At 67.4% G+C, this 111275-nt stretch carries 102 protein-coding genes and 10 tRNA genes (1 of these 112 running past the window's edge); 39 read left to right on the forward strand and 73 right to left on the reverse strand.

Annotated elements, in window-relative coordinates:
- Nucleotides 1–93: 93 nt before the first annotated feature.
- From OP497_RS01505 to OP497_RS01520, 4 genes are all read right to left on the reverse strand, one after another.
- Nucleotides 94–1314, reverse strand: coding sequence for an ABC transporter substrate-binding protein (locus tag OP497_RS01505; protein WP_280546033.1), 1221 nt, complete (start codon nucleotides 1312–1314; stop codon nucleotides 94–96).
- A 91-nt stretch (nucleotides 1315–1405) separates the two neighbouring features.
- Complete coding sequence (locus tag OP497_RS01510) at nucleotides 1406–2152, reverse strand: ABC transporter ATP-binding protein (protein ID WP_280546034.1); 747 nt, start codon at nucleotides 2150–2152, stop codon at nucleotides 1406–1408.
- The gene (locus OP497_RS01515; RefSeq protein ID WP_280546035.1) at nucleotides 2149–2925 is read right to left on the reverse strand and encodes an ABC transporter ATP-binding protein; all 777 of its coding nucleotides are present in this window, start codon (nucleotides 2923–2925) and stop codon (nucleotides 2149–2151) included. Before OP497_RS01515 ends, OP497_RS01510 begins: the two co-directional genes overlap by 4 nt.
- Before the next feature lie 293 nt (nucleotides 2926–3218).
- On the reverse strand, nucleotides 3219–4598 hold the full coding sequence (locus OP497_RS01520; protein ID WP_280546036.1) for an L-serine ammonia-lyase: 1380 nt from the start codon (nucleotides 4596–4598) through the stop codon (nucleotides 3219–3221).
- 168 nt (nucleotides 4599–4766) lie between these two features.
- Between OP497_RS01520 and OP497_RS01525 the strand changes: the two genes are divergently transcribed.
- Entirely contained in the window at nucleotides 4767–5699 is a 933-nt protein-coding gene (locus tag OP497_RS01525; RefSeq protein WP_280546037.1) for a LysR substrate-binding domain-containing protein, read from the forward strand.
- A gap of 116 nt (nucleotides 5700–5815) precedes the next feature.
- Here OP497_RS01525 and rpoD read toward each other — a convergent pair whose 3' ends face one another.
- The 3 genes from rpoD to rpsU form a co-directional block, all read right to left on the reverse strand.
- On the reverse strand, nucleotides 5816–7654 hold the full coding sequence (rpoD, locus tag OP497_RS01530; RefSeq protein WP_280546038.1) for an RNA polymerase sigma factor RpoD: 1839 nt from the start codon (nucleotides 7652–7654) through the stop codon (nucleotides 5816–5818).
- A 252-nt stretch (nucleotides 7655–7906) separates the two neighbouring features.
- On the reverse strand, nucleotides 7907–9727 hold the full coding sequence (gene dnaG / locus OP497_RS01535; protein WP_280546039.1) for a DNA primase: 1821 nt from the start codon (nucleotides 9725–9727) through the stop codon (nucleotides 7907–7909).
- A gap of 127 nt (nucleotides 9728–9854) precedes the next feature.
- Nucleotides 9855–10070 carry a 30S ribosomal protein S21 gene (rpsU, locus tag OP497_RS01540; RefSeq protein ID WP_013333229.1) on the reverse strand — a complete coding sequence of 72 codons (216 nt, stop codon included), beginning with the start codon at nucleotides 10068–10070 and terminating at the stop codon, nucleotides 9855–9857.
- Between the two features lie 274 nt (nucleotides 10071–10344).
- Between rpsU and tsaD the strand changes: the two genes are divergently transcribed.
- Nucleotides 10345–11373, forward strand: a complete 1029-nt coding sequence (gene tsaD, locus OP497_RS01545; RefSeq protein WP_280546040.1) for a tRNA (adenosine(37)-N6)-threonylcarbamoyltransferase complex transferase subunit TsaD — start codon at nucleotides 10345–10347, stop codon at nucleotides 11371–11373.
- Nucleotides 11374–11517: 144 nt separating this feature from the next.
- Here the strand turns inward: tsaD and plsY are convergent, their stop codons facing one another.
- Nucleotides 11518–12081, reverse strand: a complete 564-nt coding sequence (plsY, locus tag OP497_RS01550) for a glycerol-3-phosphate 1-O-acyltransferase PlsY (protein WP_280546388.1) — start codon at nucleotides 12079–12081, stop codon at nucleotides 11518–11520.
- A 191-nt stretch (nucleotides 12082–12272) separates the two neighbouring features.
- Here plsY and folB point away from each other — a divergent pair, with 191 nt between their 5' ends.
- Complete coding sequence (gene folB / locus OP497_RS01555) at nucleotides 12273–12638, forward strand: dihydroneopterin aldolase (RefSeq protein ID WP_280546042.1); 366 nt, start codon at nucleotides 12273–12275, stop codon at nucleotides 12636–12638.
- Nucleotides 12638–13156 carry a 2-amino-4-hydroxy-6-hydroxymethyldihydropteridine diphosphokinase gene (gene folK / locus OP497_RS01560; protein WP_280546044.1) on the forward strand — a complete coding sequence of 173 codons (519 nt, stop codon included), beginning with the start codon at nucleotides 12638–12640 and terminating at the stop codon, nucleotides 13154–13156. The genes folB and folK overlap by 1 nt, the downstream gene beginning before the upstream one ends.
- A 3-nt stretch (nucleotides 13157–13159) precedes the next feature.
- Here the strand turns inward: folK and OP497_RS01565 are convergent, their stop codons facing one another.
- The 8 genes from OP497_RS01565 to OP497_RS01600 form a co-directional block, all read right to left on the reverse strand.
- On the reverse strand, nucleotides 13160–14314 hold the full coding sequence (locus OP497_RS01565; protein ID WP_280546045.1) for a polynucleotide adenylyltransferase: 1155 nt from the start codon (nucleotides 14312–14314) through the stop codon (nucleotides 13160–13162).
- A gap of 3 nt (nucleotides 14315–14317) precedes the next feature.
- A complete protein-coding gene (gene glpE, locus OP497_RS01570; protein ID WP_280546047.1) occupies nucleotides 14318–14641 on the reverse strand; it encodes a thiosulfate sulfurtransferase GlpE in 324 nt (107 codons plus the stop codon).
- A gap of 30 nt (nucleotides 14642–14671) precedes the next feature.
- A complete protein-coding gene (locus tag OP497_RS01575) occupies nucleotides 14672–15496 on the reverse strand; it encodes a symmetrical bis(5'-nucleosyl)-tetraphosphatase (protein ID WP_280546048.1) in 825 nt (274 codons plus the stop codon).
- A 56-nt stretch (nucleotides 15497–15552) separates the two neighbouring features.
- Nucleotides 15553–15951: a Co2+/Mg2+ efflux protein ApaG gene (gene apaG, locus OP497_RS01580; protein ID WP_280546049.1), complete on the reverse strand. Its 399-nt coding sequence runs from the start codon at nucleotides 15949–15951 to the stop codon at nucleotides 15553–15555.
- The gene (gene rsmA / locus OP497_RS01585; RefSeq protein ID WP_280546050.1) at nucleotides 15948–16766 is read right to left on the reverse strand and encodes a 16S rRNA (adenine(1518)-N(6)/adenine(1519)-N(6))-dimethyltransferase RsmA; all 819 of its coding nucleotides are present in this window, start codon (nucleotides 16764–16766) and stop codon (nucleotides 15948–15950) included. The genes apaG and rsmA overlap by 4 nt, the downstream gene beginning before the upstream one ends.
- Before the next feature lie 157 nt (nucleotides 16767–16923).
- Nucleotides 16924–17982, reverse strand: coding sequence for a 4-hydroxythreonine-4-phosphate dehydrogenase PdxA (gene pdxA / locus OP497_RS01590; RefSeq protein WP_280546051.1), 1059 nt, complete (start codon nucleotides 17980–17982; stop codon nucleotides 16924–16926).
- Entirely contained in the window at nucleotides 17982–18632 is a 651-nt protein-coding gene (locus OP497_RS01595) for a SurA N-terminal domain-containing protein (RefSeq protein ID WP_280546052.1), read from the reverse strand. The genes pdxA and OP497_RS01595 overlap by 1 nt, the downstream gene beginning before the upstream one ends.
- 57 nt (nucleotides 18633–18689) lie before the next feature.
- Nucleotides 18690–21131 carry an LPS-assembly protein LptD gene (locus OP497_RS01600; RefSeq protein WP_280546053.1) on the reverse strand — a complete coding sequence of 814 codons (2442 nt, stop codon included), beginning with the start codon at nucleotides 21129–21131 and terminating at the stop codon, nucleotides 18690–18692.
- Nucleotides 21132–21297: 166 nt separating this feature from the next.
- On the opposite strand from OP497_RS01600, the gene OP497_RS01605 reads away from it, so the two are divergent.
- The 3 genes from OP497_RS01605 to OP497_RS01615 all read left to right on the forward strand — a co-directional run bounded on the left by OP497_RS01605 (nucleotide 21298) and on the right by OP497_RS01615 (nucleotide 23632).
- A complete protein-coding gene (locus OP497_RS01605; RefSeq protein ID WP_280546054.1) occupies nucleotides 21298–22323 on the forward strand; it encodes a phosphotransferase in 1026 nt (341 codons plus the stop codon).
- A complete protein-coding gene (gene murU, locus OP497_RS01610; protein WP_280546056.1) occupies nucleotides 22320–22982 on the forward strand; it encodes an N-acetylmuramate alpha-1-phosphate uridylyltransferase MurU in 663 nt (220 codons plus the stop codon). The genes OP497_RS01605 and murU overlap by 4 nt, the downstream gene beginning before the upstream one ends.
- A 230-nt stretch (nucleotides 22983–23212) precedes the next feature.
- The gene (locus tag OP497_RS01615) at nucleotides 23213–23632 is read left to right on the forward strand and encodes an OsmC family protein (protein ID WP_280546057.1); all 420 of its coding nucleotides are present in this window, start codon (nucleotides 23213–23215) and stop codon (nucleotides 23630–23632) included.
- 165 nt (nucleotides 23633–23797) lie between these two features.
- Here the strand turns inward: OP497_RS01615 and coq7 are convergent, their stop codons facing one another.
- The 6 genes from coq7 to phaR form a co-directional block, all read right to left on the reverse strand.
- Entirely contained in the window at nucleotides 23798–24442 is a 645-nt protein-coding gene (coq7, locus tag OP497_RS01620; RefSeq protein WP_280546058.1) for a 2-polyprenyl-3-methyl-6-methoxy-1,4-benzoquinone monooxygenase, read from the reverse strand.
- A 71-nt stretch (nucleotides 24443–24513) separates the two neighbouring features.
- Nucleotides 24514–24855 (reverse strand): histidine triad nucleotide-binding protein, encoded by a 342-nt coding sequence (locus OP497_RS01625; RefSeq protein ID WP_280546059.1) that lies wholly within the window; start codon nucleotides 24853–24855, stop codon nucleotides 24514–24516.
- 30 nt (nucleotides 24856–24885) lie between these two features.
- The gene (locus OP497_RS01630) at nucleotides 24886–25758 is read right to left on the reverse strand and encodes a phosphoribulokinase (protein WP_280546060.1); all 873 of its coding nucleotides are present in this window, start codon (nucleotides 25756–25758) and stop codon (nucleotides 24886–24888) included.
- Nucleotides 25758–26192 (reverse strand): thioesterase family protein, encoded by a 435-nt coding sequence (locus tag OP497_RS01635; RefSeq protein WP_280546061.1) that lies wholly within the window; start codon nucleotides 26190–26192, stop codon nucleotides 25758–25760. The genes OP497_RS01630 and OP497_RS01635 overlap by 1 nt, the downstream gene beginning before the upstream one ends.
- A 38-nt stretch (nucleotides 26193–26230) precedes the next feature.
- Nucleotides 26231–27526 (reverse strand): phosphoribosylamine--glycine ligase, encoded by a 1296-nt coding sequence (gene purD / locus OP497_RS01640; RefSeq protein ID WP_280546062.1) that lies wholly within the window; start codon nucleotides 27524–27526, stop codon nucleotides 26231–26233.
- A gap of 69 nt (nucleotides 27527–27595) precedes the next feature.
- A complete protein-coding gene (phaR, locus tag OP497_RS01645) occupies nucleotides 27596–28060 on the reverse strand; it encodes a polyhydroxyalkanoate synthesis repressor PhaR (RefSeq protein ID WP_280546063.1) in 465 nt (154 codons plus the stop codon).
- 113 nt (nucleotides 28061–28173) lie between these two features.
- On the opposite strand from phaR, the gene OP497_RS01650 reads away from it, so the two are divergent.
- Nucleotides 28174–28887: a 16S rRNA (uracil(1498)-N(3))-methyltransferase gene (locus OP497_RS01650; protein ID WP_280546064.1), complete on the forward strand. Its 714-nt coding sequence runs from the start codon at nucleotides 28174–28176 to the stop codon at nucleotides 28885–28887.
- 6 nt (nucleotides 28888–28893) lie between these two features.
- On the opposite strand, the gene OP497_RS01655 is transcribed toward OP497_RS01650, so the two are convergent.
- Nucleotides 28894–29442: an ATP-dependent zinc protease gene (locus OP497_RS01655; protein WP_280546065.1), complete on the reverse strand. Its 549-nt coding sequence runs from the start codon at nucleotides 29440–29442 to the stop codon at nucleotides 28894–28896.
- Between the two features lie 21 nt (nucleotides 29443–29463).
- Nucleotides 29464–30735 carry a lytic murein transglycosylase gene (locus tag OP497_RS01660; protein ID WP_280546066.1) on the reverse strand — a complete coding sequence of 424 codons (1272 nt, stop codon included), beginning with the start codon at nucleotides 30733–30735 and terminating at the stop codon, nucleotides 29464–29466.
- Between the two features lie 385 nt (nucleotides 30736–31120).
- Here OP497_RS01660 and OP497_RS01665 point away from each other — a divergent pair, with 385 nt between their 5' ends.
- From OP497_RS01665 to OP497_RS01690, 6 genes are read left to right on the forward strand one after another with little or no spacing between them, the layout of a single operon-like run.
- The gene (locus tag OP497_RS01665; RefSeq protein ID WP_280546067.1) at nucleotides 31121–33952 is read left to right on the forward strand and encodes a monovalent cation/H+ antiporter subunit A; all 2832 of its coding nucleotides are present in this window, start codon (nucleotides 31121–31123) and stop codon (nucleotides 33950–33952) included.
- On the forward strand, nucleotides 33952–34290 hold the full coding sequence (locus OP497_RS01670; RefSeq protein WP_280546069.1) for a Na+/H+ antiporter subunit C: 339 nt from the start codon (nucleotides 33952–33954) through the stop codon (nucleotides 34288–34290). The genes OP497_RS01665 and OP497_RS01670 overlap by 1 nt, the downstream gene beginning before the upstream one ends.
- Nucleotides 34287–35798: a monovalent cation/H+ antiporter subunit D gene (locus OP497_RS01675; protein WP_280546070.1), complete on the forward strand. Its 1512-nt coding sequence runs from the start codon at nucleotides 34287–34289 to the stop codon at nucleotides 35796–35798. The genes OP497_RS01670 and OP497_RS01675 overlap by 4 nt, the downstream gene beginning before the upstream one ends.
- Entirely contained in the window at nucleotides 35795–36292 is a 498-nt protein-coding gene (locus OP497_RS01680; protein ID WP_280546071.1) for a Na+/H+ antiporter subunit E, read from the forward strand. Before OP497_RS01675 ends, OP497_RS01680 begins: the two co-directional genes overlap by 4 nt.
- The gene (locus OP497_RS01685; protein WP_280546072.1) at nucleotides 36286–36555 is read left to right on the forward strand and encodes a K+/H+ antiporter subunit F; all 270 of its coding nucleotides are present in this window, start codon (nucleotides 36286–36288) and stop codon (nucleotides 36553–36555) included. Before OP497_RS01680 ends, OP497_RS01685 begins: the two co-directional genes overlap by 7 nt.
- Before the next feature lie 21 nt (nucleotides 36556–36576).
- Nucleotides 36577–36966, forward strand: coding sequence for a Na+/H+ antiporter subunit G (locus OP497_RS01690; protein ID WP_280546073.1), 390 nt, complete (start codon nucleotides 36577–36579; stop codon nucleotides 36964–36966).
- A 6-nt stretch (nucleotides 36967–36972) separates the two neighbouring features.
- Here OP497_RS01690 and hemH read toward each other — a convergent pair whose 3' ends face one another.
- The 10 genes from hemH to rnr all read right to left on the reverse strand — a co-directional run bounded on the left by hemH (nucleotide 36973) and on the right by rnr (nucleotide 46106).
- The gene (gene hemH / locus OP497_RS01695) at nucleotides 36973–38061 is read right to left on the reverse strand and encodes a ferrochelatase (protein WP_280546074.1); all 1089 of its coding nucleotides are present in this window, start codon (nucleotides 38059–38061) and stop codon (nucleotides 36973–36975) included.
- A gap of 180 nt (nucleotides 38062–38241) precedes the next feature.
- Nucleotides 38242–38544 (reverse strand): DUF6482 family protein, encoded by a 303-nt coding sequence (locus OP497_RS01700; protein ID WP_133482903.1) that lies wholly within the window; start codon nucleotides 38542–38544, stop codon nucleotides 38242–38244.
- 134 nt (nucleotides 38545–38678) lie between these two features.
- Nucleotides 38679–38972, reverse strand: a complete 294-nt coding sequence (locus OP497_RS01705; RefSeq protein WP_280546075.1) for a hypothetical protein — start codon at nucleotides 38970–38972, stop codon at nucleotides 38679–38681.
- 70 nt (nucleotides 38973–39042) lie between these two features.
- Nucleotides 39043–40431 carry a replicative DNA helicase gene (dnaB, locus tag OP497_RS01710; RefSeq protein WP_280546076.1) on the reverse strand — a complete coding sequence of 463 codons (1389 nt, stop codon included), beginning with the start codon at nucleotides 40429–40431 and terminating at the stop codon, nucleotides 39043–39045.
- A 185-nt stretch (nucleotides 40432–40616) separates the two neighbouring features.
- Complete coding sequence (gene rplI, locus OP497_RS01715; protein ID WP_280546077.1) at nucleotides 40617–41063, reverse strand: 50S ribosomal protein L9; 447 nt, start codon at nucleotides 41061–41063, stop codon at nucleotides 40617–40619.
- Between the two features lie 16 nt (nucleotides 41064–41079).
- Complete coding sequence (locus OP497_RS01720) at nucleotides 41080–41931, reverse strand: hypothetical protein (RefSeq protein ID WP_280546078.1); 852 nt, start codon at nucleotides 41929–41931, stop codon at nucleotides 41080–41082.
- Nucleotides 41932–41944: 13 nt separating this feature from the next.
- On the reverse strand, nucleotides 41945–42172 hold the full coding sequence (gene rpsR, locus OP497_RS01725) for a 30S ribosomal protein S18 (RefSeq protein ID WP_280546079.1): 228 nt from the start codon (nucleotides 42170–42172) through the stop codon (nucleotides 41945–41947).
- Between the two features lie 33 nt (nucleotides 42173–42205).
- A complete protein-coding gene (rpsF, locus tag OP497_RS01730) occupies nucleotides 42206–42577 on the reverse strand; it encodes a 30S ribosomal protein S6 (RefSeq protein WP_280546080.1) in 372 nt (123 codons plus the stop codon).
- A gap of 290 nt (nucleotides 42578–42867) precedes the next feature.
- Nucleotides 42868–43728, reverse strand: a complete 861-nt coding sequence (gene rlmB / locus OP497_RS01735; RefSeq protein WP_280546081.1) for a 23S rRNA (guanosine(2251)-2'-O)-methyltransferase RlmB — start codon at nucleotides 43726–43728, stop codon at nucleotides 42868–42870.
- On the reverse strand, nucleotides 43728–46106 hold the full coding sequence (rnr, locus tag OP497_RS01740) for a ribonuclease R (protein WP_280546082.1): 2379 nt from the start codon (nucleotides 46104–46106) through the stop codon (nucleotides 43728–43730). The genes rlmB and rnr overlap by 1 nt, the downstream gene beginning before the upstream one ends.
- A gap of 236 nt (nucleotides 46107–46342) precedes the next feature.
- Here rnr and OP497_RS01745 point away from each other — a divergent pair.
- The 3 genes from OP497_RS01745 to OP497_RS01755 all read left to right on the forward strand — a co-directional run bounded on the left by OP497_RS01745 (nucleotide 46343) and on the right by OP497_RS01755 (nucleotide 46722).
- Nucleotides 46343–46429: transfer RNA gene (locus OP497_RS01745), tRNA-Leu, on the forward strand.
- Nucleotides 46430–46507: 78 nt separating this feature from the next.
- A tRNA-Leu gene (locus OP497_RS01750) sits at nucleotides 46508–46594 on the forward strand.
- Nucleotides 46595–46635: 41 nt separating this feature from the next.
- Nucleotides 46636–46722 (forward strand) — tRNA-Leu (locus OP497_RS01755).
- 87 nt (nucleotides 46723–46809) lie between these two features.
- On the opposite strand, the gene OP497_RS01760 is transcribed toward OP497_RS01755, so the two are convergent.
- Both OP497_RS01760 and OP497_RS01765 read right to left on the reverse strand, forming a co-directional pair.
- A complete protein-coding gene (locus OP497_RS01760) occupies nucleotides 46810–47676 on the reverse strand; it encodes a DNA/RNA non-specific endonuclease (RefSeq protein ID WP_280546083.1) in 867 nt (288 codons plus the stop codon).
- A 52-nt stretch (nucleotides 47677–47728) separates the two neighbouring features.
- Nucleotides 47729–48004 carry an Lrp/AsnC ligand binding domain-containing protein gene (locus tag OP497_RS01765; protein WP_280546084.1) on the reverse strand — a complete coding sequence of 92 codons (276 nt, stop codon included), beginning with the start codon at nucleotides 48002–48004 and terminating at the stop codon, nucleotides 47729–47731.
- A 341-nt stretch (nucleotides 48005–48345) separates the two neighbouring features.
- Here OP497_RS01765 and OP497_RS01770 point away from each other — a divergent pair, with 341 nt between their 5' ends.
- Nucleotides 48346–48660, forward strand: a complete 315-nt coding sequence (locus OP497_RS01770; RefSeq protein ID WP_280546085.1) for a high-potential iron-sulfur protein — start codon at nucleotides 48346–48348, stop codon at nucleotides 48658–48660.
- Between the two features lie 63 nt (nucleotides 48661–48723).
- On the opposite strand, the gene OP497_RS01775 is transcribed toward OP497_RS01770, so the two are convergent.
- From OP497_RS01775 to OP497_RS01820, 10 genes are all read right to left on the reverse strand, one after another.
- Nucleotides 48724–50274: a SpoVR family protein gene (locus OP497_RS01775; RefSeq protein WP_280546087.1), complete on the reverse strand. Its 1551-nt coding sequence runs from the start codon at nucleotides 50272–50274 to the stop codon at nucleotides 48724–48726.
- A 30-nt stretch (nucleotides 50275–50304) separates the two neighbouring features.
- Nucleotides 50305–51591, reverse strand: a complete 1287-nt coding sequence (locus OP497_RS01780; RefSeq protein WP_280546088.1) for a YeaH/YhbH family protein — start codon at nucleotides 51589–51591, stop codon at nucleotides 50305–50307.
- Between the two features lie 15 nt (nucleotides 51592–51606).
- Complete coding sequence (locus OP497_RS01785) at nucleotides 51607–53529, reverse strand: PrkA family serine protein kinase (protein WP_280546089.1); 1923 nt, start codon at nucleotides 53527–53529, stop codon at nucleotides 51607–51609.
- 262 nt (nucleotides 53530–53791) lie between these two features.
- Nucleotides 53792–55810 (reverse strand): NADPH-dependent 2,4-dienoyl-CoA reductase, encoded by a 2019-nt coding sequence (locus OP497_RS01790; protein WP_280546090.1) that lies wholly within the window; start codon nucleotides 55808–55810, stop codon nucleotides 53792–53794.
- A gap of 172 nt (nucleotides 55811–55982) precedes the next feature.
- Nucleotides 55983–56059: transfer RNA gene (locus tag OP497_RS01795), tRNA-Asp, on the reverse strand.
- Between the two features lie 3 nt (nucleotides 56060–56062).
- Nucleotides 56063–56139: transfer RNA gene (locus OP497_RS01800), tRNA-Val, on the reverse strand.
- Between the two features lie 39 nt (nucleotides 56140–56178).
- Nucleotides 56179–56255 (reverse strand) — tRNA-Asp (locus tag OP497_RS01805).
- A gap of 28 nt (nucleotides 56256–56283) precedes the next feature.
- A tRNA-Asp gene (locus tag OP497_RS01810) sits at nucleotides 56284–56360 on the reverse strand.
- Between the two features lie 42 nt (nucleotides 56361–56402).
- A tRNA-Val gene (locus OP497_RS01815) sits at nucleotides 56403–56478 on the reverse strand.
- 135 nt (nucleotides 56479–56613) lie between these two features.
- Nucleotides 56614–57336 carry an alpha/beta family hydrolase gene (locus OP497_RS01820; RefSeq protein ID WP_280546091.1) on the reverse strand — a complete coding sequence of 241 codons (723 nt, stop codon included), beginning with the start codon at nucleotides 57334–57336 and terminating at the stop codon, nucleotides 56614–56616.
- Nucleotides 57337–57499: 163 nt separating this feature from the next.
- Between OP497_RS01820 and ccoN the strand changes: the two genes are divergently transcribed.
- From ccoN to fnr, 11 genes are all read left to right on the forward strand, one after another.
- Complete coding sequence (gene ccoN / locus OP497_RS01825; RefSeq protein WP_280546093.1) at nucleotides 57500–58924, forward strand: cytochrome-c oxidase, cbb3-type subunit I; 1425 nt, start codon at nucleotides 57500–57502, stop codon at nucleotides 58922–58924.
- Nucleotides 58925–58947: 23 nt separating this feature from the next.
- On the forward strand, nucleotides 58948–59556 hold the full coding sequence (gene ccoO, locus OP497_RS01830) for a cytochrome-c oxidase, cbb3-type subunit II (protein WP_280546094.1): 609 nt from the start codon (nucleotides 58948–58950) through the stop codon (nucleotides 59554–59556).
- Nucleotides 59557–59558: 2 nt separating this feature from the next.
- The gene (locus OP497_RS01835) at nucleotides 59559–59771 is read left to right on the forward strand and encodes a cbb3-type cytochrome c oxidase subunit 3 (RefSeq protein ID WP_280546095.1); all 213 of its coding nucleotides are present in this window, start codon (nucleotides 59559–59561) and stop codon (nucleotides 59769–59771) included.
- Complete coding sequence (gene ccoP / locus OP497_RS01840; RefSeq protein ID WP_280546096.1) at nucleotides 59768–60697, forward strand: cytochrome-c oxidase, cbb3-type subunit III; 930 nt, start codon at nucleotides 59768–59770, stop codon at nucleotides 60695–60697. Before OP497_RS01835 ends, ccoP begins: the two co-directional genes overlap by 4 nt.
- A gap of 135 nt (nucleotides 60698–60832) precedes the next feature.
- A complete protein-coding gene (ccoG, locus tag OP497_RS01845; RefSeq protein ID WP_280546097.1) occupies nucleotides 60833–62266 on the forward strand; it encodes a cytochrome c oxidase accessory protein CcoG in 1434 nt (477 codons plus the stop codon).
- The gene (locus OP497_RS01850) at nucleotides 62266–62778 is read left to right on the forward strand and encodes a FixH family protein (RefSeq protein WP_280546098.1); all 513 of its coding nucleotides are present in this window, start codon (nucleotides 62266–62268) and stop codon (nucleotides 62776–62778) included. Before ccoG ends, OP497_RS01850 begins: the two co-directional genes overlap by 1 nt.
- Nucleotides 62779–62797: 19 nt before the next feature.
- A complete protein-coding gene (locus tag OP497_RS01855) occupies nucleotides 62798–65281 on the forward strand; it encodes a heavy metal translocating P-type ATPase (RefSeq protein ID WP_280546100.1) in 2484 nt (827 codons plus the stop codon).
- Nucleotides 65278–65493, forward strand: a complete 216-nt coding sequence (ccoS, locus tag OP497_RS01860; RefSeq protein ID WP_280546102.1) for a cbb3-type cytochrome oxidase assembly protein CcoS — start codon at nucleotides 65278–65280, stop codon at nucleotides 65491–65493. The genes OP497_RS01855 and ccoS overlap by 4 nt, the downstream gene beginning before the upstream one ends.
- A complete protein-coding gene (locus OP497_RS01865; RefSeq protein ID WP_280546103.1) occupies nucleotides 65493–66191 on the forward strand; it encodes a sulfite exporter TauE/SafE family protein in 699 nt (232 codons plus the stop codon). The genes ccoS and OP497_RS01865 overlap by 1 nt, the downstream gene beginning before the upstream one ends.
- A 97-nt stretch (nucleotides 66192–66288) precedes the next feature.
- Entirely contained in the window at nucleotides 66289–67671 is a 1383-nt protein-coding gene (gene hemN / locus OP497_RS01870) for an oxygen-independent coproporphyrinogen III oxidase (RefSeq protein ID WP_280546104.1), read from the forward strand.
- Between the two features lie 116 nt (nucleotides 67672–67787).
- Nucleotides 67788–68531, forward strand: coding sequence for a fumarate/nitrate reduction transcriptional regulator Fnr (gene fnr, locus OP497_RS01875; RefSeq protein WP_280546105.1), 744 nt, complete (start codon nucleotides 67788–67790; stop codon nucleotides 68529–68531).
- A gap of 168 nt (nucleotides 68532–68699) precedes the next feature.
- On the opposite strand, the gene ttcA is transcribed toward fnr, so the two are convergent.
- The 3 genes from ttcA to OP497_RS01890 all read right to left on the reverse strand — a co-directional run bounded on the left by ttcA (nucleotide 68700) and on the right by OP497_RS01890 (nucleotide 72211).
- Complete coding sequence (gene ttcA / locus OP497_RS01880; RefSeq protein ID WP_280546106.1) at nucleotides 68700–69620, reverse strand: tRNA 2-thiocytidine(32) synthetase TtcA; 921 nt, start codon at nucleotides 69618–69620, stop codon at nucleotides 68700–68702.
- A 91-nt stretch (nucleotides 69621–69711) separates the two neighbouring features.
- Nucleotides 69712–70338: a 3'-5' exonuclease gene (locus tag OP497_RS01885; RefSeq protein WP_280546108.1), complete on the reverse strand. Its 627-nt coding sequence runs from the start codon at nucleotides 70336–70338 to the stop codon at nucleotides 69712–69714.
- Nucleotides 70339–70387: 49 nt separating this feature from the next.
- Nucleotides 70388–72211: a DUF294 nucleotidyltransferase-like domain-containing protein gene (locus OP497_RS01890; protein ID WP_280546109.1), complete on the reverse strand. Its 1824-nt coding sequence runs from the start codon at nucleotides 72209–72211 to the stop codon at nucleotides 70388–70390.
- Nucleotides 72212–72743: 532 nt separating this feature from the next.
- On the opposite strand from OP497_RS01890, the gene OP497_RS01895 reads away from it, so the two are divergent.
- The 4 genes from OP497_RS01895 to OP497_RS01910 all read left to right on the forward strand — a co-directional run bounded on the left by OP497_RS01895 (nucleotide 72744) and on the right by OP497_RS01910 (nucleotide 79411).
- Complete coding sequence (locus tag OP497_RS01895) at nucleotides 72744–73004, forward strand: DUF4212 domain-containing protein (protein ID WP_106230608.1); 261 nt, start codon at nucleotides 72744–72746, stop codon at nucleotides 73002–73004.
- 6 nt (nucleotides 73005–73010) lie between these two features.
- Nucleotides 73011–74807, forward strand: a complete 1797-nt coding sequence (locus OP497_RS01900; RefSeq protein WP_280546111.1) for a sodium:solute symporter family protein — start codon at nucleotides 73011–73013, stop codon at nucleotides 74805–74807.
- Nucleotides 74808–74904: 97 nt separating this feature from the next.
- Nucleotides 74905–75420, forward strand: coding sequence for a hypothetical protein (locus tag OP497_RS01905; protein WP_280546112.1), 516 nt, complete (start codon nucleotides 74905–74907; stop codon nucleotides 75418–75420).
- Between the two features lie 52 nt (nucleotides 75421–75472).
- The gene (locus OP497_RS01910; RefSeq protein ID WP_280546113.1) at nucleotides 75473–79411 is read left to right on the forward strand and encodes a NahK/ErcS family hybrid sensor histidine kinase/response regulator; all 3939 of its coding nucleotides are present in this window, start codon (nucleotides 75473–75475) and stop codon (nucleotides 79409–79411) included.
- A 176-nt stretch (nucleotides 79412–79587) separates the two neighbouring features.
- Here the strand turns inward: OP497_RS01910 and OP497_RS01915 are convergent, their stop codons facing one another.
- The 3 genes from OP497_RS01915 to OP497_RS01925 all read right to left on the reverse strand — a co-directional run bounded on the left by OP497_RS01915 (nucleotide 79588) and on the right by OP497_RS01925 (nucleotide 83144).
- Nucleotides 79588–80250, reverse strand: coding sequence for a response regulator transcription factor (locus OP497_RS01915; protein WP_280546115.1), 663 nt, complete (start codon nucleotides 80248–80250; stop codon nucleotides 79588–79590).
- 220 nt (nucleotides 80251–80470) lie between these two features.
- Complete coding sequence (acs, locus tag OP497_RS01920; protein ID WP_280546116.1) at nucleotides 80471–82420, reverse strand: acetate--CoA ligase; 1950 nt, start codon at nucleotides 82418–82420, stop codon at nucleotides 80471–80473.
- A gap of 175 nt (nucleotides 82421–82595) precedes the next feature.
- Complete coding sequence (locus OP497_RS01925) at nucleotides 82596–83144, reverse strand: SprT-like domain-containing protein (RefSeq protein WP_280546118.1); 549 nt, start codon at nucleotides 83142–83144, stop codon at nucleotides 82596–82598.
- A gap of 76 nt (nucleotides 83145–83220) precedes the next feature.
- On the opposite strand from OP497_RS01925, the gene OP497_RS01930 reads away from it, so the two are divergent.
- The gene (locus OP497_RS01930; protein ID WP_280546120.1) at nucleotides 83221–83871 is read left to right on the forward strand and encodes a YecA family protein; all 651 of its coding nucleotides are present in this window, start codon (nucleotides 83221–83223) and stop codon (nucleotides 83869–83871) included.
- A gap of 79 nt (nucleotides 83872–83950) precedes the next feature.
- Here the strand turns inward: OP497_RS01930 and OP497_RS01935 are convergent, their stop codons facing one another.
- Nucleotides 83951–85072, reverse strand: coding sequence for a phosphatidylserine/phosphatidylglycerophosphate/cardiolipin synthase family protein (locus tag OP497_RS01935; RefSeq protein ID WP_280546122.1), 1122 nt, complete (start codon nucleotides 85070–85072; stop codon nucleotides 83951–83953).
- Between the two features lie 127 nt (nucleotides 85073–85199).
- Here OP497_RS01935 and plsB point away from each other — a divergent pair, with 127 nt between their 5' ends.
- On the forward strand, nucleotides 85200–87653 hold the full coding sequence (gene plsB / locus OP497_RS01940) for a glycerol-3-phosphate 1-O-acyltransferase PlsB (RefSeq protein WP_280546124.1): 2454 nt from the start codon (nucleotides 85200–85202) through the stop codon (nucleotides 87651–87653).
- Nucleotides 87654–87655: 2 nt separating this feature from the next.
- Here the strand turns inward: plsB and OP497_RS01945 are convergent, their stop codons facing one another.
- From OP497_RS01945 to ampD, 6 genes are all read right to left on the reverse strand, one after another.
- Nucleotides 87656–88414: a class I SAM-dependent methyltransferase gene (locus OP497_RS01945; protein ID WP_280546125.1), complete on the reverse strand. Its 759-nt coding sequence runs from the start codon at nucleotides 88412–88414 to the stop codon at nucleotides 87656–87658.
- Nucleotides 88411–89115 carry a tRNA (adenosine(37)-N6)-threonylcarbamoyltransferase complex dimerization subunit type 1 TsaB gene (tsaB, locus tag OP497_RS01950; RefSeq protein ID WP_280546127.1) on the reverse strand — a complete coding sequence of 235 codons (705 nt, stop codon included), beginning with the start codon at nucleotides 89113–89115 and terminating at the stop codon, nucleotides 88411–88413. Before tsaB ends, OP497_RS01945 begins: the two co-directional genes overlap by 4 nt.
- A 107-nt stretch (nucleotides 89116–89222) precedes the next feature.
- On the reverse strand, nucleotides 89223–89879 hold the full coding sequence (gene adk / locus OP497_RS01955) for an adenylate kinase (protein WP_280546128.1): 657 nt from the start codon (nucleotides 89877–89879) through the stop codon (nucleotides 89223–89225).
- Nucleotides 89880–90155: 276 nt separating this feature from the next.
- Entirely contained in the window at nucleotides 90156–92168 is a 2013-nt protein-coding gene (gene aceF, locus OP497_RS01960; RefSeq protein WP_280546130.1) for a pyruvate dehydrogenase complex dihydrolipoyllysine-residue acetyltransferase, read from the reverse strand.
- Between the two features lie 75 nt (nucleotides 92169–92243).
- A complete protein-coding gene (aceE, locus tag OP497_RS01965) occupies nucleotides 92244–94922 on the reverse strand; it encodes a pyruvate dehydrogenase (acetyl-transferring), homodimeric type (RefSeq protein WP_280546131.1) in 2679 nt (892 codons plus the stop codon).
- A gap of 361 nt (nucleotides 94923–95283) precedes the next feature.
- Nucleotides 95284–95868, reverse strand: coding sequence for a 1,6-anhydro-N-acetylmuramyl-L-alanine amidase AmpD (gene ampD / locus OP497_RS01970; protein ID WP_280546132.1), 585 nt, complete (start codon nucleotides 95866–95868; stop codon nucleotides 95284–95286).
- Nucleotides 95869–95945: 77 nt separating this feature from the next.
- Between ampD and nadC the strand changes: the two genes are divergently transcribed.
- Nucleotides 95946–96797: a carboxylating nicotinate-nucleotide diphosphorylase gene (gene nadC, locus OP497_RS01975; RefSeq protein WP_280546133.1), complete on the forward strand. Its 852-nt coding sequence runs from the start codon at nucleotides 95946–95948 to the stop codon at nucleotides 96795–96797.
- 8 nt (nucleotides 96798–96805) lie between these two features.
- On the opposite strand, the gene OP497_RS01980 is transcribed toward nadC, so the two are convergent.
- Nucleotides 96806–97363, reverse strand: a complete 558-nt coding sequence (locus tag OP497_RS01980) for a GNAT family N-acetyltransferase (RefSeq protein ID WP_280546134.1) — start codon at nucleotides 97361–97363, stop codon at nucleotides 96806–96808.
- 93 nt (nucleotides 97364–97456) lie between these two features.
- On the opposite strand from OP497_RS01980, the gene tsaA reads away from it, so the two are divergent.
- Nucleotides 97457–98200 carry a tRNA (N6-threonylcarbamoyladenosine(37)-N6)-methyltransferase TrmO gene (gene tsaA, locus OP497_RS01985; protein ID WP_280546135.1) on the forward strand — a complete coding sequence of 248 codons (744 nt, stop codon included), beginning with the start codon at nucleotides 97457–97459 and terminating at the stop codon, nucleotides 98198–98200.
- A gap of 176 nt (nucleotides 98201–98376) precedes the next feature.
- Here tsaA and purC read toward each other — a convergent pair whose 3' ends face one another.
- The 4 genes from purC to dapA are packed head-to-tail and all read right to left on the reverse strand — an operon-like array spanning nucleotide 98377 to nucleotide 101825.
- Complete coding sequence (gene purC, locus OP497_RS01990; RefSeq protein WP_280546136.1) at nucleotides 98377–99090, reverse strand: phosphoribosylaminoimidazolesuccinocarboxamide synthase; 714 nt, start codon at nucleotides 99088–99090, stop codon at nucleotides 98377–98379.
- Nucleotides 99091–99130: 40 nt separating this feature from the next.
- On the reverse strand, nucleotides 99131–99925 hold the full coding sequence (locus tag OP497_RS01995) for an MBL fold metallo-hydrolase (RefSeq protein ID WP_280546138.1): 795 nt from the start codon (nucleotides 99923–99925) through the stop codon (nucleotides 99131–99133).
- Nucleotides 99925–100893: an outer membrane protein assembly factor BamC gene (locus OP497_RS02000; protein WP_280546140.1), complete on the reverse strand. Its 969-nt coding sequence runs from the start codon at nucleotides 100891–100893 to the stop codon at nucleotides 99925–99927. The genes OP497_RS01995 and OP497_RS02000 overlap by 1 nt, the downstream gene beginning before the upstream one ends.
- 47 nt (nucleotides 100894–100940) lie before the next feature.
- Nucleotides 100941–101825, reverse strand: coding sequence for a 4-hydroxy-tetrahydrodipicolinate synthase (gene dapA / locus OP497_RS02005; protein WP_280546141.1), 885 nt, complete (start codon nucleotides 101823–101825; stop codon nucleotides 100941–100943).
- A 178-nt stretch (nucleotides 101826–102003) separates the two neighbouring features.
- On the opposite strand from dapA, the gene OP497_RS02010 reads away from it, so the two are divergent.
- Nucleotides 102004–102477 (forward strand): peroxiredoxin, encoded by a 474-nt coding sequence (locus OP497_RS02010; protein ID WP_280546143.1) that lies wholly within the window; start codon nucleotides 102004–102006, stop codon nucleotides 102475–102477.
- Nucleotides 102478–102528: 51 nt separating this feature from the next.
- Here the strand turns inward: OP497_RS02010 and OP497_RS02015 are convergent, their stop codons facing one another.
- Nucleotides 102529–103629: an AI-2E family transporter gene (locus tag OP497_RS02015; protein WP_280546144.1), complete on the reverse strand. Its 1101-nt coding sequence runs from the start codon at nucleotides 103627–103629 to the stop codon at nucleotides 102529–102531.
- Complete coding sequence (locus OP497_RS02020; protein WP_280546145.1) at nucleotides 103626–103874, reverse strand: sulfurtransferase TusA family protein; 249 nt, start codon at nucleotides 103872–103874, stop codon at nucleotides 103626–103628. The genes OP497_RS02015 and OP497_RS02020 overlap by 4 nt, the downstream gene beginning before the upstream one ends.
- 143 nt (nucleotides 103875–104017) lie before the next feature.
- Here OP497_RS02020 and OP497_RS02025 point away from each other — a divergent pair, with 143 nt between their 5' ends.
- The gene (locus OP497_RS02025) at nucleotides 104018–105520 is read left to right on the forward strand and encodes a M48 family metalloprotease (protein WP_280546147.1); all 1503 of its coding nucleotides are present in this window, start codon (nucleotides 104018–104020) and stop codon (nucleotides 105518–105520) included.
- Nucleotides 105521–105636: 116 nt separating this feature from the next.
- Here OP497_RS02025 and nadA read toward each other — a convergent pair whose 3' ends face one another.
- The 7 genes from nadA to OP497_RS02060 all read right to left on the reverse strand — a co-directional run.
- Nucleotides 105637–106665 carry a quinolinate synthase NadA gene (gene nadA / locus OP497_RS02030; protein WP_280546148.1) on the reverse strand — a complete coding sequence of 343 codons (1029 nt, stop codon included), beginning with the start codon at nucleotides 106663–106665 and terminating at the stop codon, nucleotides 105637–105639.
- A gap of 251 nt (nucleotides 106666–106916) precedes the next feature.
- Nucleotides 106917–106992, reverse strand: a tRNA-Lys gene (locus tag OP497_RS02035).
- 30 nt (nucleotides 106993–107022) lie between these two features.
- A tRNA-Lys gene (locus OP497_RS02040) sits at nucleotides 107023–107098 on the reverse strand.
- Nucleotides 107099–107168: 70 nt separating this feature from the next.
- Nucleotides 107169–108026, reverse strand: coding sequence for a 23S rRNA pseudouridine(2605) synthase RluB (gene rluB, locus OP497_RS02045; RefSeq protein WP_280546149.1), 858 nt, complete (start codon nucleotides 108024–108026; stop codon nucleotides 107169–107171).
- Nucleotides 108023–108880 carry an SMC-Scp complex subunit ScpB gene (gene scpB, locus OP497_RS02050; RefSeq protein WP_280546150.1) on the reverse strand — a complete coding sequence of 286 codons (858 nt, stop codon included), beginning with the start codon at nucleotides 108878–108880 and terminating at the stop codon, nucleotides 108023–108025. Before scpB ends, rluB begins: the two co-directional genes overlap by 4 nt.
- Nucleotides 108877–109761, reverse strand: coding sequence for a ScpA family protein (locus tag OP497_RS02055; protein WP_280546390.1), 885 nt, complete (start codon nucleotides 109759–109761; stop codon nucleotides 108877–108879). The genes scpB and OP497_RS02055 overlap by 4 nt, the downstream gene beginning before the upstream one ends.
- Before the next feature lie 200 nt (nucleotides 109762–109961).
- Nucleotides 109962–111275 carry the 3' portion of a DEAD/DEAH box helicase gene (locus OP497_RS02060; protein WP_280546151.1) on the reverse strand. Its footprint extends 486 nt past the window's final position, so only the last 1314 of its 1800 coding nucleotides appear in the window; its start codon lies beyond the right edge, outside the window; its stop codon occupies nucleotides 109962–109964.

Consider the following 111275-nt stretch of genomic DNA (forward strand, 5'->3'; position numbering starts at 1 on the left):
ACCACCACCCGCGCACCCCATAATTACTCCCTATTGTGTTGCAGCTCCGTTTTGCGGGGGGGCGCCCGCGGCCGCCGCCGATTCCGCTTCCAATCAGTTGTTGACCAGCTTGCACTGGCTCTCGGAGAGCGGCCGGTAGGCCTCCTCGGCGGGAATGGTGGCGAGAATCTCGTAGACGTCCCACTCACCGGTGGACGCCTCCGGGGACTTCACCTGGGCCAGGTACATGTCGTGGACCATGCGGCCATCCTCGCGGATGCGGCCGTTGCGAGAGAAGAAGTCGTTGACCGGCGTCTCGGCCATCTTCGCCTTGACGGTCATGGGGTCGTCTGTGCCGACCTCGGCCATGGCATTCAGGTAGTGCATGGTGCTGGAGTAGATGCCGGCCTGGACCATGGTCGGCATCCTGCCCACCCGCTCGAAGTAGCGCTCGGACCACTCGCGGGCCTGCTCATCCATGTCCCAGTACCAACCGGTGGTGAGCAGCAGCCCCTGGGTCGCCTCGAGGCCCATGGCGTGGACGTCGTTGAGGAAGATCAGCAGGCCGGCGAGCTGCTGGCCGGACTGGGTCAGGCCGAACTGGCTGGCGGTGGTGATGGCGTTGACGGTGTCGGCACCGGCGTTGGCCAGGCCGACGATCTTGGCGCCGGAGCCCTGAGCCTGGAGGATATAGGACGAGAAGTCGTTGGTCGGGAACGGATGGCGGATGGTGTCGACGATGGTGCCGCCGTTGTCTTCCACCACCTTGGTCACGTCGCCCTCAAGGGCATGACCGAAGGCATAGTCGGCGGTGAGCATGAACCAGGTGTCGCCACCCTGCTCCACCACCGCCTTGGCGGTGCCGTTGGCCAGCGGGTAGGTATCGTAGACCCAGTGGATGTGATTGGGGGTGCAGTGCTCGTTGGTGATGCTGGAGGCCGCAGAGCCGGAGACGATGCCCAGGCCGTTGTTCTCCTCGAGCACCTTGGTCACGGCGATGGTCACCGAGGAAGCGACCAGGCCGGCGACCAGGTCGACGTTGCGTTGGTCGATCCAGCCGCGCACGGTATTGGCGCCCACGTCGGCGCTATTGCGGTCATCGGCGCTGAAGACCTCGATCGGGGCACCGTTCACCTCGCCACCGACGTCCTCCACGGCCATTTCCAGCGCGGCCAGGCCGCCCGGCCCCGCCAGGTCGCGGTAGGTGCCGGACATGTCAGCCAGGTAGCCGATGCGTACCTCGTTGTCGCTCATCTGTGCCTGAGCGCCACTGGCCATCAGGGTGGCGGCGGCGAGGGCGATGCTGCTGGCAAGCGTCTTTCGGTTGAAGGTCATGGTGTCATCTCCGTGGCCCCGGGAGGGGCTGCTTGTTGTTGTCGATGCGAGTTGCATTGCGGTGGATGAACTGCGGGAGGACGGCAAGCCGTCATACCCCCAGCAGGGAGTTGAGGTGTTCGCGCCGCGAGGGCAGCTCGGCGGCACTGATCTGTTCGATGATGCGGCCGTGCTCCATCACGAAGTGGCGGTCGGCCAGCGGCGCGGCGAAGCGGAAGTTCTGCTCCACCAGCACGATGGTCATGCCGCGCTCCTTGAGCTTGACCAGCACCTCGCCCAGCGCCTGGACGATGACCGGCGCCAGCCCCTCGGTGATCTCGTCGAGCAGCAACATGCGGGCGCCGGTGCGCAGGATGCGCGCCATGGCCAGCATCTGCTGCTCACCGCCGGAGAGCCGGGTGCCCTGGCTGCGCCGCCGCTCGTAGAGGTTGGGGAACATCGCGTATATCTCGTCGATCCCCATCCCACCGCTGCGCACCGTGGGCGGCAGCAGCAGGTTCTCCTCGACGTCGAGGCTCGAGAAGATGCCGCGCTCCTCGGGGCAGTAGCCGATGCCCAGCCGCGGGATGCGGTGCGGCTTCATGGCCAGGGTCTCGGTGCCGTTGATGACGATCGACCCGGTGCGGTGGCCGACCATGTTCATGATCGCCTTGAGGGTGGTGCTGCGCCCGGCGCCGTTGCGCCCCAGCAGCGTCACCAGCTCGCCGCGCCTCACGTCGAAGTCGACGCCGTGGAGGATGTGCGACTCGCCGTAGAAGGCGTGCAGGTCGCTGACCCGCAGCATCTCGGCGCCGTCCAGGTCGTGGTATTCGGTGACGTTCTCGGCTGCCTGGCTCATGCGCTGGCCTCCTCTTCCGCCGCGGCATCGCTGCCCATGTAGGCCTCGCGCACCTGGGGATCGCGGGAGACGGTCGGGTAGTCGCCCTCGGCCAGCACGCTGCCGCGGGCCAGCACGGTGATGCGGTCGCACAGCCGGCTGACCACGCTGAGGTTGTGCTCCACCATCAGCACGGTGCGGCCCGTCGAGACCCGGCGGATCAGCTCGACGATGCGGTCAACGTCCTCGGCGCCCATGCCCTGGGTGGGCTCGTCGAGCAGCATCACCGTGGGATCCAGCGCCAGGGTGGTCGCCACCTCCAGCGCCCGCTTGCGCCCGTAGGGCATCTCCACGGTGAGCACGTCGGCGTACTCCTTGAGGCCGACCTCGTCGAGCAGCTCGATGGCCCGCTCATTCAGGTGCTCGAGGCTCTTCTCGGACTTCCAGAAGTGAAAGGAGGTGCCGAGGCGGCGCTGCAGCGCCACGCGCACGTTCTCCATGGCGGTCATGTGGGCGAACACCGCCGAGATCTGGAAGGAGCGCACCAGGCCGAGCCGGGCGATCTCGTTGGCCCGCATGTTGGTGATCGGCTTGCCGCGATAGAGGATCTCGCCGCGGGTGGGCGGCAGGAACTTGGTGAGCAGGTTGAAGACGGTGGTCTTGCCGGCCCCGTTGGGGCCGATCAGGGCATGGATGTGCCCTTCCCGGACCTGCAGGTTGACGTCGTCCACGGCGGTGAAGCCGCGGAATTCCTTGGTCAACCCGCGAGTTTCCAGTATGAATTCCTGGGTCATGGTGGGTCCTCTCTGGATCGCTCGGGCGATCCGCCATGAATGCTATTGTCGTTATTGTCGGCCGTTATCATTGTCGTGACGGTTCCGGTATCGAGAGCCCGGATGACACTTTACGTTAACGTAAGCTAGAGGACTGGCCGCGGCACGGCAACAGGAGAAGCGTCGAACTCGACCAATGGTGTAGACGCCCGCGTGATCAATAGTTTGCAAACAATGTCAGGTAAAAAAAGCGCGATGCCCCTGGCGGGGCATCGCGCCTGCTCTGGCTCGAGGCCGATGCTGCCGGGCGGCCGTCAGCACTCGATGGCATTGACGGCCAGGCCGCCGCGGGAGGTCTCCTTGTACTTCTCCTGCATGTCGGCGCCGGTGTCGCGCATGGTGCGGATCACGTGGTCCAGGGAGACGAAGTGCTCGCCGTCACCGCGCAGGGCCATGCGTGCGGCATTGATGGCCTTGACCGAGGCGATGGCGTTGCGCTCGATGCAAGGCACCTGCACCAGGCCGCCTATCGGGTCGCAGGTCAGCCCCAGGTTGTGCTCCAGGCCGATCTCCGCGGCATTCTCGACTTGGCCCACGCTGCCGCCCATCACCTCGGCGAGGCCGGCGGCTGCCATGGCGCAGGCCGAGCCGACCTCGCCCTGGCAGCCAACCTCGGCGCCGGAGATGGAGGCATTCTTCTTGCACAGGATACCCACGGCCCCGGCGGTGAGGAGGAAGTCCACCACCTCCCGCTCGCAGGCCTCGGGCTGGAACTTCATGTAGTAGTGCAGCACCGCCGGGATGATCCCCGCCGCCCCGTTGGTGGGGGCGGTGACCATGCGCCCACCGGCGGCATTCTCCTCGTTCACCGCCAGGGCGAAGACGTTGACCCAGTCCATGGCCGAGAAGGTCGAAGCGATCAGGCTGTCATCGCCGTCCATGGCGAGCAGTCGCCGGTGCAGCGAGGCCGCCCGGCGCCGGACCTCGAGCCCGCCGGGCAGAACGCCCTCGGCGGCGAGCCCGGTCTGCACGCAGGCCTGCATGGCCTGCCAGATCTTCCACAGGCCGGTGCGCACCTCGGCCTCGCTGCGCCAGGCCTTCTCGTTCTCCAGCATCAGCTCGCTGATGCGTAGCTCGTGCATACGGCACAGCGCCATCAGCTCGGCGGCGGAATGGAAATCATAGGGCAGCGCCGTGGTGTCGCTGTCCAACTCACCGGAGCGCGCCTGGGCCTCGTCGACCACGAAGCCGCCCCCCACGGAGTAGTAGACGTTGCGATAGAGCGTGTCACCGTGCCCGTGGGCGACCAGGGTCAGGGCGTTGGGATGGTACGCCAGGCTCTCGTCATGCCACTGCAGGTCCTGGGTCCAGTGGAAGGGGATCGCCTGGTGGCCGTCGAGCTGCAGGGTCCGAGACGCGAGCAGTGCCTCGACGCGCGGGGCGACGATGGACGGGTCGATATGCGACGGATGCTCGCCCATCAGTCCCATCACCACCGCCCGATCGGTGCCATGGCCCTTGCCGGTGGCGGAGAGCGAGCCATGCAGGTGAATCTCGAGGCGCGTCACGCGCTCCAGCAGGTCGCGACGCTTCAGCACCTGGACGAACTCGTGAGACGCCGCCATCGGCCCCACGGTGTGGGAGCTCGAGGGCCCGATGCCGATCTTGAACAGGTCGAAGACGCTGATTGCCATGGAAGAACCTCACGTGACTGACGGGGTGGCCGGGGCGGAGCGTCGCAGCCTCCTGGTTCAGCACTACTGAACGTTGCTGGCCTTGGATTGACGTAGGCTCTATGCTGATGCGGCATTGCCCCGGCGGCAAACCAGAATATCTCGCCCACAGTATAGCCCAGCTAAACCATGAGCCGACTCCTGCACGCCCAGACCCACGCCTGGCTGAAGGTCTTCGCCATCAGCGCCCGCCACCTCTCCTTCACCCGGGCGGCGGAGGAGCTGCATGTCACCACCGGCGCGGTAAGCCAACAGATCAAGCAGCTGGAGGAACGGCTGGGTTTCAAGCTGTTCCGTCGCCTGCCCCGGCGACTGGAATTGACCGAGGAGGGGCGACGACTGGCCGCGGTGGTGGACGAGGCCTACCAGGCCGTGGGCCTGGAGGTGCGGCGGCTGCGCAGCGGGGTGATGAGCGGGGTGATCCGGCTGCGCTCGGTGCCCTCCTTCCTGCACAAGTGGCTGATGCCGCGCCTGCCGCGGCTGCAGGCGCGCTTTCCCGACATCGAACTGCATGTCAGGGCCGAGGACAGCAGCCTCTCGCTGCGCGATGGTGACTTCGACCTGGCCCTCGACCTCAATGACGGCCACGCCCCGGGACTCGCCATCACGCCACTGATGGAGGAGCACATCTTCCCGGTCTGCGCCCCTGCCCTGCTGCGGGGCCGCCCTTCCCTTCGCCACCCCACGGATCTGGCTTGGTATCCGCTGCTGCACGACGTCACCGCCTGGCGCGGCAGCCACGAGCATGCCGAGTGGGAGCACTACCTGGAGGCCATCGAGGCCCCGCCCCTCAACCTGCGCCGCGGCTACACCTTCAACCGCAACCACCTGACCATGGAGGCGGCCATCGCCGGCATGGGGGTCGCCATCGCCCGCCAGACCCTCATCCGCGGTGAACTGGAGAGCGGCGCCCTGATCGCCCCCTTCGCGCAGCGGGTGCCCACTGGCATGCACTACGGCATCGTGCATGCCCCGGGCGCGCTGGATGATCGCCGGGTGGCCGCCGTGCATGACTGGATCGTCGAGGAGGCGCGCCGTGCGGCAGGAACACACCCGGCGTGATGTCACGAGCGCCGTCGAGAAGGTAGCGCAACGCAACAAGCCCCGCAGGCGATACCTGCGGGGCTTGTCGTTCGGGAGGGGCACAATGCCCACCCCATCCTTATCTTTTCTTGCGGTTACTCGTCGAGGAAGGAACGCAACGGTTCGGAGCGACTGGGGTGGCGCAGCTTACGCAGCGCCTTGGCCTCGATCTGGCGGATCCGCTCGCGGGTGACATCGAATTGCTTGCCGACCTCCTCGAGGGTGTGGTCGGTGTTCATGTCGATGCCGAAACGCATGCGCAGCACCTTGGCCTCGCGGGCGGTAAGCCCACCGAGCACGTTGCGGGTGGCCTCGATCAGCCCCTCGCCGGTCGCCGAGTCGATGGGCAGCAGGATGGTGCCGTCCTCGATGAAGTCGCCCAGGTGCGAATCGTCATCGTCACCGATGGGCGTCTCCATGGAGATCGGTTCCTTGGCGATCTTGAGCACCTTGCGCACCTTGTCCTCGGGCATCTCGAGGCGCTCGCCAAGCTCTTCCGGGGTCGGCTCGCGACCCATCTCCTGCAGCATCTGGCGGGAGACGCGATTGAGCTTGTTGATGGTCTCGATCATGTGCACCGGGATGCGGATAGTGCGCGCCTGGTCGGCGATCGAGCGAGTGATCGCCTGGCGAATCCACCAAGTGGCGTAAGTCGAGAACTTGTAGCCGCGACGGTATTCGAACTTGTCCACCGCCTTCATCAGGCCGATATTACCTTCCTGGATCAGATCCAGGAACTGCAGGCCGCGGTTGGTGTACTTCTTGGCGATGGAGATCACCAGGCGCAGGTTGGCCTCGACCATCTCTTTCTTGGCCCGGCGCGCCTTGGCCTCACCGATGGAGAGCCGGCGGTTGACCTCCTTGATCTCGGACACCGGAAGCTGGATCATCTCCTCCTCGAAGGCAATCTTGCGCTGGGCACGCTGGATATCGCCGCGCAGCGGCGCCAAGCGTGCCGCGTACTTCGGGTTGGCGGCGCTGAACTCGTCGAGCCACTCGGGGCTCGACTCGCTGCCCGGGAAGGCCTTGATGAAGGTCTTGCGTGGCACCTTCGCCTTCTTCACGCACAGCTGCATGACCACCTTTTCCTGGGCGCGCACCTGCTCGACGCCGATGCGTACCTGCCCCACCAGGCGCTCGAAGTGCTTGGGCACCAGCTTGATCGGCGAGAACAACTGGGCGAGACGCGCCAGCTCCTCTTGGGCCTCCTTCGCTCTGCGTCCGTGGGCCTCGATGGCGGCCTGTGCCGCGGCGTTCTGCCCGCGGATCTGCTCGAAGCGCGCCCGGGCCTCCTCGGGGTCGGGGCCGCCAGTCGTCTCCTCCTCCTCGGCCTCGGCATCCTCGTCGTCGCCATCGGCCTCGTCACGGGGCTCTTCCTCTGGCACCTCCGCCTCGGCCACGCCGGGAATCCCCTCGTCGGGATCGATGAAGCCTGAGAAGAGATCCGAGAGGCGCCCGGGGACCTCCTCGTCCTGGGTGGCATCATAGGCATTGAGGATGGAATCCACGGCACCGGGCAGGTAGGCCAGCGCCGACATCACCTCGCGGGTGCCCTCCTCGATCCGCTTGGCGATCTCGATCTCGCCCTCGCGGGTCAGCAGCTCCACCGTCCCCATCTCGCGCATGTACATGCGCACGGGGTCGGTGGTGCGGCCAACGTCGCTCTCCACGGCCGCGAGAGCGGCGACGGCCTCTTCGGCGGCCGACTCGTCCGTGGAATGATCCGACATCATCAGGGTGTCTTCATCGGGGGCTTCCTCGACGACACTAATGCCCATGTCGTTGATCATGCCGATGATGTCTTCCACCTGATCCGGGTCGGCGATATCCTCGGGAAGGTGGTCGTTGACCTCGGCATAGGTCAGGAAGCCCTGTTCCTTGCCGCGCGCGATCAACTCCTTCAGACGTGACTGCTGCTGCGCATTTCCAGCCATAGAAACCCTATCTCGACGAAGAAGAATGAAGCACCTGAAGCACTTGAGGCGGTGAAAACTCGATAAGCCGAACAGTATAGCGGGTGAAACCACCTTTCTGCCAGTTCGGTGTATTTGCGCAGTCATTCAGGTGTGTTAGGTTGTCAGGTTGCGCCGTTCTCAGGCACTGCCTTCTATGTGGTGATCGTAGGAGAAAATTCAACCCCGCCGCCAACTTCCTGCCGCGGGGCGGGGCCTTACATCACCCCTGCATCACCCCTTGAGCTCGGAGAGCAGTCCCATCAGGCGCTGGCGCTCCTCCTGCGAAAGCCGCTCTCCCCGCTGCTGCTTTGACAGCAGGGCGTCGACTTCCTCCTGGTGCGACGGCCTGAGACGGTGTCGACGGAAGTGCTCGACCAGTCCGTCCAGCTCGGCGGCCCGCGCCCCCGGCGGGATGAGCAGCTCGCGGCGCGCCAGCTCGGCCAGCCGCTCGCCCTCCGCGGTGCCGTGGAAGTGGGCCAGCAGCACCTGGGCGCTGCGGTAGCGTCCCGCCCGCAGCAGCCGCTCCACCTCGTGGCACAGCCGGGCCTCCGGGTCCTCCCCGGGATACCAGTCGCTCTCCTCGGGCAGGCGTTCCACCAGCCGCGGCTCGTGGACCAGCAGCTGCAGCACCCGCCCCATCAGGCTCAGCGCCCCCCCTGCCGGGCCGCCCCCGCGCTGCGGACGGGGCCGAGGCGCCTCGTCGCGCCCCGGATCCGCCGCGCGGGACGGCTCGGCCTCCGGCACTTCCCGGGGCGTGACCAGCGCCTCGAAGCGTGACTGGTCGACGCCGGTGCGCCGCGAGAGCTCCGTCAGCAGCAGCGACTTGAGCACCCCCTCTGGCAGCTTGCCGATTGCCGACAGCACCTGGCTGGCGAAGCGCTCGCGCGCCTCGATCGTCGCCAGGTCGCGCCCCTCGGCAGCGTGATCGAAGAGGAACTCCGACAGCGGGCTGGCACAGGTGATGCGATCCTTGAAGGCCTCCGGGCCCTCCCGACGCACCAGGGTATCCGGGTCCTCCCCCTCGGGCAGGAACATGAAGCGCGCCTGGCGACCGTCGATCATCTGCGGCAATACCGTCTCCAGCGCTCGGGCCGCGGCCTGGCGACCGGCCCGGTCGCCGTCGAAGCAGAACACCACCTCGCCGACCATCCGGAACAGCCGGCTCAGGTGCTCTTCGCTGGTCGAGGTGCCAAGCGTCGCCACGGCATTGCGGATCCCGAACTGGGCCAACGCCACCACGTCCATGTAGCCCTCGACGATCACCACCCGCTCGAGCCGCGAATTGGCCTGGCGCGCCTCATAGAGGCCGTAGAGCTCACGCCCCTTGTGGAACACCGGCGTCTCGGGCGAGTTGAGGTACTTGGGCTTGGCGTCGCCCAGCACGCGCCCGCCGAAGGCAATAGTCCGGCCGCGGATATCGCGGATCGGGAACATCACCCGGTCGCGGAAGCGGTCATAGGTCCGCCCGCTGTCCTCGCGATGCACCAGCAGGCCATACTCGATCTGCACCGCCTCACTGATGCCGCGCTCCGAGAGGTGGCGCTTGAGCGCCTCCCAGCCGGCCGGGGCATAGCCGATGGCGAAGGCCTGCTGCACCTCCGGCGACAGCCCACGCTCGGCCAGGTACCGGCGGGCGGCCTCCCCTTCCGGCATCTTCAGCCGCTCGCGATAGTAGCTGGCCGAGAGCTCCAGCAGGTTGACCCCTTCCTTTCGCTTGCGCTCCCGGGCCTGGGCGCGCGGGTCGTCGGCCCCTTCACGCGGCACCTCCATGCCCAGTCGCGCGGCGAGCTGTTCTACCGCCTCGGGAAAGCGCAGGTTTTCGTACTCCATCAGGAAGCGCAGGGCATTGCCGTGGGCGCCGCAGCCGAAGCAGTGATAGAACTGCTTGTCGGCGCTGACGGTGAACGACGGCGACTTCTCCTGATGGAAGGGACAGAGGCCCGAATGGTTACGCCCGGCCTTCTTCAGCTTCACGCGCTCGCCAACCACCTCGACCACGTCGACACGGGCCAGGAGGTCATCGATGAAGCGCTGGGGAATCTGACCGGACATTCGGACATCCTGCGAGACCTGCGAGAGAGAGGAGTGGAGACGAAAACAAGCGGCCACCGTTAGGCGGCCGCTTGGCGTCCCTCTTGAGACGACAGGGGCTGGATGCCCCTACCGACTCCAGTACGGATCAATAGAGCCGTTCGAAACGCTTGCGCTCACGCTGAAGCTTCTTGGCATGGCGCTTGACGGCCGCGGCCGCCTTGCGCTTGCGCTCTGCGGTCGGCTTCTCGTACTGCTCGCGACGACGCACTTCCGAGAGAACACCGGCTTTTTCACAGGAACGCTTGAAGCGACGCAGCGCGACGTCAAACGGCTCGTTATCACGTACTTTGACAGAAGGCATTAAGCACTCACCTACCTTGGGTAACTTGAGTTCGGTTTGTACGCACACCTTGCGAGGACCACTCGCCATCACGCAACGGTCACCGGAATCGCCAGGCGAACCGGAACGATGCATGAAAGCGGAAAGCCACTCCTGGGTGCACGACCCAGTCTTGCAGCGGTCAATATTCTAGTCGCCACATCGATGGTGTGCAAATCGTTTCCGCCCTGCGCACTGCGCCTGCGGGGCAAAAGGCGTAGAATGCCGCCTTTCCACGCACCACCGAGCCATCATCATGCGCGTACTGGGCATCGAGACCTCCTGCGACGAGACCGGCGTCGCCCTCTTCGACACCGGGCGCGGCCTCGTGGCCGACGCCCTCTACAGCCAGATCGCCATGCACGCCGAGTACGGGGGCGTGGTCCCGGAGCTCGCCTCTCGGGACCACACGCGCCGATTGCTGCCGCTGATCCAGCAGGTGCTCGACGAGGCCGGCCTGGCACGCAACGAGCTCGACGCCATCGCCTACACCGCCGGCCCCGGGCTGGTCGGCGCGCTGATGGTGGGGGCCAGCACCGCCCATGGCATGGCCCGGGCGCTGGAGATCCCGGTGCTCGGCGTCCACCACATGGAGGGCCACCTGCTGGCCCCCATGCTGGAGGACGCCCCCCCCGGCTTTCCCTTCGTCGCCCTGCTGATCTCCGGCGGCCATACCCAGCTGGTCGAGGTGCACGGCCTGGGCCAGTATCGCCTGCTCGGCGAATCGGTGGACGATGCCGCGGGCGAGGCCTTCGACAAGGCGGCCAAGATGCTGGGGCTCGACTATCCCGGCGGCCCCCAGGTGGCGAAGCTGGCCGAGGCCGGCGACCCTGGCCGCTTCCGCTTCCCGCGGCCGATGACCGACCGCCCGGGGCTGGACTTCAGCTTCTCGGGACTCAAGACCCACACCCTGACCGCCATACGCCGGCTCGAGCAGGACGGCGAGCTCGACGACCAGGCACGGGCCGACGTGGCCCGCGCCTTCGAGGAGGCGGTGGTCGATACCCTGGTGATCAAATGCCGCCGCGCGCTGGATACGACCGGCCTCAAGCGCCTGGTGGTGGCCGGCGGCGTGAGTGCCAACGTACGGCTGCGCGAGCGGCTGGAGCGGGAGTGCGCCAAGCGCAACGCCCGGGCCTACTACCCCCGCGGGCGCTTCTGCACCGACAACGGCGCGATGATTGCCTACGTCGGCGCCCAGCGCCTGATGGCCGGCGAACACGACGAAACCGGCATCATGAAGGCGGTACCACGCTGGCCGATGGATACCCTTCGGGAGCCGTAAGCTGGAAGCTGGAAGCTGGAAGCTGGAAGCTGGAAGCTGGAAGCTGGAAGCTGGAAGCTGGAAGGCAGCATGATCCCGCTAAATTGGGGTCAAGGGTTTTCTTCCAGCTTCCAGGAGCGAAGCGACGCACTTCAAGCTTTCAGCTTAAAGAGGTGGCTCGTCCCCCCTGCCAAGACGCCGGATATTGAGCACGTGGCGCGCCAGCACCAGCAGGGTGAAGACGATCACCACGCCGGCGAACTCCGGCGCCAACCACAGGCTGGCCAGTGGCGCCATGGTGGCGCTGGCCAACGACGCCACCGCGGCGGTGCGCACCCGCCAGGCCAACAGCATCCACAGCGCGGCGCAGCAGAGCGCTACCCATGGCGTGAGCACCAGCATCACGCCGAAGGCACTGGCCACGCCCTTGCCGCCCCGGAAGCGATGCCAGGCCGGGTAGCTGTGGCCCAGCAGTACGCCGAACCCCACCAGTCCCAGCCCCCAGTGCGGCAGGCCCAGCCGCATGGCCAGCCACAGCACCGGCATGCCCTTGACTACGTCCACCACCAGGGTGGCCAGGGCGAGCCGATAGCCGTGAAGGCGCAGCACGTTGGAGAATCCCGGATTGCAGGAGCCGGCCAGCCGCGGGTCCCCCACGCCGGCCAGGCGGCACACCATCAGTGCGCCGAGCCAGGTGCCGCTCAGGTAGCCGATCGCCATCAGCGGCAGGATGAGGTCGAGTGGCGCCTCCACGGGCGGCCTCCTGTGGGGTGAAACCGTGATTCTGCCAGTCATGGGTGACGCGGGACAGGCCCGCCCCGCCGGTGTCGCCCGCGGCCTGGCTGGCGTACAATCGGGCGCCTGCAGGCGGACCCGGCGCATCGCCCGGTCCACGACTACCCATGGCCCGGGGAGCCCCGATGGATCTTGTGCTGATCGAAGCGCTCGAGGTGGACACCGTGATCGGCGTCTATGACTGGGAGCGCACCATCACCCAGACGCTGCGGCTCGACCTGACGCTGGGCACCGATATCCGCCCCGCGGCGGCGGGTGACGATATCGCCCTGACCCTGAACTATGCCGCCATCAGCGAGCGCATCGCCGCCTTCGCCGGCGAGCATGACGTCGTCCTGGTGGAGACCTTCGCCGAGCGCCTGGCCGAAACCCTACGCGACGAATTCGGCATTCCCTGGCTGCGCCTCACCGTGCGCAAGCCCGGCGCCGTGCCCGCCGCCGCCGCGGTGGGCGTCGCCATCGAGCGCGGCCAACGGACAGGGAGCGCCTGATGGCCCGGATCACCGTCAGTCTCGGCAGCAACATCGAGCGCGACCGCCATGTGCGGACCTGCCTGGATGCCCTGGCCGCGACCTTCGGCTCGCTTGCCATCTCGCGGGTCTTCGAGAGCGAACCGGTGGGCTTCGAGGATGGTCGCAACTTCTACAACCTGGTGGTGGCCTTCGACAGCGACCGTCCGGTGGGCGAGCTGCAGGCCTGGTGCAAGCGGCTGGAGTTCGCCAACGGCCGCCGCACGGGCGTTCCCAAGTTCAGCCCCCGGACCCTGGATATCGACCTGCTCACCGTGGGTGACCTGACCGGCCGCCACGATGACGTCGAGCTGCCCCGCGACGAGATCCTCCACCACGCCTTCGTGCTGAAGCCACTGGCGGAGCTGCTGCCCGAGACCCGCCACCCGCTCACCGGCAGGCCCTACCGCGCCCACTGGGGCGACTTCGAGGCCGGTGGTCAACGCCTCTGGCCGGTGGCGTTCGTCTGGCAGGGCCGGTGCATTTCCTCGCCGGACTGAGCCTCAGGACCGTATATCAGGGCTCGCGAGCGCGCCGTCAATGGCCTCCCAGCGCCGCCGGGCGAGCTCCTCGCCCAGCTCACGCCCCTTATAGCCCTCCGCCACCAGCGCCTTCGGCAGGATCTGGCAGGCCAGCCTCCAGGCCAGGGCCAGGTCCTCGGCCAGTCCCGGGTCGTCCAGGCTCACCAGGCTGATCAGCGGCGCCACCCGGTCGCCACGGCGCCAGGCGTCGATGCCGTCGAGCCAGGCCATCACCCGCGCGCCGTCCAGGCCGTGCCGCGCCACCCGAGCCAGCAGGGCGCGGGTTCGGGCCGCCTGGCTGGCCAGCTCGCGATGGGCGCGGGGCAGGCGCAGCCGCTCGGCCAGGACGTCGCGGTCCTCGTCATCCAGATGCTCCACCAGCCGCGCCCAGCGCCAGCGGGCCTGTGACTCGGCCTCGATGTCCTCCGGCAAGCGGTGCAGGCGCCCCAGCGCCTCGTCGAGGGCCTTTGGATCGGCCGCCAGCTCCGGCACCAGCACCGCCAGGGCGCCGCAGTCGTCCAGCACCTGAAAGTAGACCTCCGGCCAGGGCTCGCCCAGCGCCTTCTCGGTCTCGGTCCAGACGCGCTCGGCCACCAGGTGGGCCAGCTCGCCGCTCTCCACCAGCTCGCGCATCAGCCGGCGGGTCTCCTCGGCGATGACGAACCCCAGGCCGGCGTAGCGGGCCAGGAAACGCGCCGTGCGCAGCACCCTGAGCGGGTCCTCGACGAAGGCCGACGAGACGTGGCGCAGCTGCCGCGCGTCCAGGTCGGCTAGGCCGCCGTGGGGGTCGACTAGGGTGCCCTCGGGGGTCTCGGCCATGGCATTGATGGTCAGGTCCCGGCGTGCCAGGTCCTCTTCCAGCGTCACCTCGGGACTGGCATGAACCACGAAACCGGTGTAGCCGTGGCCGGACTTGCGCTCGGTGCGCGCCAGGGCGAACTCCTCATGGCTCTCGGGATGCAGGAAGACCGGGAAGTCGCGCCCCACCGGCTTGAAGCCCCGTCGGCGCATTTCCTCCGGTGTAGCCCCTACCACCACCCAGTCGGTGTCCTTGACCGGCCAGCCGAGCCGGGCGTCGCGCACTGCTCCACCGACCCGGTAGACCTCGAGCCCCTGCAGGTGCGGATCCTCGTTCATGGCTCAGGGCTCCACGCGGGCGGGGTGGCGAAGCTGCCAGTCAATGAAGCCGCCATCGAGGCTGTAGACCTCGGCGAAGCCCTGACCGGCCAGCCAGTCCGCCGCCTGCTGGCTGGAGTGACCGTGGTAGCAGACCACCACCAAGGCCGACTCACGCGAGGCCTCCTCGATGAAGGCGCCCACCGTGTCGTTGTCTAGTCGGCGGCTGCCGGGGATATGGCCCTGGGCGAAACTCTGCGGGTCGCGGATGTCGACCAGCGCCAGCTCGCGTCGCTCGTCAAGCCAGCCGGCTAGGGTCGGGATATCGAGATGCTGGAAGGTCGTCATGGCAGCCTCGTGGTCGGGAAGGGGTGGGACTCAGCGCCGGCGACTCGGCACGCTGATGTGCCTGCCGCTCTCCAGATCCAGGGCGGTCAAGCGATTGCCCCAGACGCAGCCGGTGTCCAGCGCCTCGGCACGCACCCGGCTCGCCGGCGTCTCGCCCTGCAGCGCGGCCCAGTGGCCGAAAAGCAGCCAGGGGTCGTCGTCGCGGGGAAACTGGAACCAGGGGGCGAAGCCCGCCGGCGCGCTGTCGAGCCCCTCCTTGGCGGCGAAGTCGAGACACCCGGCGGCATCGATGAAGCGCATGCGAGTGAAGACATTGATGATCATCCGCAGGCGGTCGAGGCCGTCGAGATCGCCTCGCCAGCAGGCCGGGGCGTTGCCGTACATCGCCTCGAGGAAAGCCCCGGCTCTTTCGCCGGCGAGGCGCGACTCGGCCTCGCCGGCCAGCCCCGCGGCCTGCTCGACCGACCACTGCGGCAGCAGGCCGGCGTGGGTCATGACGGTATCGCCCCGCTCCTCCGAGCACCGGCGCACCAGCAGCGGGCGCGACTGCAACCAGTCGAGCAGGCGTTCGCGATCCGGAGCGCCGAGGACCGGCGCCAGGGTGTCCTTGCGGTTCTCCCGGGCACCGCCCCTGGCCACCGCCAGCAGGTGAAGGTCGTGATTGCCGAGCACGGTGGTGGCGGCCTCGCCCAGCGCCATCACCTCGCGCAGGCAGGCCAGCGAGCCGGGGCCGCGATTGACCAGGTCGCCGGCCAGCCACAGGCGGTCGCGGTGCGGGTCGAAGTCGAGCTTTTCGAGCAGGGCGACGAACTCGTCGTGACAGCCCTGCAGATCGCCGATGGCATAGGTGGTCATCGCGGCTCCCTGGGTCAAGTAGATAGGGTCGATTCGATAGGGTCGGCTCGCTGGGATCAGTGCACCTGGTTGGGCCCGGCCAGCCGGAAGGGGGCGACGGACACCTCGAAGGGACGCTGGCTGGCGGTATCGACGCAGGTATAGGCGCCCTCCATCACCCCCACCGGGCCGTCGAGGATCGCCCGGCTGGTGTAGCGGAAGGTCTGGCCGGGGCCGATCATCGGCTGCTGGCCCACCACTCCCTTGCCGCGCACCTCCTGTACCTTGCCGCTGCCCTGGGTGATCCTCCAGTAGCGGGCGAGCAACTGCACGCTGTGCCGGGAGGTGTTGTGCACCGTGACGGTATAGCTGAAGACGAAGCGCTGCTCGTCGGGCGAGGACTCCTCGGTGCGGAAGTCCGGCGCCACATCGACACGGATGGCATGGTCGAGCCCTTCCGGGGTGGTCAGGGTCATGAGGCCTCTCCTTGCCCGGCCGCGGCCAGGTGGTTGGCGATACGCACGAACTCCTCGACGCTGAGCGTCTGAGGGCGTCGCCCCGGATCGATGTCCAGTGACTCGAGGGTCACCGCGTCGATACGGCCCTTGAGGTTGTTGCGCAGGGTCTTGCGCCGCTGGCCGAAGGCCTCGCGCACCAGGGTGAAGAGTAGCCCCTCGTCTTGCGCAGGGTGCGGCAGGGCCGGGTGGGGGGTAAAGCGGACGATGGCCGATTCCACCTTGGGCCGCGGCACGAAGGCCTCGGGCGGCACCGTGAACAGCGCGTCGACCCGGCAGTGGTACTGGGCCATCACCGAGAGCCGCCCCCAGTCGGGGCCGCCCGGGACGGCGGCCAGGCGCTCGACCACCTCCTTCTGCAACATGAAGTGCATGTCGGCCACGGCATCGCCAGCCGCGAGGAGGTGGACGATCAGCGGCGTGGAGATATTGTAGGGCAGGTTGCCCACCACCCGCAGCGCCGCTCCGTCGCCTCTCAGGGCCCGGAAGTCCACCTTCAGGGCATCGCCCTCGTGGATGACGAAGCCGGGCTTGTCGAAGAACTGCACGCGCAAGCCGGGAATCAGGTCCCGGTCAAGCTCGATCACCTCGAGATGGCCACCAGCGGCGTCGAGCAGCGGTTCGGTCAGGGCGCCCTGACCGGGGCCGATCTCCACCAGCCGGTCGCCGGGACGAGGCCCGATGGCACGGACAATGCGCGAAATGACGCCGGGGTCGCGCAGGAAGTTCTGGCCGAAGCGCTTGCGGGCCCGGTGAACCGGGGAGCGGGATGCCATTCAGGGGTGTCCTTCTGTCACTAGGGTCTTGAGCTATTTCCGTGCACGGAGCTTTTCCGGCGACAGGCTTACGAGCAGGCGCTGTGAATACATCCCTGTACGCTACCGACGCCATCCATGGCGTAGGACCTCCTCTTCGGCTTGCCCCCAGCGTCCCTCACGCAGGTGTCGTAGTGGAACGTCCAGCCATCTCGGCGGCCAGGGCCACGGCGACCCGCAGGCTGCCGAGGTCGGCGTGGCCCGTGCCGGCCAGGTCGAGGGCCGTGCCATGGTCTACCGAGGTGCGCACCAATGGCAGCCCCAGGGTGATGTTGGCGGCGCGGCCGAAGCCGGCATACTTCAGCACCGGCAGGCCCTGATCATGGTACATGGCCAGCACCGCATCGACGCCCTCGAGGTGGCGCGGGGTGAACAGGGTATCGGCGGGCAGGGGGCCGTCGAGGGCCAGCCCCTCGGCGCGCAGGCCCTCCAGGGCCGGAATGATCACGTCCAGCTCCTCGCGGCCCAGGTGGCCGCCCTCCCCCGCATGGGGGTTGAGCCCGCAGACGGCGATACGCGGCGCCGTGATGCCGAACCAGCGCTGCAGATCGGCATGAAGGATGCGCAGCAGGCGTTCGAGCCGGGGCGCGGTGATGGCGTCGGCCACCTCGCGCAGCGGCAGGTGCGTGGTGGCCAGTGCCACCCTCAGGACCGCCTCGCCCCGCCAGTCCGCCTCGCGGGCATGCAGGGCGCTGTCGGTGGCGAGCATCATCACCACCTCCTCTACCCCGCAGGCATCGCGCAGGTACTCGGTGTGGCCGGTGAAGCCGGCATGGCCGGCATCGAGGATCACGCCCTTGTGCAGCGGGGCCGTGACCATGCCGTCGGCCCGGCCAGCGCGGCAGGCGCCGATCGCCACGTCCAGGGTCTCGAGGACATGGCCGGCATTGGCGGTGTCGAGCACGCCGGGACGCGAGGGGACCCGCAGCGCCACGGGCCACACCGGTAGCACCCCGCGGCGTGGCGCCGGCGGGGGCTCGCCGGGGGTGAGCACCTGGATCACCACCTGGCAGCCGAGCAGGGCGGCGCGCTCGGCCAGCAGGTCCGGGTCGCTCACCGCCACCACTCGGGCGGCGGGCGCCTCGTCGGCGGCCAGCATCACCGCAAGTTCCGGCCCGATGCCCGCTGGCTCGCCGCAGGTGAGGGCCAGCACCGGCGCGCCGCCCGAGACCCTCATCAGGGCTGCGCGAGGCGGTTGTCGACGAAGGCGCGGCTGCGGATCTCCTGGATCCACTCCTCCATCTCGGCATTGACCTTGCGCTGGAACAGGGCCTGGCGGGCCTGCTCGCGGCTCGCGCTCTGCTGCTCCACGAAGCGGTCCACCTCTCGCTCGGAGATGTTGACGCGGCTGGCGACCCGGCGCTGCTGCAGCTGGCGCATCATCAGTTCGCGACGAACCTGGTCGCGAACCACACCGAGTGAGAGGCCATCGGCCTCGAGGGCGTCGGCGAACTGGTCCAGCGTCATGCCATTGTTCTCGGCGATGGCCCGCACCTGGCCGTTGAGCTCGGTGTCGTCGACGCTCAGGTTGGCGTCACGGGCCATCTGCAGCTGGATCTCCTCGACGATCATGCGGTCCAGGACCTGCCGGCGCAGGACTTCGTCGGGCGGCACCCCCTGCTCCTGGCGGGCGATCTGGCTGCGCGTCTGGGCGACACGCTCCTCGAGCTCGCTGTGCATGATGGCGCCATCGTTGACCACCGCCACGATGCGATCCAGCGCCTGGCGACCCAGCGGCGGGGCGTCCATGGGGTCGGCATCCTGTGCCTGCCCCGCCAGGGGCAGGCACAGGGCCAGCGCCAGGGTGGCGATACGTCGACTGCGCATGTCTCTCTTTCCTCTCGTCATTGTCGAATGTCAGGGGTCGAATGCCAGGGGCGAATGTCAGCGCCGGCCGAGGGCGGTGGCCCGATACCCCGGGATCGCCGTCTCAAAGTAGCTGTCGGCCTCGCCGCCGACGCCGCCCAGCCCCTTGAACACGAAGCGCAGGAAGACCCCCCGGTCGGTGAGGTCGTCCTCGGTGGTGTTCGCGGTGTCACTGTCGTCGATCCACTCGCGCCAGACCAGCTGCAGACCATAGCAGCAGTCGTTCCACTGGACACCCGCCAGCTGCTCCAGGGCACGCTCGTTGGTGTTGTCGTAGAGCAGCCGCCCGATCAGGTCCAGGCGGCGGCTGGCCTTCCAGGCGAACGAGACGTCGTATTCCTCGCGGTTGTAGTTGACCACGTCCTCGTCCTCCTGGGACGGGTCGAAGCCTTCGAGTTGCCAGCGATAGCCGAAGTTCACCACGTGGCCGGCATCGGCGCGATACTGCAGCGCCAGCGAGGTGCTCTCGGTCTGATCGAGGTGGTCGTCGTAGAGCCACTGCCAGCGCGAGCGCCACTGGTCGGTGATCTGCCAGTCCGCCCGGGTGACCAGCGGCGAGCGCTCGCGCGTCGCCCGATAGTAGCTCTGGAAGTTCGACTCCGGCGGCAGCGTATCCGGGTCACCCGCCATGTCGATGGCGCGATCCTCCAGGTAGTAGGCCTGCCCGACCCCCACCGAGAGCCTCTCGCGCCCGCTGGCATCGGCCAGCAGCCGCGACTCGAGGCCCAGTGAGACGCGATTGAGGTCGCCCACCCGGTCGCTCCCGGAGAAGCGGTAGGGCGACCAGAGCTGGTTCCAGGAGAAGGCCTGTTCGGCGGTGTCGAACTCCGGGAACTCGGTCTGGTCGCGGGCCGGCACATAGGCATAGTTGACGCGCGGCTCCAGGGTCTGGCGGTAGCCGCGGCCGCCGAGGTCCAGCTCCCGCTCGAACACCAGGCCAGCGTCGAGGGTGGCGACCGGCACGCTACGGGTGAGGCCTTCGTCGCGTGCGGTCTCGCGCTCGCCGTAGTCGAGCTGGTAGGCGGTGGCGAGCCACTCGAGGCGCGGCTCGAGATGGCCCCAGCTCTCGTCGAGGCGCCAGCCGATGGCCGGCGAGAGGTGCAGCCGGGTCCCGTTGGCCGCCTCGCGAATGGGGACCTTCGTCTCGTCCACGTCACGCCAGAAGTGGGTGGCATTGGAGCGCCACTGCTGGTAGAAGCCGCCGCCCTGGGACCAGCGGGCGTTGGCGGTCAGGCTAGGCAGCCGGTAGAAGGGCTTGTCGCGCTCGAGCAGCGGGTCGTCGAGCTTCTGGTAGCCCTGGGCCCTGGCCTGCAGCTGCCAGACATCGCCACGGTGGTCGAGCTGGGCGAGCCGCGGCATGCTGCCGATATCGCCCTCGCCGAAGCCGCGCCCGAAGTCGTCGAAGTAGCGTCCGTCGCTGGCCGCGCCGTAGCGCAGCCGGTAGCGGGTGCGGGCATCGAAGCGGCCCGCATGGCGATAGTCGAGGTACCAGCGGTCATCGCCATTCTCCAGCGCGGAGGCGTCGGAGGATTCGTCTCCCGCCGCGCGGTCATCGGCGATATAGGCGCCCTCGATCTGCCCCGCATCCTGCTCGAACAGGTAGCGGTACTCGCCGCCCAGCAGCAGGCCGCGGTCACTGATCCAGCGCGGCGTGAGTGTGGCGTCATGGTGGGGGGCGATGTTCCAGTAATAGGGCTGAGCATAGTCCAGCGAATCGGTGGAGAGCCCAATCGTCGGCCACAGGAAACCGCTCTGGCGGCGCTCGTCGAGGGGGAAGCGCAGCCAGGGCCAGTAGAAAACCGGCACCTTGCCCATCTCCAGCCGGGCATGGGTCGCGGTGCCGACGCCACGCTCACGGTCGAGCAGGATGTCATTGCCCACCAGGCGCCAGAGCTCGCTGCCCGGCTCGCAGGTGGTGAAGCTCGCCTCGGTGAGGCGATAGCGGCCATCTTCGAGGCGCGCCAGGCGCACCGCATCGCCGCGCAGGCGCTGCTCATGGGCCACGTAGTGGGCACTGTCGATGCTGGCGGCATCGCTGTTCAGCGACAGTTCCGCGGCCTTGCCGCGCACCAGCAGGCCGCTGTCGCGCAGTGCCAGGGGCCCCTCGGCATAGGCGGTCTCGCGACTGCCGGGCACGCGCACCCGTGGCGCCTCGAGCTGGGCACTGCCGCGACGCAGCAGCACCTCGCCACCGAGGATCGTCTCGCCCCCCTCCCCGTAGTCGGCGCGGTCGGACTCGCTGGCGACCTTCTCGCCGGCCGGCGGCGGCAGCCGGTAATCCGGCATCACGTAGCGGCCGCGACACAGCGCGCCAGCAGGGCGCGCGTCGCCCCAGGGCTGCCAGTCCAGCTGGTCGGCCGGCAACGGCTCGGGCGGCGCCGCCACCAGGGGCCCGCTCGCCAGGCCGGTACAGGCCAGGCCTGCCAGGGCCGTCCATGTCCACGAGAGTCGCTTGCCCATGCTCCACGATGTCCTTGGCGGGTTGAATCGGTATTATACAGGCCGCACCCGGCCTGTCCTGCCGGCATGGGCCCTGCCATCGCCGACGCTGTCGGGAACTCAGCATGCGGGGCCCCCGGGGGGCCGTCAACCGCCCCCGCCTTCTCACACAAGGAGCCAGACGACGATGCCAGAGGCCACCGACCCCACGAGACCGGAACGCCTGCGCCAGTGGGCTGCCCGCCGCCATGAGCTCCCGGCGTCCGCCATCGTGGTGCGACTCGCGGCCGGAGACGCCAGCTTCCGGCGCTATTTCCGCCTGCAGCTGCCCGACGGCACCACCCGCATGCTGATGGATGCCCCACCCGACCGGGAGGACAGCCGCCCCTTCGTGGCCATCGCCGAGCAGTGGCGCTCGGCCGGCCTGCCAGTGCCGGCCCTGCATGGCGTGGACCTGGCACAGGGCTTCATCGAGCTCGACGACCTGGGCGACACCCCGCTGCAGGACTGCTTCCAGGACGACGACGCCCCCGCCACCCTGGCCTGGCACGAGCGCGCCCTCGAGCTGATCCACGCACTGCAGAATTGCGCCCCCGTCGCGGGGCTGCCCACCTATGACGCCGCCCTGCTCGGCCGCGAGCTCGACCTCTTCCCCGACTGGTGCCTCGGGGAGTGGCTGGGCATGACCGCCCCACCGGGCTGGGTGGCCCTGCGCGAGGCCCTGATCGCCGAGGCCCTGGCCCAGCCGGTGGTCGCGGTGCATCGCGACTTCGATGCCATGAACCTGATGGTGCAGGACGAGGCCCTGCAGCTGATCGACTTCCAGGACGCCGTGGCCGGCCCGCTCAGCTACGACCTGATCTCGCTGCTGCGCGGCCGCTACTGCCGTTTTCCCCCGGCCCGCTTCGCCGCCTGGGTGGAGGCCTTCCGGGTGCGTGCCGTCGCCGACGGGCGGCTTCCCGGCGATGTCGATGCCGCCACCTTCCATCGCCAGGCACAGGCCATGGCCGCCCAGCGCGCGCTCAAGGTGCTGGGCATCTTCTGCCGGCTGACCCTGCGCGACGCCCGCGAAGGCTACCTCGAGCGGCTGCCGCACTTCCTTGGCCACCTGGAGGACAGCCTCGCCGACCTGCCCGGCCATGCGAGCCTGACGACCTGGCTCGTCGACACCTTCCGCCCGGCGCTGGCGGCGCGCCTGGAGGCCGGCGCATGAGGGCGATGATCCTGGCCGCGGGACTCGGCACCCGCATGCGTCCGCTCACCGACTACTGCCCCAAGCCGCTGCTCGAGGTGGGCGGCAAGCCGCTGATCGTCCACCACTTGGAGCGCCTGCGGGCAGGCGGCATCACCGAGGTGGTCATCAATGTCAGCTACCGCGCAGAGCAGATCGTCGCGGCGCTGGGTGACGGCGGTGCCTTCGGGGTGCACATCGCCTGGAGCCGGGAAACGAGACCACTGGAGACCGGTGGCGGCATCCGCCAGGCGCTGCCGCTGCTCGGCGAGGCGCCCTTCCTGCTGGTCAACGGCGACGTCTGGTGCGACCTCGACCCGGCCAGCCTGCCCGCCCTGAACGACGACCTGGCCCGGCTGGTGCTGGTGGACAACCCCGACCACCACCCACAGGGCGACTTCCGCCTGGACGCCGATGGCCGGGTGCACCCCGAAGGCGAGCCACGGCTCACCTTCGCCGGCATCAGCCTGCTCGACCCGGCGCTGGTGGCCCACGAGCCCCCCGGCGCCTTCGCCCTGGCGCCGCTGCTGAGGCGCGCCATGGACGAGGGGCGCGTCGGCGGCCACCACCACCGTGGCGCCTGGGTCGATGTGGGCACGCCCGAGCGTCTGGCCGACCTGGACCGGCACCTGCGGGGATGAACTGTAGGCTGTTCGCAGGTGGCAGGATCGCTCGAGGCTATTCCGGCGACAGGTCCCGGAGCGCCGGACCGCCGAGGGGGCGCTGTGAATACGTCCGTGTACGCTACCTCGGCCATCCCTGGTCCTCGGACCCCCTCTACGTCCTGTCCCCGGCGCCTCTCGCTATGGACAGCCACGATACCCCTGTATGCTGGCGCCCTTTGGCCGACAATTGAAAAGGAACCCTTATCATGAAAGCCAGCGTGAAATGGACCGATGGTCGTCAATTCGTTGCCGAGAGCGGCAGCGGCCACAGCGTGGTGATCGACGGCCCGCCCGACCACGGCGGCCGCAACACCGGCCCGCGGCCCATGGAGATGTTGCTGATGGGCATGGGCGCCTGCACCTCCTTCGATGTCCTCAATATCCTCGACAAGGCCCGCGCCAACGTCACCGACTGCGTCGCCAGCCTCGAAGCCGAGCGCACCGACGAGGTCCCCAGCGTCTTCACGAAGATCCACGTGCACTTCACCGTCAGTGGCAAGGGACTGAAGGAGAAGCAGGTGGCGCGAGCCGTGGAGCTCTCGGCCGAGAAGTACTGCAGCGCCTCCATCATGCTGGTCAAGGGCGGCGTCGAGATCACCCACTCCTTCACCATCGTCGAGGAGTAGGCACTTTACTGGGGTATCCTGCACCAGCGGCTATTCTGGCGACAGGTCTCCGAGGGGGCGCTGTGAACCCCTCCCTGGGCGCTACCGACGCCATCCATGGCGTAGGACCCCCTCTACGACCTGTCCCCAGCGCCGCTTCCTTCAGGAGCAAATGACCAAGCTGGTTCAGATGCGATAGACGCTCTTGGTCATCACCTTCGACATCAGCTTCATGCCCAGCTTGACCGGTGCAGGGAAGCGGGCGCCACCGGCTTCCAGCGCCAGCTGGGCGTGGTGGGCCTCGTCGATGGCCATCTGGCGCAACACCGCGCGCGAGCGCCGGTCACCCGGCGGCAGCTTGACCAGGTGCTCCTCCAGGTGGTGGCCAACCTGTTCCTCGGTGGCGGCCACGAAGCCCAGGCTGATCCGGTCGCCCACCGCGCCGGCCGTGGCGCCGAGACCAAAGGAGATCGCGTAGAACAGCGGGTTGATCAGGCTGGGTCGGTCATGAAGTTCCTGCAGCCGGGCGTCGCACCAGGCCAGGTGGTCGATCTCCTCCTGGGCGGCCTGCTCCATCTGGCCGCGCACCTCCGGCAGCTTGGCGGTGAACCCCTGGCCCTGGTAGAGGGCCTGGGCACACACCTCGCCGGTGTGGTTGATGCGCATCAGCCCGGCGGCGTGCCGCCGCTCCTCGTCGCTCAGCGGCTCGTCGCGGAGCTCCACGGTCGCAGGCGATGGGCGCGAAGGCGCGGCCGCGTGGGGCACCAGGGTCCTCAACACGGTATCGAACTGGTGGATCAGGTTGTCGGTGCGGGAAAGGGATGGGGTCATGGCGGGTCTCTCGAGAATGCACCTGATGCATCGTACGCCTGTCGCGCGCGGCGCGAGCCGCAGAGCGCCAGCTAGCCAGCCGGCCAAGTGAAGCGACGACCGCCCATCAGGTGCATGTGGATATGATAGACGGTCTGGCCACCCTGGTCATTGCAGTTCATCACCACCCGGTAGCCCGCCTCGGCGAAGCCCTTCTCCGCCGCCAGCCTGGCGGCGGTGTACTGCAGCCGGCCGACCAGCGCCAGGTCGCCCTCCTCGATGTCGTTGAGGGTGGCGATATGCAGCTTGGGCACGATCAGCAGGTGGCTGGGGGCCTGGGGATTGATGTCGTTGAAGGCCAGCACCGCATCGTCCTCGTAGACGATGTCGGCGGGAATCTCGCGATCGATGATCTTGCAGAACAGGCAATCCATGGGGGTCGTTCCTCTCGGTCGGGTCTCGGGTCAGCGGAAGCGCCGCTGGGCGAGCAGGTGACGGACCAGCGGCCCCAGGATCAGCTCCATGGCCAGCGACAGCCGCGACCCCGGCACCACCAGGGTGTGCGGCCGGCTCATGAAGGCATCCTGGATCATCGCCAGTAGGTAGGGGAAGTCCACCGTGGCCGGGTCGCGGAAGCGGATCACCACGAAGGACTCGGCGTCGGTGGGGATGTCCTGCACCTCGAAGGGGTTGGAGGTATCCACCGTGGGCACCCGCTGGAAGTTGATATGGGTGCGCGAGAACTGTGGCTGGATGTAGCGCACGTAGTCGTCCATGCGCCCCAGAATGGTATCGATCACCGCCTCCTGGGCGTAACCGCGGTGACGCATGTCGCGATCGATCTTCTGGATCCACTCGAGGTTCATGGTCGGCGCCACCCCCACCAGCAGGTCCACGTGACGGGCGATGTCGAGCTCGGCGGTGACCAGTCCCCCGTGCAGCCCCTCGTAGAACAGCAGGTCCGTGCCGCAGGGCAGCGGCTGCCATTCGGTGAAGGTGCCCACTTGGTAGCCAGCCTCGATCATCTGCTTGTCTTCGGCATGGATATAGTGGCGGTAGGTGCCATTGCCGTGTTCGCCATACTCCTGAAACAGCGCCTCGAGTCGGTCGAGCAGGTTGGCCTCCACAGCAAAATGGGAGAGCTCGTCCTTGCGCTCGGGCTCGTCGAGGATGAGCTGCGCCAGCTCCTGACGGGTGTAGCGGTGGAAGGCATCGCCGTCGACGAAGGCGGCATGCACGGCCTCCCGGGCGAACATCCGCTCGAAGGTGCGCTTCACCGTGGTGGTGCCGGCACCGGAGGAGCCGGTCAGGGCGATGATCGGATACTCCCGGGACATCAGTTCGCTCCTGCCAGGGCTTCCCGCACGTCGGCCGGGATGGCCACCGGTCGGCCGCTTTGCGGATCGACCAGCATCAGGTTGATGCGCGCTGTGGCCACCGTCACGCCGTCGGCCTCGCGCAGGATGCGATGGTAGACACCGATCGCCTTGCGTCCCGGCGCGGGGATGGCCGTCTCCACCACCAGGGCATCGGGCCAGCGCGTCTCGGCCTGGTACTGCACGGCGAGATCCGCCGCCACGCAGGGATAGCCGCCCAGGTCCCACTCGCGAAGGTCCCGCGACGCGAGGGCCGCCACACGGGCCTCGTGCAGCAGCGACACCAGCGCATCGTGGCCCAGGTGACGACCGTAGTTCATGTCGGTGATGCGCACCGTCAGCGGGTGACGGTGCACCACGTCCTCCGCGGGAAAGCTCAGTCTGACACGCTCCATCCTCGCTCCTGATCTCGTTGTTGCGGGGCCGCACGCCGTCAGGCGTCACCGCGCTCCCGGGCGATGGCTCGGTAGGCGATGTCGCGACGGTAGAGCACGTCGGGCCAGGCGATCTCGGCCACGCCCCGGTAGGCCAGGTCGCGGGCCGCCCCGACGCCGTCGCCCAGGGCGGTGACGCAGAGCACCCGCCCCCCGGCGGTGATCACTTGACCCTGCGCATCCTCGGCGGTGCCGGCATGAAAGACCTTGCAACCAGCGGCCTCGGCGGCCTCCAGCCCCTCGATGGCATCCCCCTTGCGGTAGTGGCCCGGGTAGCCCCCGGCGGCCAGCACCACGCCCACCGCGGCACGCGGGTCCCAGTCACAGGCAAGGCCGGCCAGCTCGCCACGGGCCCCGGCCAGGCACAGCTCGGCGAGGTCTGACGCCAAGCGCAGCAGGATCGGCTGGGTCTCGGGGTCGCCGAAGCGGCAGTTGTACTCGATGACCTTGGGATTGCCGTCGGCGTCGATCATCAGGCCGGCGTAGAGAAAGCCGGTGTAGGGGTGCCCTTCCTCGGCCATGCCGCGCACCGTGGGCCGGATGACCCGCGCCATGATGCGCTCGAAGACCTCGTCGGTGACCACCGGCGCCGGGGAGTAGGCGCCCATGCCGCCGGTGTTGGGGCCGCTGTCGCCGTCGCCGACCCGCTTGTGATCCTGGCTGGTGGCCATGGGCAGGATCGTCTCACCGTCGACCATGACGATGAAGCTCGCCTCCTCGCCCTCGAGGAATTCCTCGATCACCACCCGGGCCCCGGCATCGCCGAAGGCATTGGCCTCGAGCATGTCGCGGATCGCCGTCTCGGCCTCATCATGGGTCATGGCCACGATGACACCCTTGCCGGCGGCCAGGCCATCGGCCTTGATGACGATGGGCGCGCCCTTTTCGGCCAGGTACTCGAGGGCCGGCGCGACCGCGGTGAAGGTGCGGTAGTCGGCGGTGGGGATGGCATGGCGGGCCAGGAAATCCTTGGAGAAGGCCTTGGACCCCTCGAGCCGGGCCGCACCGGCCGTCGGCCCGAAGATCGCCAGGCCGGCCTCGCGGAAGCGGTCGACCACGCCCTCGACAAGCGGCGCCTCGGGCCCGACGATGGTCAGCGCCACGTCCTGCGCCTGGGCGAAGGCCACCAGGCCCGCCAGGTCGGAGACGCCGATGGCGACATTCTCGAGGCCCGGCTCGCGGGCCGTGCCGGCATTGCCGGGGGCCACGTAGACGGTCGCCACCCGCGGGGACTGGGCGACCTTCCAGGCCAGGGCGTGTTCGCGGCCACCGCCGCCGATGATCAGGACCTTCATCCGCTGTGCTACCTCACAACCTGCAAGAAACATCGCAGCATTATGTCAGAAACTCGCCCAGGACGCCGCTCAGGGCTTGCCGCTGCCCTTGTCTTCCTCGTCCGGGGGGCCGGCCTGGTTGATGGTCTTCTGCCAGAACTTCATGTTCTCTTCCGCCAGCTCGCGCATCAGCTCGATGGGCGAGTGCCGCATGGCGTTCTGCCACTGGTCCTGCATGCGCTGCTGCTGCTCGAGCATCAGCTTGGTGCCCTGCTCCAGGTAACGGGACAGGGGCAAGGGCTGGGCCATGTCATAGACGCGGATGAACTGGGCGAGCAGGTCGTTGGAGAACACCTGCGCATCGCCGTCGGCCTGCTCCTGCTCGATAATGATCGACAGCAGGATGGTGCGGGTCAGGTCCTCGCCGCTCTTGGCGTCCTCCACGCGGAAGGGCACCTCGTCGAGGATCAGGCCGCGCAGGTCCTCGAGGGTCACATAGCGGCTCTGTTCGGTATCATAGAGCCTGCGGTTGGCATACTTGCGAATCACGCGCACGGCGCTGCTCCTTGTTATACGAAGGGGCGGCTGCCCCTGTACGGCTATTGTGCACCGCGACACCCACCATGCAAGGCATAGCCACCATTCAGTCTCCAACGCGGCAAGGCCCCATGAACCTGATCCTGCTCTCTCCCGACGACATCGAGAACGACCGCCTGGCCCGGGTCCGCGACCCGCGGCGCCTGGCCCACCTGCGCGAGGTGCACCGGGCGAGCCCCGGCGACGTCCTGACGCTAGGCATCGAGGGGGGACGCCTGGGGCGTGGGGAACTGCTGGCCCTGGACGACGACGAGGCACTTTTCGACGTCGCCGCCCTGGACCAGGCACCGCCGCCGGCGCTGCCGGTACATCTGGTGCTCGCCCTGCCCCGCCCGCGGATGCTGGCCCGCACCCTGGAGCACGTCACCACGCTGGGCGTGAAGCGGATCACCCTGCTAAACACGCGCCGCGTGGAGAAGAGCTACTGGCAGTCGCCGGAACTCGGCAAGGAGAAGATCCACCGCCATCTGGTGCTCGGCCTTGAGCAGGCCCGCGACACCCGGCTGCCGGAGGTGGCCCTGGCCAAGGGCTTTCGCCCCTTCGTCGAGGAGCGGCTGGCGGGCCTGCTGGCGGACCGCCGGGGCCTGGTGGCCCACCCCGGCATGCCGGGCGACTGCCCCCGCGGCCTCGACGAGCCCGTGCTGCTGCTGGTGGGGCCGGAAGGGGGCTTCATCCCCTGGGAAGTGGACCAGCTGCTCGCGGCGGGCTGCGAGGGCATCCACCTGGGCCCGCGCATCCTGCGGGTGGAGACCGCGGTGACCGCCCTGCTCGCCCGGCTCTTCTGACCCGCGCTAGTCGTCCTCGTCGGGGTCGTGGGCGACGAAGGGCGCATCGTCGTCGCAGTCGGGTTCGTTGAGGAAGGTCGCGCGCACGTCGAGCAGCCCCAGGTGGCCGATGGAGCGGCGCCCGAGCAGCAGCGGATAGTTCATTTCCTCGCGATCGCGCAGGCTGAACTGCTCCTCATAGACGGTGTCGTCCAGGCACACCTTCATCAGCACCACAGGACGTCGGTCGGTGCCACCAGCGCCGCGCAGGCGAATGCTGCGATAGATCGGCAGTTCCATGCGTTCGGTGAAGGTCTCGCCGCTGGCCTCGTTCTCGAGCCTGAGGCGAAAGCGGACCCACGCCTCGCCCTCCTTGTCGAAGCGCTCGATGTCGCGGGCGTCCAGTGACGAGGTCAAGGCACCGCTGTCGAGCTTGGCCTTCACCTCGACCCCCCAGGGCTCCAGGGTCGCCTTCTCCACCCAGCCGAAGACCTTGTCCTCATCGGCGATGGCGGGAGACGAGGCGCTCAACAGCAGGGCGGCCAGCAGGGCCAGGCGGTAACGTGTCAGGGTCATGGTCTCCTCCGGGTCGAGGGTTCAGCGCTTCAGGCGCTCGAGCAGGTTGAGGGTGGCGAAACCATCCGGGGTGGTGCCGATGGCGGCCTGAAACTCACGCAGGCCCCGGCGGGTGTTGGGGCCCATGATCCCGTCCGGCGTGCTCACCTCGAAGCCACGCTGGTTGAGCAGGCGCTGCATCTCGCGCACCTGGCTTCGGCTCAGCGGCTGCTCTTCCCGGGGCCAGCCCTGCACTATACCCTCGCGACCGGCAATCTCATCGGCCAGGGTGCCCACCGCCAGGGCGTAGCTGGTGGCGTTGTTGTAGCGCAGGATGGCACGGAAGTTGGGGCCCACCAGGAAGGCCGGGCCCTTGGCGCCGCCGGGCACGACCACCGAGGCCGCCTCGAACTCGGGCAGCGGCTCCCCGTCCAGCGTGCGCACACCGCGTTCGGCCCAGTCGCGGCTGGGGCGACGGGTGGCAAGCTCGGTCTCGGCGTAGTCGAAGTCGTCGGGGAGACGGACCTCCACGCCCCAGGGTTGCCCCGCCTGCCAGCCGGCCCGGTCGAGGTAGTGGGCGGTAGAGGCCATCACGTCCGGGATGCTGCCCCAGATGTCACGCCGCCCGTCGCCGTTGCCATCCACGGCATAGGCCTCGAAGCTCGAGGGAATGAACTGGGTGTGCCCCATGGCCCCGGCCCAGGAGCCGAGCATGCGCTCGGGCGAGATGTCCCCGGCCTCCAGGATGCGCAGCGCCGCGAGCAGCTCGCCGCGGGCGAAGTCGCGGCGGCGGCCGTCGTAGGCCAGGGTGGCCAGGGCCTCCAGGGTCGAGAAGTCGCCGAAATTGCCGCCGTAGTTGCTCTCGATGCCCCAGATGGCGACGATCACCTCGGCCGGCACCCCGTAGCGCCGCTCCATCTCCCGGGCCGTGGCGCGATGCGCGTCCAGGCGCTCCCGCCCGGTGGTCACCCGGGTCGCCGAGACGGCGCTGTCCAGGTACTGCCAGATCGGCCGCACGAACTCGGGCTGGGAGCGGTCGAGCTCGATCACCCGCGGGCGATAGCGCAGGCCGTCCAGGGCCCGTGCCAGGGTCGCCTCGCCGATGCCCTCGGCCCGCGCCTCGCGCCGGAAGTCGGTCAGCCAGCTCACGAAGCCCGCCGGGGCCGCCGGCTCGCCGGCCTCGACCTCGGCCACGGCGTCGGTCGCCGCGTCGCGATCCGCCTCGCGGGCCACGCTGGCTTCGCTGGGGGGCGCGGCCTGACAGCCGGCCAGCACGGCCAGCAGCAGGGGGGTGGTCAGCATCCGTCTCATCATCGCTCCTGCAGGACGTTTCCATGATCCGCCCGATCATCGCCCAGAACCGCCCGCCAGGCCAGTCCGTTCAGGCGTTGGCGAGCGGATCGAAACAGTGCCGATACGACACCGATCTACTGTCGACTTGCGCACCGGCGCCCTTGAGAGCCGTTGCGGAAACGGCTCGGCCAAGGCACGAATAAGATGTACAAGATATATTATCATGTATAACTACTGTACATTTAAAGGCGCCTGGTCGCCCATCACCGATGACAACACATTGAATGCGCAAGGTGCGCGAGGGTTGCCCCTTTGCGTTAGAGTGTGGAGAAAACGCGATGGCGTCCGCGCGTGAGGCGCACGCGAAGGAGCCCCATTCCCCGAGATCCCGCAGGACGACTGCCCGATGATACTACTGTGGATAGCCCTGCTTCCCTTGCTAGGGATGCTGGTACCGGTATTCACCCAGAGACGAGGCCGACGCTACTGCACGCAGTCGACCGCGCTGCTACCTGCCTTGGCACTGCTGCTGACCCTGAGTCAAGTGCCCGCCCTGCAGGCCGGCGAGGCGCTGCGCTTTACCGCCGAGTGGGTGCCGATGCTGGGGCTGGACCTGGCCTTTCGCCTCGATGGGCTGTCGCTGCTCTTCAATGTCCTGATCCTTGGCATCGGCCTGTTGATCCTGCTCTATGCGCATTACTACCTCTCTCCCGAGGAGCCCTTCGGGCGCTTCTATGCCTACCTGATCCTGTTCATGGCCTCGATGGTCGGCATCGTCATGTCCGACAACCTGCTGCTGCTGTGGCTGTTCTGGGAGCTGACCAGCATTTCCTCCTTCCTGCTGATCGGCTTCTGGTCACATCGCAGCGATGCCCGCAAGGGGGCGCGCATGGCGCTGGCGGTGACCGGCGCCGGGGGGCTGGCGCTGCTGGCGGGTCTGCTGTTGCTGGGCGACATGGTCGGCAGCCACGACATGGACACGGTGCTCGACAGCGGCGAGATCATCCTCGCCGACCCGCGCTATCCCATGATGCTGATACTGGTGCTGCTGGGCGCCTTCGCCAAGTCTGCCCAGTTCCCCTTCCAGTTCTGGTTGCCCCATGCCATGGCCGCCCCGACACCGGTCTCGGCCTACCTGCATTCGGCGACCATGGTCAAGGCGGGCATCTTCCTGATGGCCCGCCTGCATCCGGCTATCGCCGGCAGCGAGATGTGGACAGTGATCGTCTCCCTGATCGGCATGACGACGATGCTCTATGGCGCCTGGTTCGCGCTGATGAAAACCGACCTCAAAGGGATCCTGGCCTTCTCCACGGTCAGCCACCTGGGGCTGATCACGGTGCTGCTGGGCATTGGCAGCCCCATGGCGGTGCTGGCTGCGCTCTTCCATATCCTCAACCACGCCACCTTCAAGGCGGCATTGTTCATGAGCTCGGGCATCATCGACCACGAGGCCGGCACCCGCGAGCTCAAGCGCCTGGGAGGGCTCAGACACGCCATGCCGATCACTGCCCTGCTGACCACCCTGGCGGGTGCCGCCATGGCCGGGGTGCCACTGCTCAACGGCTTCCTCTCCAAGGAGATGTTCTTCACCGAGACACTGGCCACCCCGGTGCTCGGTGGGCTGAGCGGGTTGTTGCCGGTATTCGCCACGCTCGGCGGCATCCTCTCGGTGGCTTACTCGCTGCGCCTGGTGTATGCGGTCTTCTTCGCACCTGCGCGGGAAAAGCCCCCGAAAACGCCCCACGAACCGCCACGCATGATGCGAGCCCCGATGGAACTGCTGGTAACACTGTGCGTGCTGGTCGGTCTGTTTCCCTCGCTGATGGCCGGTGGACTGATGGACCTCGCGACACGGGCGGTGGTGGGCAAGCCGCTCGAGTTCCACCTGGCGATCTGGCATGGCTTCAACCTGCCACTGGCCATGAGCGGGGTGGCCATCGTTGCCGGCATCGCCACCTACTGGCGACACCCCGACCTGCGTCGCTTCCTGAAGGGCTTTCGCCCGGTGGACGCGCGGATCATCTTCGAGTGCGCCATGCAGGGTCTGGCGCAATGGGCCGAGGTCATGCTGAAGAGGATCGACAATGGCTCACTGCAGCGCTATGTGGGGCTGCTGCTGCTGGCCTCCCTGCTGCTCGGCGGCCTGGGCCTGTCGATGATGCCGAGCCTGACCGGCGACGAGGCACAGCGTCCGGTAGATGGTGTCCTGCTGGTGGGCGCGGCCCTGCTGATCTTCGGTGGACTGGGCACGGTATTGACCCACCGCCACCGTCTGATTTCACTGCTGATGCTGTCCGTGGTGGGTTTGATGGTGTCGCTGACCTTCGCCCGCTTCTCCGCTCCGGACCTGGCGCTGACTCAACTGTCGGTGGAGGTGGTGACCATGATCCTGCTCATGCTCGCGCTGTTCTTCCTGCCGCAGAAGACCTACCGGGAATCTTCGCCGCCTCGCAGCCTGTACGACGCGATAGTGGCGGGTGCCCTGGGCATGGTGGTCGCCAGTCTCAACTACGCGGTACTGACCCGTGACAACGCCAGCATCTCGAGCTTCTTCCTCGACAACAGCGTACCTGGCGGCGGGGGCCACAACGTCGTCAACGTCATCCTCGTCGACTTCCGGGGTTTCGATACTCTGGGCGAGATCACCGTGTTGGCGCTGGCCGGGCTGGCCATCTTCAAGCTGCTGCGGCGCCTGCGCCTGTTCATGCCCCACAGCGACGCCGAGGGCCGCCTGTGGTCCCCGGACCGCTACCCGATGATCCTGACCTCCATTTCCATGGCGCTGCTGCCGCTGGCTCTGCTGGTCTCGGTGTTCATCTTCCTGCGCGGACACAACTTTCCCGGTGGCGGCTTCATCGCCGGGCTGATCACCGCCGTGGCGCTGATCCTCCTCTACATGGCCCGCGGCGTGGACTGGGCCCAGGAACGGCTGCAGTTCGAATATCAGCCGGTCGCCATCGCGGGGGTCGGGATCGCCGCCCTGACGGGGGTTGGCAGCTGGCTGTTCGGCAAACCCTTCCTGACGTCGGCCTTCGGGCACTTCCACCTGCCACTGATCGGCGACTTCGAGCTGGCCACCGCCATCCTCTTCGACCTCGGCGTCTACCTGGCGGTGGTCGGCGCCACCCTGATGATCCTGGCCAACCTCGGCAAGGTCACCACGGCCTACAGCCCGGCCAAGGGCGCACCGGCCAATGACGAGAACCTCTCGCAGTCCAGCAAGGAGAAACACTGATGGAAAGCCTCTATGCCATCACCACCGGCGTATTGACCGCCTGCGGGCTCTTCTTGACCCTGCGCGGGCGGACCTTCCCGGTCGTGGTCGGGCTGACCCTGCTCTCCTATGCGGTCAACCTCTTCCTGTTCTCCATGGGCGGACTGACCACCGGGGCGGCCGCCATCATCGATGGCCAGGCGCATTTTGCCGACCCATTGCCCCAGGCACTGGTACTCACTGCCATCGTGATCGGCTTCGCGATGACCGCCTTCGTGGTGATCCTGGCGATGCGCGCGCGCAGCGAGATGGGCAATGACCATGTCGACGGTCGCAAGCAAGAGGAGCCCCACCGGTGATGCAGCACTTGATCGTTCTTCCCGTCGTGCTGCCGCTGCTGGTAGGACTCTTTCTGCTGCGCAGCCGGCATGGCACCATGCGCACGCACCGCATGGTGGGGGTCACGGCCACTGCCCTGCTGGTGGTCATCGCGATGGTCATGCTGGCGCGAGCCGCCGGTGGCGAGGTCACGTACTACGCACTGGGTGGCTGGCAACCGCCTTTCGGCATCGTGCTGGTGCTCGACCGCCTCTCGGCCCTGATGGTACTGCTCACCGCGGTGCTCGCCCTGGGCGCGGTGGTATTCGCCTGTGCCGGCGACGACGAGCGCGGCAGCAACTTCCACGGCCTCTTCCAGCTGCAGCTGATGGGCATCAACGGGGCCTTCCTCACCGGCGACCTCTTCAACCTCTTCGTGTTCTTCGAGGTGCTGCTGCTGGCCTCCTATGCGTTGTTGATCCATGGCGGCGGCAAGTCGCGAATCCAGTCGGCGGTACACTATGTGGTCCTCAACCTGGTAGGTTCGTCCCTGTTCTTGATCAGCGTCGGCGTGCTCTATGGTGCCACCGGCACCCTCAACATGGCCGACATGGCGGTTCGCCTGTCGGACCTGCCAGCCGACAGAGTGGGACTGGTCACCGCCGGCGGCCTGATGCTGCTGGTGGTGTTCGGCCTCAAGGCAGCAATCCTGCCACTCTACTTCTGGCTGCCACGGGCCTATGCTGCCGCCCCGGCGCCGGTGGCGGCACTGTTCGCGATCATGACCAAGGTCGGCATCTACGCCATCCTGCGGGTCTATAGCCTGGTGTTCGGCGAGCATGCCGGGGTCCTCGAGGCCCTCGAGCGCCAGTGGGTGTGGTGGCTGTCACTGGCGACCATGGTGGTGGCCGGCATCGGCGTGCTTGCCGCCCGCGACCTGCGCCTGCTGGTGGCCTATCTGGTCGTGGTCTCGGTGGGCACCCTGCTGGCCGGCATCGGCATGGGCTCACCTGCGGCCACCGCCGCCCTGCTCTACTACCTGGTCCACAGCACCCTGGTGACCGGCGGGCTCTTCCTGCTGGCCGAGATGATCGGCCTTCAGCGGGGCAAGGCCGGGACGCGGCTGGTCAAGGGGCGCCCGATGCATCACGGGAGCTGGCTGGCCGGGCTATTCTTTGTCGGTGCAGTGGCGGTGGCGGGCATGCCTCCGCTGTCCGGGGCCATCGGCAAGGCCCTGCTGCTGAACGCCGCCGAGCCCTGGCAGCAGCCGTGGCTGTGGCCGATCCTGCTGGCCACCGGCCTGTCCGCCCTCATCGCCCTCTCAAGGGCAGGCTCGACGCTGTTCTGGCGCAGCCACGAGGGCGAGGCCGTCGGCGTGCCACTCTCGCGATCGCGCTGGCTGGGCGTGGGCTGGCTGCTCGGTGCCTCACCGCTGCTGGTCGTCCTCGCGGGACCGGTCAGCGACTATACCCGCGCCACCGCCGAACAGCTGGCCGACCCCGATATTCTGGTGCGTGCGGTCCTGTCAAATGCCGGAGAGTCGCCATGATCAAGCCCCGTCCCTGGCTACCCCTGCCCCTGCTATCGATCCTGCTGCTGGCGGTATGGTTGTTGATGGCCCGCAGCATGGCGCCGGGCCATATCCTGCTGGGAAGCGTCCTCGCCCTGGTCATCCCGCTGTTGACCCATCGCTTCTGGGACGCACAGCCCCATGTCAAGAAGCCGGGCAAGCTGCTGCGCTATGTACTGCGCGTGCTGGGCGACATCATCGTCGCCAACCTGCATGTGGCCTGGCTGATCATCAATCCCCGGCAGCACATGCAGCCAGCCTTCGTGGAATATCCGCTGATGCTCGAGGAGCGCTTCACCATCACGCTACTGGCCAGCACCATCAGCCTGACGCCGGGGACGGTATCCGCCAATGTGCGCCTGGATGGCAAGACGCTGTTGATCCATACCTTGGACATGGAGGATGAGGAGGCGCTGATCACGACGATACGTGAACGCTACGAGCAGCCGCTGAAGGAGATCTACGAATGCTAGACATCGCCCTGAAGATCAGCCTGGCGCTGGTGCTGATGGCCGTTCTCTTGAATGCCTTTCGCCTGACCGTCGGCCCGAGCCTGCCGGATCGTGTCCTGGCACTGGACACCATGTACGTGAACTCCATCGCGCTGATCGTGCTGATGGGTCTGTGGCTGAACACCAAGCTGTATTTCGAGGCGGCCCTGCTGATCGCCATGCTCGGCTTCATCAGCACGGTGGCAATCTGCAAGTACATCCTGCGTGGCGACATCATCGAATAGGTCAGCACCGACGGAGCGACCATGAACTTCTATGTGCTTCTCGAAGGCGTCATTTCCTTCTTCCTGATCGCCGGGGGCATCTTCGCCTTCATCGGTTCGCTGGGCATGACGCTCCTGCGGGACTTCTACATGCGCCTGCATGGCCCCACCAAGGCCACCACCCTGGGCATCGGCTGCATCCTGATCGGCTCGATGTTCTACTTCTCGACGACCCAGGGGCAGCCGATCATCCAGGAACTGCTGATCACGCTGTTCCTGTTCATCACTGCACCGGTGAGCGCCCACCTGCTGGCCAAGACGGGTCTGCACCTCAAGCTCAAGCACGTGCCGAAGACCGGCGGAAAACCCCTGGAACTGCGCCACGATGAGGTGGGTGAGAAGCCCGTGCTGCACCCGGACCGTGGCCACTGATTGCGGCTAGACCCAGCCACCCAGCTCGTTGTCGATGATCGAGCACAACGCGGCGATGTGGTCATCGCGGTCATTCAGGCAGGGGATGTAGGTGAAGGTCTCGCCGCCGGCGGCGAGGAAGCTCTCACGGATCTCCTCCTCGATCTCCTCGAGGGTCTCCACGCAATCCGAGGAGAAGGCCGGCGACACCACCGCGATGTGCTTGTTGCCCTGGCGGGCCAGCGCGGCGACGTGCTCCACGGTCGCCGGCCCCACCCACTCCTCGGGGCCAAACTTGGACTGGAAGGCGGTCTGGACCGCCTCCTCCTCCCAGCCCAGCCGCTCGCGCAGCAGGCGCGTGGTCTTCTGGCACTGGCAGTGGTAGGGGTCGCCCTCCAGCAGGTAGCGCTTGGGCACCCCATGGTAGGAGGCCACCAGCACCTCGGGCGGCGTCTCGGCGGCGTCAAAGGCCTCACGCACCGAACTCTCCAGGGCATCCAGATAGGCGGGGTGCTCGAAGTAGGCGGGCACGGTGCGAATCGCTGGCTGCCACTTGAGCCTCATCAGGGTGCGGAAGGCCTGGTCGTTGGCCGTGGCGGTGGTCGGCGAGGCGTATTGCGGATAGAGCGGGAAGAACAGGATTCGCTCGCAGCCCGCGGCCTGCATGCGCTTCAGCACACTGTCGGTGGAGGGATTGCCGTAGCGCATGCAGAAGTCGACCATCACGTTCTCGCCGTACTGCGCATGGAGCCCTGCCGCGACCTTGCGGGTCTGCTCGCGGGTGATGGTCAGCAGCGGGCTCTCGTCCTTCTCGGTGTTCCAGATGCCGCGGTAGGCCTCACCGGACTTTAAGGGGCGGCGGGAGAGGATGATCAGTTGCAACAGCGGCTGCCACTTCCAGTCCGGATAATCCACCACGCGTTTGTCGGAGAGGAACTCACTCAGGTAGCGGCGCATCGACCAGTAATCGGTGGCGTCCGGGGTGCCCAGGTTGGCCAGCACCACGCCGACCTTCGGGCGGGGCACTGGCGGGTGGTCGGGCGGCGCATGGGCCAGCCGGCCGCTACCGTGGGCATCAAGGTCGTTCGGGGCCTGGCCGGTGTTGGCTGATGTCATGCCTTGCATAGCTCGCACTCGGTGTCTTGTTGGGATTGCCCCAGTCTATCAGTCAATCGCCGGGCACCGAATAAAGTTATACTATGGATGTTATCTGTACGGCTTTTGGCCAGCTCTTGTCGATTCCGGCTTGTCGTGACGGTGAGGAGAAGATGATACGACCACAGGCAAGGAATCCAATCAGAAGACCAGCGGCATGCGCGACGTCAGCGGGTCCTGATAGTGGGTCTCACGTCCGATGACCTCATCGTGGGGCACCTGCTGGACCAGGTAGGCGCGGTGGATGCCGGCGCGCTTGAGTTCCAGATAGACGTCATCCAGAGAACGGAAGAGGATCGGCTTGCCGGCACGGGTCAGCATGTGGCGCTGCCCCTCCACGTCCTCCAGTTCGACCTGGTAGAACCGGCTGCCGGCATGGCCGATCACGCGGATCTCGAAGTTGTCGTGGCGCGCCACGAAGGCTTTCAGCTGCTGGAATTCCATGGGTCCTTCCTCCTGATGTCCGGATCGATGATGTCGAGATACAAGATCGGGCACAGCCTGACTGCACCCGATGACGGTATCGTGTCGTCGACATTATCCTGCTGTGACCCTGACCACCTCGTCAGGTTCCGGACTTACTGATATTCGGAGGGGTCGATCGCCTTGCCCAGGGAGTTGCGATCCACCCAGTTGCCGGCCTTGGTCTCCTTGTAGCGGAACACCACCCGGTCGCCGACCCGCACCGGCAGCTCGGCGTCCTCGGTCTGATAGCTGTAGGCCTCCCCCTCCACCACCAGGTGGTAGCGGTAAAGGTCGGGCATCCCCAGCCACTCCTTGAAGGGGCCTTCACGCTCCATCGACTGGAGCTCGCCGCGCCCCTCGAGCTTCGGGGTACGCGCACGATTGCCGCGTCGGAATCCGCCTGCCATGCTGCCTCCTTCCTGTGTGATTCGAGGGCTGGGCATTATACGGGGCCGGTCACGGGACTCAAGGGCGCCCTCACTCGCCGAAGGCCTCGCGGTAGCTGTCCGGGGCCAGGTCCTCGAAGCGGGTGTACTTGCCGATGAACGCCATGTGCACGGTGCCGATGGGGCCGTTACGTTGCTTGCCGATGATCACCTCGGCCAGCCCCTGGTTGTCGGGGTTATCCTGATTGTAGACCTCGTCGCGATAGACGAAGCCGATGATATCGGCATCCTGCTCGATGGCGCCGGACTCGCGCAGGTCCGACATCACCGGGCGCTTGTTGGGGCGCTGCTCCAGCGAGCGGTTGAGCTGCGAGAGCGCCACCACCGGGCAGCCGAACTCCTTGGCCAGCCCCTTGAGTGAGCGGGAAATCTCGGAGATCTCGCCGGTGCGGTTCTCGGAGTAGCCGGGGATCTGCATCAGCTGCAGGTAGTCGATCATGATCAGCGCGAGGTTGCCCTGCTCGCGCACCACCCGGCGGATCCGCGAGCGCATCTCGTTGGGGGACAGCGCGGCGGTGTCGTCGATGAACAGCTGCTTGTCCTTGAGTAGGTTGACCGCCGAGGTCAGGCGCGGCCAGTCCTCGTCTTCCAGCTGGCCGGTGCGCACCCGGGTCTGGTCGATGCGCCCCAGCGAGGAGAGCATGCGCAGCATCAGCGAGTCCGCGGGCATCTCCATGGAGAACACCATCACCGGCTTGTCGCTGGCGATCACCGCATGCTCGACCAGGTTCATGGCGAAAGTGGTCTTGCCCATGGAGGGCCGGCCGGCAACGATCACCAGGTCCGAGGGCTGCAGCCCCGAGGTCATCTCGTCCAAGTCGCGGAAGCCGGTGGAGAGCCCGGTCATCTCGCCCTGCAGGTTGAACAGCTCGTCGATGCGATCCACCGCCTTGGTCAGCAGCTCGCTCATGCCGATCGGCCCCCCCGACTTGGGGCGCTCCTCGCTGATCTGGAACACCAGCCGCTCGGCCTCGTCGACCAGCTCGTCGGCGGGGCGCCCTTGGGGACTGAAGGCGCCGTCGGCGATCTGGCTGGCCGCACGGATCAGCTTGCGCAGGGTGGCGCGCTCGCGGACGATGTCGGCATAGGCGCGGATATTGCTCGCCGAGGGCGTGCTCCTGGCCAGCTCCGCCAGGTAGGCCAGGCCACCCACGGTATCGAGCTGGTCTCGCCTCTCCAGCGCCTCGGAGAGGGTCACCACGTCCAGCGGCCGGCTCGTCTCGGCCAGGCCGGCCATGACGTTGAAGATCAGGCGGTGCTCATAGCGATAGAAGTCATCCGCCACCAGGCGGTCGGCCACGTTGTCCCATGCCTGGTTGTCGAGCATCAGGCCACCGAGCACGGACTGTTCGGCCTCCAGCGAATGCGGCGGCACCTTGAGAGCGGCGGTTTCCCGGTCGAGGGTGAGGGGTTCGTTCATGGTGCGCGGACCTTCAGGGAGAAAGGGGCTAACTCATTCTACGCGATGGCATGCCCCGACCCCATGCCCAGGCAGGACGACGGCGCCTATTCGTGACACGACACATGACAAGAAAAGGGGGCGAGGATTCACTCCTCGCCCCCTTTTCGAGGCACGCCCACCTGGGGCGTGCCGTCGCGCTGGCCTTATTCGGCCACCACCACCACCCGGACGGTAGCAGCGACTTCGGCATGCAGGTGCAGGTCGATGTCGTACTCGCCGGTCGCACGGATCGGGCCCTGCGGCATGCGCACTTCGCTCTTGGCGACCTCGATCCCGGCGCTGGAGATGGCTTCGGCCAAGTCACGCGGACCGATCGACCCGAACAGCTTGCCCTCGTCACCGGCCTTGGAGACCAGCGACAGTTCGATGTCGTTGAGCTGTTCGGCACGCGCCTCGGCCACGGCCTTGCGCTCGGCGGCCTGGGCCTCGAGCTCGGCACGCTGGGCCTGGAAGGCCCCGATGTTCTCCTTGGTAGCCGGCACGGCCAGGCCGTAGGGCACCAGGTAGTTGCGACCATAACCGGGCTTGACGGTGACCTGGTCACCCAGACCGCCCAGCTTGCCAATCTTGTCGAGCAGAATGACGTCCATTCTCGTAAACCTCTTGTCAGTGGCTGCGGGCCAGGCGTCCGCGGAAGTCCGCGAACGTGTCGATGAAGGCCACGAACAGCACGATGAGAATCATGGGCCAGGTGGTGATCAGCAGCACATAGAAGGCGACCAGCCACAGCCCGTTCATTCCCTTCAATCCGATAAAACCATGTACCAGCGCGATGCCGGCCACCAGCAGTGGCACCCAGGCCAGCATGCCCAGGGCCGGGAGCTCCAGCGCCGCCCCCAGCACCCCGAGCACCACCAGCACGGCGAGCTCTCGGGGGGCCAGGCGCAGGCCGTGAAACTCCGCGCGGAACCCGCCGGGGTTGTAGAGCCCGGCCTGCCAGCCGCGCGCCAGGGCCAGGCAGGCGACGGCGGCGAGCAGCACGATCAGCGCGGTCACGCCACTGATCAACAGGCCGGCCAGCTGCTCGGTGTCCATGCCCTGACGGGAGAGCTCAGTGAGCATCGCCGCGATGTCCGGCGACCCCTGGCGCAGCTGCTCCAGCACGGGGCCGGCCCCGCCCGGCGGCAGGAAGATGTCCAGCTGGATCATCGCCGCCCCGGCCAGAGTGCCGGCGAGGAGCGCCTCGCTCCAGCGCAACCGCGAGCGCAGCACCACCGCCATCAGCACGACCAACAGGACGCTGGCCAGCGGGATGACGTCCCCCTGGGTCCACCACCAGCCGGCCGGCAGGGCCGCGGCGATGATCACCGGCAGCGAAGCGGCCAGGCCATGTCGCAGCGTGACCAGGGCCACCACGGCGGCCCCCAACCAGAACAGCCAGGGAATCGCGGTGGCCACGGCCGCCCCGCCAGCGGCGTGGGGCGTACCGCGCATCATCCAGCGGGCAACGGGCAACATCACGCGCGGTGCATTACTGGTGGCTGTCGGAGTAGGGCAGCAGCGCCAGGTAGCGTGCCCGCTTGATCGCGGTGGACAGCTGGCGCTGGTAACGGGCCTTGGTCCCGGTGATGCGGCTGGGAACGATCTTGCCGGTCTCGGTGATGTAGGCCTTGAGCGTGTCCAGATCCTTGTAGTCGATCTGCTTCACGCCTTCAGCGGTGAAACGGCAGAACTTACGGCGACGGAAAAAGCGTGCCATGGGAAGACTCCTTCAGCGGTGCGATGGGGTGGCTCAGGCGGATTCGGTGCTACGCGGCTTCTCGTCGCGACGCACACGCTTCTCTTCCACCGGCTTCATCATCGGTGAGGCCTCGGTGATGACTTCCTTGGCGCGAACCACCAGGCTGCGGATGATGGCGTCATTGAAGCGGAAGATGTTCTCGATCTCGTCGAGGGTCTCGCCGCTGCACTCGACGTTCATCAGCACGTAGTGAGCCTTGTGGATCTTGTTGATCGGGTAGGCCAGATGGCGACGGCCCCAATCCTCGAGGCGATGCACGGTGCCGCCGTTCTCGGTGACGAGGCCGGTATAGCGCTCGACCATGGCCGGGACCTGCTCGCTCTGGTCCGGGTGGACCATGAAGACGATCTCGTAGTGACGCATGAAATCTCCTTGCGGTTTGGCAGCTTCCTCAATGGCGATCTCGAATCGCTCAGGGGAAGCAAGGAGTGATTGTCAAAAGACGGGTTGTCAGAAGACAGAAAGGCCCGCTCGCAGGACGAGCGGGCGCAAGCATTCTAAAGAATGGGGGCGGGCTACGCAAGCTGGAAGGTACTACCAACCCTGACACCAAGAGCTTTTCTTCAAGCTTCCAGCTTAAGACTTCAAGCTCTGGGCGAGGCCTGGCTCTTCCAGCCGAGAAGCGGCACTCGTACAGCTTAAGGCTTATGGCTTCAAGCTCCAGGCGAAGCCTGGCGTCGCTGGCGCACCGCCTCGAACAGGCAAATGCCGGTGGCCACCGAGACGTTGAGGCTGGAAACGCTGCCGGCCATGGGCAGCTTGACCAGGGTATCGCAGGCCTCGCGGGTGAGGCGCCGCATTCCCTTGCCTTCGGCTCCCATCACCAGCGCTGTCGGCCCAGCGAAATCGGCCTCGAAGAGGCCCGCCTCGGCCTCGCCGGCGGTACCGGTGATCCAGACACCGAGCGCCTTGAGCCTGGCCATGGCCCGGGCCAGGTTGGTGACCTGGTAGACCGGCATGCTCTCGGCGGCGCCGCAGGCCACCTTGCGCACCATGGCATTGAGCGGTGCTGCCTTGTCCTTGGGCACGATCACCCCGTGCACACCCGCGGCATCGGCGCTACGCAAACACGCGCCGAAGTTGTGCACGTCCGTGACGCCGTCGAGCACGAGCAGCAGCGGCGGCGCCTCATGGGGCCAGCCTTCCAGCCGCAGCCACAGGGAGGTCTCACCCTCGAAGGCAAGTGGTGTGGCGAAGGCGATGATGCCCTGGTGGGAGGCCCCCTGGGCCAAGCGCTCGAGCTCGTCCCGGGGACGGGACTGGAGACGCGCGCCCCCCTGGCGAGCCACCTCGACCAGCTCGGCCAGGCGAGTACCGGCACTGCCCTCCTGCACCCAGACCTCGCGGGGCACCTCACCGCGGTCGAGCAGCGCCCGCACCGCATGCACGCCGTACACTGCCTCGAGCCCCCCCGGGGGAGCTGGCGCGCGAGGCGCCTTGCTGCCGGGGTGTTTCTGGGGCTTGCTTGCTTGCCCCGGCTTATTGACGTGCCGAGGCTTGCGACCTGCCGCCATCAGCCGTGCTTCCTCGAGCGACGCGGACCGCGACGGCGCCGGCCGCTCTTGCCCGACTTGTCACCGGGCTTGCCGGCGCCTGCCTCGGTCGGCTTGTTGCCACCGCGGCCCTTACGCGGTTGGCGCTTGGGGCGCGGCTTGTCGTCGGCCAGTGCGAAGTCGATCTTGCGGTCGTCCAGATCGACGCGAGCCACCTGCACGGTGACGCCGTCGCCCAGGCGGTAGCTCATGCCGCTGCGCTCGCCCTTGAGGCGATGCTTCTCGGGCTCGTAGTGGTAGTAGTCGGAGGGCAGCGAGGTGACATGCACCAGGCCCTCCACGAACACCTCGTCGAGGCGTACGAAGATGCCGAACTGGGTCACCGAGGCGATGCTGCCGTCATAGACCTCGCCGAGCTTGTCGGACATGAACTCGCACTTGAGCCAGTCCTCCACGTCGCGGGTGGCGTCGTCGGCACGCCGCTCGGTCATCGAGCAGTGCTCACCGAGCTCGAGCATCTGCTCGAAGGTGTAGGGGGCCCACTTGCTGGGTGGCTCCACGCCGGCCCCGTCGGCGCGCAGCACGGTGTTGGTCTGGCGCGGGCCACGGATCACCGAGCGGATCGCGCGGTGGACCAGCAGGTCCGGGTAGCGCCGGATCGGCGAGGTGAAGTGCGCATAGGCCGGATAGGCCAGGCCGAAGTGGCCGTCATTCTGCGGCGAATAGACCGCCCGGCTCATGGAGCGCAGCATCACCGTCTGGATGACGTCGGCATCGTCACGCCCCTTGACCACCTCGGCCAGGTCCCGGTAGTCCTGGGGGCTCGGGTCGTCGCCTCCGCCGAGCGACAGGCCCAGCTCATTGAGGAACAGGCGCAGCTTGTCGAGACGTTCCGGCGAGGGCTTCTCGTGGATGCGATAGAGGGCCGGCAGATCATGCTTGTCGAGGAAGCGCGCGGTGGCCACGTTGGCCGCCAGCATGCACTCCTCGATGATCTTGTGGGCGTCGTTGCGCGAGCGTGGGACGATCTTCTCGATCTTGCGCTCGTCGTTGAAGACGATGGCCGTCTCGGTGGTCTCGAAGTCGATGGCGCCCCGTTCCACCCGGGCCTCGCGCAGCAGCGTATAAAGCGAGTGCAGGTTCTTCAGCGACGGCACCAGCTCGCGGTATTCCTCGCGCAGGGCCTCGCCCTCTTGCCCCTCGTCGTCGAGGATGGCGGCCACCTTGTTGTAGGTGAGACGTGCATGAGACTGGAACACCGCCTCGTAGAACCGGTAGCGGCTGATCGCCCCGCTCTGGGAGATGTTCATCTCGCAGACCAGCGCCAGGCGGTCGACGGCCGGGTTCAGCGAGCAGAGCCCGTTGGAGAGTAGCTCCGGCAGCATCGGCACCACCTGGCCCGGGAAGTACACCGAGTTGCCACGGGTGATCGCCTCTTGGTCCAGAGCACTGCCGGGACGCACGTAGTGGGAGACGTCGGCGATGGCTACCAGCAGCTTCCAGCTGCCCGACTTGGTCTTCCAGGCACAGACGGCGTCGTCGAAGTCCTTGGCGCTCTCGTCGTCGATGGTCACCAGCGGCACGTCGCGCAGGTCGATGCGCTGATGCTTGTCCTGTTCGGCCACCTCGGCCGACATGCCGGCGATCTGGTCGTGGACATCCGGCGGGAACTCGGCGGGGATCTCGTAGCTGCGGATGGCGATGTCGATCTCCATCCCGGGATCCATGCGCTCGCCGAGCACCTCGACCACCTCGCCCACCGGCTGCACCCGGGTCTCGGGCTGCTGAGTGATCCTCGCCGAGATCACCTGGCCGTCCTGGGCTCCGCCAGAGGCGCTGTGGGGGATGATGACCTCCTGAGTGACGCGGGAATTCTCGGGGATCAACACCCCGAATTCCGGCGTGTTGGCGCGGTAGACGCCGACGATGGTCTGGGTGTTGCGCGCGAGCATCTCGACGATGGTGGCCTCGTCACGGCCCCGGCGGTCGCGCCCGCTGACCCGAACCAGCACATGGTCGCCGTGGAAGACGCGGCGCATCTGCCGCGGCGGCATCACCAGGTCGGGCTTCTTGCCGTCGTCGCGGAGCAGGAAGCCGAAGCCGTCGCGGTGCCCCAGTACCTTGCCCTTGATCAGGTCGAGCTTGTCGATCAGCGCATAGGCGGCGCGGCGGTTGCGCAGCACCTGGCCATCGCGCTCCATCGCCGCCAGGCGCCGGCGCACCGCCTCCTGGAGCTCCTCGTCCTCGAGGCCCAGCTGCTGGCTCATCGCCTCATGGGTGAGCGGCTTGCCGGCCTCCTCCAGGTAGGCGAGGAGGTACTCACGGCTGGGAGCGGGCTTGTCATACTTGTGGGCTTCGCGTTTGGCGTGCGGATCGTCGCTGAGCGTCCAGTGGGTCATGCGGTGGGCATCCTTGGCGGCATCGGGAGCAGCGTGATCGAAAGAGCGCGGGGACGACGTCCGGCGCGTGGCATTTGGCATTTCGGGTCGATTGTCATGGGCGCAGTATAGCGCCGGTGCCCCCATCACCCAACCATGGCGGCGCCGGCGACGCGTGACAGGCGACAAAAAATCCCGCATGAAAACGCCAGATCCGCTTGCAACAGCGAACGAATCCGGTAACATGCGCCTCGCCTGCCCAGATGGCGGAATTGGTAGACGCGCTAGCTTCAGGTGCTAGTGTCCTAACGGACGTGGAGGTTCAAGTCCTCTTCTGGGCACCATCGGCCTCCCATCGACTTTCGACCGGAGACCAGGGAGTTTACTCCCACGCTCTTTGTCAGCTCGGATCGCTCGTGTTCGCCCAGGTGGCGGAATTGGTAGACGCGCTAGCTTCAGGTGCTAGTGTCCTTATGGACGTGGAGGTTCAAGTCCTCTCCTGGGCACCATCGCACACGCGATGCTCGCGAACACGACGACAACATGATGCGCCCAGGTGGCGGAATTGGTAGACGCGCTAGCTTCAGGTGCTAGTATCCTTACGGATGTGGAGGTTCAAGTCCTCTCCTGGGCACCACTTCTTCTCGCGTCATGCAGACGAGTCGACATTGCAGCCCCACAGGAAACCGCGACGCCATGTTCGCGGTTTTTTTGTGCCCGCCATTCAGAAGCGGCCGGGCAGCCTGGCCACGGCCTCGAGCCCCCAGCCCGCGGCCTCCACCTCGGCCTCCAGTGCCACGGCGGCAGCCTCGGGCAGCTGCGGGAAGAAGTCCAGGCCGGTACGCGCCTCCACCTCATCGATGCTGACCAGGAAGTCGTCCAGCGGCTCGTCGCCGGAGACCCGCTGCGGCATGATGAAGGCCAGCGCCCGGGGCTCATCCCCCGGCACCACCAGGATCTTGTAGAAGGCCTCGGGCACCTCGACCAGGCCGACCCGGTTGAGCGCGTTGTCGCGAAACGGCACCGGGAAGACCGGGCCGGTGATCACCTGAAGGGTACCGAAGCGTGGCACGAAGCGATCCATCACCACTTCTTCCAGGCGCTGCCAGAGGCGCCGGTTGAGCTCCGGCCGCTGGGGTGACATGTTGCTCATCAGGAAGGTGTCGCGCTGCGCCGCCCGGCCATGGACCGCGGCGATGGCATAGTTGGGGGCGAGATGCCCCCGGTCATAGCCGCTCCCGAAGTAGCTGTCCGGCGAGATCGGCCACAGGGCCCGCCAGTCGCGCCGGAAGCCCGGGCGCGGCCCGATACCCGGGTCGTCGATCTCACGCAGCAGGTAGCTGACCCACAGCGGATTGACCCGCACGTCGGACCAGCCCACCAGGAAACCGTCGTTGCGCAGCACGCGATGGAAGCTCAGCGGAGTAAGCTCTTGCCAGGTGGTGACACCCTGCCAGCTGAGCCCGTCGCGCAGCTCGCGCTCCTGGAAGTGCCAGAGCCCGGTGGCCACCGCCACGAACAGCGCCGTGATGCCGATACGACGCACCTGACGGCGCCAGCGGTTGGCGACGCGCCTTCGTCTTGCTGCCATGCCTGACCCTTCCCTGTCCGATCATCTGGCGGGCGCGGGGCCCGACGTCCCCTCACCAGCCCAGCGAGAACATGGTCTCCAGGTCGTGCCGGGAGTGGACCTGCATGGCATTGAGGGTCTCGGTGTCGCGAATGCCCTCGACGGCGTTGAGGCGTCCGGTCACCAGATCCGCGAGGCTCTCGAAGTCAGGGGTGCGCGCGATGGCCACCAGGTCATAGCGACCACAGGTGGAATAGACTTCGCTGATTCCCTCGACATCGGCCAACCGCTCGGCCACGGCCTTCACCTGGCCCTTCTCGGCATTGATCAGAATCACCGCGTTCTGCATCGGACTTCTCCCTGCTCTGGGCGCTTGCGCGCGTCTCGTTCTGCGGTCGACCGGGTGGCCACCGCAGCTGGCGCGAGTATAGCAGCGCCGCCGAGGTCGCTGAACCGAGGGGACTCCCGCGAGCACCGGGGGTTCTCCTCCCTGGCGGGGGCCTGCGCGGCGGATTGCCGCACAGGCCCCGGCCGGTTCGCGATCCACCCATCAGTTTACTATCATTGAGCGAACGAACTGTGCAGAGACGCGCCTGTCGGATCAAGAGGTGGCTCGACCACCCGCCCAGAAGAAACGGGCACCCCGAGTGCCCCACCGTGACCCCAAGACCGTGATGAGAAGGAGAGACCATGGCCGACCATAGCCGTCGTGACTTCATGCGCAATAGCCTGCTGGGCCTGGCCGCCCTGCCCCTCGGCGCTGGCATCCTGTCGAAGAGCGCCTTCGCCCAGGACCTGCCGCGGCTCGACCCGAGCTCCGACCAGGCCCAGGCCCTTAACTACGTCGAGAACGCCAGCGACGCCAGCGACCATCCGGCCTACGAGGAGGGCGAGCAGTGCAGCGGCTGCATGTTCTTCCAGGCCGACAGCCAGGGCTGCCAACTGTTCCCGCAGAACAGCGTCAACCCTCAAGGCTGGTGTCAGTCCTGGACCGCCAAGGCCTGAGCCGAGGCCCGAGGCAGCAACGAACGACCCGCGCCATGGCGCGGGTCGCGTCGTTAGAACGCTTCAATCACGGCGCTCCTCCTCGGGCAGCGGCCAGTGGTAGCGGCGCACCACCTCCTCGTTCTGCACCGACTCCAGCCGCACCGGGAAGCCCCACAGCTGGTGGAGGTGGCGGATGACCGGATAGACGCTGCGCGCCAGCGGACGCCGACTGTCCTGAACGTGGCGCAGGGTCAGCGAGCGGTCGCCGCGGATGTCCGCCGAGTAGACCTGGACATTGGGTTCACGCACCGCCAGCGCGTACTGGGTGGCGAGGGACTCGCGAATGCGCCGATAGCCGCGCTCGTCATGGATCGCCGCCACCTCCAGCATCTCCTCCTGGTCGTCGTCGACCACCATGAACAGCTTGAGGTCGCGGATCACCTTGGGCGACAGGAACTGCTGGATGAAGGATTCGTCCTTGAAGTTCTTCATGGCAAAATGCACCGCCTCCAGCCAATCGCTTCCGGCAGTGTCGGGGAACCATTCGCGATCCTCCTCGGTGGGGTCCTGGCAGATGCGCCTGATGTCGCCGAACATAGCGAAGCCCAGCGCGTAGGGGTTGATGCCGCTGAAGTAGGGACTGTCGAAGGCCGGCTGGTTGACCACCGCGGTATGCGACTGCAGGAACTCCAGCATCAACCCTTCATCCACCAGGCCTTCATCAAAGAGCCGGTTCATCAGGGTGTAGTGCCAGAAGGTCGCCCAGCCCTCGTTCATCACCTGGGTCTGGCGTTGGGGATAGAAGTACTGGGCCAGCTTGCGCACGATGCGCACCACCTCGCGCTGCCAGGGGGCCAGCAGCGGGGCGTTCTTCTCGATGAAATAGAGCAGGTTCTCCTGAGGCTCCGGGGGATAGCGACCGCCCCCGTGCAGGCCCAGCGGGTCCTCCTCGTCGGCCATGCCGGGCAGGGCATCGCCGTGCGGGCGGCCCGGGATGGTGCGCCACAGGGTGTTGACCTGGGCCTGGAGGTGCAGCTCGCGCTCCTTCTGGCGCCGCGCCTCCTCGGCGGCGGAGACCGGCGAGGGGCGTTTGTAGCGGTCGACGCCATAGTTCTGCAGGGCGTGGCAGGCATCCAGCAGCTGTTCCACCGCGGCCACGCCGTGGCGCTCCTCGCACTCGCTAATGTATTTCCGGGCGAACACCAGGTAGTCGACGATGGAGGAGGCGTCCGTCCAGGTGCGGAACAGGTAGTTGCCCTTGAAGAAGGAGTTGTGGCCATAACAGGCATGGGCCATGACCAGCACCTGCATCATCAGGGTGTTCTCCTCCATCAGGTAGGCGATGCAGGGGTCGGAGTTGATCACCAGCTCGTAGGCGAGCCCCATCTGGCCACGGCGATAGGCCTGCTCCACGGCCAGGAACTGCTTGCCGAAGGACCAGTGGTGATAGCCCACCGGCATGCCCACGCTGGCATAGGCGTCCATCATCTGCTCGGTGGTGATGACCTCGATCTGGTTGGGATAGGTATCCAGGCGATACTCGTCCGCCAGGCGTGCAATCTCCTCCTCGAAGGCATCGAGAATCTCGAAGTTCCAGTCGGAGCCGGTCGCGATGGGCTTGCGTCGGGTCATGCTGCCTCCTCGGGCCGCCTGCTCTGGTGGTCAAGTGCTGGCAATGCGGCGCTTGAACAGCTCGCGAAAGACCGGATAGATGTCCCCGGCCTCGACGATCTGGCGCATGGCGAAGCGCTCGGCATACTCGGCCTCCACCCTCTCGTACTCCTCCCACAGCGCCTGGTGGGCATGGGGGGTGATTTCCACGTAGGTGAAGTACTGCAGCCGCGGCATCAGGCGTTCGACAAGCAGCTCGCGACAGGTGATGGAGTCGTCGTCCCAGTTGTCGCCGTCCGAGGCCTGCGCCACATAGAGGTTCCACTGCCCGGGCGGGTAGCGCGCCTCGATAATCTGGTCGACCAGCGTCAGGGCGCTGGAGACGATGGTGCCGCCGGTCTCGCGGGAATAGAAGAACTCCTCCTCGTCGACCTCCTTGGCCGCGGTATGGTGGCGGACGAAGACCAGCTCGACCTTCTGATAATTGCGCTCGAGGAAGAGATAGAGCAGCAGGAAGAAGCGCTTGGCGATGTCCTTGTGGGCCTGGGTCATGGACCCCGAGACGTCCATCACGCAGAACATCACCGCCTTGCTCGAGGGCTGAGGTTGGTCGACCAGGTTGTTGTAGCGCAGGTCGTAGGTATCGATGAAGGGCACCGCCTCCAGGCGCTTCTCGAGGCGCTCGATCTCCGCTTTGAGCTCGGCGATACGGGCGGGGTGGCGCAGCACCGGATCCTTACCCTCCTCTTCGGCCAGTGCCTCCGTGGCCTCGCGCAGGGCCCGGCGGATCGGCGCGCGCATGGCGATGCGCCGGGCCTGGGCCTCGCGCATGGAGCGCACGATGTTGATGCGCGCCGGCACCCCGTGACGGGAGACCCCCGCGCGCACCGGGCGCACTTCATCGAGGTCCACCAGGTTCTTGCGCTCCAGGTGGGGCAGCTCCAAGCCTTCGAAGACGAAGTCGAGGAACTCCTCGCGGCTGAGGGTGAAGGCGAACTCGTCCATGCCCTCGCCCTGGTTGGAGGCACCGCCCTCCCCGGCACCGTCGCCGCCGCCCCCGCCGACGGGGCGGCGCAGCCGGTCCCCCTCGACGAACTCCTTGTTGCCCGGCGCGATGATGGCGCGCTTGCCCCCCGGTCCGTGCTGGAAGACCGGCTCGGAGATGTCCCGGGCGGGAATCGAGACCTTCTCGCCGCGCTCCATGTCGGTGATCGAGCGACGGTTCACCGCCTCCTCGACCGAGCGCTTGATATGGGTGCGATAGCGGTCGAGAAAGCGCTGGCGATTGACCGCGCTCTTGTGCTTGGCATTGGCTCGACGATCGATGAAATAGGTCATGACGACCTCCTCGGCCTACTGCGACTTGCGTACCCGCAGGTACCACTCGGAGAGCAGGCGAACCTGCTTCTCGGTGTAGCCGCGGTCGACCATGCGTGCCACGAAGTCCTCGTGCTTCTTCTGATCCGCCGTCGAAGCCTTGGCGTTGAAGGAGATCACCGGCAGCAGCTCCTCGGTGTTGGCGAACATCTTGTGCTCGATCACCCCCCGCAGCTTCTCGTAGGACTGCCAACTGGGGTTCATGCCGTTGTTCTGGGCACGCGCCCGCAGCACGAAGTTGACCACCTCGTGGCGAAAATCCTTGGGATTGGAGATGCCCGCCGGCTTCTCGATCTTCTCCAGCTCCTCGTTGAGGGCCTGGCGGTCGAGGAACTCGCCGGTCTCGGGGTCGCGGTACTCCTGGTCCTGAATCCAGAAGTCGGCGTAGGTGACGTAGCGGTCGAAGATGTTCTGGCCGTACTCGGAATAGGACTCGAGATAGGCCGTCTGGATCTCCTTGCCGATGAAGTCGACATAGCGCGGGGCCAGGAACTCCTTGATGAAGCGCAGGTAGCGCTCGAAGGTCTCCCGGGGGAGCTGCTCCTGTTCCAGGCGCTGCTCGAGCACGTAGAGCAGGTGCACCGGGTTCGCCGCCACCTCATGGTTGTCGAAGTTGAACACCTTGGAGAGGATCTTGAAGGCGAAGCGCGTCGATAGCCCCTCCATGCCCTCGTCGACCCCGGCCGCATCGCGGTACTCCTGGATCGACTTGGCCTTGGGATCGGTGTCCTTGAGGTTCTCGCCGTCGTAGACCCGCATCTTGGAATAGATGCTCGAATTCTCCGGCTCCTTGAGCCGCGAGAGCACCGAGAACTGGGCCAGCATGCGCAGGGTATCCGGCGCACAGGGCGCCTCGGCCAGCGAGGAGTGCTCGAGCAGTTTCTTGTAGATGTTGATCTCTTCGGAAACGCGCAGACAGTAGGGGACCTTGACCATGTAGACCCGGTCGAGGAAGGCCTCGTTGTTGCGGTTGTTGCGGAAGGTCTGCCACTCGCTCTCGTTGGAGTGGGCCAGCACCACGCCGTCGAAGGGGATCGCTCCCATGCCCTCGGTGGGGTTGTAGTTGCCCTCCTGGGTCGCCGTCAGCAGCGGATGCAGCACCTTGATCGGCGCCTTGAACATCTCGACGAACTCCATCAGCCCCTGGTTGGCACGGCACAGCCCGCCGGAGAAGCTGTAGGCGTCCGGGTCATCCTGGGAGTAAAGCTCGAGCTGGCGGATATCCACCTTGCCCACCAGCGAAGAGATGTCCTGGTTGTTCTCGTCGCCGGGTTCGGTCTTGGAGATGGCAATCTGGTTGAGCCGCGAAGGATAGAGGCGCACCACCCGGAACTGGGAGATGTCGCCCCCGTACTCCTTGAGACGCTTGGCGGCCCAGGGCGACATCACGCTCTTGAGGTAGCGCTGGGGGATGCCGTACTCCTTCTCCAGCAGTTCGCCATCCTCCTCCGGGGAGAACAGGCCCAGCGGCGACTCGTAGACCGGCGAGTCCTTGATGGCATAGAAGGGCACCTTCTCCATCAGCAGCTTGAGCCGCTCGGCCAGGGATGACTTGCCACCCCCCACCGGCCCCAGCAGATAGAGGATCTGCTTGCGCTCCTCGAGCCCCTGAGCGGCATGGCGGAAGTAGGCGACGATCTGTTCGATGGCCTCCTCCATGCCGTAGAACTCGGCGAAGGCCGGATAGCGGCGGATCACCTTGTTGGAGAAGATGCGGGACAGCCGCGAATCCTTCGCGGTATCGATCACCTCTGGCTCGCCGATGGCCTCCAGCATCCGCTCGGCCGCCGTGGCATAGGCCACGGGCTCCCGGTGGCAGAGCTCTAGATACTCCTGCAGGCTCATCTCTTCCTGCTTGACGCGAGCGAAGCGGTTCTGCACATGATCGAAGATGCTCATCGATGCCTCCTGTATGCCCGGTTCCCCAGCCACTCGACATGGTGGTGACAAGCCAGGGTGGGGTCTCATCAGCGTAGACAGCATCAGCGGATAACGGTTTGCCTCACCAATCAACGCACCCGATCCCTCACCCCTGAGAGCCCGGCGAGTGCCACTCGGTTCATGAGGCATCGCGAAAGATTGAACGCTGAAACGACGCCGCCCGCCGGAGGAGGCCGGCGGGGGGGTCAACGGCGGGCCGTCGCAGGCGGACGGTGTGGTGTCAGAGCCGTGCGGCCAGCCGGGTGCCCTGCTCGATGGCGCGACGGGCATCGAGCTCCGCTGCCGCGTCGGCACCGCCGATGACATGCACGGCCATGCCGGCCGCCTGGAGCGGCGCGAGCAGCTCCCTCACCGGCTCCTGGCCGGCACAGACGACGATGGTATCGACCTCGAGACAGCGTGGTCGTGGTTCGCCATCGATACGGACATGCAGCCCCTCGTCGTCGATGCCGAGATACTCGCAACCGACCAGCGTCTCGACCCCGCGATGCTTGAGCGAGGCCCGGTGTACCCAGCCGGTGGTCTTGCCGAGCCCCTTGCCCGGCTTGCTGGTCTTGCGCTGCAGCAGGACGACCTGCCGAGGCGTCACAGGCCGCTCTGCCGCCTTGAGACCGCCACGATGCGCCACACCGAGATCCACCCCCCACTCGTCGCACCAGGCCGCGACCGACGGCGCGGCGCCGCCGGCGTGGGTCAAGAGCTCCGCCACGTCGAAGCCGATGCCCCCGGCGCCGATGATCGCCACGCGCCGGCCGACCCGCTCGGGATGGGTGATCGCCGTCGGATAGCCGATGACCTTCGGGTGGTCGATACCCGGCAGCGCGAGTCGGCGCGGCCGCACGCCGGTGGCCAGCACTACCGCATCGAAGTCGCGCAGGGCCTGGACATCCGCCTCGATACCCAGCCGAACCGTGACGCCCAGCCTGTCGAGCCTTACCCGGTAGTAGCGCAGGGTCTCATCGAACTCCTCCTTGCCGGGAATCCGCCGCGCATGGTTAAACTGGCCGCCCAGCTCGGTGCCGCGCTCGAACAGGGTCACGGCATGGCCGCGCTCGGCGGCGGTGACCGCGGTGGCAAGCCCGGCGGGGCCGCCGCCCACCACGGCGATGGCCTTCAGCGCAGCGGCCGGGGCGACCACCAGCTCCGTCTCGTGGCAGGCACGCGGATTGACCAGGCAGGAACTCACCCGCCCCAGGAAGACCTGGTCCAGGCAGGCCTGGTTGCAGGCGATGCAGGTATTGATCTCCTCGTGGCGTCCTGCGGCAGCCTTGCTCACCCAGGCCGGGTCGGCCAGGAAGGGGCGCGCCATGGAAACCATGTCGGCGTGCCCCTCGGCGAGCACCCGCTCCGCGACCTCCGGCATGTTGATGCGGTTGGTGGTGATCAGCGGCACCGAGAGCTCGGCCTTCATGCGCCGGGTCACCTCGGTGAAGGCGGCCCGCGGCACGCTGGTGACGATGGTGGGAACACGCGCCTCGTGCCAGCCGATGCCGGTGTTGATCAGGTCGACGCCGGCGGCCTCGAGGGCGCGCCCCAGGGCGACGACTTCCTCGAAGGTGCTGCCCTCTTCCACCAGGTCGATCATCGACAGCCGGAAGATCAGCAGGAAGTCACTGCCCACCGCCCCGCGGATGCGTTTCACGATCTCCACCGGGAAGCGGAGGCGATTCTCGAGGCTGCCTCCCCAGGCATCGTCGCGCTGGTTGGTGCGCGGACAGATGAACTGGTTGATCAGATAGCCCTCCGACCCCATCACCTCGACGCCGTCGTAGCCGGCCTGCCGGGCCAGTGTCGCGCAGCGCACGTAGGCCTCGATGCGCGCCTCGACCTCGTCACTGGCGAGTGCCCGGGGCGTGAAGGGGTTGATGGGGGCCTGGAGCGCCGAGGGCGCCACCAGCTCCGGCGTATAGGCGTAGCGCCCGGCGTGCAGGATCTGCAGGCAGATATGCCCGCCGGCGGCGTGCACGGCCTCGACCACGCCACGGTGCTCCGCCACCTGCTCGGGTCGCTCGAGGGTCGCCGCCCCCTCGAAGACGGCACCCTCGGGATGGGGCGCGATGCCGCCGGTGACGATCAGCCCGACGCCCTCCCGGGCCCGCTCGGCATAGAAGGCCGCCAGCCGCGCGAAGCCGCCTGGCGCCTCCTCGAGGTTGGTGTGCATCGAACCCATCAGCACCCGGTTGGGCAGTGTCAGGTGGCCGACCCTCAGGGGTCGGAACAGCTGGGGATAAGCACTCACGGCAGGATCCTCACGGTCGGAACGACGGTCGATTAAAACAACTGTATGATAATCGAGTCGGATGACGCAAAGGATCATCGACCCACGCTGCCGGGGCAAGGATAAACGCCTGGAACCAACGAGACAGCCCCGAGACCTGAAAGGCCTCGGGGCTGAAGAATTCGTATGCAGATGGCGGACCGGACGGGACTCGAACCCGCGACCTCCGGCGTGACAGGCCGGCATTCTAACCAACTGAACTACCGGTCCGCGTGGTGGGTGATACCGGACTCGAACCAGTGACCCCCAGCATGTGAGGCTGGTGCTCTAACCAACTGAGCTAATCACCCACGCGTTACTGCAAACTTGCTGCTGTCGTGATGCCATCATGGCGGACCGGACGGGACTCGAACCCGCGACCTCCGGCGTGACAGGCCGGCATTCTAACCAACTGAACTACCGGTCCGCAAGATGACTTGCGACAGGGAAGACGATGGCGGACCGGACGGGACTCGAACCCGCGACCTCCGGCGTGACAGGCCGGCATTCTAACCAACTGAACTACCGGTCCGCTGCTATCTTCCTGCGACATGATCGGGCATCGCCAAAGCGATGGTGGGTGGTACAGGGTTCGAACCTGTGACCCCCAGCTTGTAAGGCTGGTGCTCTCCCAGCTGAGCTAACCACCCCCGGTCACGTGGCGCTGAATACTACAGGAGCTCCGACCAATGTCAACGCTTTTCGCGTCGCCGCCAGGGCACACCCGTGAACGAAGAACCACAGACCTTTCATCGACTTGCCCGCACCGTCCGCGACACGGAGTTTCAGGCGTGGGCGGTCATGAAGGCGGCGATCGCCGCCGCCCCCTCGTCGATCAGTGCCGTCTGGGTCCTGCCCGAGGCGCGACGCGGCTTCCAGTCATGGTCGCCGTCCTCGAGCCAGTGCAGCCGTGTCGTAGCGGGGAGCTCATAGCCCGCCACCTCGTCACGGGTCCCGAAGGGATCTCGACTGCCCTGCACCACGAGGGTCGGACAGCCCAGCAGCGGCCAGTGAGCGAGCCGCAGGCGCTCGGGCTTGCCGGGCGGATGGAAGGGGTAGCCGCACAGCACCAGGCCGGGGGCACCATCACGGGCCGCCAGCAGACTGGCGACACGCCCGCCCATCGACTTGCCACCCAGCCAGGGTGGCGGAAGGTCGTGGTGCGACACACTGTCGCACCAGTGGACCAGCTCATCGACCAGGCGATCGACCCTCGGCGGCGGTCGCCGCCGACCTTCGCGGCGCATCTGCTGCAGGTAGGCGAACTCGATGGCCAATGTCTGGACCCCCACTCCGGCCAGTGCATCACGCAACCGTTGCAGAAAGGTTGAATCCTGCCCAGAACCGGCGCCATGGGCCATCAGCAGCCGGCCCACCCGGCACTCCCCACGCACTTCCAGGGGGCCGAGCCCCTGGATATTCCAGCCACCGGACTCACCATCCCGCAGCAATCGATGCAGGGTCTCGCGGTCGATGGGCGGCAAATCCCGACAAAAATAGTCTGACAATTTCAGCCTCTTCGCGTTCATGAATCAATACATTGGCGTGTTCAGCTTGCTGTAAGCCTGCGCTAGAATCAGCATTGGTTATAGACCTGCATCATCCTGCGGAGGTCACCCCGAGGCAGAATGCCGCGGGACACCCCCAAACCGCGTTCGATGGGAACCTGACATGAGCACAGCATTTGAACACCCGACCTACAATTACAAGGTAGTTCGGCAGTTCGCGATCATGACGGTGGTGTGGGGCATCGTGGGCATGGCCCTCGGCGTCATCATCGCCTCGCAACTGGTATGGCCGGAACTGAACCTGGGACTACCGTGGACGAGCTTCGGCCGCCTGCGCCCGCTCCACACCAACGCCGTGATCTTCGCCTTCGGCGGCTCGGCACTCTTTGCGACCTCGTACTACGTCGTGCAGCGAACCTGCCAGGTGCGTCTGTTCTCGGACAAGCTGGCGGCCTTCACCTTCTGGGGCTGGCAGGCGGTAATCCTCTCCGCGGTGGTCACCCTGCCGCTGGGTTACACCAGCACCAAGGAGTACGCTGAGCTCGAATGGCCGATCGACATCCTGCTGGCCGTGGTCTGGATAAGCTACGCCATCGTCTTCCTGGGGACCATCAAGCTGCGCAAGACCTCCCACATCTACGTGGCCAACTGGTTCTTCGCGGCCTTCATCATCACCGTGGCCGTGCTGCACATCGTCAACAGCGCCTCCATTCCGGTGAGTTCGACCTTCTCCGTCTCCATCTACGCCGGCGCCATCGACGCCATGGTGCAATGGTGGTATGGCCACAATGCGGTGGGCTTCTTCCTGACCGCGGGCTTCCTGGGGATGATGTACTATTTCGTGCCCAAGCAGGCCGAGCGTCCGGTCTACTCCTACCGCCTGTCCATCGTCCACTTCTGGGCGCTGATCATGGTCTACATGTGGGCCGGCCCGCACCACCTGCACTATACCGCCCTGCCCAACTGGACGCAGTCACTCGGCATGGTCCTGTCGATCATCCTGCTCGCCCCCTCCTGGGGTGGCATGATCAACGGCATGATGACCCTCTCCGGCGCCTGGCATAAGCTGCGCACCGACCCGACCCTGCGCTTCATGGTGGTGGCCCTCTCCTTCTACGGCATGTCCACCTTCGAGGGTCCGATGATGGCGGTGAAGACCGTCAACGCCCTCTCCCACTACACCGACTGGACCATCGGTCACGTGCACGCCGGCGCCCTGGGCTGGGTGGCGATGATCACCATCGGCTCCATGTACCACCTGATCCCGCGCCTCTTCGGCCGCACCGAGATGCACTCGGTCAACCTGATCGCCGTGCACTTCTGGCTGGCCACCATCGGCACCGTGCTCTACATCGCCGCCATGTGGGTCAACGGCATCCTGCAGGGGCTGATGTGGCGCGCCGTGAATCCCGACGGCACCCTGATGTACACCTTCGTCGAGTCCGTGGAGGCCAGCGGCCCGGGTTACATCGTGCGCCTGATCGGCGGCCTGTGCTGGGTGACCGGTATGCTGATCATGGCCTTCAACGTCTTCATGACCGTCCGGCGCGGTGAAGGCGCCCGTCAGCCGCTTCCGCAGACTGCCTGAGCCAACCAGGGAACGAGACACCAATGAGACACGAGATCGTCGAAAAGAATGTCGGCCTGCTCGCCATACTGATTCTGGTGGTGATCAGTTTCGCGGGACTGGCCGAGATCGTCCCACTGTTCTTCCAGAAGCAGACGACCGAACCGGTCGAGGGCCTCGAGCCCCTCTCCCCCCTGGAGCTCGCGGGCCGCGGCGTCTTCCGCCGCGAGGGCTGTGTCGGCTGCCATTCGCAGATGGTTCGCCCCTTCCGGGCCGAAACCGAGCGCTACGGCCATTACAGCGTGGCCGGCGAGTCGGTCTACGACCACAACTTCCTGTGGGGCTCCAAGCGCACCGGCCCGGACCTGGCCCGCGTGGGTGGCCGCTACAGCGATGACTGGCACCGCGCCCACCTCTACAACCCCCGCGACGTGGTACCGGAGTCGATCATGCCCGCCTATCCCTGGCTGTTCGAGAACACCCTGAGCGGGGAGCGTATCGCCGGCGAGATGCGCGCCATGCAGATGCTGGGCGTGCCCTACACCGACGAGCAGATTGCCGGCGCCAGCGAGGCCGTGCGCGGCGAGCGCGAGATCACCGCGCTGGTCGCCTTTCTGCAGCAGCTGGGCACCGTGCTCAAGGATTCGCGCTGACCATGGATAACGGGACCGTCAACGGTGTGATCATCATCCTGCTGATCATCGCCTTCGTGGGGCTCACGCTGTGGGCCTACTCGAAGCGACGCAAGCCGGACTTCGACGAAGCAGCCAACCTGCCCTTCGCCGACGAGGATGAGCCGCCGAACCGTGACCAGAGCGCCTCCCGCGAGGCCGATTCCCGACACGACAAGGGAGAGAAGAACACATGAACAATTTTTGGGGTGACTCCCTTTCCAGCTTCTGGAGTGCCTGGATCATCGTCATCACGCTGGGCACCATCGGGATTGCCTTCTGGCTGCTCTTCGCCAACCGCCAGACCGACAAGACCCCGGATGCCGAGGGCAACGTGGGCACCACCGGCCACGCCGCCGACGGGATCGAGGAGTACGACAACCCGCTGCCGCGCTGGTGGTTCCAGCTCTACGTGGGCACCGTGATCTTCTCGCTGGGCTACCTGGTGCTCTACCCGGGCCTTGGCAACTTCACCGGCCTGCTGGGCTGGAGCCAGGAGGGCCAGTGGGAAGAGGAGGTCACCCGCGCCGAGGAGCGCTTCGGACCGATCTTTGCCCAGTACCAGGAGGTGCCGATCCCGGAACTTTCCCAGGACAACGAGGCCATGCGAGTCGCCGAACGCATCTTCCTCAACAACTGCGCGATCTGCCACGGCTCCAACGCCAAGGGCGGCTACGGCTTCCCCAACCTGACGGACGACGCCTGGCTGTATGGCGGCGCGCCGGAGAACATCGTCCAGACCCTCACCAACGGGCGTAACGGCCTGATGCCCTCCTGGCAGCAGCTGGGCAGCGAGAACATCGAGAACGTCGCCCAGCACGTCCTCTCGCTCTCCGGCAATGCCGAGGACCCGCAGCGCGCCGAGAAAGGGGCCAGCGTGTTCGCCTCGGTGTGCGCCGCCTGCCACACCCCCGACGGCACCGGCAACCAGGCCCTGGGCGCACCCAACCTGACCGACGATGCCTGGCTCTACCAGGCCCCCGGCCAGTCGCTTGGCGACTCGGTGCGCCAGACCCTGCGCAATGGCCGCAATGGCCACATGCCGGCCCAGGCCGCCTACATCGGCGAGGACAAGGTCCACCTCGTCGCTGCCTACGTCTACAGCCTGAGTCGGGAAGACTGAAGCGACGACCTGCGGCAAGAAAGGGTGCGGCCTCCGGTCGCACCCTTTCTCGTTGTGCGGCCACCCCGATACACTATGCGCATCCGCAGCGGTCCCTGCCCGGCCCTGCCCTTCCTTGCCAGCCGTGAGCCTGCCATGAGCGAGAAGATCCCGACCCGCGATGTCACCCCGGATCCCGTGGAGCATCACACGCCGCGGGAAGCGGTCACCCAGCAGATGTACGCCAGCCGGAGCCACATCTACGTGCGCGAGATCAAGGGCGTCTTCCAGCGCCTGCGCCGCGCATCCAACTGGGCCCTGATGCTGGCCTTCTTCCTGCTGCCCTGGGTGCCCTGGGGCGACCGTCCGGCGATCTGGTTCGACCTGCCGGGACGCGAGTTCCATATCTTCTCGGCGACCTTCTATCCCCAGGAATTCATGCTGCTCTCCTGGCTGCTGATCATCTGTGCCTTCGGCCTGTTCTTCATCACGGTGTTCGCTGGCCGCGTCTGGTGCGGCTACACCTGTCCGCAGAGCGTCTGGACCTTCCTGTTCATCTGGGTCGAGCACCGCCTGGAGGGGTCGCGCAACCGTCGCATCAAGCTCGACAGACAGCCGATGACCCCCGACAAGCTGTGGCGCAAGTCCGCCAAGCATGCCATCTGGCTTACGATCGCCCTGGCCACGGGGGTCACCTTCGTCGGTTACTTCACCCCCATCCGCGACCTGGTGGTGGAGCTGCCCACCCTCCAGGCCCACGGCTGGTCGTACTTCTGGGTCGGCTTCTTCCTGGTCTTCACCTACCTCAATGCCGGCTGGCTGCGCGAGCAGGTGTGTATCTACATGTGCCCCTATGCGCGCTTCCAGGGGGTGATGTTCGATGCCGATACCTTGATCGTCTCCTACGACACCGCTCGCGGCGAGCCTCGCGGCCCGCGCAAGAAGAGCCTCGGCCATGAGCAGGCCCGGGCCGCCGGCCACGGCGACTGCATCGACTGCGACCTCTGCGTGCAGGTCTGCCCCACCGGCATCGATATCCGTGACGGCCTGCAGTACGAGTGCATCAGCTGCGCGGCCTGCATCGACGCCTGCGACAGCGTGATGGACAAGATGGGCTATCCCCGCGGGCTGATCCGCTACACCACCGAGAACGCCCTGGAGAGCAAGCCCACCCACATCCTGCGGCCGCGCCTGATGGGCTACCTGGCGGCTCTGTTGGTGATGGTCGGCGTCTTCGCCTGGGCGGTGGCCGACCGCACGCCCCTGGGCTTCGACGTGGAACGCGAACGCAACCAGCTGTACCAGATGACCCGCGACGGACGCATCAGCAACGTCTATACCCTGACCGTGCGCAACCTCGACAATCGGGCGCATGTCTACCGGCTGGAGGCCTCCGGCCTGCCCGGCCTGACCCTGGATACCCACGAGGTCAGCGTGCCGGCCAGCGACTCGCGCCAGCTGGTGGTCCAGGCCAGCGTGCCGCCCGAGGCCATCGACCGGCCCAGCGTCGAGATCATGCTACGACTTGAAGCACAAGATGCCGATATCGCCGTCGAGCGCGACAGCCGCTTCATAGGAGAGACCCGTTGATGAGTGCGGAGCACGAGAGCATCCCGCCCTGGTACAAGCAGTTCTGGCCCTGGTTCCTGATCGGCCTGCTGGCCTCATCGGTGACCTTCAGCATCGTCTACCTGGCGCTGTCGATCCACTTCTACGACGGCACGGTGGAGCAGGACTACTACAAGCAGGGCCTGGCCATCAACAAGCAGCTGGCCAAGCAGGAGCATGCGCGCGACCTGGGTCTCGAGGCGGTGATGCGCGCCGACCCTCGCACCGGGGACATCGTCATTGATCTGCAGGGCGAGCGCCGGCCGGCGCGGCTGTTCCTGGAGCTGATCTTTCCGACCGAGAGCAGCCGAGACCGCTCGCTGATCCTGGAACATATCCGCGACGGGCGCTATGTGACCATGATCGACGAACCGCTGAACTATCGCTGGTACCTGCACCTGCAGCCCGCAAAGGGACAGGATGCCGAATGGCGTCTGACCGGCGAGGCTCACTTCCCCAGCGACGACGAGATCGCCCTGGTTCCCGGCCTCTAGGGCCGGCCGACGAGACACCATGACCCAGAGTCCCCAGACGCCTGACGCGGCCCCCGACTGCTACCACTGCGGCAACCGGGTGCCGGCGGGTGCGCCCTGGTCGATCACCCTGGACGAGGCGCGCCACCCACTCTGCTGCCCCGGCTGCGAGGCCGTGGCCCACGCCATCGTCGATGGCGGCCTGGCGAGCTACTACCGCTTTCGCACCGAGCTGCCCGAGCGACCGGACGACCGCCAGGCGGCCAGCGCCGAGACCTGGACGGTCTTCGATGACCCGGGGCTACAGACACGCTTCGTGCATCCCGAGGGAGACGACGGGGCGGTGCATGCCACCCTGGCCGTGGACGGTATCACCTGTGCGGCCTGTGCCTGGCTGATCGAGCACCGCCTCAATGCCCTGGAGGGGATCACCACCAGCGCCGTCAACCTCACCCATCACCGCCTGCGGGTCAGCTGGGACCCCGAGCGGGTCACCCTGTCGCGGATCCTCGCCGAGATGGCTGCCATCGGCTACCCGGCCCAGCCCTGGGAACCCGATGCGGCGCAGCAGCGCCTGCAGCACGAGGAGCGCATGAACGTGCGCCGACTGATCGTCGCCGCCGTGGGCATGATGCAGGTGATGATGTTCTCGATCCCCATCTACGTGTCCGATCCCGGCGAGATCAGCGCCGACTTCCTCACCCTCTTCCACTGGCTCTCCTTTGCCCTGGCCACCCCGGTGGTGCTGTTCTCGGCCCAGCCCTTCTTCCGCAACGCGCTGCGTGATCTGCGGACCCGGGTACTGGGCATGGACGTGACGGTATCGCTGGCCATCGGCGGCGCCTACCTGGCCAGCGGCTATGCGGTGATCAAAGGCCACGGCGACGTCTATTTCGACTCGGCGACCATGTTCACCTTCTTCCTGCTCTTCGGCCGCTACGTGGAGGGTCGCGCCCGACGCCGCAGTGGGCACAGCGGCAACGCCCTTTCCGGTGCCCTGCCGCTCTCGGCGACCCGCCTCACCGAGGCGGGCGAGGAGCGCATCCTGCCCGCCAGCGAGCTCGCCGCTGGCGACCGGGTGCTGGTCAAGCCCGGCCATGGCGTGCCGGCCGACGGAGTGATCGAGTCCGGCGAGTCGAGCCTCGACGAGTCGATGCTCACCGGCGAGTACCTGCCGGTGAGCCGCGGGATCGGCGATCGCGTGACCGGCGGCAGCCAGAACATCGAGAGCCCGTTGACGGTGCGCGTCACCCACGCCGGCGCCGATGCCCGGGTCGCCAGCATCGTCGATCTCACCGACCGCGCCTTCGCCAGCCGGCCGCGCATCGCCCAATTGGCGGCGCGCATGGCCCACCACTTCGTGCTGCAGGTGCTGCTGATCTCCCTCGGGGTGGCCATCGCCTGGTGGTTCATCGACCCCTCGAGAACCCTCTGGGTGACGCTATCGGTGCTGGTGGTCACCTGTCCCTGCGCCCTGGCGCTGGCCACGCCCACGGCCCTCACCGCCGGCCATGGCCGCCTGCATCGCCGCGGCGTGCTGATCACCCGTGCCGATGCCCTGGAGACGCTGTCGCAGCTCGACCGGGTGATCTTCGACAAGACCGGCACCCTGACCAGCGGCGAGATGAGCCTGGTCGAGACCCGCCCGATCGGCGACCCGGGCAGCGCGCTCGACGCGGGCCGTGCACGCAGTGTGGCGGCCGCCCTGGAGGCCCAGTCGGAACATCCCATCGCGCGCGCCTGGCGGCCCTTCCGCGAGGCCGACGTCACGGCCGACGAGGTGCTCAGCCGACCCGGCCAGGGCCTGGAGGGCAGGATCGACGATCGCCGCTGGCGGCTCGGCAGGCCCGAGTTCGCCGCCCCCGAGGCCCCCCCGGCGCTGCCCGGCGAGGGGCAGTGGCTGCTGCTGGCCGAGGAGGGCCAGCCGCGGGCCTGGTTCGCCCTCCATGACCGCCTCCGGGAGGATGCCCGGGAGACGGTCGTGGCCCTGCAGAGGCGAGGCCTGGCCGTGGAACTGCTCTCCGGCGACACCCCCTCGGCGGTGGCGGACATGGCCCGGCGCCTGGGCATCGATACCTGGCAGGCGGCGGCCACCCCCGAGGACAAGCTGGCCCGCCTCCAGGCCCTGCAGGCCAGCGGCGAACGCGTGGCCATGGTCGGGGACGGCATCAACGACGTGCCGGTACTGGCCGGCGCCGACGTGGCCATCGCCATGAACGGTGCCACCGACCTGGCACGCACCCGCGCCGACGCCGTCTTGCTCGGCCCGCGCCTGGGGCGTATCGTCGAGGCCATCGAGACCGGCCGGGCCACCCGGCGGATCATCCGCCAGAACCTGGCCTGGTCGCTGGTCTACAACATCTCGGCGCTGCCCCTGGCGGCCATGGGGTTCGTGCCTCCCTGGCTGGCGGCCATCGGCATGTCGGCCAGCTCCCTGGTGGTCGTCGGCAATGCCCTGCGCCTGACTCGGGACGCCCCCTCACGCCAGGTCGGCAGCGACGCCACCAGGCTGGTGAACGCATGAACATCCTCTACCTGCTGATCCCCCTCTCACTGATCCTGCTGGGGCTGGCCGTCTGGGCCTTCTTCTGGGCCGTCAAGCACGACCAGTTCGAGGACCTGGAGGGACCCGCCTACCGCATCCTCTTCGACGAGGACGACAACGACCGCCCGAAGGACGACCGGCGACCCCCTGAGCGTGACGCCCCCTGCGACGACGAGGAAGGCCGCGACTGATGAACCCCACCGGCCTCGACCTGCCCCCGCTGGCCGCCGCCTTCGTCTTCGGCCTGCTCGGTGGTGCCCACTGCATCGGCATGTGCGGCGGCATCATGAGCGCCCTGACCTTCGCCGTCCCGCCCAGCATGCGCAGCCCGGCACGCCTCTCCGGGCTGCTGCTGGGCTACAACCTGGGCCGGATCGCCAGCTACATGGTGGCCGGCGCCCTGGTGGCGGGGCTCGGCACCCTGGTCGCCCTCGCCCCCCAGGCGCGCCTGGTTCTCCAGGCCCTGGCCGCGGTGATGCTGATCCTGATGGCCCTCTACATCGCCGACTGGTGGAAGGGGCTGCTGCGAGTCGAGGCCCTGGGGCGCCGGCTCTGGACGCATCTCGAGCCGCTGGGTCGGCGCCTGATGCCGGTGGTACAGGTGCCCCAGGCGGTGGCCCTGGGGGCGGTGTGGGGCTGGCTGCCCTGCGGGCTGGTCTACTCCATGCTCGCCTGGAGCCTGGCCATCGCCGAACCCTGGCGCGGCGCCGCCCTGATGGGTGCCTTCGGCCTCGGCACCCTGCCGGCCCTGCTGGCCACCGGGCTGGCCGCCCGCCAGCTCGGCACCCTGATCCGCCACCCGGCCACCCGGACGCTGGCCGCGCTGTCGATCATCGCCTTCGCCCTCTGGCAGCTGTGGACGCTGCTGCGCGCCTCGGTGGGCCACTGACCCCCGACGCGATTCCCGCTTCGCTTGACGCAGCTCAACGCGGTCCCCGGCGCTCGGCGCTAGCATGAAGGCACGTTCAACCTCCGGAGTGCCCTCAATGTCCGCTCGAGCCGTCGTCGGTGACCGTCCCAGCGGCTCCACCCTGATCCGCGACGCGGGCGTGCTGCGCCGTCATGGCGCCGGTGGGCCGCGCTACACCAGCTACCCCAGCGCCGACAGCTTCACGACGGACTTCTCCGGCGACGACCTGACGGCGGCCCTGGCGCGCAGCAACGCCAGCGGGCAGGACCTATCACTCTACGTGCACGTACCCTTCTGCCGCCACAGCTGCCACCACTGCGCCTGTACCCGGGTGACCGAACAGAGCACCCGGCGCGCCGAGCCCTACCTCTCGCGGCTCGACCGGGAAATGGTGCTGACCGCGCGCCACCTGGAGGGCTCACGGGAGGTGTCGCAGCTCCACTGGGGCGGCGGAACCCCGACCTTCCTGACCCTCGACCAGATGAGCGATCTGATCGACCGGCTCGACGCGCGCTTCGGGCTGTCGGGCTCGCGTCACCGGGACTACAGCATCAAGGTCGACCCCCGGGACGCCGATGTCTTCACCCTGCGCCATCTCCAGGCCCTGGGCTTCAACCGCCTGAGCCTGTCGGTGCTGGACCTGGACCCGCGGGTCCAGCGCGCCATCAACCGCCACCAGCCCCGGGTGCTCACCGAACAGCTGATCGACGAGGCTCATCGGCTGGGCTTCCGCTCCCTGGGGCTGGAACTGATGTATGGCCTGCCCGGCCAGACTCGAGAGCGCTTCGCCGAGACCCTCGAGCAGGTGATCGCCATGGCCCCGGCCCGCCTGTCGCTGTTCCCCTACGACCACCGGCCCGAGCATTTCACCGCCCAGCGCCGGATCCGGGCCGAGGAACTGCCGCCACCGGGGGAGCAGCTGGCCATCCTCGACACCGCCCTCGCGATGCTTGCCGGTGCCGGCTACGTGCACATCGGCATGGAACTCTTCGCCCGCCCCGAGGATCCGCTGGCCACGGCCCAGGCCCGGGGCCTGATGTCGCGCAGCCTGAGTGGCTACAGCGCGCTTCCCGCCGGCGACCACCTGGGCCTGGGCGTGAGTGCGCTCAGCCGGCTGGGCGGCATCGCCGCCCGCAACCCCATGGCCCTGGGCGACTACGAGGCGCGACTCGATGCCGGTCGCCTGCCGGTGGAGCGGGGCCTGCGACTGACCGATGACGACCGCCTGCGAGCCCGCGCCATCGAGCGCCTGATGTGCGACATGCGCCTGGACCTGGCCGTGCTCGGGCAGGCGTTCGACCTGGATGCCGGAGCACACCTGAACGAGGCCCTGGCCCGGCTGGCGCCGGCCGAACGGGACGGCCTGGTGAGGCGGCGCGGTCAGTGTCTCGAGGTCACGCCGGCGGGGCGGCTGCTGGTCCACCGCCTGGCCGCGGCCTTCGATGCCCGTGCCGCCTGACCGGCACGGCGCATGGCATCTCGCGCTCACGCGGGGGAGTACCTCCTAAGGGAGGCTTTGCCGGTGGACGACAATCCTCCATACTGTGACGAGAGTCATCATTCATGGAGGAGAGCATGCCCGACACCGCGACCGGTAGGTGCCGTTCATTGCTGAACGAGACCCGCTGCCAGACGTGCAGCCTGAGCTCGCTCTGCCTGCCCCTGGCGCTCGAGGTTCAGGACATGGACCAGTTCGACGCCATCATCCGGCGTCGGGCGCCGCTCAAGAAGGGCGAGTCGCTGTTCCGCCAAGGCAGCTCCTTCACCAGCGTCTTCGCGGTGCGCTCCGGCAGCCTCAAGCAGGTGACCACCGAGGGCAGCGGCGAGGACCAACTCACCAACTTCTACCTGCCCAGCGAACTGGTGGGACTCGACGGCATCGCCGAGGAACGCTACCCCGGCACGGTCGTGGCCCTGGAGACCACCACGGTGTGCGAGATTCCCTTCGACCGTCTCGACGCCCTCTCCGAGTCGCTGCCCGAGCTTCGGGGCCAGCTCTACCGCAGCATGAGCAAGGAGATGCGCGACGATCGCCGCATGATGCGGCTGCTCTCACGCAAGACCGCCGACCAGCGCCTGGCCAGCTTCTTCACCAGCCTCTCCGACCGCTTCCGCCGTCGCGGCTACTCCCCCTACAGCTTCCGGCTCTCCATGTCCCGAGCCGACATCGGCAATTACCTGGGACTGGCCGTGGAGACCGTCAGCCGCATCCTGGGCCGTTTCCAGTCACAAGGACTGGTGGCCGTTTCCGGCCGCGAGGTCAACATCCTCGACCTGGCGGCGCTGATCGAAGTGGCCGAGGAGGAGGGCGCGCACTAAAGCTCGAAGCTCGAAGCTCGAAGCTCGAAGCTCGAAGCTCGAAGCTCGAAGCTCGAAGCTCGAAGCTCGAAGCTCGAAGCTCGAAGCTCGAAGGCAGCCTGAATCGAATCGCCCCCGTGACCTTGTCACGGGGGCGATTCGATTGTCTTGCCGCTTACGGCTTAAAGCTTACAGCTCCTGATGGATATCGATGCGGTCGGCCTGCCTCTGCGCCTGCTTCTCCTCGAGGCCGGCGAAGTCGAAGAGCTCGCGGTCGGCCAGCTGCGAGGGCGCTACGTTGGTGACCGCCTTGAACATGCTCTCGAGACGGCCGGGATGCGTCGTCTCCCACTCGGCCAGCATCTCCTTGACCACCTGGCGCTGCAGGTTGGGCTGAGAGCCGCAGAGGTTGCAGGGAATGATCGGGAAGTCCATCAGCCGAGCGAACTCGGCGATGTCCGCCTCGCGGCAGTAGGCGAGCGGGCGGATGACCATGTTGCGGCCATCGTCGGAGAGCAGCTTGGGCGGCATCGCCTTGAGGCTGCCGCCGAAGAACATATTGAGAAACAGCGTCTCGAGGATGTCCTCGCGGTGGTGGCCCAGCGCCACCTTGGTGGCACCGATCTCCTCCGCGAAGCCGTAGAGCGAGCCCCGCCGCAGCCGCGAGCAGAGCGCGCAGGTGGTCTTGCCCTCGGGGGTCTTCTCCTTGACCACCGAGTAGGTGTCACGCTCGAGGATATGGTACTCGACGCCGATGCCCTCCAGGTAGGCCGGCAGCACGTGTTCCGGAAAACCGGGCTGCTTCTGGTCGAGGTTCACCGCCACCAGCGAGAAGTTGACCGGGGCGTTGCGCTGCAGGTTGCGCAGGATCTCCAGCAGGGTGTAGCTGTCCTTGCCCCCGCTGAGGCAGACCATCACCCGGTCACCCTCATGGATCATGCCGTAGTCGATGATCGCATTGCCCACCTGGCGACGCAGGCGCTTGTGCAGCTTGTTGAACTCGCGCTTGCCTCGGGCATCGAGGCCCTCGAGGGTCGACGCAGGCTCTGTGGGGGACGGGCCATCGGGCGCGGCGGTGTCACGGGGGTCGAACATCAGGGCGTCTTGCATGGTCTCGGGCGCTGCCTGGGCGGCTGGAAATGACGGGCGCTATCCTATCACCCTCGCCACGGCCAGGCGAAGCGCACCCCGGGCACGAGGATCAGCAGAGCCGTTTCGCCAGCATGGGACCTCGCGCCAGGCGCAGATGGATGAGTGCCGTGGTGACGGCATCGCCCAAGGCGGTGTGCCGCCCCATGACCGGCACCCCCAGGCGCTCGGCCACCTGCTCGAAGCGCGGCCGGACATCCAGCTCGGGATGGCTGCGACGCAGCTGGCGCTGGTAGGTCTGGGCCACGTCGATGCCGGCATTGGGCAGGTCGAAGCCGAAGAGGGGGCGCAGGTAGCGGTTGAGCATCGCCAGGTCGAAGTCCAGGCACCAGCCGACCAGCGGGCGGTTGCCGACGAAGTCCAGGAACTGCGCCAGGGCCTCCTCGACACCCGCGCCATCGGCCAGGTCGATGCCGCGCAGGCCGTGGATGCGGATCGAGTCGCCAGAGAGGCTCGCCGGCCTCGCCAGGCGCAGGTCGAGCGAATCGCTGGTCAGGACGCGGTCACCGCGGATGCGCACCGCGGCCAGCGACACCAGCTCGGCGTGGCGGGTATCGAGCCCGGTGGTCTCGCAGTCGATGGCGACCATCTCGTCCCCGGTGTAAGGGGAGAAGAGCCAGCCGTAGTCGCCGTGGGCCTGTCGTCGACGATCGGCGGCGCGCCTGAGTGCCTTGAGCATGGATGAACCTCCTGTTGTCGTTGTCGTTCCCTGAGTGAGTGCCCGTGGCTCACGAGTACTCGAGGTGGAAGCGGTGCGACAGCCGCTGCTTGAAGTCCTTGACGATATGCAGTGCCTCGCGCAGCAGGTCCCGCTCCAGCGAGGAGAGTTCCTGGACCACCACCCGATCGGGCTGCTCGCCTCGGCCTTGCGAGCCGTCGAGGCGGTCGAGCTGCTGGCGCAGTCGCAGCTCGGTGAACAGCGACAGGGCCTCCCCCAGGTCCTCGGCGAAGCGCTCCTCCAGGCGACCGTCGGCGACCAGCGCCGCGAGCCGGTCCAGGGTGGAGGTCGCGGTGATGCGACGCTCCAGCGCCAGGGTGCGCACCCCGTGGACGATCGGGAAGATGCCGCCCTTCTTGATGTCGACGCCGTGCTGCGGCTTCTTCAGGGAGCCGAACAGCGTCAGCGGCGTGGAGAAGCGCAGTGCCGTGCGCGCGAAGTAGGAGAGCAGGATCTCGTCGCGGCTGCAGTGCTCGAAGAGTTCCTCGCGCAGCCGGTCGAGCAGAGCCGGGTTGCCCGCCACGGCGTGGGAATCGAGCATGATGGCCAGCCGCATCAGGCTCTCACCGTCGCGGGTCGCCGCCCACTGTGCGATGCGTCCGCGCCACTGGGTCTCGGTGCCGACCCATTCCGGGTTGGAGACCATGATGTTGCCCGGGCAGGGCGGATAGCCCAGCTCGATCAGCGTCTCGGTGAGGCGCTGCATCTGCTCATGGCAGTCGGGCCACTCCAGGTCGTCGGCGAGTATCAGGCCATTGTCCTGATCGGTCTTGAGGATCTGCTCGCCACGCCCTTCGCTGCCCATCACGATCAGGCAGCTGTCGGCGTGGTAGCGCTCGTCGATCAGAAAGCCCCAGGCCTTGTTCATGATACGTCCGTTGAGGGCCGCCAGCAGCCCCATGGCGAAGCGCAGCTTGACGCCCTGGGCCATCAGGGCACGCACCAGTTCCGGGGTGCGGCGACTGGCAGCGGCCAGCGCCTCGAGGCTGTTGGCCTGCTCCACCTGCAGGCTGACCACGTAGCTGCGGCTGGAGAAGTAGCTGAGCACGTCGGTGAGCTCCACCACCCCCAACGGCGCAACGTCCTCCATCACCACCACCCGCTCCACCTTGAAGCGGGTCATCTGGACCAGCACCTCGAACAGGTACTGGCCCGGCGTCGCCGTGATCAGCTGGTAGTGGGCCACCGCCTGCACCGGGCTCTCATGGGCCAGCCCCTTGAGCACCAGGGCATTGAGCAGGTCGGTCTTGGTGACCATCCCGGGCCCGTCCTCGCCCTGCACCAGCAGGCTGTCGGCATGGCTGTCGTTCAGGGTGTGGACCGCCTCGGCGATGCTGGTCGTACCCTCGACGAGCAGCGGGTCGCGCATGCATTCACCAACCCGGGCGAGCATGAAACCGGCCATGGTCACCCCGCCCTCGGCGCGGCGTTCGGTGAGCAGCCGGGTCTTCTGGGCCAGGCGCTGGCGGAAGAACTCGGAGAAGGCCGGATAGGCCTCGCAGAGCTGCTTGAACAAGCCCTTGGGCAGCAGGTAGCAGAGACACTCCTGCTCGGCCCGGAAGCGATAACGGCTATTGCCGTTGAGGATACTGATGGCCCCGAACAGGTCACCGGCGGTGTAGTGGCCGATGCGTGACTGGGCGCCGGGCAGGGTCGGGTCGAGCTCGGCGACCTCGCCCTTGTGGATCAGGAACACATACTCCCCGGGCTGGCCGGCATCGAGGATGATCTCATCACGGTCGAAGTAGGCCAGGTCGATGCCGCTGCGTACGCGCTCCCGGCCCTCCTCGTCGAGGAAGGTGAATGGCGGCTGTGTGAGTTCTACATCGACCATGGGGCCGTCCTCGTTGCGCGGTGATCACCACCCCGCTGGCTAGGTTGTGCGTCAATTCCCGCGAGGTTCCAAGATAGCAAAGTCGGGTTTCAGTAAATAACCTAGACAATCGTCCTATCCGGGTGGCCTTATACCATCGTCAAAGACCACTCCGGGGCGCGCATTAACCGCCCCGGATTTCGGGGCTATACCATCGTCCTATGCACGCCCCTCCCGCGCCGCCATCTCGCCTGCAGCACAATTTTAACCTACTGATAAAAAAGCTTTTATTGGATACGCCTTCCATCGGTATCTTTTCATGATACGAAAGTCTGGGATTTATTTTAGGCGTTTGCTGCCCACTATTGGCCAGGAGCCATGCAGGACAATCCCGCGTCGACGATGCACCTCGACATGGAGCGGGCAACCTGATGACAGGCTGATCCAGCCTGCGCGGGCCAGGCTGGCTCCGTCGACACGACTGTCCTGATGAGTGACATCAACAACGCTCTGGGCAACTTCCCAACCTGAACAACACGTGGAGAGCAACACTATGGCAGACGACAAAGCCAATGCCGCTGCTTACTGGAAGGCGAACGTACGCCTGATCACGGGGTGCCTGATCGTCTGGGCTCTGGTGTCCTACGGCTGCGCCATCCTTCTTCGCCCGCTGCTGGCTGGCATTCCCGTCGGCGGGACGGACCTGGGCTTCTGGTTCGCCCAGCAGGGTTCGATCCTGACCTTCATCGGCATCATCTTCTTCTACGCGTGGAAGATGAACCGTCTCGATAAACAGTTCGGACTCGGGGAGTAAGTCAGCATGAGTCAGTTTGCAATCAACCTGCTGTTCGTAGGGGCCTCCTTCGCCCTCTACATCGGCATCGCGATCTGGGCCCGAGCGGGCTCCACCAAGGACTTCTACGTCGCCGGCGGCGGGGTACATCCGATCACCAACGGCATGGCCACGGCCGCCGACTGGATGTCGGCGGCATCCTTCATCTCAATGGCCGGCCTGCTGGCATCTGGCGGCTACGCCAACTCCACCTTCCTGATGGGCTGGACCGGCGGCTACGTCATCCTGGCCATGCTGCTGGCACCCTACCTGCGCAAGTTCGGCAAGTTCACGGTGCCCGACTTCATCGGTGACCGCTTCTACAGCAACACCGCTCGCCTGGTCGCCGTCATCTGCCTGGTCGTCGCCTCCATCACCTACGTCATCGGCCAGATGACCGGTGCCGGCGTGGCCTTCTCCCGCTTCCTGGAGGTCTCCAACACCTGGGGCATCTGGATCGCGGCCTTCATCGTCTTCCTGTATGCGGTCTTCGGCGGCATGAAGGGCATCACCTACACCCAGGTGGCCCAGTACATCGTGCTGATCATCGCCTACACCATCCCGGCCGTGTTCATCTCGCTGGAACTGACCGGCAACCCCATTCCGGGTCTTGGTCTGTTCAGCACCCATACCGAGTCCGGTGTGCCACTGCTGGCGAAGCTGGATGACGTGATCAATGCGCTGGGCTTCCGTGACTACACGGCCGACGTCGATAACAAGCTCAACATGGTGTTGTTCACACTGTCGCTGATGGTTGGTACCGCGGGTCTGCCCCACGTCATCATCCGCTTCTTCACCGTGCCGAAGGTGGCCGATGCCCGCTGGTCTGCCGGCTGGGCCCTGGTGTTCATCGCCCTGCTCTACCTGACCGCTCCCGCGGTGGGTTCCATGGCACGCCTGAACCTGATGACCACCGTCTATCCGGAAATGGCCGGCCAGGTGGAGAACTACGATGAAGCCGCCTCCAACCCCATCCTCTACGAGGAACGTCCCGAGTGGGTGCGGACCTGGGAAGAGACTGGCCTGATCACCTACACGGACAAGAACGACGACGGCCGCATCCAGGTCTACAACGACGGCAACGAAGCCTTCGCCGACACCGCCGAACAGCGTGGCTGGGCAGGCAGCGAACTGGTCGTCAACAACGATATCCTGGTACTCGCCAACCCGGAGATCGCCAACCTGCCGAGCTGGGTCATCGGCCTGATCGCTGCCGGTGGTATCGCCGCGGCACTGTCCACGGCCGCCGGCCTGCTGCTGGCCATCTCCTCGGCCATCAGCCATGACCTGATCAAGACCATGATCAACCCGAGGATCTCCGAGAAGGGCGAGATGCTGGCGGCGCGGATCTCCATGGCCGGCGCCATCCTGCTGGCGACCTACCTGGGCCTGAATCCCCCGGGCTTCGCAGCACAGACGGTGGCGCTGGCCTTCGGTATCGCCGGTGCCTCACTGTTCCCGGTGCTGATGATGGGCATCTTCTCCAAGCGGGTGAACAACAAGGGCGCCGTTGCCGGCATGCTGACCGGCCTGGGCACGACCCTGCTCTACATCTTCACCTATCTGGGCTGGCTGTTCATTCCGGGCACCAACATGCTGGCCAACACGCCGGACAACTGGATATTCGGCATTTCGCCGCTGTCCTTCGGCGCGGTCGGCGCGATCTTCAACTTCGCCGTGGCCTTCGCCGTCTCCAGTGTGACCGAGGAGCCTCCGCAGGAGATCCAGGATCTGGTGGAAAGCGTCCGCTATCCGAAGGGTGCTGGTGTCGCGACCGGGCACTGAGCCATAATGGCCTCCTGGCCCGGCTAGCCGGGCCAGTCCAACCACTACCGATCGGGCTTCCTCAGGGAAGCCCGATCGCTTTAAGGACGCATGAATCATGATATGGCACCTGATAGCAGCGGTCTTCGCCGGCCTCGGCGCCGCAGGGGTCGGCTTGATCCTGCGGCTGGCCAGCGGCAAGCGACTGCCGCGCTGGATCATCCCGGCGTGCGGTGGCCTGGGGATGCTCGGCTACCAGATCTACAACGAATACACCTGGTTCGAGCACAAGCAGCAGCAGTTGCCCGACTCGGCCGAGGTAATCTCCGTGGAGGAGGGCCAGATGTTCTGGCGCCCCTGGACCTTCGCCTTCCCCATGACCAAGGCCTTCACCATCATGGACCTCGATAACCTGGCGATGAGCCGGGGCGATGACGGTCGGCTGGTCGAGTTCATCCTCTACCGCTTCGAGAAGGCGTACGTGGACCAGGTGAGCCACCAGGCCTACCTGATGAACTGCGCGACCCGGGAAATGCTACCCCTGAAAGGCGAGTCACGGGCCCCGCTGACCGAAGAGATGCGCCGCGTCGAGCCATCCAGCCCGCTCTACCAGGCCATCTGCACGGAGACCTGACCCGGCGTCCCTGCACCACTAGAATGGGCGCATCCGGAAGGGAGAAGAGTGCATGTTCGCTGGCTGGCTGCTGATTGCTGTTTCACTGCTCTACATCGCCGTGCTGTTCGCCATCGCCTGGCGGGGCGATCGCCGTGCGCGGGAACACGGGGCTAGCCGGCGTCGCCCGGTGATCTACAGCCTGGCGCTGGCCATCTATTGCACCTCCTGGACCTTCCACGGCGCCGTCGGCCAGGCGGCCACGGCGGGCTGGTCCTTCGCCAGCATCTTCGTCGGGCCGATCCTCACCCTGCTGCTGTTCTGGCCGGTGCTGGCCAAGATGATCCGTGTCGCCAAGCACCAGAACGTCACCTCCATCGCCGACTTCATCGCCTCACGCTACGGCAAGACCCAGTCGCTGGCCGCCTTCGCCAGCCTGGTGGCACTGATCGGCACCCTGCCCTACATCGCCTTGCAGCTGAAGGCCGTCTCCACCTCCTTCAGTGTGATCACCGATGCCAGCGACATCACCCGGGCGCCGCTGTTCGGCGACACGGCCTTCTATGTGGCGATGGTAATGGCGGCCTTCGCCATCCTCTTCGGCACTCGCCACACCGATGCCACCGAGCACCACGAGGGCCTGATCCACGCCGTGGCCTTCGAGTCGCTGGTCAAGCTGCTCGCCTTCCTGGCTCTCGGGGCCTACGTCACCTGGGGCATGTTCGACGGCCTGGGCGACCTGCTGGGCCGCGCCGAGACCCAGCTCGCGCTGCAGCGCCAGCTCGCCGACCAGGACTTCGGCCAGAGCTTCTGGGCCCAGACCCTGCTGGCCATGCTGGCCATCCTCTGCCTGCCGCGCCAGTTCCACGTCGCCGTGGTGGAGAACACCCACCGTGACGACGCCCGCAAGGCGCGCTGGCTGTTCCCGCTCTACCTGCTGGCCTTCGCCTTCTTCGTCATCCCCATCGCAGCGGCCGGCCTGACCATCTTCGCCGACAGCGGCATCGAACCGGACACCTACGTGCTGGCCCTGCCCATGGCCGCGGGCAACGAATGGCTGACGCTGCTGACCTTCATCGGCGGCTTCTCGGCGGCCACCGGCATGGTGATCGTGGCCGCGGTAGCGGTCTCGATCATGATCTCCAACGAGATCGTCATCCCCGCCCTGTTCCGCCTGCGCTGGTTCGATACCAAGCCGCGCGACTATGGCCGCCTGGTGCTGCGGACGCGGCGCATCACCATCGGCGTGATCCTGGCCATGGCCTACGGCTTCTACCAGCTGATCGGTGAGTTCAGCTCGCTGGCCAGCACTGGCATGCTCTCCTTCGCCGCCGCGGCCCAGTTCGCCCCGGCACTGATCGGCGGCCTCTACTGGAAGCGCGGCAACCGCCTCGGCGTGATCGCCGGCATGAATGCCGGTTTCGCCATCTGGGCCTACAGCCTGCTGATGCCGACCCTGATCGGTGCCGGCGTGCTGCCGGACAACTGGCTCGATGGCGGCCCGCTGGGCATCGCCTGGCTGGCCCCCACCTCGCTGTTCGGCCTCAATGTCGGCGACAGCTTCACCCATGGCGTGATGCTCTCCCTGGGCGTGAACCTCTTCTGCTACATCTTCGTCTCCCAGATGACGCCCCAGCGGGTGGTCGAGCGCATCCAGGCCTCGCTGTTCGTCGACAGCGTCGAGACCCGCCAGACCTCGGTGAACCGCCCCTGGACCGGCGCTACCACGGTGGGTGATCTCAAGGTGCTGTGCGAGCGCTTCCTGGGCGCCGGCCAGGTGAACCGCGCCTTCGAGGACTATGCCCGGCGCACCGGCAAGCCGCTGGAGGACAACACCCGGGCCTCCATCGACGTCATCCAGTTCACCGAGCGCTTCCTGGCCTCGGTGCTCGGCGCCTCTTCGGCGCGGATCGTGGTCAACTCGGCCCTTCAGGGGCGCGGCATCGGCATCTCCGACGTGATCTCCATCGTCGACGAGGCCTCCCAGGTGCTGGAGTTCAACCGCGCCCTGCTGCAGGCCACCATCGAGAATATCAACCAGGGCATCAGCGTGGTCGACCAGAACCTGCGGCTGGTGGTGTGGAACCAGCGCTACCTGGAGCTGTTCCGCTTCCCCGACCACCTGATCCGCGTCGGCGCCCCGATCGACAAGATCTTCCGCTACAACGCCCACAACGGCGAATACGGCCCCGGCGATCCCGAGGAACACGTGCGCCTGTTGATCGACAACATCCGCGAGGGTCATCCCCATCGCTACGTGCGCTACCGCCAGGACGGCAGCGTGTTGGAGGTACAGGGTAATCCCATGCCGGGGGGCGGCTTCGTCTACACCTACCAGGACATCACCCAACAGAAGCGCATCGAGGAAGCGCTGATCCGCTCCGAGAACAACATCCGCATCTACACCGACAACGTGCCGGCGCTGATCGCCTACTTCGACAAGGAGTGCCGCTACCTCTTCACCAACCGCGCCTACGAGCAGGCCTTCGGCATAGACCGCAACGCGGTGATCGGCCAGCGCGTGGAAGAGGTGATAAACCCCGACATGGCACGCGAGCGGGCGCCGTGGATCGAGCGCGCCCTGGCCGGCGAGCGGGTCAACTTCGAGGTCTCGCTGCCCATCGGCGACGACCGGCGCTACATGCTGGTCACCTACACCCCCCACTTCGGCGACAGCGGGGCGATACTGGGCTTCTTCGCTCTCTACCAGGACATCACCGAGCGACGCCTGGCCGAGATCGCCCTCAAGGAGACCAACGAGACCCTGGAGGAGCGGGTGCGCGAGCGCACCCAGGCGCTCTCCGAGGCCAACGCGGCCCTGCGCCAGGAGAACCTGGTACGCGCCGAGGCCGAGCTTGCCCTGCGCCAGGCCAAGCAGCTGGCCGAGGATGCCAACGCCTCCAAGACGCGCTTCCTGGCGGCCGCCAGCCACGACCTGCTGCAGCCGCTGAATGCCGCGCGGCTGTTCACCTCGGCCCTTGCCCAGGAGATGGCGGCCGAGGACATGAAGCGCACCATCGGCCATATCGACAACTCGCTGCAGGCCGCCGAGGAGCTGCTCGGCACCCTGCTCGACATCTCCAAGCTGGATGCCGGCGCCCTCACCCCGCGGCGCAGCCACTTCGCCCTGGCCGACATCATCCAGCCGCTGCGCGCCGAGTTCGAGGTGATGGCCGAGGAGCGCGGCCTGGACCTGGTAGTGGTGCCGACCCGCCAGTGGGTCGACAGCGATCCGCAGATGCTGCGCCGGATCATCCAGAACTTCCTCTCCAATGCCATCCGCTACACCCAGGCCGGCCGGGTGCTGCTGGGTTGCCGCCGCCAAGGCGAGCGCATCACCATCGAGGTCTGGGATTCGGGCCCGGGGATCCCCGAGGCCAAGCAGCTCGAGATCTTCCAGGAGTTCCGACGCCTCGACCAGGCCACGCGGCACAAGGAGAGCGAGAAGGGCCTGGGCCTGGGGCTGTCCATCGCCGACCGCATGGCCCGGGTGCTCGACCATCCCATCCGGGTGCGGTCGAAGGAGGGCTTCGGCACCATGTTCTCGGTCAGCGTGCCGGTGGTCGCGCCCCGCACCGCGACACAGCAGGCCGAGGATGCCCCGAAGCGCGCCGGCAACAAGCTCGCCGGCACCCGGATACTCTGCATCGACAACGAGTCGCTGATCCTCGAGGGCATGAAGGCGATGCTCTCGGGCTGGGGCTGCGAGGTGTTCACGGCCACCACCATCGGCGGCGCCAAGTCGGTACTGCGCCACCTGGACGGCGACCCGGATGCGATACTGGCCGACTACCACCTGGACAACGAGGTCACCGGGCTGATGGCCCTGGAGGCGCTCGGCGAGCGGCTGGAAGGCGCGGTGCCCGGCATCGTGATCACCGCCGACCGCACCGAGGAGGTGGCCGAGGAGGTCAGGCGCGCCGGCTACCAGCTGCTGCTCAAGCCGGTGCGCCCCGCCGCCCTGCGCGCCCTGCTCACCCGCACCCTGCAGGCCAGCCGGGCGGCGCAGTAGTGCCAAGCGGCCAAGCGGCCAAGCGGCCAAGCGGCCAAGCTGCCAAGCTGCCAAGCTGCCAAGCTGCCAAGCTGCCAAGCTGCCAAGGAAGGAAAACATCGAAGCCTGAAGCAAGAAACCCACCTGACGGTGGGTTTCTGGAGTTCTGCTTGGCGCTTTCAGCTCGGCGCTCGGCGCTAGGACTCCACCTTCGGCGGCTCGACCTCGAGCTTCTGGGCGGCGATCACCGCCTGGGTGCGGGAGTGCACGCCGAGCTTGCGCAGGATCGCGGTGACATGGGCCTTGATGGTGGCCTCGGAGACGCTCAGTTCATAGGCGATCTGCTTGTTGAGCAGCCCCTCGGTGAGCATGTTGAGCACCCGGAACTGCTGCGGCGTCAGTGAGGCGATGGCCTCGGCGAACTTGGTCTCCTCCTCGTTGGTCTCGCCCAGGGCCGCGGCCATCTCGGCCGGCAGCCAGACCTCGCCATCGAGGATCTCGCCCACCGCCTCGGCGATCAACGCCAGCGACGAGGACTTGGGAATGAAGCCCGAGGCCCCGTAGTCGATGGCGCGGCGCACCACATGGACCTCGTCACTGCCGGAGACCACCGCCACCGGGATGTCGGGCGTCTGGCCGCGCAGCTGGATCAAGCCGGAGAAGCCGTGGGCCCCCGGCATGTGCAGGTCCAGCAGGATCAAGTCGGCATCGGGATGACGGGTGACCACCTCGGTGGTGGCCTGCATGGTGTCGGATTCGACGATCTCGGCCTGGGGCGCCAACTGGCGCAGGGCCTGGGTCAGGGCCGCACGGAACAGCGGATGGTCATCGGCAACGATGAATTTCTGGGCAAAGGCCATGGATCTTCCTCCGGTTCCTCGAGCAGCTGACCGACGGTCGCCACGCTGGGCTCTACAGGTGTTGTCCGCATGTTACCCCATGGCCGCGGCGATTCCCAAGGGCTGTCGGGATATTGTCGACACTGTGCCGGCCGCCCATGAAGAAGCCGGCCCAAAAGGCCGGCTTGGCGTGTCATGAGACGACAGGCGATGACCACCTGCCGCCGGGCGGGTAGTAGCTTCAGCGGATGGCGCGATGCTCGATCAGCTCGTCGACCACCGACGGATCCGCCAGGGTGCTGGTATCGCCCAGGCCGTCACACTCGTTGGCGGCGATCTTGCGCAGGATGCGGCGCATGATCTTGCCCGAGCGGGTCTTGGGCAGGCCCGGGGCCCACTGGATGATATCGGGCGAGGCGATCGGGCCGATGTCCTTGCGCACCCACTGGGTCAGCTCCTTCTTGAGCTCGTCGCTCTCCTCGAAGCCATCGGCCAGGGTCACGTAGATATAGATGCCCTGCCCCTTGATGTCGTGGGGGAAGCCGACCACGGCCGCCTCGGCCACGGCCTCATGGGCCACCAGGGAGGATTCGATCTCGGCGGTGCCCATGCGGTGGCCGGAGACGTTGAGCACGTCATCGACGCGGCCGGTGATCCAGTAGTAGCCGTCCTCGTCGCGGCGGCAGCCGTCACCGGTGAAGTACACGCCCTTGAAAGCGGAGAAGTAGGTCTGCACGAAGCGCTCGTGGTCGCCCCAGATGGAACGCGCCTGGCCCGGCCAGGAGTCGAGGATCACCAGGTTACCCTCGGCGGCCCCCTTGAGCTCGTTACCCTCATTATCGACCAGCGCCGGTACCACGCCGAAAAACGGCAGGGTGGCGGAGCCCGGCTTGAGATCGATGGCGCCGGGCAGCGGCGCGATCATGATGCCGCCGGTCTCGGTCTGCCACCAGGTATCGACGATCGGGCACTTCCCGTTGCCGATCACCTGATGGAACCACTCCCACGCCTGAGGGTTGATGGGTTCGCCCACCGAACCGAGCACGCGCAGACTGTCGCGCTTGCTGGAATCCATGACGTCGTCGCCATGCGCCATCAGGGCACGCACCGCGGTAGGCGCGGTATACAGGATGTTGACGTTGTGCTTGTCGACGATCTCGCCCATGCGGCCATGGGTCGGGTAGCTGGGCACCCCCTCGAACATCAGGGTGGTGCCGCCATTGGCCAGCGGGCCGTAGACGATATAGCTGTGGCCGGTGACCCAGCCCACGTCGGCGGTGCACCAGTAGACCTCGCCCTCCTGGTAGTCGAAGACATACTGGTGGGTCATGGCGGCATGCAGCAGGTAGCCGCCGGTGGTGTGCTTCAGCCCCTTGGGCGCTCCGGTGGAGCCGGAGGTGTAAAGGATGAACAGCGGGTCCTCGGCCCCCATCTCCTCGGCCGGGCAATCGGTGGACTGCTTGGCGACGATGTCGTCATACCAGACGTCGCGCCCATCCTTCCAGTCGATCTCGCCACCGGTGCGCTTGACCACCAGCACCTTCTCGCAGACCTCGGTGCCATCGCGGGTCAGGGCGGCATCGACGTTATCCTTGAGCGGCACTTGCTTGCCGCCGCGCACGGACTCGTCGGCGGTGATGATCAGCTTGGACTCGGCCCCGATCACGCGCTGGGCCACGGCATCCGGGGAGAAACCGCCGAACACCACCGAGTGCACGGCACCGATGCGGGCACAGGCCAGCATCGCCATGGCGGCCTCGGGGATCATCGGCATGTAGAGCGTGACCACGTCGCCCTTGCCGACGCCCAGCTCCTTGAGGCCGTTGGCCAGCTGGCAGGTCTTCTCATAGAGCTCGCGGTAGGTGAGCGTCTTGTCATCCTTGGGGTCGTCGCCCTCCCAGATGATCGCCGGCTGGTCGCCACGGGTCTCGAGATGGCGGTCGAGGCAGTTGACGCTGGCGTTCAGGGTGCCGTCCTCGAACCAGCGGATATCCACGTTGTGCGAGTCGAAAGAGGTGTGCTTGATCTTGGTCGGCACCTTGAACCAGTCGAGGCGCTTGGCCTGCTCACCCCAGAACCCCTTGGGGTCGTCAACCGACTGCTGGTACATGGCCTCATAGGTGGCCTTGTCGGCGTGGGCCTTGGCGGCAAACTCGTCGCTTACCGGATAGACTTTCTGCTGCTCGGTCATGGATATGCCTCTGTCCAGGGGGATGGACCCTCCAGGTGGATGTTGCCGGCCGCACAGCTGTTGGGCGGGCCGGCCCCATAAAGCCTGCCCACAGCATATACGTCAGCACGCGGCCTTCCCTTTAGACATTGGTAGAAACATTTTTCTTTTTCATGACAATGACTTACAAGCGCATTCAGCAAGCGGAACGACCGAGATAGACCAAGGTCTCAGCGCAGTGCCGGCACCGATACCCCCGCCCCCGGCGGGCCAGGGCATGCCGCCGGGCGGTGAAGCCGTGTTCTCGGCAGCCGCAGCGGTAGCGATAAGGCGCCGGGCTCGCACGCCCGGTATCGAAGCGGTGGGTGGTGCGGGGCTCCAGGCCGAAGAGGCGGCGCATCACGGTCTGCCACTCGCGGCCGTGGGGCCGCGCCCGGTGGCCATCCTCCAGGTGATGCACCAGCCAGTGGGCCATCTCGTGGGGCACCACCTCGACCAGGAAGGCGAGGCGATTCTCCGCCAGCAGCACCGGGTTGAAGCGCAGCCCACCGCGACCGAAGTGCGCCTGGCCGGCGCACTTGCCCCGCAGGTCCATCCAGACCGCCGGGCGCGGCAGCGCCGGGTGCAGCTCGCGACACAACCGCCAGGCCGCCTCGACCCGCGCCATGAGCGCGCGTTGCAGGTCGGCCCGGTCGAGGGTGTCGAGCCGGATGGGGTCGGGGGCGGGAAGCGCGGGTATCGTCATGGGATGCTAGAATGGCGCCTTCGTGTCGAGGCGTAAAGCCTTCCCCCCTGCCCACGTTGTCCCTGCGAGAGCCGTCATGTCCGATGCCGAAACGCCCCTCCCCCAGCCGCTGCTCGAGGACGAGGAGCTCGACCTGCTCGACGCCTTCCTCGACTCCGAGCGGGTCGACGCCGAGGCCCTGGACCTGATCGGCGCCCACGGCTTCCTGGTCGCCCTGGCCGTGGCGCCGTGCGATACGCCCGCGGCGGCCTGGGTCGCCGAGCTGTTCCATGGCGACCCGTCCTTCACCGACGATGCCGAGCGCGAGACCATCCTGGGGCTGCTCGAGCGACTCAGGCACAACGCCATCGCGGTGCTGGAGGCGGGCGGCCTCCCAGAGCTGCCCTTCGAGCTCGAGCTCGACGACAGCGCCCCGGAGGAGACGCCGATCGGCGACTGGTGCGCCGGCTTCATGGAGGGGGTGTTTCTCGACGAGGCCGCCTGGTTCGCCGACGACGAGGAGGCCGCCGCCACCCTGCTGCTGCCCTTCATGCTGCTCTCCGGGCTGTTCGATGACGAGCCCGACATGGCGGAGCTGGCCGGTGATGCGACGCGACTCGAGGGGCTCGTCACCCAGCTGCCGGAACTGGTGCTGGACCTCTACCTGCACTATCGCGTGCCCCCGGAAACGCCCAAGCCCCGGCCACGCCGCAAGCAGCCCGCCGGGCGCGACAAAGGCAAGCGGTAAGCGGGAAGCCAGCACCTGCGGGGTCAAGGTTTTTCTTCCAGCTTAAAGCTTACAGCTTATAGCTCCCGGCGAAGCCGGGCTAGCGCAGCCGCGTCAGCATCCCGTCCAGGGTCCCGTAGAGCCACTCGCGGAAGCGCTGCAGGCGTGGCCGCCGCGACCAGGCCTCGGGGTCGATCTCCGTGCTCGACGCGAAGTTGCGCTCGAACAGCCCGGCGACCTCGGCGGCGAAGCGGCGGTCATCCACCTCCTGGTTGGCCTCCAGGTTCCACTGCAGGCTCCAGTGGTCGAAGTTGCACGAGCCGAGGCTGACCCAGTCATCGGCCAGCGAGAACTTCGCATGGCTGAAGATGGGCTGGAACTCGAAGATCCGCACCCCCGCCCGCAGCAGGCGGCCATAGAAGCGCTGGCCGGCATAGCGCACGCCGGGATGGTCGTGGACTTCGCCCGGCAGCAGCAGGCGCACGTCGACGCCGCGACGGGCCGCCCGGGCCAGGCGCATGCGCAGGGTGAGGGTGGGCACGAAGTAGGGGGTACAGATCCACAGCCGCTCCGCGGCCGTCGAGACCCGATGATGCAGCGAGTGGCGGATCGCCTGGTAGCGGTAGCCCTGCCCCCAGACCACGCGACCGCGCATGCCACGAAAGTCCTCGCGGCGGCGCGTCGCGAGTTCCAGCCCGCGCACCAGCGAGGCCCTGCCCGGCCCGCGACTCATGGGGGAGTCCCAGAGCCGGCAGAACAGCCGCACCCAGTCGGCCACCACCGGTCCCTCGATGCGCATCGCCACCTCGTACCAGGCATCCAGGAACTCGTCCACGGCCCCGAAGCCGCCGGTAAAGGCCTCGGCACCGTCGACCACCACCAGCTTGCGGTGGTCCCGGGTCAGGTTACGCACCAGCGACTGCGCGCCCAGGGGATTGAAGAAGCGCAGCGCCACGCCCCCCTCCTCGAGACGCTGGCGGTCGGCGGTGGCGAGCCCCATGGCCCCGTAGCCGTCAAGCAATAGCAGCACCGACACGCCGCGCTCGGCCGCGCGCAACAGCGCCCCGATCAGCGCGGTGGCGAGCCGGCCGGACTCCATCAGGTAGAGCTCGATCAGCACGGACTGGCGCGCCCCGTCGACGGCCTCGAACATTGCGGGCAGGAAGAGGGCCGCCTCGGGGAGCAGTTCGAAGTGGTTGCCGTCTCGCCACATGCCGTGCATGGCACCGTCCCTGTCACATACCGTTACAGCATTGACGCATGTTTGCCGGCCGGGGAAAAGCCCGACCTCCTGACCGCCGGGAGACGGGCCGCTATACTGACGGCTCATACCCGGCACAGGCGACAGAATGGGTCTTGCACGCATGCTGGCCGACGCGCTGCGCGCGCCGCTCGAGGGACTGATGGCCCGCTGGGCCCGGATCCGGCTGATCGAGCCCGACCCCGACGCGCTCCCCCTCGAGCCGACGCTCCCGACCCTCTATGTGCTGCCGCACCCGGCGCTCTCCGATACCCTGCTGTTGGCCTCGCTGGCCCGAGCCCATGGCCTGCCGGCGGCCGGCGGCCGGCGCAGCATCGGCGCCGTCACCCTGCCCGCCTGCCTGCCGCTGCCCGCTCCGAGCCGTCGCCTGTGGCGCCGCACGCGGCGAGCGGAGGCCCCCTTCCTGTCGCTGATCGAGCAGTGCCGGGAGGACCCTGCCCGTGACGTCCAGCTGGTGCCGGTGAGCATCTTCTGGGGGCGCGCGCCGGGCAAGCGCTTCGGCCTCTGGCAGCTGCTCGCCGCGGACAGCTGGCAGCTCACCGGGCGGCTGCGCCGCCTGCTGTCGGTGATGATCAACGGCAAGGACGTGGAGGTCCATCTCGGCACGCCGCTCAGGCTCTCCGAACTGCTCGACGCGCGGGAGGCCGACCTCACCAATCGCAAGGTCGCCCGGCTGCTGCGGGTGCACTTTCGCCGCCTGCGCACCCGGGTGCTGGGGCCGGACCTCTCCCATCGGCGCACCCTGATCGAGGGGATCGCCGCGAGCCCCGAGGTGCGCCGCGTCATCCGCGAGGTAGCGACCGCGGAGCAGCGCTCAGTGCCGCGACTCGAAGGCCGGGCCCGCCGCTATGGCCGCGAGATCGCCTCGAGCATGACCTATCCGGTGCTGCGCTTCATGGCGGGCCTGCTGCGGCGCCTCTGGAGCCGCCTCTACGACGGCGTGGCGGTGCACGGCCTGGCGCGGGTCAAGGCCGTCGCCGGCGACCACACCCTGGTCTACGTCCCCTGCCATCGCAGCCACATCGACTACCTGCTGCTCTCCTACGTGCTCTATCGCGATGGCCTGATGCCCCCGCACATCGCCGCGGGGCGCAACCTCGACATGCCGCTGATCGGCCCACTGCTGCGCCGCGGCGGGGCCTTCTTCATGCGCCGCAGCTTCCGCGACAACCGCCTCTATGCCACCGTCTTCAACGAGTACCTGCACCGCCTGATCGCCCGCGGCCATCCGCTGGAGTACTTCATCGAGGGGGGACGGTCGCGCAGCGGCCGCCTGCTGCCCGCCCGGCCCGGCATGCTCTCGATGACCCTGCGCTCCTACCTGCGCAGCGTACGCGGCGGCGGCCAGCCGCTGGTCTTCGTGCCGGTCTACATCGGCTACGAGCGTATCCTCGAGAGCGGCAGCTACCAGCGTGAGCTGCAGGGTGGCGGGAAGCGCAAGGAGAGCCCGTGGGCACTGCTGCGGGTCCTCGGCCGGCTTCGCCAGCCCTTCGGGCAGGTCACCGTGAACATCGGCGAGCCGCTGTCGCTCTCGGTCTTCCTCGACGCGGAAGTGCCCGACTGGCGACGACGGCTCGATGACCCGCGCCCCCCCTGGCTCGCCAGGGTCGTGCCCCGCCTGGGCGAGACCCTCTCACGGCGCATCAATGCGGCCGCCGCCCTCAACCCGGTCAACCTGGTGGCCCTGGTCCTGCTGGCCACCCCCCACCATGCCATCGAGGCCAGCCTGCTCAAGCGCCAGCTGGCGCTGCTGGTGGCCCTGCAGCACCGTCTCCCGGGCGGCCACCATATCAGCCTGCCGGAGGGCACGCCCGACGCCTGGCTCGACCGGGTGCTCGTCCTGGGGATGGTCGAGCGCCGCCCGCACCCGCTGGGCGACATCATCGTCGCCGACGACCATCAGGCCAGCCTGCTGGGCTGGTACCGCAACAACGTGCTGCACCTCTTCGCCCTCGCCGGGCTCACCGCCTTCGCGTTCCGCCACCAGGCCTACCATGACCTGGATGGCCTGGAGGCCCTACTCGCCCCCGGCTGGCCGATCCTCACCCGCGAGCTGATGATCGCCCCCCCGGCCTCGCTGCGCGACGACCTGGCCGGGATGCTCGCTGCACTGGTCGAGGCGGGACTGCTGGAAGCCGAGGGCGGGAGCTGGCGACGGCCTCGGGAGTCCCTGGAGGCCGGGGAGCAGCTGCGCATGCTCGGGGGCCTGATGCAGCCTTCCCTGGAGCGCGGCTACCTCCTGCTGTCGGTGCTGTTGAGCGAGTCCTCGGGGCACTTCACCGCCGACGAGCTGACCGCGCGCAGCCGCGAGCTCGCCGAGCGGCTGGCCCTGCTCTCGGGGCTGGATGCACCGGAATTCTTCGATACCCGGCTGTTCTCCGGCCTGGTGGAGAGCCTCGAGGCACAGGGATGGTTGCACACCGAGGAGGGCCGCCTGGTGTTCGATGACCGCCTGCGCGAGGCGGCCCAGCGGAGCCGGGCGCTGTTCGACCCGGCGCTGCGCCACCGGCTGCAGCTGGTCAGTCGCCAGGAAGGGGGCTGAACTCAGGCCTCCAGGCGGCGGTGAACGTAGAGGTCGTAGCGACTGGTCCTGTCCTCGATGACGTGGCGTGGCGAGGGCCCCTCGATGGGCGGCGCCTTGCGCGGCCGCTTGACCACCACCCGATGGGTCGCCACGTCCAGTGCCGCCTCGAGCAGCCGCGGGGCGTCCGGGTCATCGCCGGCCAGGGTGCGGAAGAGCCGCATCTCCTTCTTGACCAGCGCCGACTTGTCGCGGTGGGGGAACATCGGGTCGAGATGGATCACCTCGGGGGCCACCTCGCGGCTCGCCACCAGGGTCGAAAGCTCGCGGCCGGCATCGCCGTGCACCAGGTGCATGCGCGCGGCGATCTCGCGGATCTCGGGATCGAGCCGCGCCCGCGACAGGCCGTCCTCCAGCAGCGCGAAGATCGCCGCCACCCGCTCGATCAGCAGCACCTCGGCTCCCAGGCTCGCCAGCACGAAGGCGTCGCGCCCGAGCCCCGCGGTGGCATCCACCACCGAGGGCGTGACGCCCCTGGCCAGGCCACAGGCGCGGGCCACCAGCTGGCCACGGCCGCCGCCGAAGCGACGCCGATGGGCGGCACGCCCGGCGACGAAATCCACCGCCAGCGGATGGCCATAGCGTTTCGGGTCGCCGGCCAGTACCAGGCGATCGCCCTGGCGGACCAGCAGCAGCTCGGCCTCGCCCTCCGCGGCCCGGGGCAGGCCGAGACGCGCCGCCAGGGCCGGGTCCTGCACGCCCACCGGCACGGCTGACCTCATCGGCCCTTCTGCCAGGCGACCCGGTCGCGCAGATAGACCGGCTGCACCTCGTGGGCCGGTCGGGCCTCGCCGGCGACGAAGGCGTGGATCGCCAGGCGTGCCATGTCGGCGGCATCGGCCTCGAGCTCGGTCAGGCAGAGTCCCATGCCGGCCTTCACCTCGGCAGACATCTGCGGCCACAGGGTCCAGCCGGAGCCGATGCCGACCCAGTCGTGGTCGTCATGGCCGGCGGGCAGGCGCAGCCGCGCCGGTGGCATCACCGCCTCCTCGGTCAGCGCCATGGGCACGCCATCGCGGCACTGCCAGGCCGCCACGTAGATCTCGCCCATGCGGGCGTCCAGGGCGGTGATCAGCCAGCGGTAGAGGTGGCGACGATGGGCGCCCAGCGCCAGCGCCTCGAGGGTCGAGACGCCGACCAGTGGCCGGTCGAGGCCGAAGGCGAGCCCCTGGGCGACCCCCGCGGCGATGCGCAGGCCGGTGAAGGAGCCCGGCCCCCTGCCATAGGCCACGGCGTCCAGCGCCGAGGCCGGCAGGCCGGCCTCGGCGAGTACCTCGTCGACCATCGGCAGCAGCCGCCGGGTGTGCTCCCGCGGGGTCAGGGCGAAGCGTGAGATCAGTTCGTCGTCGAGGCCCTCGCGGCGGCGCAGCAGGGCGGCGGAACAGGCGCTCGAGGAGGCATCCAGGGCCAGCAGGATCGGCATGGGCAAGAGGTCGCGGCGGGAAATGTCGGGGCATTATACGCGCGCCACCGCCAACGACGAAGGCCCGCGCAGGGCGGGCCTTCGTCAAGGGACTGTGAGAGTGGGGCTCAGCCCTCCAGCGCCTCGAGCACCTGGGCGGTGATGTCGTCGATGCTGCCTACCCCTTCGACGCGATGGTATTCCGGGGCCGCCTCGGGATCCTCCTTGCCCCACTGCCGGTAGTAGTCGACCAGCGGCGCGGTCTGCTCGTGGTAGACCGCCAGGCGGTTGCGCACGGTGGACTCGCGGTCGTCGTCACGCTGGATCAGCGCTTCGCCGGTGACGTCGTCCTTGCCCTCTTCCTTGGGCGGCTGGTACTCGAGGTGATAGACCCGGCCGGAGCCCGGGTGCACGCGGCGACCGGCCAGGCGCTTGACGATCTCCTCGTCGTCCACGGCGATCTCCAGCACGTGATCGATCTTGACCTCGGCATCCTTCATGGCCTGGGCCTGGGGAATGGTGCGCGGGAAACCGTCGAACAGGAAGCCGTTGGCGCAGTCGGGCTGGCTGATGCGCTCCTTGACCAGGGCGATGATGATGTCGTCGGACACCAAGCCGCCGCTGTTCATGATCTCCTTGACCTTGAGCCCCAGCTCGCTGCCCTCCTTCACCGCAGCGCGCAGCATGTCGCCGGTGGAGATCTGCGGGATGTTGAATCGTTCGCAGATGAACTGGGCCTGAGTGCCCTTGCCGGCACCGGGGGCGCCCAACAGGATCAAACGCATCTGACAGCTCCTTATAAGTGTGTTTCTGGTCGACGAAGAAAGGTAAGGGGCGAACAATAACCGCGCCGCCGGGCGCAGACAAGCGAAGGGCCCCGACCCAGGTCGCTAAAGAGGAAAAAAGAGTGCGGCATCAAGCCGCTGCGGCCAGGTTGCACTTTGGTCTGCCCCGCTTGAGCCAAGCCCTGCATGAGGAGAGTCCCGCAAACGACAACGGCGCCTTGCGGCGCCGTTGCGTGGGTCGAGTGCTCGGGCCGAGCCAGACGGTCGACGCCTGCCTTACAGCAGCAGGCGACGGATATCCGTCAGCACCTGACCCAGGAAGGCGGTAAAGCGCGCCGCATCGGCGCCGTTGACCGCCCGGTGGTCATAGGAGAGGCACAGCGGCATCATCAGCCGCGGCTGGAAGGCCTGGCCATCCCACACCGGCTTCATCTGCGCCTTGGAGATGCCGAGGATGGCCACCTCCGGGGCGTTGACGATCGGCGTGAAGGCGGTGCCGCCGATGGAGCCCAGGCTGGAGATGGTGAAGCAGCCCCCGGTCATCTCCTCCCGCTTGAGCTTCTTCGACTGGGCCTTCTTGGCCAGCTCCACGGACTCCTTGGCCAGCTCGATCAGCGACTTCCGGTCGGCATCGCGGATCACCGGCACCATCAGGCCATCCGGGGTGTCCACGGCGACGCCGACATGCACGTACTTCTTGTGCACCAGCGTCTCGCCATCGCTCTTCAGGCTGACGTTGAACTGCGGGTACTTGCGCAGCGCGAAGGCGCAGGCCTTGATCAGGAAGGGCAGCGGCGTGAGCTTGGCGCCCTGCGCCTCGGCCTCGGCCTTCATCGACTTGCGGAAGGCCTCCAGCTCGCTGATGTCCGCCTCGTCGAACTGCGTGACGTGGGGCAGATTGACCCAGCTGCGATGCAGGTTGGTGGCGCCCATCTTCATCAGGCGACCCATCGGCTTCTCTTCCACCTCGCCGAACTGGCTGAAGTCCTGATCCGGGATCGGCGGAATGCCGCTGCCGGCGGCGGCCGGTGCCGCCGCGGCGGGCGTCTGGGCCTTGCCGTCCATGACCTGCTTGACGTAGGCGTGGACGTCCTCCTTGAGCACGCGCTCCTTGGGGCCGCTGGGCTTGACCAGCCCCAGGTCGACGCCCAGCTCGCGGGCCAGCATGCGCACCGCCGGGCCGGCGTGCACCAGTTTGCCGTCGCGCGGCTTGTGGGCGGCCATCTGGGCCTCGGGGCTCGGCGAGCCGGCGGGAGTCCCGGCCGGCGCCTCGGCCTTCTGCTGCGGTTGCTTCTGCTCGGGCGCCTTCGCCGCCGGCTTGGCGGCAGGCTTGCTGCCCGCCACCGGAGTGCCGGCCACCTCGATATAGCCGATCAGGTCGCCCTCGGAGACGGTGTCGCCCTCCTTGACGGTCAGCTCGAGGAGCTTGCCCTTGTAGGGGCTGGGCACGTCCATGGAGGCCTTGTCGGACTCCAGGGTGATCAGCGGGTCCTCCTCGTCGACCTCGTCGCCGGCGCTGGCGGCGATCTCGATGATCGGCACGTCGGCGGAACCGGAGAGATCCGGCACGCGGACTTCCTTGCGCTCCGGCTCGCCGCCACCGGCACTCTCGTCCTCGGCCGGGGCCTCGGCCTGCGGAGCACTCTCGGCCGGCGCGGGCGCCGACTCGGCGTCACCGCCGCCCTCGCCGGTACCCGCGTCCTCGACTTCCATGGTGCCGATGACGTCACCCTCGGAGACGGTATCGCCCTCCTTGACCGTCAGGCTGGCGATCTTGCCGGCCTGGGGGCTCGGCACGTCCATGGAGGCCTTGTCGGACTCCAGGGTGATCAGGGTGTCTTCCGCGTCGACCTGGTCGCCGGCGGCCACCGCCACCTCGATGATCTCCACGTCGGCGGAGCCGCCGAGGTCGGGCACCTTGATCTCGACGGTCTGCTTGCCGCCGCCGCTCTTCTTGGCCGCGGGCTTCTCCGGGGCCGGCTCGGGCGCCTTCTCGGGCTCGGGAGCCTTCTCGGCCTCTCCCTTGCCACCAGCGTCGGCGTCGCCGCCACCCTCGGCCTCGATCTCGACGATGTCGTCGCCCTCGGAGACGGTGTCGCCCTCCTTGACCAGCACCTTCAGCACCTTGCCGCCCTTGGGCGCCGGCACGTCCATGCTGGCCTTGTCGGACTCCAGCGTGATCAGGGTATCCTCGGGGGCGATGACATCGCCCTCAGCCACCGCGATCTCGATGATTTCCACATCGGTATCGCCACCGATGTCCGGAACTTTGATGATTTCGCTACTCAAGGTCGCGCTCCTTCAAACTCTTGACGGGGGCGGGCCCGAGGGCCCGCCATGCCACCGAATCGCTCGGGCGACGCCTCACACCGCAAGCGGGTTGGGCTTGGCCGGGTCGATGCCGTACTTCTTGAGTGCCTCGCCGACGACCTTGCGATCCAGCTCGCCACGGTCGGCCAGCGCCTTGAGCGCAGCCACGGTCACGAAGCGGCGGTCGACCTCGAAGAAGCCGCGCAGCTTCTCGCGGGTATCGGAGCGGCCGAAGCCGTCGGTCCCCAGTACATGATAGTCGGTCGGCACCCAGGCGCGGACCTGGTCGGCGAACAGCTTCATGTAATCGGTGGCGGCGATCGCCGGGCCCTTCCGGCCTTCCAGGCAGGCGGTGACGTGGGGCTTGCCCGGCTCGGCCCCGGGGTTGATGAAGGCCTGGCGATCGATCTCCAGGGCCTCGCGACGCAGCTCGTTGAAGCTGGTGACGCTCCAGGTGTCGGCGCCCACGCCCCACTCCTCGGCGAGCATCTCGGCGGCGGCCTCGACCTCGCGCAGGATGGTGCCGCAACCCAGCAGCTGCACGCGGCCCTTGTCGCCCTGGGTCTCGCGTAGCCGGTACATGCCCTTGATGATGTCGGCGGCGGGTACCTCGTCGAGGGCCGGGTGTTCGTAGTTCTCGTTCATCACCGTCAGGTAGTAGAAGCAGTTCTCCTTGTCGGTGAACATGCGCTTCAGGCCATCCTGGACGATCACCGCCACCTCATGGGCATAGGTGGGATCGTAGCTGCGGCAGTTCGGGATCATCGACGCCTGCAGATGGCTGTGGCCGTCCTGGTGCTGCAGCCCCTCGCCGTTCAATGTGGTGCGACCGGCGGTGCCGCCGACCAGGAAGCCGCGGGCCTGCATGTCGCCGGCGGCCCAGGCCAGGTCACCGATGCGCTGGAAGCCGAACATCGAGTAGTAGACGTAGAACGGTAGCAGCGGCAGGCCGTGGTTGCTGTAGGAGGTCGCGGCGGCGATCCAGGAGGACATGGCGCCGGCCTCGGTGATGCCCTCCTCGAGCACCTGGCCAGCCTTATCCTCGCGATAGTACATCAGCTGGCCCTTATCCATGGGTTCGTACTTCTGGCCCTCGGAGGTGTAGATGCCGAGCTGGCGGAACATGCCCTCCATGCCGAAGGTGCGCGCCTCGTCGGGCACGATCGGCACCACCTGCTTGCCGAAGCCCTTGTGCTTGACCAGGCCGTTGAGAATGCGCACGAAGGCCATGGTCGTGGAGACCTCGCGACCCTTGGAGCCGCCGGTTTGCGAGGCGAAGATCTTGTCGTCGAGGCCCGGGATGTCCAGTGCCTGGAAGTCGGGGTTGCGCGCCGGCAGATAGCCGCCCAGTCGCTCGCGCTGGAGATGCATGTACTTCATCTCCGGCGAGTCGTCGGCCGGCTTGTAGTAGGGCATCTCGTTTTCGATCGCTTCGTCGGAGACCGGAATGCCGAAGCGGTCGCGGAACTTCTTCAACACTTCCGGGTCGTCGATCGACTTGACCTGATGCGCCTCGTTGTCGGCCTCGCCGCCAGCGGCCCCCAGGCCGTAGCCCTTGACGGTGTGCGCCAGGATCACGGTGGGACGACCGTTGGCGTTATGGAAGGCCTCATGATAGGCCGCGTAGACCTTGAACGGGTCGTGGCCGCCGCGGTTGAGCTTCCAGATGTCCTCGTCGGACATGTCCTCGACCATCTTGGCGGTCTCGGGGTACTTGCCGAAGAAGTTCTCCCGGGTGTAGGCGCCGCCGTTGGACTTGCAGTTCTGGTACTCGCCGTCGACGGTCTCGTCCATCAGGTTCTGCAGGACGCCCTTGTTGTCCTTCTCGAAGAGCGGATCCCACAGGCGGCCCCAGACGACCTTGAGGACGTTCCAGCCGGCGCCGCGGAAGACCCCCTCGAGCTCGTCCATGATGCGCGAGTTGCCGCGCACCGGGCCGTCGAGGCGTTGCAGGTTGCAGTTGATGACGAAATTGAGATTGTCGAGCTTCTCGCGGCTGGCCAGGTGGATGGCGCCCAGGGTCTCCGGCTCATCACACTCACCGTCGCCCAGGAAAGCCCAGACCTTGCGGTCGTGCATGGGCTGCAGGCCACGCTGATCGAGGTACTTCATGACGTGGGCCTGGTAGATCGCCATGATCGGGCCCAGCCCCATGGACACCGTGGGCAGCTGCCAGTAGTCCGGCATCAGCCAGGGGTGCGGGTAGGACGACAGGCCGTCGCCATCCACCTCCTGGCGAAACTTGTCCATCTGCTCCTCGGTGAGGCGACCCTCGAGGAAGGAGCGCGCATAGATGCCCGGGGAACTGTGTCCCTGGATGAACACCAAGTCGCCCTGGAAGTCGCCGTTGGCAGCGCGGAAGAAATGGTTGAAGCCCACGTCATAGAGGGTCGCCGAGGACATGAAGCTGGCCAGATGGCCGCCGATGCCCTTGTTGGCCTTGTTGGCCCGGGTGACCATGGCGGCCATGTTCCAGCGAATCAGCGAACGGATGCGACGTTCCATGAACAGATCGCCCGGCATCGGCGCCTCGCGGTGCACCGGTATGGTGTTGCGATGCGGGGTGGTCACCGAGAAGGGCACCTGCATGCCATCGCGACGCACGCGGTCGGCGAGGCGCGTCATCAGGTACCGGGCACGATCCTCGCCCTCGCGATCCAGGACCGACTCCAGGGAATCCAGCCATTCCGTGGTTTCGACCGGATCGAGATCTTCTCTTGTTTCCAGACTCATAGACGTCTCTCCGAATGACGGTGGTGACTACGGCCCCGCAGAGGGGCGAGTGGCGCTCATGTTCAGACTTGCAGACCGAACGCGTCAGGCCTGTAGTTATTTTACTAGGCAGTGTCTGATGTGCCGCTGCTATTGGCGCGAAGATACCGTAAACACCAGGCCCTGCCAATTCAATATAGAATGGAAATAGTTTCCATATAACCCATATTGCACCGCAGCACAGCGGATTACGTGCGCCCTGCCCATCGAAATCGACCCTTCTCAGACAGTTGTAGTTAAACTACCGTATGAAGCAAGCGTGCCATTCTGACTTAATCGATTAAGCCTTTTTGACACCCTTCAGGACATCTTCAGGACATCTTCAGGACATCTTCAGGACATCTTCAGGACATCTTCTGGCCATTTCCTGGCGAAAGTAGGCCCAGTCGAAGGCGGGCCCAGGGTCGTTCTTGCGCAGCGGTGCCACCCGGGCATGGCTGGTGATGCGCGTCTCGTCGAGGGCCGGGTAGGCCTCCAGCAGCGCGCGAGTGACGGCCGCGAGCGTTCGGTACTGGGCGCCGGTGTAGGGGCGGACCTCATCGCCCTCCAGCTCGATGCCCAGGGCGAAGTCATTCAGCGCCCGGCGCTCGCGCCCTCCGTCCCGCCACCGCGAGTGCCCGGCATGCCAGGCCCGCGCCTGGAAGGGCACGAACTGCACGCACTCGCCGTCGCGCCGGATCAGCAGGTGAGCCGAGACGCGCAGGTCAGCGATGGCCGCGAAGAAGGGATGGGCCGCGGGGTCGAGCCGGTTAGTGAAGAGCCGCTCGATATGCTCGCCTCCGAAGGCCCCGGGCGGCAGGCTGATGGCGTGCAGCAGCAGCAACGAGATCTCCCCGGCCGGGCGTTCGTCCTGGTTGGGCGAGGGAAGTCGCCGGGCGCCGCGCAGCCAGCCGTCGTCGATACGCATGGTTTTTCCCTGACGTCGATGCATGGGTTTCCCTATAATGACCGTCTCAAGCTTCCCCGCACAGAGATGGACCCGCCATGCATTATCAGGACGCCCTTGCCGAAGATATCCGTGACAGTGCCGCCCGGCTGCTGGCCGAGGACGTCGGCCCCGGTGACATCACCGCCCAGCTGGTTCCCGAGAAGCAGATGGCCCGGGCCCGGGTGATCACCCGGGAGGCGGCGGTGCTGTGCGGCGTGGCCTGGGTCGACGAGTTGTTCCGGCGCCTCGATGCCCGGGTCGCACTGCACTGGCAGGCCGCCGATGGCGACCGCCTCGCGCCCGGCCAGGCCTTCCTCGAGCTGGAGGGCCCCGCGCGCAGCCTGCTCACCGGGGAGCGGGCCGCGCTCAACCTGCTGCAGACCCTCTCCGCCACAGCGACCCGCACCCGCCACTACGTGGACCTGCTCGAGGGGACCGGCGCACGCATGCTGGACACCCGCAAGACGTTGCCCGGGCTGAGGCTCGCCCAGAAGTACGCCGTAACCTGCGGCGGCGGTCATAACCACCGCATCGGCCTCTATGATGCCTTCCTGATCAAGGAGAACCATATCGCGGCCTGCGGCGGCATCGCCGCCGCCGTCGACGAGGCGAGGCGCATCGCCCGCGACCTGCCGGTGGAGGTGGAGGTGGAGACCTTTGACGAGCTGGACCTGGCGCTCGCCGCCGGGGCCGACGTGATCATGCTCGACAACTTCGGCCTCGACGACATGCGCGAGGCGGTGCGTCGCACCGCCGGGCGTGCCACCCTGGAGGCCTCGGGCAATGTCGACGAGACCACGCTGTGCGCCATCGCCGAGACCGGCGTGGACTGCATCTCCAGCGGCGCGTTGACCAAGGATGTCGAGGCCATCGACCTGTCGATGCGTATCGTCGAGCAGGCGATCTGAACGGCCCCTCAGGTCTCGACCGCGACCAGCCGCTTCTCGAGCCGCTGGCGGTAGAGCTGCTCGCCGCCGCGTTCGACCCAGTCGTCGCCCAGCAGCTGCCAGCCGCGGTGCACCAGGCCATCGACCAGCATGGCGCTGGCCTCGATGGCGGCCCGGGTCACGCCCTGTTCCAGCAGCATCCGCTCGGCATGCACCAGCAGGGTCGAGCCGATCCCGCGCCGGCCCAGCGACGGCCAGACATAGAGGGTCTCGATCCGCCCGCGGGGGATGTCCAGCTCCAGGAACCCCACGCAGCGGCCTTCGCAGTCGGCGACCAGGGTGGTGTAGAGCGCCTGGCGCGCCGCCCAGGCACTGCCATCCCGGGGCAGCGCCATCGCCCAGGCCTGGCGCTCGGCCAGCGAGTAGTGTCCCGCCGCCCCCTGCATCACGGCGTGGTGGAAGACCTCGGCCTGGTCGGCGGCGTCGCGGACCCGGGCCGTGCGATAGACGATGCGCGGACCACGGCGATGCCCGAAGGGCGGCGGCTCGGCCGGCGCGGGACCGTTATCGATGTCGGCAAGACGCATGCGAGACCTTCCTGAGATGATGATCGACCCAGCAGACTACCCAAGCCACGCCGCGGGGCCAAGCCCTGCGGGTGGTCACCCTCAGGATATGCCATGAACGATCTCCCCGCCCCACTCGACGCCTTCCATCTGACGCCCATCGGCATCATCGAGAGCGACTTCCCGGACAAGTTCGGCATCCCGCGCCAGCCGGGGCTGGCAACGGCGGCCCGGGCGTCCCTGGTGCTGGTCCCGCCCTTCGATGACCCGCTGGCGGTGCGCGGCCTGGAGGCCTTCAGCCACCTCTGGCTGACCTTCGTCTTCCACCTCAGTCCCGAACAGCCCGACCCGGCGCGCTGGACCCCGCTGGTGCGCCCGCCTCGCCTCGGCGGCAACACCCGGGTGGGGGTCTTCGCCAGTCGCAGCACCCACCGCCCCAACCGCCTGGGGCTCTCACTGGTGGAGCTGGTCGACATCAACACCACCCGCGGGGTACGCCTGCGGCTTCGCGGCGCCGACCTGGTCGACGGCACCCCAATTCTCGACATCAAGCCCTATCTGCCCTGGGCGGAATCCCGTCCCGAGGCCCACGCCGGCTTCGCCCCCGAACCGCCGCCGACCCTGGCGGTCAGCCTCTCGCCCGAGGCAGAGGCCGTGCTGGCCGAGCGCCCCGACGGTGACGCGCTGCGTGAACTGATTCGCCAGGTGCTGGCCCAGGACCCGCGTCCCGCCTACCGAAGCGGCGCCGAGGCGCGGGTCTATGGGGTCCGGCTGCGCGACGTGGATGTGCGCTTCCAGGCCCGCATCGACGCCACGGGCGAGACGCGCCTGGAGGTCGTCCAGATCGCGTCGATTTAGACAGAGGACACATATGGCAAGAAGATGTGCTGATTCATGTTGCGAGCGATGAGAGGCTGGCCGCCGCCGGAGCACAGCCACCGGAATGTAGCCTGCTACATGAGGATGGCGACGGTCCGACGCCTCGGCACCGCCGGCGGTCAGGATATCGAGCGCAGCAATGAATCAGTGCGTCTTCAAGAGAAGTGGATGCCGATGCGCCGCCCGACCTCCTCGTAGGCCTCGATGACGCCGCCCAGCCCCTGGCGGAAGCGGTCCTTGTCGAGCTTCTCGCGGGTCTTTGCATCCCACAGGCGACAGCCGTCCGGGGAGAACTCGTCGCCCAGCACGATCTCGCCCTTGAACAGGCCGAACTCCAGCTTGTAGTCCACCAGCAGCAGGCCACCCTCGGCGAACAGCGCCTTGAGCACCTCGTTGACCCGGAAGGTGAGCACCTTCATCTCGGCCAGCTGCTCGGGGCTCGCCCAGCCGAAGGTCTCGGCCAGCGACTCGTTGATCATGGGGTCGTGCAGGGCATCGTTCTTGAGGAACAGCTCGAAGGTGGGCGGGTCGAGCACCTGGCCCTCCTCCACGCCGAGACGCTTGACCAGGCCGCCGGCGGCGATGTTGCGCACCACGCACTCCACCGGGATCATCTCGAGCCGCTTCACCAGGCTCTCGGTGTCGGAGAGGCGCCGGTCGAAATGGGTGGGGATGCCCGCCGCCTGCAACATCTCCATGATGAAGGCATTGAAGCGGTTGTTGACCATGCCCTTGCGGGCCAGCGATTCCATGCGCTCGCCATCGAAGGCGCTGGTGTCGTCGCGGAAGGTCAGGATCAGGCGATCGGGGTCATCGGTGGCATGGACCGACTTGGCCTTGCCGGCATAGAGTTCTTGGCGCTTTTCCATGGGAGCCTCCAGAGGCGCGGATACGGATCAGGATGGTCGTTCAGCCGAGGGTCTGCCAGACCAGGCCAGCGTCCTGGGCGGCGACCCTCAGCCGGGATTCGTCGCCGTCGAGCAGTGGCACCAGGGCCTCCAGGGCCAGCTCGGGGCGGTTGTTGTGGTCGGATAGGTGGGAGCAGACGATGCGCTGCAGGCGATCGAGCCCCAGCCGGGCCAGCAGCCAGGCCGCCTGGCCGTTGGCCAGGTGCCCCCAGTCGCCGCCGACCCGTCGCTTGAGGCTCGCGGGATAGGGCCCCTCGGCGAGCATCCGCGGGTCATGGTTGCACTCCAGCACCAGGCCGTCGCAGCCGGCGAAGGCCTCGACCACATGCGCGCTGGGATGTCCCAGGTCGGTGAGCAGACCTAGGCACCGCTCGCCCGCGGCGATGCGAAACTGCACCGGCTCCCGGGCGTCGTGGGGCACGGTGACGGGATCGATGGTCAGCCCCTTGACCGCGAACCGGGCCTGGGGGGTGATCCAGTGGCGGCACGGCAGCTCGCCGAGCCGACTCGACAGCCAGGTCCCCGGCGTCAGATAGACCGGCATCCCATGGCGCCGGGCCAGGGGGCCGACGCCACGTACATGGTCGCCATGCTCGTGGGTCACCAGCAGGGCATCGAGCTGGCGGGGATGCAGCCCCAGGCGGGCCAGGCGGCGCTCGGTCTCGCGCAGGGTGAAGCCGCAGTCGACCAGCAGGTGCGTCTCGCCGTCGCTGACCAGGGTGGCGTTGCCCTTGCTGCCGCTACCCAGGGAGGCGAAGGAGAGGCGCCCGCCCCCACCCGGTACCATGCTGCTCATCAGCGCAACAGGCCTGCCACCCGCTCGAGCAGCTCGCGCTGGTCCTCGGTGGAGAGCTCGCCGTCACTCGCACTCTGGGCTGTCAATACGGTCTCCTCGGGACCAAGAGCCTCCAGCACCAGGCGCACCTGCTGCGGCTCCTCACCCAGGTTGAGGGTCGCAAGCGAGCGCCAAAAACCTCGCTCTCGCTCGCTCCGTGTCAGGTATCCCACCAGGAAGCTGCGCGACGCGGGGTCGCGCTCGAGCAGCTCGCGACGCCCCTCGACCGCGAAGTCGAGTTCCAGCTGGTGGCTGAGTTCGGCCCACAGACGGTCCGCCTCGAAGGGCAGGATCACCTGCCAGTCGTCACCGCGCTGCTCGAACCGGGCACGATTCTGGGCATCGGGCCGCTGGGCGGCCAGCGAGGCGGCGCTCGACGACACGCTGCGTGCCTCGAAGTGGCGCTCCAGCGCCGTCAGGCAGGCGGCCTGGGTGCTCCCGCCCTGCTCGCAGCGAATCTCGCTGTCGCCACTGCGCAGCGCCGGGCGGACACTGATCCTGGCCTGGTCGGTTTCCAGGATGCCGCGGCGAGAGTCGCTGGCGGTGATGGTCAGGCCGCGGCTGCGCACGAAGCGCTCGAGCTCCGGCCAGACCGTTGCCGGTTCGGCGCCCACCACCAGCCAGCGCTCGTCGCCGACCGCGCGACGCTCGACATAGCCTCGCTCCATGCTGCGCCCGGGCGACAGGGCCTGGGGGAGCGGTGCCTCGACCACGCCATCCTCGGCGGGCCGCGTGCCACTCACCTCGGGGACCGGCATGGTATCCCGGTAGCGCTCGGCATTGCGGCCCTCCGGCAGCACCAAGGGCGCGTTCTCCTCGGCCTCGCCGTAGTCGAGGTTGCGGTCATGGTAGAAGCCATCCCGGGCACAGCCGGCCGTGGCCAGGGCGAGCACCGCCACCAGCGGCATCCATTTCAGCGCAGAGTTCATGCGTCCACCTTGCCTAGAGTTGTGCGGGGTGCGGTGCCAGGCACCGCTCAATCGTCGATCAGGCCCGCCAGCTGCAGGGCCTCGCTGACGGTAGAGTGGTACTTCTCGGAGAGCCAGGTCAGCGGCAGCCGGATGCCGGGCTCGAGGTGACCCATGCGGTACAGTGCCCACTTGACCGGAATCGGGTTGGACTCGATCCCCAGGTTAGTGTGCAGTGGCATCAGGCGGGTGTTGATCTGGTGGGCCCGGTCGGCATCCCCGGCCACGGCGGCGCTGCACAGTTCATGCATGGCCCGCGGCGCCACGTTGGCCGTCACCGAGATGTCGCCATGGCCCCCCATCAACATGAAGTCGCAGGCGGTGGCATCATCCCCGGAATAGAGCATGAAGCCGCTGCCCCTGAGGCGCGCGATCAGATCCTCGGCGCGTTCCAGGTTGCCGGTGGCGTCCTTGAGCCCGATGATCTTGTCGACATCGGCCAGGCGCAGCACGGTCTCGTTATAGATGTCCGAGCAGGTGCGCCCCGGCACGTTGTAGAGGATCACCGGCAGGTCGCTGCTCTCGGCGATGGCCTTGAAGTGCCGGTAGAGCCCTTCCTGGGTGGGCTTGTTGTAGTAGGGTGCCACGGTCAGGCAGCAGTCCGCCCCGACCTCGCTGGCATAGCGGGCCAGCTGCACCGCCTCGGTGGTATTGTTGGAGCCGGTGCCGGCGATGACCGGAATGCGTCCGCTCACCTCCTCCACTACGGTGCGGATGACATCGAAATGCTCGGCGAACGACATGGTGGTCGGCTCGCCGGTGGTGCCGGCCGCCACGATCGCATCGGTGCCGTTGTCGAGATGAAAGTGCACCAGGCGGCGCAAGGCCTCCCAGTCGATATCGCCGTTGACCTTCATCGGCGTCGCCAGCGCGACAATACTGCCAGTGATCATCCTCTCGATTCCTCTCGATTCGCCTGCATTCTCGGCCTCTCGGACCTCGGGCAACGCCCCGGTGCCAAGGGCCAAATGGTACTCAGGCCTCGGGAGCCTGTACAGCCGCGACTTTACAGTTCGCCACGGGTTGCGTGTAATCGGGACGCCTTCCCTCACCCACGACAGGAGCACGACCATGAGCGTCAGTCCCGGCGAGCCCGTTCCGGACTTCACCGCCACTGCCACCGGCAACACCATCGTCACCCTCTCTGAGCTGGAGGGGAAACAGGTGGTGGTCTACTTCTACCCCAAGGCCAGCACCCCCGGGTGCACCACCGAGGGCGGCGACTTCCGCGATCGCAAGGAGGCCTTCGACGCCGCCAATACCGTGATCCTCGGCGTCTCCCGGGACGGCCTCCGCGCCCAGGAGAACTTCAAGGCCAAGCAGGGCTTCAACTTCGCGCTGATCTCCGACAAGGACGAGTCACTCTGCCGGCTGTTCGACGTCATCAAGCTGAAGAAGCTCTACGGCAAGGAGCACCTGGGGATCGAGCGCAGCACCTTCCTGATCGACGCCGACGGCAAGCTCGCCCGCGAGTGGCGCGGCGTCAAGGTCAAGGGCCATGCCCAGGAGGTGCTGGACGCCGCCCAGGCCCTGCACGCCGGCTGAGCCCTTCTCTCCTGTCGGTCCACGCGGACGCTCGTCCGCGCCCCGGGACGCTCACGACTCGACGGGCGTCTCGGCTGCCTCCTGCAGGTGACGCTGCTTGATGCCTCGCGGCCAGGCGTAGACCAGCGCCTTGAGCAGGGTCGCCAGGGGGATGGCGAAGAAGACCCCCCAGAAGCCCCAGATCCCGCCGAAGAAGAGGATCGCCAGGATGATCGATACCGGGTGGATGTTGACCGCCTCGGAGAACAGGATCGGCGACAGGACGTTGCCGTCCAGGGCCTGCAGTACGCCATAGGCGACCAGCACATAGAGGAACTCGTCCGTCAGGCCGAAATGGAAGCCGGCCACCGCCGCCACCGGCAGGGTGGTCACCGCCGCGCCGATATAGGGCACCAGCACCGAGAGGCCCACCACCACCGCCAGCAGCGCCGTATAGGGGAGCCCGAAGTAGGCGAAGGTGAAGAAGGCCACGGTGCCGACGATGATGATCTCGATGAACTTGCCGCGCACGTAGTTGGCGATCTGGTCGTCCATCTCCTCCCAGACGCGGGTCATCAGCTCGCGCCGCTGGGGCAGCAGCGATGTGGTGAAGCCCACCAGGCGGTCGCGGTCCTTGAGCATGAAGAACACCAGGATCGGCACCAGGATCAGGTAAACGATCAGCGTCAGGACGTTGCCCAGCGAGGCCAGCGACAGGGTCAGAGCGCGCTGGCCGAGCTGCGTCACCTGGCGGCCGGCGACGTCGATCCAGTTCTGCATCTGGTCGGGGGTGACCAGGTTGGGATAGCGTGCCTGGAGATCATCCAGCAAGCGCTGGCCGCTGGCGAACATCCGCGGCGCCTCCTGGACCAGCCCCACCAGCTGGTTCCAGATCAGTGGCATCAGAATGAAGGCCAGCGCCAGCAGCACCCCGATGAAGGCAAGGAACACCACGAACACCGCCAGCAGGCGCGGCATCCTGCGCCGTTCCATCCAGCTCACCGGCCCCTGCAGCAGGAAGGCGGCCACCAGGGCGATGAGGAAAGGCGCCAACATGCGCCCGAACAGGATCACCGCGGTGAAGCCCAGCACCAGCACCACCAGCAGGATCACCGCCTCCTCGTCCGAAAAGTAGTGATCCATCCAGCGCCTGAAGACCGACCTCAGGCTCATGAAGGCCGCCCCTCGCCCTTGCAGATCCAGTAGTGATAGACGTCACCGCGCTCTTCCCTGGCCGGCATCTGGTGCGCGCTCTGGGCCACAAAGGTCTCGAAGTCGCGCCAGGAGCCCGCATCGGTAGCCATTACCTCCAGCAGCTGGCCAGGCGCGAGGCGTGACAGCGCCTGCTTGGCCTTGAGCAGCGGTAGAGGGCAGGGAAGACCGCGGGCATCGAGCAGGTCATCGGGTTGCAGCGCCATGGTGTCTCCCGGGAAGATGCAGTGGCACGTGCCGGCCGTGGGCCCGCACGCAAGTCCCTGCGATTTAAAGGCACTTTGCAGGCCAAATCAATGTCAGACCAGGATACCTGCCACCCCTTGCGCTCCCCTTGACGAGGACGGCCATGCTGCGTCGAACCGGAACCTACCTCACCGCCTGCGCCCTGAGCCTGGCGCTCTCCCTGCCGTCCCAGGCCCAGTCCCCCGGCCGCTATGAAGCACCCGGCCTGACACGAAGCCCGGCGGTCGCGGCCGGGGGCGACTACGGGCTGCCCAGCCTGACCCGCCATGGGAGCCAGGCCGTCAGCGGCGAGGAGTACCGCCTGGGCCGCGCCTGGCTGCGCCAGTTCCGCGCCCGCGCCCCCGAATGGCAGGATGCCATCGCCCAGGACTACGTGGAGTCGCTGGTGGCCCGCCTGCTGCCCCACAGCGACCTGGGAGACGCCCGCACTGCCGTGACCCTGGTGGAGAGCCGCCTGCTCAATGCCTTCGCCGTGCCCGGCGGAGTGATCGGCGTCAACGCCGGGCTGTTTGCCTTCGCCGAACGCGAGGCCGAGCTGGCCTCGGTGGTCGCCCACGAACTCGGCCATCTCTCCCAGCGCCACTATGCCCGCGGCCAGGCCCGCGCCGAGCAGACCCAGATCCCGGCGATGGCGGCCATGCTCGCCGGCATGCTGATCGCCGCCGGGGGCGGTGGCGATGCCGGCATCGCCGCCGCCATGGGCTCACAGGCGGCCTTCATCCAGGACCAGCTGAGCTACTCCCGGCGCTTCGAGCAGGAGGCCGACCGCGTGGGCCTGCAGGCCATGGCAGACGCCGGCTATGAACCGGGCGCCATGGTCGAGATGTTCCGCGCCATGCAGCGCATGATGAGCCTGCAGGGGGGCAATCCCCCGGAGTTCCTGCTCACCCACCCGGTGACCGAGTCACGCATCAGCGATACCCAGGCCCGCGCCGACCAGGTCTCGGTGACGGCGCCGCGTGACGGAGACCTTCACTACCAGCTGGTGAGGGCCCGGGCGCTGCTGACGATCCACGACCGCGACCCGCAGCAGGCCACCACCCGCCTGGCCCAGGACCAGGCGCCCGAGGCAGCCCGCCGCTACCTGGCCGCGCTGATCGATGGCCGCGCCGGGCGCACCGATCAGGCGCTGGACGCGCTCGACGCCCTGGCCCGGTCACAGCCCGACCTGGCGATGCTGCCGGCCTCGGCGGCCCAGGTCGCCTTCGAGGCCGGCCGCGTCGACGATGCCATCGCGCGCAGCCGTCGTCAGCTGCGGTTGATGCCGGACTACTCGCCGGCAAGCCGGCTGCTGGGCGAGGCGCTGCTGCAGCGCGATCCCGACGAGGCCTATCGCGTACTGCGTGAGCTGGCCGACGCCCGCCCCGAGGACCCGCAGGCGTTCACGCTGCTCGCCGAGGCCGCCGGCCGCAGCGGTCACGAGGCCTGGGGCCATCTGGCCCGTGCCGAGCAACTGCAGCTCACCGGTCGCATCGACCGCGCCATCCGCCAGCTCGAGGTGGCCAAGGACGTGGCCGAGCGCGAGGGCGACAACGCCGCCGCCAGCCAAATCGAGCAGCGTCGCGAGGACTTCATCGGCTATCGGGAGACGCTGGAGAAGTTCTAGCTGCAAGGAGCAAGCTGGAAGCTGGAAGGCAGCACCTATAGGTTCAAGGTCTTTCTTCCCGCTTCAAGCTTCCAGGCGCGAAGCGCCGCTCTTCCAGCTCCAGCGCTAGGCGAAGCCTAGCGCTGGAAGTTGAGCATCCGCTCGAGGGGCTTGAGGGCGGCCAGGCGCAGGGCGTCGTCGACGAACACCTCCCCCGTTCCCTCGCGCAGCGCGCCGGCCAGGTTATCCAGGGCGTTCATCGCCATCCAGGGGCAGTGGGCACAGCTCTTGCAGGTCGCGCCGTCACCGGCGGTGGGCGCCTCGAACAGCGTCTTCTCGGGCACCGCCTGCTGCATCTTGTAGAAGATGCCGCGGTCGGTGGCCACGATCAGCTTGTCATGGGGCAGATCCTTCGCCGCCTTGATCAGCTGTGAAGTGGAGCCCGCCACGTCGGCCAGCTCGACCACCGCAGCCGGCGACTCCGGGTGCACCAGCACCGCGGCATCGGGATAAAGTGCTTTGAGGTCCTCGACGCCCTGGGCCTTGAACTCCTCGTGGACGATGCAGGCGCCGTCCCAGAGCAGCATGTCGGCGCCGGTCTGCTTCTGGATGTAGCCGCCCAGGTGCTTGTCCGGAGCCCACAGGATCTTCTCGCCGCGCGCCTGAAGGTGCTCGATCACGTCCACGGCGATGGAGGAGGTCACCACCCAGTCGGCGCGCGCCTTCACCGCCGCGGAAGTGTTGGCATAGACCACCACGGTGCGCTCGGGATGGGCGTCGCAGAAGGCGCCGAATTCGTCGGCCGGGCAGCCCACGTCCAGCGAGCAGGTCGCCTCCAGGGTGGGCATCAGCACTCGTTTCTCCGGGGAGAGGATCTTGGCGGTCTCGCCCATGAAGCGCACGCCGGCCACCACCAGGGTGTCGGCCTCGTGGCGGGCGCCGAAACGGGCCATCTCCAGGGAGTCGGCCACGCAGCCGCCGGTTTCCTCGGCCAGCTGCTGGATGGCATCGTCGGTGTAGTAATGCGCCACCAGCACGGCATTGTTGGCCTCGAGCAGACGCTTGATCTCCTCGATGCGCGCCTCGTCTTCGGCGGGAATGCGGGTGGGGCAGTAGGTGCGTGCGAGCTGCTCGCGCAGATCGGCACGGGAAGTCATGATCGTCATCGTGTCTACCACTGTGACCGGCAGGGGCTCCCCCTGCGTTACACCAGGTGCCGCCGCTCGTGCACTCCGCACGGGGCAACACGCCAGAGGGTCAACCGCTGCGTCTCTCGCGATGGCCGACCCAATGTCATTCTAGACCAGATTGTCCGGCGATTGTTCGTTTCAGGCGAGGAAAGTCTCTGCCGGGGAGAGGCATCATGCCCCCCGGACGCAGAGCGCCCCCGCCTCACGGGGAGGCGGGGGCGCGAATCTGGTGGGTCGTGTAGGATTCGAACCTACGACCAATTGGTTAAAAGCCAACTGCTCTACCAACTGAGCTAACGACCCGGTGCTTGCGGGCAAGCATACAGGCTCGGATGGTGGGTCGTGTAGGATTCGAACCTACGACCAATTGGTTAAAAGCCAACTGCTCTACCAACTGAGCTAACGACCCCTTCCGAACGGGGGCAGATACTACTGATCTGCCCCCGTGATGACAAGCGGTTTTTGCCTTTGGTCGCAGCTCAGCGCCCGCGCTGGGCCTTGGGCTTGCGCATGGCCTGCACCGGCCGGCGCTTGTGCTTGTCCCGGCTCCAGCGGTTCTTCTCATCCGGGGTCAACTCCGGCACCTTGCGAACCGCCAGGCCGGCCGTCGCCGACAGGTCATCGATCTCGTCCTGGGAAAGCTCCACCCACTCACCGGCCTTGGTCCGCTTGTCGAGGAAGATGTTGCCGTAGCGCACCCGCTTGAGGCGGCTGACGGTGAGCCCCTGGGATTCCCACAGGCGTCGCACCTCGCGGTTGCGACCCTCCATGATCACCACGTGGAACCAAGTGTTGATGCCCTCACCGCCGAACTCCTGAACGTCAGTGAAGCGCGCCGGCCCGTCGTCGAGCATCACGCCCTCGACCATGGCCACCACCTGCTCCTTCTTCACCTCGCCCATCACGCGCACGGCATATTCGCGCTCCACCTCGGTGGAGGGATGCATCAGCTTGTTGGCCAGCTCCCCATCGGTGGTGAACAGCAGCAGGCCGCTGGTGTTGATGTCTAGGCGGCCGATGGCAATCCAGCGCTCGCCCTTGAGGCGCGGCAGGCGATCGAAGACAGTGCGCCGCCCTTCCGGGTCCTTGCGGGTGCACAGCTCGCCCTCGGGCTTGTTGTACATGATCACCCGGCGCGGCACCTCCTCGGCGCCACGCAGGGTCACCGGGCGGTCATCGACGGCCACCCGGTCACGCATCTCGATGCGGTCGCCCAGGGTCGCCACCTTGCCGTTGACCTTGACCCGGCCATCGGCGATGGCCGTTTCCATCTCGCGGCGCGAGCCCAGCCCGGCACGGGCCAGGACTTTCTGCAGTTTCTCGCTGGTAGTGCTCATCGGTCGTCATTCTCACTGGGTGTGGATTCCGTGCCCGGGGCGGCGTCATCGTCGACGCGGCCCCGGGCACGTTCGGACAGGCGGGCCTCCAGATCAGCGAAGCTCAGCCCTGCCCGCTCGGACGCCGTCCCGGCGTGGTCATCGTCGGCCTTCCCGGCCGTCGGGTCGGTGGCCTGCGGGGCCACCTCGCCGCCCGCCTCGGGCGACGCCTGGTATTCTGCCTCACCTGCCTCGGGCGAGTCATCGACCTGCTCGTCCGCCTGGGCCAGTAGCTCGTGCTGGGGAGGCGGCGGCTCTTCCTCCAGGATCGGCTCCTCGAAGTGCCTGAGCTCATGCATCGGCGGCAGTTCGTCGAGGGTCTTGAGGCCAAAATCGTCGAGGAAGCTTCGCGTGGTGGCGAAGACCGCCGGTCGCCCCGGCACGTCGCGGTGGCCCACCACGCGGATCCAACCGCGGTCGAGCAGGGTGCGCATGATCGAGCCGCTCACCGTGACACCCCGCACCTCCTCGATGTCGCCACGGGTCACCGGCTGGCGATAGGCGATCAGCGCCAGGGTCTCCAGCAGCGCCCGGGAGTAGCGCTGGGGCCGCTCATCCCACAGCCGCGAGACCCAGGCCGAGAGTCGCGGCCGGATGCGCAGCTGATAGCCAGAGGCGGTCTCGATCAGCTCCATGGCGCCCCGCTCATGGCGGCCCCCCAGGCGCTCCAGGGCCTCGCGCAGGGCGCGCCGCGGCGGGCGCTCGTGGTCGTCGAACAGCCCCTCCAGGCGCTCCAGCCCCAGCGGCTCCCCGGCGGCCAGCAGCGCCGCCTCGAGGATCTCGTCGAGGGCATCGGGAAATTCCATAGCGGTCATGCCGGGTCGCTTCCCTCTGGGTCAACGACAGGACAGCCATCCACGGGACGGTCATCGAAGGCGCTCTCGCCGCCTTCTTCCTCAAGGAACGCCTCCTCGGGCCCCTCGTCCCGGGCGGCCCTGGCGCGCACATGGATCGGCGAGAGCGGGGCATTCTGTACGATCTCGATCATCGCCTCCTTGGCGAGCTCGAGGATCGCCATGAAGGTGACGATCACCCCGGGCCGCCCCTCCTCGAGGGTGAACAGCGCCTCGAAGGCGGTGTAGTGCTCGTCGTCCAGGCGCTCCATGATCGCCAGCATACGCTCCCGGGTCGAGAGCCCCTCGCGGCTGATCTGGTGGGCCTGATTGAGCTCGGCGCGGCGCAGGATGCCGGCCAGGGCCCCGAGCAGCTCGTCGAGCCCCACGTCGGGGTGGATCACCCGGGATTCCAGCGGCGGCAGCATGGCCCGCGCCGGAAACCAGTCGCGCCCCAGCCGCGGCAACTCGGCCAGCGACTCGGCAGCGTACTTGAGCCGCTCGTACTCCTGCAGGCGGCGGATCAGCTCGGCCCGCGGGTCCTGTTCCTCGTCGTCCCCGCCCTCCTTCGGCGGGCGCGGCAGCAGGGTGCGCGACTTGATCTCGGCCAGCATGGCCGCCATCAGCAGGTACTCCCCGGCCAGCTCGATCTCCATGGCCTTCATCAGCTCCACGTACTCGATGTACTGGCGGGTGATGGCGGCCACATCGATGGCCAGGATATCCAGGTTCTGGCGGCGGATCAGGTAGAGCAGCAGGTCCAGCGGCCCCTCGAAGGCCTCGAGGAAGATGCGCAGCGCCTCCGGCGGGATATAGAGATCCTCCGGCAGCTGGGTGATCGGCTCATCGAACAGCCGCCCCAGTACCTCGGCGTGGCCGGCCGCGGCATCGGTCTGTTGGGGGGTGGCGGTATCGGGGGTGGCGCTCACGCGGCGTGCCTCTCCGGGGACGCAGGATCAACGGGGCAGTCTAGCAAGAGCGCGGCGCCGGAGACAGTTCTGACACTCTGACTGACGTGAACGCTCGGGACTTCCCCGGCGACAATGCCTGCCTCCTTCTTCTATTACTCCACCTCGCTGGCCTTGCGGTAACGCCCGGTGTAGTCGAAGAGCTTCTCGCGCACCTGCCAGTGGCGGCCCACCTTGCGGCCCACCACGAAGTCGGGGTGGCGCAGGCGGTGGCGCTCGGCGATCACCTCCTCGGGGGAGGTGGGACGGAAGGGCACGCCCGGCGCGCGCAGGTGGTCGCGCAGGAAGGCCGCGGCGAAGGCGCCGCGCTGGGCCGGGGTCTCCAGGGCGAACCACTCCGACAGGGTGGCACCGTCCTCGTCGTGGTAGGTGACCTTGAGCCGCGGCAGCCCCCGGCCGTTGACGGTGGCCTCGAGCTGCATGCCGGCGACCCGCAGCACCCGGGCATCGCGCAGGCGCAGCGCCTCCTTGAGCTTGTCGTCGGCGTCCACCAGCAGGGTCTCGCAGCCGTGACAGCGTCGGGCGGCGATATCGTTCTCGGTGCCGCACTCGGGGCACACCTTGAAGCGAAAACGGAAGTCGCACTGAGTGCGCTTGCCGCGCTCGTCCTCCACCAGCCCCTGACAGCGACGCCCGAAGTGCTCGATCACCAGTTCGCCGTCGCGCCGCCCCCAGAAGAGGTTGGCGTGACCGCAGGCGGGACACTCCACCTGCACCGGCTCACTGTCGCCGGTCGGCTTCGGCGATCCCACCTCCGGGGCGTAGAGGTCCCAGGGGTTGCCGGCATAGTCGAGGATCAGGCAGTCGCGCTTGCCCGGCGAAAGGCGCAGGCCGCGCCCGATGATCTGCTGGTAGAGACTCACCGACTCGGTGGGGCGCAGGATGGCGATCAGGTCCACGTGGGGCGCATCGAAGCCGGTGGTCAGCACCGCCACGTTGACCAGGTACTTGAGCTCACGCGCCTTGAAGGCGGCGATGAGCCGCTCGCGCTCAACGGAGGGCGTCTCGCCGGTGACCAACGCCGCCTCGCCCACCGGCAGGTAGCCGAGGATCTCCTCGGCATGAGCCACGCTTGCCGCGAAGAGCATAACGCCCTGGCGCTCCCGGGCGTGCTCGACCACCTCGGCGATGATGCCCGGCGTCGCACGGTGACCCGCCACCACCCGGTTGAGCTCCTCCTCGCGGAAGAGCCCGCTGGAGCCTGGGGCGAGGGCCGAGAAGTCGTAGCGCAGCTCCTGGCCCTCCTTGAAAAGCGCGGCGTCGACGCGCCGGGGCTCGGCCAGGTAGCCCTGCTTGACCATCAGCCGCAGCGGCTGCTCGAAGACGCAGTCGCGAAAGAAGGCGTCCGCCTCGCCGCGCACCATGCCATGGTGATGGCGGTAATAGATGAACCCTTGGCCGAGTCGATA

The sequence above is a fragment of the Halomonas sp. 11-S5 genome (assembly GCF_029889825.1).
GTDB lineage: Bacteria > Pseudomonadota > Gammaproteobacteria > Pseudomonadales > Halomonadaceae > Halomonas.

What these genes read in the sequence shown, in the direction of transcription:
- OP497_RS01910 (WP_280546113.1), top strand. Translation starts at nt 75,473, where the DNA reads ATGTTCGCTGGCTGGCTGCTGATTGCTGTTTCACTGCTCTACATCGCC.
- OP497_RS01505 (WP_280546033.1), bottom strand. Translation starts at nt 1,314, where the DNA reads ATGACCTTCAACCGAAAGACGCTTGCCAGCAGCATCGCCCTCGCCGCC.
- OP497_RS01760 (WP_280546083.1), bottom strand. Translation starts at nt 47,676, where the DNA reads ATGGCAGCAAGACGAAGGCGCGTCGCCAACCGCTGGCGCCGTCAGGTG.
- OP497_RS02020 (WP_280546145.1), bottom strand. Translation starts at nt 103,874, where the DNA reads ATGGCGCTGCAACCCGATGACCTGCTCGATGCCCGCGGTCTTCCCTGC.
- OP497_RS02000 (WP_280546140.1), bottom strand. Translation starts at nt 100,893, where the DNA reads ATGAACTCTGCGCTGAAATGGATGCCGCTGGTGGCGGTGCTCGCCCTG.
- glpE (WP_280546047.1), bottom strand. Translation starts at nt 14,641, where the DNA reads ATGACGACCTTCCAGCATCTCGATATCCCGACCCTAGCCGGCTGGCTT.
- OP497_RS01775 (WP_280546087.1), bottom strand. Translation starts at nt 50,274, where the DNA reads ATGACCCGACGCAAGCCCATCGCGACCGGCTCCGACTGGAACTTCGAG.
- OP497_RS01945 (WP_280546125.1), bottom strand. Translation starts at nt 88,414, where the DNA reads ATGAGGTCAGCCGTGCCGGTGGGCGTGCAGGACCCGGCCCTGGCGGCG.
- OP497_RS01660 (WP_280546066.1), bottom strand. Translation starts at nt 30,735, where the DNA reads ATGATGAGACGGATGCTGACCACCCCCCTGCTGCTGGCCGTGCTGGCC.
- acs (WP_280546116.1), bottom strand. Translation starts at nt 82,420, where the DNA reads ATGACCGAGCAGCAGAAAGTCTATCCGGTAAGCGACGAGTTTGCCGCC.
- OP497_RS01575 (WP_280546048.1), bottom strand. Translation starts at nt 15,496, where the DNA reads ATGACCACCTATGCCATCGGCGATCTGCAGGGCTGTCACGACGAGTTC.
- OP497_RS01650 (WP_280546064.1), top strand. Translation starts at nt 28,174, where the DNA reads ATGAACCTGATCCTGCTCTCTCCCGACGACATCGAGAACGACCGCCTG.
- OP497_RS01605 (WP_280546054.1), top strand. Translation starts at nt 21,298, where the DNA reads ATGCCAGAGGCCACCGACCCCACGAGACCGGAACGCCTGCGCCAGTGG.
- rnr (WP_280546082.1), bottom strand. Translation starts at nt 46,106, where the DNA reads ATGACCCACTGGACGCTCAGCGACGATCCGCACGCCAAACGCGAAGCC.
- dapA (WP_280546141.1), bottom strand. Translation starts at nt 101,825, where the DNA reads ATGATCACTGGCAGTATTGTCGCGCTGGCGACGCCGATGAAGGTCAAC.
- tsaA (WP_280546135.1), top strand. Translation starts at nt 97,457, where the DNA reads ATGAACGATCTCCCCGCCCCACTCGACGCCTTCCATCTGACGCCCATC.
- ccoP (WP_280546096.1), top strand. Translation starts at nt 59,768, where the DNA reads ATGAACAATTTTTGGGGTGACTCCCTTTCCAGCTTCTGGAGTGCCTGG.
- OP497_RS01630 (WP_280546060.1), bottom strand. Translation starts at nt 25,758, where the DNA reads ATGTCCCGGGAGTATCCGATCATCGCCCTGACCGGCTCCTCCGGTGCC.
- OP497_RS01690 (WP_280546073.1), top strand. Translation starts at nt 36,577, where the DNA reads ATGAACTTCTATGTGCTTCTCGAAGGCGTCATTTCCTTCTTCCTGATC.
- OP497_RS01770 (WP_280546085.1), top strand. Translation starts at nt 48,346, where the DNA reads ATGGCCGACCATAGCCGTCGTGACTTCATGCGCAATAGCCTGCTGGGC.
- ccoS (WP_280546102.1), top strand. Translation starts at nt 65,278, where the DNA reads ATGAACATCCTCTACCTGCTGATCCCCCTCTCACTGATCCTGCTGGGG.
- nadC (WP_280546133.1), top strand. Translation starts at nt 95,946, where the DNA reads ATGCATTATCAGGACGCCCTTGCCGAAGATATCCGTGACAGTGCCGCC.
- OP497_RS01635 (WP_280546061.1), bottom strand. Translation starts at nt 26,192, where the DNA reads ATGGAGCGTGTCAGACTGAGCTTTCCCGCGGAGGACGTGGTGCACCGT.
- aceE (WP_280546131.1), bottom strand. Translation starts at nt 94,922, where the DNA reads ATGAGTCTGGAAACAAGAGAAGATCTCGATCCGGTCGAAACCACGGAA.
- OP497_RS02010 (WP_280546143.1), top strand. Translation starts at nt 102,004, where the DNA reads ATGAGCGTCAGTCCCGGCGAGCCCGTTCCGGACTTCACCGCCACTGCC.
- ttcA (WP_280546106.1), bottom strand. Translation starts at nt 69,620, where the DNA reads ATGCAAGACGCCCTGATGTTCGACCCCCGTGACACCGCCGCGCCCGAT.
- dnaB (WP_280546076.1), bottom strand. Translation starts at nt 40,431, where the DNA reads ATGAACGAACCCCTCACCCTCGACCGGGAAACCGCCGCTCTCAAGGTG.
- apaG (WP_280546049.1), bottom strand. Translation starts at nt 15,951, where the DNA reads ATGACCCTGACCACCCCGGAAGGGCTCGACCATGCCATCCGTGTCGAT.
- OP497_RS01700 (WP_133482903.1), bottom strand. Translation starts at nt 38,544, where the DNA reads ATGGAATTCCAGCAGCTGAAAGCCTTCGTGGCGCGCCACGACAACTTC.
- pdxA (WP_280546051.1), bottom strand. Translation starts at nt 17,982, where the DNA reads ATGAGGGTCTCGGGCGGCGCGCCGGTGCTGGCCCTCACCTGCGGCGAG.
- murU (WP_280546056.1), top strand. Translation starts at nt 22,320, where the DNA reads ATGAGGGCGATGATCCTGGCCGCGGGACTCGGCACCCGCATGCGTCCG.
- OP497_RS01885 (WP_280546108.1), bottom strand. Translation starts at nt 70,338, where the DNA reads ATGCTCAAGGCACTCAGGCGCGCCGCCGATCGTCGACGACAGGCCCAC.
- rlmB (WP_280546081.1), bottom strand. Translation starts at nt 43,728, where the DNA reads ATGGCGGCAGGTCGCAAGCCTCGGCACGTCAATAAGCCGGGGCAAGCA.
- rplI (WP_280546077.1), bottom strand. Translation starts at nt 41,063, where the DNA reads ATGGACGTCATTCTGCTCGACAAGATTGGCAAGCTGGGCGGTCTGGGT.
- OP497_RS01655 (WP_280546065.1), bottom strand. Translation starts at nt 29,442, where the DNA reads ATGACCCTGACACGTTACCGCCTGGCCCTGCTGGCCGCCCTGCTGTTG.
- OP497_RS01525 (WP_280546037.1), top strand. Translation starts at nt 4,767, where the DNA reads ATGAGCCGACTCCTGCACGCCCAGACCCACGCCTGGCTGAAGGTCTTC.
- rluB (WP_280546149.1), bottom strand. Translation starts at nt 108,026, where the DNA reads ATGAGCACTACCAGCGAGAAACTGCAGAAAGTCCTGGCCCGTGCCGGG.
- OP497_RS01995 (WP_280546138.1), bottom strand. Translation starts at nt 99,925, where the DNA reads ATGAGCAGCATGGTACCGGGTGGGGGCGGGCGCCTCTCCTTCGCCTCC.
- OP497_RS01850 (WP_280546098.1), top strand. Translation starts at nt 62,266, where the DNA reads ATGAGTGCGGAGCACGAGAGCATCCCGCCCTGGTACAAGCAGTTCTGG.
- rpsR (WP_280546079.1), bottom strand. Translation starts at nt 42,172, where the DNA reads ATGGCACGCTTTTTCCGTCGCCGTAAGTTCTGCCGTTTCACCGCTGAA.
- hemH (WP_280546074.1), bottom strand. Translation starts at nt 38,061, where the DNA reads ATGACATCAGCCAACACCGGCCAGGCCCCGAACGACCTTGATGCCCAC.
- OP497_RS01865 (WP_280546103.1), top strand. Translation starts at nt 65,493, where the DNA reads ATGAACCCCACCGGCCTCGACCTGCCCCCGCTGGCCGCCGCCTTCGTC.
- OP497_RS01720 (WP_280546078.1), bottom strand. Translation starts at nt 41,931, where the DNA reads ATGTTGCCCGTTGCCCGCTGGATGATGCGCGGTACGCCCCACGCCGCT.
- OP497_RS01785 (WP_280546089.1), bottom strand. Translation starts at nt 53,529, where the DNA reads ATGAGCATCTTCGATCATGTGCAGAACCGCTTCGCTCGCGTCAAGCAG.
- OP497_RS01705 (WP_280546075.1), bottom strand. Translation starts at nt 38,972, where the DNA reads ATGGCAGGCGGATTCCGACGCGGCAATCGTGCGCGTACCCCGAAGCTC.
- fnr (WP_280546105.1), top strand. Translation starts at nt 67,788, where the DNA reads ATGCCCGACACCGCGACCGGTAGGTGCCGTTCATTGCTGAACGAGACC.
- OP497_RS01680 (WP_280546071.1), top strand. Translation starts at nt 35,795, where the DNA reads ATGATCAAGCCCCGTCCCTGGCTACCCCTGCCCCTGCTATCGATCCTG.
- folK (WP_280546044.1), top strand. Translation starts at nt 12,638, where the DNA reads ATGGCCCGGATCACCGTCAGTCTCGGCAGCAACATCGAGCGCGACCGC.
- OP497_RS02025 (WP_280546147.1), top strand. Translation starts at nt 104,018, where the DNA reads ATGCTGCGTCGAACCGGAACCTACCTCACCGCCTGCGCCCTGAGCCTG.
- OP497_RS01890 (WP_280546109.1), bottom strand. Translation starts at nt 72,211, where the DNA reads ATGGTCGATGTAGAACTCACACAGCCGCCATTCACCTTCCTCGACGAG.
- OP497_RS01780 (WP_280546088.1), bottom strand. Translation starts at nt 51,591, where the DNA reads ATGACCTATTTCATCGATCGTCGAGCCAATGCCAAGCACAAGAGCGCG.
- OP497_RS01565 (WP_280546045.1), bottom strand. Translation starts at nt 14,314, where the DNA reads ATGAACGAGGATCCGCACCTGCAGGGGCTCGAGGTCTACCGGGTCGGT.
- OP497_RS01900 (WP_280546111.1), top strand. Translation starts at nt 73,011, where the DNA reads ATGAGTCAGTTTGCAATCAACCTGCTGTTCGTAGGGGCCTCCTTCGCC.
- tsaD (WP_280546040.1), top strand. Translation starts at nt 10,345, where the DNA reads ATGCGCGTACTGGGCATCGAGACCTCCTGCGACGAGACCGGCGTCGCC.
- dnaG (WP_280546039.1), bottom strand. Translation starts at nt 9,727, where the DNA reads ATGTCCGGTCAGATTCCCCAGCGCTTCATCGATGACCTCCTGGCCCGT.
- OP497_RS01980 (WP_280546134.1), bottom strand. Translation starts at nt 97,363, where the DNA reads ATGCGTCTTGCCGACATCGATAACGGTCCCGCGCCGGCCGAGCCGCCG.
- plsB (WP_280546124.1), top strand. Translation starts at nt 85,200, where the DNA reads ATGGGTCTTGCACGCATGCTGGCCGACGCGCTGCGCGCGCCGCTCGAG.
- OP497_RS01895 (WP_106230608.1), top strand. Translation starts at nt 72,744, where the DNA reads ATGGCAGACGACAAAGCCAATGCCGCTGCTTACTGGAAGGCGAACGTA.
- ccoN (WP_280546093.1), top strand. Translation starts at nt 57,500, where the DNA reads ATGAGCACAGCATTTGAACACCCGACCTACAATTACAAGGTAGTTCGG.
- OP497_RS01595 (WP_280546052.1), bottom strand. Translation starts at nt 18,632, where the DNA reads ATGCGCAGTCGACGTATCGCCACCCTGGCGCTGGCCCTGTGCCTGCCC.
- nadA (WP_280546148.1), bottom strand. Translation starts at nt 106,665, where the DNA reads ATGACGATCATGACTTCCCGTGCCGATCTGCGCGAGCAGCTCGCACGC.
- OP497_RS01615 (WP_280546057.1), top strand. Translation starts at nt 23,213, where the DNA reads ATGAAAGCCAGCGTGAAATGGACCGATGGTCGTCAATTCGTTGCCGAG.
- OP497_RS01520 (WP_280546036.1), bottom strand. Translation starts at nt 4,598, where the DNA reads ATGGCAATCAGCGTCTTCGACCTGTTCAAGATCGGCATCGGGCCCTCG.
- OP497_RS01510 (WP_280546034.1), bottom strand. Translation starts at nt 2,152, where the DNA reads ATGAGCCAGGCAGCCGAGAACGTCACCGAATACCACGACCTGGACGGC.
- OP497_RS01685 (WP_280546072.1), top strand. Translation starts at nt 36,286, where the DNA reads ATGCTAGACATCGCCCTGAAGATCAGCCTGGCGCTGGTGCTGATGGCC.
- adk (WP_280546128.1), bottom strand. Translation starts at nt 89,879, where the DNA reads ATGCGTTTGATCCTGTTGGGCGCCCCCGGTGCCGGCAAGGGCACTCAG.
- OP497_RS01935 (WP_280546122.1), bottom strand. Translation starts at nt 85,072, where the DNA reads ATGCACGGCATGTGGCGAGACGGCAACCACTTCGAACTGCTCCCCGAG.
- ccoG (WP_280546097.1), top strand. Translation starts at nt 60,833, where the DNA reads ATGAGCGAGAAGATCCCGACCCGCGATGTCACCCCGGATCCCGTGGAG.
- OP497_RS01925 (WP_280546118.1), bottom strand. Translation starts at nt 83,144, where the DNA reads ATGACGATACCCGCGCTTCCCGCCCCCGACCCCATCCGGCTCGACACC.
- OP497_RS01915 (WP_280546115.1), bottom strand. Translation starts at nt 80,250, where the DNA reads ATGGCCTTTGCCCAGAAATTCATCGTTGCCGATGACCATCCGCTGTTC.
- rpoD (WP_280546038.1), bottom strand. Translation starts at nt 7,654, where the DNA reads ATGGCTGGAAATGCGCAGCAGCAGTCACGTCTGAAGGAGTTGATCGCG.
- OP497_RS01670 (WP_280546069.1), top strand. Translation starts at nt 33,952, where the DNA reads ATGGAAAGCCTCTATGCCATCACCACCGGCGTATTGACCGCCTGCGGG.
- OP497_RS01600 (WP_280546053.1), bottom strand. Translation starts at nt 21,131, where the DNA reads ATGGGCAAGCGACTCTCGTGGACATGGACGGCCCTGGCAGGCCTGGCC.
- folB (WP_280546042.1), top strand. Translation starts at nt 12,273, where the DNA reads ATGGATCTTGTGCTGATCGAAGCGCTCGAGGTGGACACCGTGATCGGC.
- OP497_RS01835 (WP_280546095.1), top strand. Translation starts at nt 59,559, where the DNA reads ATGGATAACGGGACCGTCAACGGTGTGATCATCATCCTGCTGATCATC.
- OP497_RS01855 (WP_280546100.1), top strand. Translation starts at nt 62,798, where the DNA reads ATGACCCAGAGTCCCCAGACGCCTGACGCGGCCCCCGACTGCTACCAC.
- scpB (WP_280546150.1), bottom strand. Translation starts at nt 108,880, where the DNA reads ATGACCGCTATGGAATTTCCCGATGCCCTCGACGAGATCCTCGAGGCG.
- OP497_RS02015 (WP_280546144.1), bottom strand. Translation starts at nt 103,629, where the DNA reads ATGAGCCTGAGGTCGGTCTTCAGGCGCTGGATGGATCACTACTTTTCG.
- coq7 (WP_280546058.1), bottom strand. Translation starts at nt 24,442, where the DNA reads ATGACCCCATCCCTTTCCCGCACCGACAACCTGATCCACCAGTTCGAT.
- OP497_RS01515 (WP_280546035.1), bottom strand. Translation starts at nt 2,925, where the DNA reads ATGACCCAGGAATTCATACTGGAAACTCGCGGGTTGACCAAGGAATTC.
- OP497_RS01930 (WP_280546120.1), top strand. Translation starts at nt 83,221, where the DNA reads ATGTCCGATGCCGAAACGCCCCTCCCCCAGCCGCTGCTCGAGGACGAG.
- rsmA (WP_280546050.1), bottom strand. Translation starts at nt 16,766, where the DNA reads ATGGCATCCCGCTCCCCGGTTCACCGGGCCCGCAAGCGCTTCGGCCAG.
- rpsF (WP_280546080.1), bottom strand. Translation starts at nt 42,577, where the DNA reads ATGCGTCACTACGAGATCGTCTTCATGGTCCACCCGGACCAGAGCGAG.
- ampD (WP_280546132.1), bottom strand. Translation starts at nt 95,868, where the DNA reads ATGCGTATCGACGACGGCTGGCTGCGCGGCGCCCGGCGACTTCCCTCG.
- purC (WP_280546136.1), bottom strand. Translation starts at nt 99,090, where the DNA reads ATGGAAAAGCGCCAAGAACTCTATGCCGGCAAGGCCAAGTCGGTCCAT.
- purD (WP_280546062.1), bottom strand. Translation starts at nt 27,526, where the DNA reads ATGAAGGTCCTGATCATCGGCGGCGGTGGCCGCGAACACGCCCTGGCC.
- rpsU (WP_013333229.1), bottom strand. Translation starts at nt 10,070, where the DNA reads ATGCCTTCTGTCAAAGTACGTGATAACGAGCCGTTTGACGTCGCGCTG.
- tsaB (WP_280546127.1), bottom strand. Translation starts at nt 89,115, where the DNA reads ATGCCGATCCTGCTGGCCCTGGATGCCTCCTCGAGCGCCTGTTCCGCC.
- hemN (WP_280546104.1), top strand. Translation starts at nt 66,289, where the DNA reads ATGTCCGCTCGAGCCGTCGTCGGTGACCGTCCCAGCGGCTCCACCCTG.
- OP497_RS01765 (WP_280546084.1), bottom strand. Translation starts at nt 48,004, where the DNA reads ATGCAGAACGCGGTGATTCTGATCAATGCCGAGAAGGGCCAGGTGAAG.
- ccoO (WP_280546094.1), top strand. Translation starts at nt 58,948, where the DNA reads ATGAGACACGAGATCGTCGAAAAGAATGTCGGCCTGCTCGCCATACTG.
- OP497_RS01665 (WP_280546067.1), top strand. Translation starts at nt 31,121, where the DNA reads ATGATACTACTGTGGATAGCCCTGCTTCCCTTGCTAGGGATGCTGGTA.
- OP497_RS01625 (WP_280546059.1), bottom strand. Translation starts at nt 24,855, where the DNA reads ATGGATTGCCTGTTCTGCAAGATCATCGATCGCGAGATTCCCGCCGAC.
- OP497_RS01905 (WP_280546112.1), top strand. Translation starts at nt 74,905, where the DNA reads ATGATATGGCACCTGATAGCAGCGGTCTTCGCCGGCCTCGGCGCCGCA.